This window comes from Mucilaginibacter sp. P5_A4 (genome assembly GCF_056400605.1).
The window spans coordinates 1-115,343 of sequence record NZ_JBFUKX010000008.1 but is presented as its reverse complement, the minus strand read 5'-3'; the positions used below and the strand labels follow the sequence as shown (position 1 = coordinate 115,343).

Annotated in this window: 109 protein-coding genes (1 of these 109 running past the window's edge); 87 read left to right on the top strand and 22 right to left on the bottom strand. The window is 41.4% G+C overall.

All coding sequences use genetic code 11. The annotated features are described in order from the left end of the window. The 5 genes from AC1DQW_RS07650 to metK all read right to left on the bottom strand — a co-directional run. On the bottom strand, positions 1 to 757 hold the 5' portion of the coding sequence (locus tag AC1DQW_RS07650; RefSeq protein WP_477453535.1) for a hypothetical protein. It extends 200 nt beyond the left edge of the window; 757 of the gene's 957 nt are visible here — the first part of the coding sequence; it begins with the start codon at positions 755 to 757; the stop codon falls past the left edge of the window. 8 nt (positions 758 to 765) lie between these two features. After that, entirely contained in the window at positions 766 to 1,650 is an 885-nt protein-coding gene (locus AC1DQW_RS07645; RefSeq protein WP_477453534.1) for a hypothetical protein, read from the bottom strand. Continuing rightward, entirely contained in the window at positions 1,643 to 2,578 is a 936-nt protein-coding gene (locus AC1DQW_RS07640; RefSeq protein WP_477453533.1) for a hypothetical protein, read from the bottom strand. Before AC1DQW_RS07640 ends, AC1DQW_RS07645 begins: the two co-directional genes overlap by 8 nt. Then, positions 2,579 to 3,388 carry a hypothetical protein gene (locus AC1DQW_RS07635; RefSeq protein WP_477453532.1) on the bottom strand — a complete coding sequence of 270 codons (810 nt, stop codon included), beginning with the start codon at positions 3,386 to 3,388 and terminating at the stop codon, positions 2,579 to 2,581. 721 nt (positions 3,389 to 4,109) lie between these two features. Then, positions 4,110 to 5,360 carry a methionine adenosyltransferase gene (metK, locus tag AC1DQW_RS07630; protein WP_477407467.1) on the bottom strand — a complete coding sequence of 417 codons (1,251 nt, stop codon included), beginning with the start codon at positions 5,358 to 5,360 and terminating at the stop codon, positions 4,110 to 4,112. 224 nt (positions 5,361 to 5,584) lie between these two features. Between metK and AC1DQW_RS07625 the strand changes: the two genes are divergently transcribed. From AC1DQW_RS07625 to AC1DQW_RS07480, 30 genes are all read left to right on the top strand, one after another. Then, on the top strand, positions 5,585 to 6,466 hold the full coding sequence (locus AC1DQW_RS07625) for a diacylglycerol/lipid kinase family protein (RefSeq protein WP_477453531.1): 882 nt from the start codon (positions 5,585 to 5,587) through the stop codon (positions 6,464 to 6,466). A gap of 11 nt (positions 6,467 to 6,477) precedes the next feature. Then, positions 6,478 to 6,813 (top strand): translation initiation factor, encoded by a 336-nt coding sequence (locus AC1DQW_RS07620; RefSeq protein ID WP_477407471.1) that lies wholly within the window; start codon positions 6,478 to 6,480, stop codon positions 6,811 to 6,813. Between the two features lie 411 nt (positions 6,814 to 7,224). Next, complete coding sequence (locus AC1DQW_RS07615) at positions 7,225 to 8,064, top strand: MotA/TolQ/ExbB proton channel family protein (protein ID WP_477408274.1); 840 nt, start codon at positions 7,225 to 7,227, stop codon at positions 8,062 to 8,064. A 96-nt stretch (positions 8,065 to 8,160) separates the two neighbouring features. Further along, complete coding sequence (locus tag AC1DQW_RS07610) at positions 8,161 to 8,790, top strand: ExbD/TolR family protein (protein WP_477453530.1); 630 nt, start codon at positions 8,161 to 8,163, stop codon at positions 8,788 to 8,790. Positions 8,791 to 8,796: 6 nt separating this feature from the next. Then, on the top strand, positions 8,797 to 9,342 hold the full coding sequence (locus AC1DQW_RS07605) for an ExbD/TolR family protein (protein WP_477408270.1): 546 nt from the start codon (positions 8,797 to 8,799) through the stop codon (positions 9,340 to 9,342). A 40-nt stretch (positions 9,343 to 9,382) separates the two neighbouring features. After that, positions 9,383 to 10,213 carry an energy transducer TonB gene (locus AC1DQW_RS07600; RefSeq protein WP_477408268.1) on the top strand — a complete coding sequence of 277 codons (831 nt, stop codon included), beginning with the start codon at positions 9,383 to 9,385 and terminating at the stop codon, positions 10,211 to 10,213. Between the two features lie 224 nt (positions 10,214 to 10,437). Further along, a complete protein-coding gene (locus AC1DQW_RS07595) occupies positions 10,438 to 11,364 on the top strand; it encodes a PstS family phosphate ABC transporter substrate-binding protein (RefSeq protein WP_477453529.1) in 927 nt (308 codons plus the stop codon). A gap of 9 nt (positions 11,365 to 11,373) precedes the next feature. Further along, the gene (locus tag AC1DQW_RS07590) at positions 11,374 to 13,071 is read left to right on the top strand and encodes a tetratricopeptide repeat protein (RefSeq protein ID WP_477453528.1); all 1,698 of its coding nucleotides are present in this window, start codon (positions 11,374 to 11,376) and stop codon (positions 13,069 to 13,071) included. 145 nt (positions 13,072 to 13,216) lie between these two features. After that, complete coding sequence (locus AC1DQW_RS07585) at positions 13,217 to 13,588, top strand: NADH-quinone oxidoreductase subunit A (RefSeq protein WP_477409264.1); 372 nt, start codon at positions 13,217 to 13,219, stop codon at positions 13,586 to 13,588. Between the two features lie 122 nt (positions 13,589 to 13,710). Next, entirely contained in the window at positions 13,711 to 14,253 is a 543-nt protein-coding gene (locus AC1DQW_RS07580; RefSeq protein WP_295712790.1) for an NADH-quinone oxidoreductase subunit B, read from the top strand. Beyond that, positions 14,253 to 14,756 (top strand): NADH-quinone oxidoreductase subunit C, encoded by a 504-nt coding sequence (locus AC1DQW_RS07575; protein WP_477406443.1) that lies wholly within the window; start codon positions 14,253 to 14,255, stop codon positions 14,754 to 14,756. Before AC1DQW_RS07580 ends, AC1DQW_RS07575 begins: the two co-directional genes overlap by 1 nt. A gap of 61 nt (positions 14,757 to 14,817) precedes the next feature. Beyond that, positions 14,818 to 16,029, top strand: coding sequence for an NADH-quinone oxidoreductase subunit D (locus tag AC1DQW_RS07570; RefSeq protein WP_477453527.1), 1,212 nt, complete (start codon positions 14,818 to 14,820; stop codon positions 16,027 to 16,029). After that, a complete protein-coding gene (locus AC1DQW_RS07565; RefSeq protein WP_477406447.1) occupies positions 16,022 to 16,546 on the top strand; it encodes an NADH-quinone oxidoreductase subunit NuoE family protein in 525 nt (174 codons plus the stop codon). Before AC1DQW_RS07570 ends, AC1DQW_RS07565 begins: the two co-directional genes overlap by 8 nt. A gap of 4 nt (positions 16,547 to 16,550) precedes the next feature. Continuing rightward, a complete protein-coding gene (gene nuoF, locus AC1DQW_RS07560) occupies positions 16,551 to 17,909 on the top strand; it encodes an NADH-quinone oxidoreductase subunit NuoF (RefSeq protein ID WP_477406449.1) in 1,359 nt (452 codons plus the stop codon). 135 nt (positions 17,910 to 18,044) lie between these two features. Beyond that, positions 18,045 to 19,034, top strand: coding sequence for an NADH-quinone oxidoreductase subunit G (locus tag AC1DQW_RS07555; protein WP_477414867.1), 990 nt, complete (start codon positions 18,045 to 18,047; stop codon positions 19,032 to 19,034). Beyond that, positions 19,034 to 20,077, top strand: coding sequence for an NADH-quinone oxidoreductase subunit NuoH (nuoH, locus tag AC1DQW_RS07550; RefSeq protein WP_477406453.1), 1,044 nt, complete (start codon positions 19,034 to 19,036; stop codon positions 20,075 to 20,077). The genes AC1DQW_RS07555 and nuoH overlap by 1 nt, the downstream gene beginning before the upstream one ends. Positions 20,078 to 20,081: 4 nt before the next feature. Further along, the gene (locus AC1DQW_RS07545) at positions 20,082 to 20,579 is read left to right on the top strand and encodes a NuoI/complex I 23 kDa subunit family protein (RefSeq protein WP_477414865.1); all 498 of its coding nucleotides are present in this window, start codon (positions 20,082 to 20,084) and stop codon (positions 20,577 to 20,579) included. Between the two features lie 60 nt (positions 20,580 to 20,639). Further along, entirely contained in the window at positions 20,640 to 21,137 is a 498-nt protein-coding gene (locus AC1DQW_RS07540; protein WP_477406161.1) for an NADH-quinone oxidoreductase subunit J family protein, read from the top strand. Continuing rightward, the gene (gene nuoK / locus AC1DQW_RS07535) at positions 21,137 to 21,466 is read left to right on the top strand and encodes an NADH-quinone oxidoreductase subunit NuoK (RefSeq protein ID WP_477406163.1); all 330 of its coding nucleotides are present in this window, start codon (positions 21,137 to 21,139) and stop codon (positions 21,464 to 21,466) included. Before AC1DQW_RS07540 ends, nuoK begins: the two co-directional genes overlap by 1 nt. A gap of 155 nt (positions 21,467 to 21,621) precedes the next feature. After that, entirely contained in the window at positions 21,622 to 23,535 is a 1,914-nt protein-coding gene (gene nuoL, locus AC1DQW_RS07530) for an NADH-quinone oxidoreductase subunit L (RefSeq protein WP_477453526.1), read from the top strand. A 22-nt stretch (positions 23,536 to 23,557) separates the two neighbouring features. Beyond that, positions 23,558 to 25,033, top strand: coding sequence for a complex I subunit 4 family protein (locus AC1DQW_RS07525; RefSeq protein WP_477453525.1), 1,476 nt, complete (start codon positions 23,558 to 23,560; stop codon positions 25,031 to 25,033). A 56-nt stretch (positions 25,034 to 25,089) separates the two neighbouring features. Next, complete coding sequence (locus AC1DQW_RS07520) at positions 25,090 to 26,472, top strand: NADH-quinone oxidoreductase subunit N (RefSeq protein WP_477453524.1); 1,383 nt, start codon at positions 25,090 to 25,092, stop codon at positions 26,470 to 26,472. Between the two features lie 55 nt (positions 26,473 to 26,527). After that, a complete protein-coding gene (locus AC1DQW_RS07515) occupies positions 26,528 to 27,175 on the top strand; it encodes a DedA family protein (RefSeq protein ID WP_477453523.1) in 648 nt (215 codons plus the stop codon). A gap of 19 nt (positions 27,176 to 27,194) precedes the next feature. Further along, the gene (locus AC1DQW_RS07510) at positions 27,195 to 27,740 is read left to right on the top strand and encodes an inorganic diphosphatase (protein ID WP_477414855.1); all 546 of its coding nucleotides are present in this window, start codon (positions 27,195 to 27,197) and stop codon (positions 27,738 to 27,740) included. Between the two features lie 7 nt (positions 27,741 to 27,747). After that, the gene (locus AC1DQW_RS07505; RefSeq protein WP_477453522.1) at positions 27,748 to 29,088 is read left to right on the top strand and encodes a hemolysin family protein; all 1,341 of its coding nucleotides are present in this window, start codon (positions 27,748 to 27,750) and stop codon (positions 29,086 to 29,088) included. 13 nt (positions 29,089 to 29,101) lie between these two features. Then, positions 29,102 to 29,812: a 16S rRNA (uracil(1498)-N(3))-methyltransferase gene (locus AC1DQW_RS07500; RefSeq protein WP_477453521.1), complete on the top strand. Its 711-nt coding sequence runs from the start codon at positions 29,102 to 29,104 to the stop codon at positions 29,810 to 29,812. After that, positions 29,809 to 30,471, top strand: coding sequence for a DUF4159 domain-containing protein (locus AC1DQW_RS07495; protein WP_477453520.1), 663 nt, complete (start codon positions 29,809 to 29,811; stop codon positions 30,469 to 30,471). The genes AC1DQW_RS07500 and AC1DQW_RS07495 overlap by 4 nt, the downstream gene beginning before the upstream one ends. Positions 30,472 to 30,609: 138 nt before the next feature. Beyond that, a complete protein-coding gene (locus AC1DQW_RS07490) occupies positions 30,610 to 31,107 on the top strand; it encodes an acyl-CoA carboxylase biotin carboxyl carrier protein subunit (RefSeq protein WP_477453519.1) in 498 nt (165 codons plus the stop codon). 127 nt (positions 31,108 to 31,234) lie between these two features. Beyond that, positions 31,235 to 34,294 carry a SusC/RagA family TonB-linked outer membrane protein gene (locus tag AC1DQW_RS07485; RefSeq protein WP_477453518.1) on the top strand — a complete coding sequence of 1,020 codons (3,060 nt, stop codon included), beginning with the start codon at positions 31,235 to 31,237 and terminating at the stop codon, positions 34,292 to 34,294. 15 nt (positions 34,295 to 34,309) lie between these two features. Continuing rightward, a complete protein-coding gene (locus AC1DQW_RS07480) occupies positions 34,310 to 35,704 on the top strand; it encodes a RagB/SusD family nutrient uptake outer membrane protein (RefSeq protein WP_477453517.1) in 1,395 nt (464 codons plus the stop codon). Positions 35,705 to 36,152: 448 nt separating this feature from the next. On the opposite strand, the gene AC1DQW_RS07475 is transcribed toward AC1DQW_RS07480, so the two are convergent. Further along, entirely contained in the window at positions 36,153 to 37,838 is a 1,686-nt protein-coding gene (locus AC1DQW_RS07475; RefSeq protein ID WP_477453516.1) for an SUMF1/EgtB/PvdO family nonheme iron enzyme, read from the bottom strand. Between the two features lie 239 nt (positions 37,839 to 38,077). On the opposite strand from AC1DQW_RS07475, the gene porV reads away from it, so the two are divergent. Continuing rightward, positions 38,078 to 39,250, top strand: a complete 1,173-nt coding sequence (gene porV, locus AC1DQW_RS07470; protein WP_477453515.1) for a type IX secretion system outer membrane channel protein PorV — start codon at positions 38,078 to 38,080, stop codon at positions 39,248 to 39,250. Beyond that, complete coding sequence (gene ispF, locus AC1DQW_RS07465; RefSeq protein WP_477404884.1) at positions 39,250 to 39,732, top strand: 2-C-methyl-D-erythritol 2,4-cyclodiphosphate synthase; 483 nt, start codon at positions 39,250 to 39,252, stop codon at positions 39,730 to 39,732. Before porV ends, ispF begins: the two co-directional genes overlap by 1 nt. Positions 39,733 to 39,865: 133 nt before the next feature. Here the strand turns inward: ispF and AC1DQW_RS07460 are convergent, their stop codons facing one another. The 3 genes from AC1DQW_RS07460 to AC1DQW_RS07450 all read right to left on the bottom strand — a co-directional run bounded on the left by AC1DQW_RS07460 (position 39,866) and on the right by AC1DQW_RS07450 (position 44,725). Beyond that, positions 39,866 to 43,243 (bottom strand): trifunctional glycoside hydrolase family 18/polysaccharide deacetylase/glycosyltransferase family 2 protein, encoded by a 3,378-nt coding sequence (locus AC1DQW_RS07460; protein WP_477453514.1) that lies wholly within the window; start codon positions 43,241 to 43,243, stop codon positions 39,866 to 39,868. A gap of 68 nt (positions 43,244 to 43,311) precedes the next feature. After that, positions 43,312 to 43,473 (bottom strand): FeoB-associated Cys-rich membrane protein, encoded by a 162-nt coding sequence (locus AC1DQW_RS07455; RefSeq protein ID WP_477404880.1) that lies wholly within the window; start codon positions 43,471 to 43,473, stop codon positions 43,312 to 43,314. A 58-nt stretch (positions 43,474 to 43,531) separates the two neighbouring features. Then, positions 43,532 to 44,725, bottom strand: a complete 1,194-nt coding sequence (locus tag AC1DQW_RS07450) for a hypothetical protein (protein ID WP_477453513.1) — start codon at positions 44,723 to 44,725, stop codon at positions 43,532 to 43,534. 299 nt (positions 44,726 to 45,024) lie between these two features. Here AC1DQW_RS07450 and AC1DQW_RS07445 point away from each other — a divergent pair, with 299 nt between their 5' ends. Genes AC1DQW_RS07445 through AC1DQW_RS07435 form a run of 3 tightly spaced genes read left to right on the top strand, consistent with a single transcriptional unit; the run spans position 45,025 to position 46,786 of the window. Continuing rightward, entirely contained in the window at positions 45,025 to 46,032 is a 1,008-nt protein-coding gene (locus AC1DQW_RS07445; protein WP_477453512.1) for an NAD(P)H-dependent glycerol-3-phosphate dehydrogenase, read from the top strand. A gap of 30 nt (positions 46,033 to 46,062) precedes the next feature. Beyond that, positions 46,063 to 46,407, top strand: a complete 345-nt coding sequence (locus tag AC1DQW_RS07440; RefSeq protein WP_477453511.1) for a hypothetical protein — start codon at positions 46,063 to 46,065, stop codon at positions 46,405 to 46,407. Between the two features lie 55 nt (positions 46,408 to 46,462). Then, on the top strand, positions 46,463 to 46,786 hold the full coding sequence (locus AC1DQW_RS07435) for a hypothetical protein (RefSeq protein ID WP_477407264.1): 324 nt from the start codon (positions 46,463 to 46,465) through the stop codon (positions 46,784 to 46,786). Between the two features lie 758 nt (positions 46,787 to 47,544). Here the strand turns inward: AC1DQW_RS07435 and AC1DQW_RS07430 are convergent. Further along, the gene (locus tag AC1DQW_RS07430; RefSeq protein ID WP_477453510.1) at positions 47,545 to 49,398 is read right to left on the bottom strand and encodes a DEAD/DEAH box helicase; all 1,854 of its coding nucleotides are present in this window, start codon (positions 49,396 to 49,398) and stop codon (positions 47,545 to 47,547) included. Positions 49,399 to 49,494: 96 nt separating this feature from the next. On the opposite strand from AC1DQW_RS07430, the gene AC1DQW_RS07425 reads away from it, so the two are divergent. Beyond that, positions 49,495 to 50,406 carry a class I SAM-dependent methyltransferase gene (locus AC1DQW_RS07425; RefSeq protein WP_477453509.1) on the top strand — a complete coding sequence of 304 codons (912 nt, stop codon included), beginning with the start codon at positions 49,495 to 49,497 and terminating at the stop codon, positions 50,404 to 50,406. 234 nt (positions 50,407 to 50,640) lie between these two features. Here the strand turns inward: AC1DQW_RS07425 and AC1DQW_RS07420 are convergent, their stop codons facing one another. Next, a complete protein-coding gene (locus tag AC1DQW_RS07420; protein WP_477453508.1) occupies positions 50,641 to 51,111 on the bottom strand; it encodes a DUF4293 domain-containing protein in 471 nt (156 codons plus the stop codon). A 251-nt stretch (positions 51,112 to 51,362) separates the two neighbouring features. Between AC1DQW_RS07420 and AC1DQW_RS07415 the strand changes: the two genes are divergently transcribed. From AC1DQW_RS07415 to AC1DQW_RS07405, 3 genes are all read left to right on the top strand, one after another. Next, positions 51,363 to 51,896 (top strand): DUF892 family protein, encoded by a 534-nt coding sequence (locus AC1DQW_RS07415; RefSeq protein ID WP_477453507.1) that lies wholly within the window; start codon positions 51,363 to 51,365, stop codon positions 51,894 to 51,896. A 247-nt stretch (positions 51,897 to 52,143) separates the two neighbouring features. Next, the gene (gene truA / locus AC1DQW_RS07410) at positions 52,144 to 52,914 is read left to right on the top strand and encodes a tRNA pseudouridine(38-40) synthase TruA (RefSeq protein ID WP_477453506.1); all 771 of its coding nucleotides are present in this window, start codon (positions 52,144 to 52,146) and stop codon (positions 52,912 to 52,914) included. Positions 52,915 to 53,026: 112 nt separating this feature from the next. After that, positions 53,027 to 54,826 (top strand): ABC transporter ATP-binding protein, encoded by a 1,800-nt coding sequence (locus AC1DQW_RS07405; RefSeq protein WP_477453505.1) that lies wholly within the window; start codon positions 53,027 to 53,029, stop codon positions 54,824 to 54,826. A gap of 93 nt (positions 54,827 to 54,919) precedes the next feature. Here AC1DQW_RS07405 and AC1DQW_RS07400 read toward each other — a convergent pair whose 3' ends face one another. After that, the gene (locus AC1DQW_RS07400) at positions 54,920 to 55,123 is read right to left on the bottom strand and encodes a hypothetical protein (protein WP_477453504.1); all 204 of its coding nucleotides are present in this window, start codon (positions 55,121 to 55,123) and stop codon (positions 54,920 to 54,922) included. A gap of 331 nt (positions 55,124 to 55,454) precedes the next feature. Between AC1DQW_RS07400 and AC1DQW_RS07395 the strand changes: the two genes are divergently transcribed. The 10 genes from AC1DQW_RS07395 (at position 55,455) to AC1DQW_RS07350 (ending at position 66,467) form a co-directional block, all read left to right on the top strand. Then, positions 55,455 to 56,333: a cell division protein FtsX gene (locus AC1DQW_RS07395; protein ID WP_477453503.1), complete on the top strand. Its 879-nt coding sequence runs from the start codon at positions 55,455 to 55,457 to the stop codon at positions 56,331 to 56,333. 83 nt (positions 56,334 to 56,416) lie between these two features. Further along, positions 56,417 to 56,698: a DUF3098 domain-containing protein gene (locus AC1DQW_RS07390; protein ID WP_477414811.1), complete on the top strand. Its 282-nt coding sequence runs from the start codon at positions 56,417 to 56,419 to the stop codon at positions 56,696 to 56,698. Between the two features lie 156 nt (positions 56,699 to 56,854). Next, positions 56,855 to 57,649 (top strand): undecaprenyl-diphosphate phosphatase, encoded by a 795-nt coding sequence (locus AC1DQW_RS07385; RefSeq protein WP_477453571.1) that lies wholly within the window; start codon positions 56,855 to 56,857, stop codon positions 57,647 to 57,649. Between the two features lie 179 nt (positions 57,650 to 57,828). Then, positions 57,829 to 58,557 (top strand): tRNA pseudouridine(55) synthase TruB, encoded by a 729-nt coding sequence (gene truB, locus AC1DQW_RS07380; RefSeq protein WP_477453502.1) that lies wholly within the window; start codon positions 57,829 to 57,831, stop codon positions 58,555 to 58,557. An 83-nt stretch (positions 58,558 to 58,640) separates the two neighbouring features. After that, a complete protein-coding gene (locus AC1DQW_RS07375; RefSeq protein WP_477453501.1) occupies positions 58,641 to 59,564 on the top strand; it encodes a bifunctional riboflavin kinase/FAD synthetase in 924 nt (307 codons plus the stop codon). A 235-nt stretch (positions 59,565 to 59,799) separates the two neighbouring features. Further along, positions 59,800 to 63,108, top strand: coding sequence for a preprotein translocase subunit SecA (gene secA / locus AC1DQW_RS07370; RefSeq protein ID WP_477453500.1), 3,309 nt, complete (start codon positions 59,800 to 59,802; stop codon positions 63,106 to 63,108). A gap of 153 nt (positions 63,109 to 63,261) precedes the next feature. Next, on the top strand, positions 63,262 to 63,726 hold the full coding sequence (locus AC1DQW_RS07365) for an SPOR domain-containing protein (RefSeq protein ID WP_477453499.1): 465 nt from the start codon (positions 63,262 to 63,264) through the stop codon (positions 63,724 to 63,726). After that, positions 63,719 to 64,903 carry a M20 metallopeptidase family protein gene (locus AC1DQW_RS07360; protein ID WP_477407513.1) on the top strand — a complete coding sequence of 395 codons (1,185 nt, stop codon included), beginning with the start codon at positions 63,719 to 63,721 and terminating at the stop codon, positions 64,901 to 64,903. The genes AC1DQW_RS07365 and AC1DQW_RS07360 overlap by 8 nt, the downstream gene beginning before the upstream one ends. A 178-nt stretch (positions 64,904 to 65,081) precedes the next feature. Beyond that, positions 65,082 to 66,008 (top strand): hypothetical protein, encoded by a 927-nt coding sequence (locus AC1DQW_RS07355; protein ID WP_477453498.1) that lies wholly within the window; start codon positions 65,082 to 65,084, stop codon positions 66,006 to 66,008. Positions 66,009 to 66,044: 36 nt separating this feature from the next. Beyond that, entirely contained in the window at positions 66,045 to 66,467 is a 423-nt protein-coding gene (locus AC1DQW_RS07350; RefSeq protein ID WP_477453497.1) for an EbsA family protein, read from the top strand. Positions 66,468 to 66,653: 186 nt separating this feature from the next. Here AC1DQW_RS07350 and AC1DQW_RS07345 read toward each other — a convergent pair whose 3' ends face one another. Continuing rightward, positions 66,654 to 67,175 (bottom strand): NADPH-dependent FMN reductase, encoded by a 522-nt coding sequence (locus AC1DQW_RS07345; RefSeq protein ID WP_477453496.1) that lies wholly within the window; start codon positions 67,173 to 67,175, stop codon positions 66,654 to 66,656. Between the two features lie 311 nt (positions 67,176 to 67,486). Between AC1DQW_RS07345 and AC1DQW_RS07340 the strand changes: the two genes are divergently transcribed. The 7 genes from AC1DQW_RS07340 to lepB (AC1DQW_RS07310) all read left to right on the top strand — a co-directional run bounded on the left by AC1DQW_RS07340 (position 67,487) and on the right by lepB (AC1DQW_RS07310) (position 75,339). Further along, positions 67,487 to 68,290 (top strand): ParA family protein, encoded by an 804-nt coding sequence (locus tag AC1DQW_RS07340; protein ID WP_477414793.1) that lies wholly within the window; start codon positions 67,487 to 67,489, stop codon positions 68,288 to 68,290. Between the two features lie 4 nt (positions 68,291 to 68,294). After that, entirely contained in the window at positions 68,295 to 69,215 is a 921-nt protein-coding gene (locus tag AC1DQW_RS07335; RefSeq protein ID WP_477406579.1) for a ParB/RepB/Spo0J family partition protein, read from the top strand. Positions 69,216 to 69,478: 263 nt separating this feature from the next. Then, a complete protein-coding gene (locus tag AC1DQW_RS07330) occupies positions 69,479 to 70,156 on the top strand; it encodes a DUF5683 domain-containing protein (protein ID WP_477453495.1) in 678 nt (225 codons plus the stop codon). 43 nt (positions 70,157 to 70,199) lie between these two features. After that, positions 70,200 to 70,949, top strand: coding sequence for a 4-hydroxy-tetrahydrodipicolinate reductase (dapB, locus tag AC1DQW_RS07325; RefSeq protein ID WP_477453494.1), 750 nt, complete (start codon positions 70,200 to 70,202; stop codon positions 70,947 to 70,949). A gap of 17 nt (positions 70,950 to 70,966) precedes the next feature. After that, positions 70,967 to 72,418, top strand: a complete 1,452-nt coding sequence (gene lepB / locus AC1DQW_RS07320) for a signal peptidase I (protein WP_477453493.1) — start codon at positions 70,967 to 70,969, stop codon at positions 72,416 to 72,418. 290 nt (positions 72,419 to 72,708) lie between these two features. Further along, positions 72,709 to 73,848, top strand: a complete 1,140-nt coding sequence (gene lepB / locus AC1DQW_RS07315) for a signal peptidase I (RefSeq protein WP_477453492.1) — start codon at positions 72,709 to 72,711, stop codon at positions 73,846 to 73,848. Positions 73,849 to 73,866: 18 nt separating this feature from the next. Continuing rightward, the gene (lepB, locus tag AC1DQW_RS07310; protein ID WP_477453570.1) at positions 73,867 to 75,339 is read left to right on the top strand and encodes a signal peptidase I; all 1,473 of its coding nucleotides are present in this window, start codon (positions 73,867 to 73,869) and stop codon (positions 75,337 to 75,339) included. Positions 75,340 to 75,399: 60 nt separating this feature from the next. Here the strand turns inward: lepB (AC1DQW_RS07310) and AC1DQW_RS07305 are convergent, their stop codons facing one another. The 5 genes from AC1DQW_RS07305 to AC1DQW_RS07285 all read right to left on the bottom strand — a co-directional run bounded on the left by AC1DQW_RS07305 (position 75,400) and on the right by AC1DQW_RS07285 (position 79,354). After that, entirely contained in the window at positions 75,400 to 75,939 is a 540-nt protein-coding gene (locus AC1DQW_RS07305) for an RBBP9/YdeN family alpha/beta hydrolase (protein ID WP_477453491.1), read from the bottom strand. 103 nt (positions 75,940 to 76,042) lie between these two features. Continuing rightward, positions 76,043 to 76,501 carry an SRPBCC family protein gene (locus tag AC1DQW_RS07300; protein WP_477453490.1) on the bottom strand — a complete coding sequence of 153 codons (459 nt, stop codon included), beginning with the start codon at positions 76,499 to 76,501 and terminating at the stop codon, positions 76,043 to 76,045. Positions 76,502 to 76,778: 277 nt separating this feature from the next. Beyond that, complete coding sequence (gene asnS / locus AC1DQW_RS07295; RefSeq protein WP_477453489.1) at positions 76,779 to 78,227, bottom strand: asparagine--tRNA ligase; 1,449 nt, start codon at positions 78,225 to 78,227, stop codon at positions 76,779 to 76,781. A gap of 33 nt (positions 78,228 to 78,260) precedes the next feature. Beyond that, on the bottom strand, positions 78,261 to 78,752 hold the full coding sequence (locus AC1DQW_RS07290) for a hypothetical protein (RefSeq protein WP_477453488.1): 492 nt from the start codon (positions 78,750 to 78,752) through the stop codon (positions 78,261 to 78,263). Between the two features lie 122 nt (positions 78,753 to 78,874). Continuing rightward, positions 78,875 to 79,354: a DUF6252 domain-containing protein gene (locus AC1DQW_RS07285; RefSeq protein ID WP_477453487.1), complete on the bottom strand. Its 480-nt coding sequence runs from the start codon at positions 79,352 to 79,354 to the stop codon at positions 78,875 to 78,877. A gap of 137 nt (positions 79,355 to 79,491) precedes the next feature. Here AC1DQW_RS07285 and AC1DQW_RS07280 point away from each other — a divergent pair, with 137 nt between their 5' ends. The 4 genes from AC1DQW_RS07280 to AC1DQW_RS07265 are packed head-to-tail and all read left to right on the top strand — an operon-like array spanning position 79,492 to position 83,805. Then, on the top strand, positions 79,492 to 80,361 hold the full coding sequence (locus AC1DQW_RS07280; RefSeq protein ID WP_477453486.1) for a DMT family transporter: 870 nt from the start codon (positions 79,492 to 79,494) through the stop codon (positions 80,359 to 80,361). Between the two features lie 50 nt (positions 80,362 to 80,411). Continuing rightward, entirely contained in the window at positions 80,412 to 82,346 is a 1,935-nt protein-coding gene (dnaG, locus tag AC1DQW_RS07275) for a DNA primase (protein WP_477453485.1), read from the top strand. Further along, complete coding sequence (locus AC1DQW_RS07270; protein ID WP_477453484.1) at positions 82,347 to 82,715, top strand: YraN family protein; 369 nt, start codon at positions 82,347 to 82,349, stop codon at positions 82,713 to 82,715. It abuts the gene before it with no gap. 4 nt (positions 82,716 to 82,719) lie between these two features. Continuing rightward, on the top strand, positions 82,720 to 83,805 hold the full coding sequence (locus tag AC1DQW_RS07265) for a glutaminyl-peptide cyclotransferase (protein WP_477453483.1): 1,086 nt from the start codon (positions 82,720 to 82,722) through the stop codon (positions 83,803 to 83,805). Positions 83,806 to 84,079: 274 nt separating this feature from the next. On the opposite strand, the gene tnpA is transcribed toward AC1DQW_RS07265, so the two are convergent. Then, the gene (tnpA, locus tag AC1DQW_RS07260) at positions 84,080 to 84,652 is read right to left on the bottom strand and encodes an IS200/IS605 family transposase (RefSeq protein ID WP_477453482.1); all 573 of its coding nucleotides are present in this window, start codon (positions 84,650 to 84,652) and stop codon (positions 84,080 to 84,082) included. A gap of 367 nt (positions 84,653 to 85,019) precedes the next feature. Here tnpA and AC1DQW_RS07255 point away from each other — a divergent pair, with 367 nt between their 5' ends. Continuing rightward, positions 85,020 to 85,415, top strand: a complete 396-nt coding sequence (locus AC1DQW_RS07255) for a DUF805 domain-containing protein (RefSeq protein WP_477453481.1) — start codon at positions 85,020 to 85,022, stop codon at positions 85,413 to 85,415. A 124-nt stretch (positions 85,416 to 85,539) separates the two neighbouring features. Here AC1DQW_RS07255 and pgi read toward each other — a convergent pair whose 3' ends face one another. Next, on the bottom strand, positions 85,540 to 87,186 hold the full coding sequence (pgi, locus tag AC1DQW_RS07250) for a glucose-6-phosphate isomerase (RefSeq protein WP_477453480.1): 1,647 nt from the start codon (positions 87,184 to 87,186) through the stop codon (positions 85,540 to 85,542). Positions 87,187 to 87,439: 253 nt separating this feature from the next. Between pgi and AC1DQW_RS07245 the strand changes: the two genes are divergently transcribed. From AC1DQW_RS07245 to AC1DQW_RS07220, 6 genes are all read left to right on the top strand, one after another. Next, positions 87,440 to 87,877 carry a hypothetical protein gene (locus AC1DQW_RS07245; RefSeq protein ID WP_477453479.1) on the top strand — a complete coding sequence of 146 codons (438 nt, stop codon included), beginning with the start codon at positions 87,440 to 87,442 and terminating at the stop codon, positions 87,875 to 87,877. Between the two features lie 99 nt (positions 87,878 to 87,976). Next, a protein-coding gene (prfB, locus tag AC1DQW_RS07240; RefSeq protein WP_477453478.1) for a peptide chain release factor 2 occupies positions 87,977 to 89,069 on the top strand; the annotation gives its coding sequence in 2 pieces (ribosomal slippage) (positions 87,977 to 88,036 and positions 88,038 to 89,069; 1,092 coding nt in all). 184 nt (positions 89,070 to 89,253) lie between these two features. After that, on the top strand, positions 89,254 to 90,942 hold the full coding sequence (locus tag AC1DQW_RS07235) for a sensor histidine kinase (RefSeq protein WP_477453477.1): 1,689 nt from the start codon (positions 89,254 to 89,256) through the stop codon (positions 90,940 to 90,942). A gap of 10 nt (positions 90,943 to 90,952) precedes the next feature. Beyond that, positions 90,953 to 91,711, top strand: a complete 759-nt coding sequence (locus AC1DQW_RS07230) for a LytR/AlgR family response regulator transcription factor (protein WP_477453476.1) — start codon at positions 90,953 to 90,955, stop codon at positions 91,709 to 91,711. Positions 91,712 to 91,742: 31 nt separating this feature from the next. Then, the gene (locus tag AC1DQW_RS07225) at positions 91,743 to 92,654 is read left to right on the top strand and encodes an alpha/beta hydrolase (RefSeq protein WP_477453475.1); all 912 of its coding nucleotides are present in this window, start codon (positions 91,743 to 91,745) and stop codon (positions 92,652 to 92,654) included. Between the two features lie 101 nt (positions 92,655 to 92,755). Then, positions 92,756 to 93,076, top strand: a complete 321-nt coding sequence (locus tag AC1DQW_RS07220; RefSeq protein WP_477453474.1) for a hypothetical protein — start codon at positions 92,756 to 92,758, stop codon at positions 93,074 to 93,076. Positions 93,077 to 93,090: 14 nt separating this feature from the next. Here the strand turns inward: AC1DQW_RS07220 and AC1DQW_RS07215 are convergent, their stop codons facing one another. Continuing rightward, entirely contained in the window at positions 93,091 to 93,948 is an 858-nt protein-coding gene (locus tag AC1DQW_RS07215) for a transglutaminase family protein (protein ID WP_477453473.1), read from the bottom strand. Positions 93,949 to 93,991: 43 nt separating this feature from the next. Here AC1DQW_RS07215 and AC1DQW_RS07210 point away from each other — a divergent pair, with 43 nt between their 5' ends. Beyond that, positions 93,992 to 94,606, top strand: coding sequence for an O-methyltransferase (locus AC1DQW_RS07210; protein ID WP_477453472.1), 615 nt, complete (start codon positions 93,992 to 93,994; stop codon positions 94,604 to 94,606). 77 nt (positions 94,607 to 94,683) lie between these two features. On the opposite strand, the gene AC1DQW_RS07205 is transcribed toward AC1DQW_RS07210, so the two are convergent. Beyond that, entirely contained in the window at positions 94,684 to 95,820 is a 1,137-nt protein-coding gene (locus AC1DQW_RS07205) for a BamA/TamA family outer membrane protein (RefSeq protein ID WP_477453471.1), read from the bottom strand. Between the two features lie 123 nt (positions 95,821 to 95,943). On the opposite strand from AC1DQW_RS07205, the gene AC1DQW_RS07200 reads away from it, so the two are divergent. From AC1DQW_RS07200 to AC1DQW_RS07110, 19 genes are all read left to right on the top strand, one after another. Further along, positions 95,944 to 96,924, top strand: a complete 981-nt coding sequence (locus tag AC1DQW_RS07200) for a deoxyhypusine synthase family protein (RefSeq protein ID WP_477453470.1) — start codon at positions 95,944 to 95,946, stop codon at positions 96,922 to 96,924. A 252-nt stretch (positions 96,925 to 97,176) separates the two neighbouring features. Then, positions 97,177 to 98,439, top strand: a complete 1,263-nt coding sequence (locus AC1DQW_RS07195) for a c-type cytochrome (RefSeq protein ID WP_477453469.1) — start codon at positions 97,177 to 97,179, stop codon at positions 98,437 to 98,439. Between the two features lie 37 nt (positions 98,440 to 98,476). Further along, entirely contained in the window at positions 98,477 to 101,533 is a 3,057-nt protein-coding gene (locus tag AC1DQW_RS07190) for a TAT-variant-translocated molybdopterin oxidoreductase (protein ID WP_477453468.1), read from the top strand. A gap of 27 nt (positions 101,534 to 101,560) precedes the next feature. After that, a complete protein-coding gene (nrfD, locus tag AC1DQW_RS07185) occupies positions 101,561 to 103,033 on the top strand; it encodes an NrfD/PsrC family molybdoenzyme membrane anchor subunit (RefSeq protein WP_477414743.1) in 1,473 nt (490 codons plus the stop codon). A 2-nt stretch (positions 103,034 to 103,035) separates the two neighbouring features. Beyond that, entirely contained in the window at positions 103,036 to 103,572 is a 537-nt protein-coding gene (locus AC1DQW_RS07180; protein WP_477402666.1) for a DUF3341 domain-containing protein, read from the top strand. Next, entirely contained in the window at positions 103,556 to 104,140 is a 585-nt protein-coding gene (locus AC1DQW_RS07175) for a c-type cytochrome (RefSeq protein WP_477402667.1), read from the top strand. The genes AC1DQW_RS07180 and AC1DQW_RS07175 overlap by 17 nt, the downstream gene beginning before the upstream one ends. 12 nt (positions 104,141 to 104,152) lie before the next feature. Next, a complete protein-coding gene (locus AC1DQW_RS07170) occupies positions 104,153 to 105,418 on the top strand; it encodes a quinol:cytochrome C oxidoreductase (protein ID WP_477453467.1) in 1,266 nt (421 codons plus the stop codon). 47 nt (positions 105,419 to 105,465) lie between these two features. Further along, a complete protein-coding gene (locus tag AC1DQW_RS07165) occupies positions 105,466 to 106,659 on the top strand; it encodes a cytochrome c oxidase subunit II (protein ID WP_477453466.1) in 1,194 nt (397 codons plus the stop codon). A 19-nt stretch (positions 106,660 to 106,678) separates the two neighbouring features. Continuing rightward, positions 106,679 to 108,568 (top strand): cytochrome c oxidase subunit I, encoded by a 1,890-nt coding sequence (locus AC1DQW_RS07160; protein ID WP_477453465.1) that lies wholly within the window; start codon positions 106,679 to 106,681, stop codon positions 108,566 to 108,568. A gap of 138 nt (positions 108,569 to 108,706) precedes the next feature. Continuing rightward, positions 108,707 to 109,768 (top strand): COX15/CtaA family protein, encoded by a 1,062-nt coding sequence (locus AC1DQW_RS07155; protein ID WP_477453464.1) that lies wholly within the window; start codon positions 108,707 to 108,709, stop codon positions 109,766 to 109,768. Further along, positions 109,765 to 110,628 (top strand): heme o synthase, encoded by an 864-nt coding sequence (gene cyoE / locus AC1DQW_RS07150; RefSeq protein ID WP_477453463.1) that lies wholly within the window; start codon positions 109,765 to 109,767, stop codon positions 110,626 to 110,628. Before AC1DQW_RS07155 ends, cyoE begins: the two co-directional genes overlap by 4 nt. A gap of 5 nt (positions 110,629 to 110,633) precedes the next feature. Continuing rightward, positions 110,634 to 111,218: a cytochrome c oxidase subunit 3 gene (locus AC1DQW_RS07145; RefSeq protein ID WP_477414731.1), complete on the top strand. Its 585-nt coding sequence runs from the start codon at positions 110,634 to 110,636 to the stop codon at positions 111,216 to 111,218. Positions 111,219 to 111,239: 21 nt separating this feature from the next. Beyond that, complete coding sequence (locus tag AC1DQW_RS07140; RefSeq protein WP_477453462.1) at positions 111,240 to 111,962, top strand: cytochrome c oxidase subunit 3; 723 nt, start codon at positions 111,240 to 111,242, stop codon at positions 111,960 to 111,962. 11 nt (positions 111,963 to 111,973) lie between these two features. Then, positions 111,974 to 112,318, top strand: coding sequence for a cytochrome C oxidase subunit IV family protein (locus AC1DQW_RS07135; protein ID WP_477405463.1), 345 nt, complete (start codon positions 111,974 to 111,976; stop codon positions 112,316 to 112,318). After that, on the top strand, positions 112,318 to 113,016 hold the full coding sequence (locus AC1DQW_RS07130; protein ID WP_477453461.1) for an SCO family protein: 699 nt from the start codon (positions 112,318 to 112,320) through the stop codon (positions 113,014 to 113,016). The genes AC1DQW_RS07135 and AC1DQW_RS07130 overlap by 1 nt, the downstream gene beginning before the upstream one ends. A gap of 5 nt (positions 113,017 to 113,021) precedes the next feature. Further along, positions 113,022 to 113,597 carry a DUF420 domain-containing protein gene (locus tag AC1DQW_RS07125; RefSeq protein ID WP_477453460.1) on the top strand — a complete coding sequence of 192 codons (576 nt, stop codon included), beginning with the start codon at positions 113,022 to 113,024 and terminating at the stop codon, positions 113,595 to 113,597. Between the two features lie 279 nt (positions 113,598 to 113,876). Continuing rightward, positions 113,877 to 114,155 (top strand): hypothetical protein, encoded by a 279-nt coding sequence (locus AC1DQW_RS07120; RefSeq protein WP_477405469.1) that lies wholly within the window; start codon positions 113,877 to 113,879, stop codon positions 114,153 to 114,155. Between the two features lie 159 nt (positions 114,156 to 114,314). Beyond that, a complete protein-coding gene (locus AC1DQW_RS07115; RefSeq protein ID WP_477405471.1) occupies positions 114,315 to 114,590 on the top strand; it encodes a hypothetical protein in 276 nt (91 codons plus the stop codon). Then, entirely contained in the window at positions 114,568 to 115,230 is a 663-nt protein-coding gene (locus tag AC1DQW_RS07110) for a DUF2461 domain-containing protein (protein ID WP_477453459.1), read from the top strand. Before AC1DQW_RS07115 ends, AC1DQW_RS07110 begins: the two co-directional genes overlap by 23 nt. Positions 115,231 to 115,343 lie beyond the last annotated feature (113 nt).

Below are 115,343 nucleotides of genomic sequence, written 5' to 3'. Positions count from 1 at the left end.
GTTGGTTTTGATCGATGTAGGTTTTTACATCGGTGAGGGATGGGAGTTGGTAATCTTTTTTGAAAACGTAATCGGGCCAGGTGGCCTGTAGCTTAACAGTTACTGATTCTGCAATCACACCGCCGCCCACAGCTAATTTATTGTTGCCTGTATTGCCGGTGGTTAGGCCAATCATCAGTCGTCCATCTCCGGTTAGCCACATCAATTGTTTCTCGTTGTTGCTATTATCATGATTATAGAATGCAAATCCTCCCACAGATCCTAAGCCCTGATTAGCAATAAGATCGGTTTCTCCTGCTCCTGCTGTTCTGTTCCATCCAATTAAAACTTTAGATGAGTTTGCTAAAAAATTTGTGTTGAAGCCGTCCAGGTTAGTATTTCCTCCGCACAGCGATCCATTAATATCCAGGGCTACATTTGGAGATGAGGTTCCTACACCTACTCTTCCGGCAAAATAACCCTGTCCATCGGCCCTCACACTAAAGTTAAGAGTCCCATTTGTTATACCATCATAGTAATAGTTTGCCGATCCAATGGGTTGATCTGTCCAGGCTCTGAAAATTCCAGCTGCCGGATATGAGTAGGTGGATCCTAATTGATGTCCTGTAAAAAATATTTGCCCAAGTGATGTTTGAGCAACTATTTTGGTATTATTATTTAATGCATCGTTAGCATCAACCGTAACGTTTTTGGTTTGCGCATCAGCAAAATGTATACTGGCTAAACCAGCCAGCATCAACAGTAAAACTTTTTTCATCTATCTTTTTAATTTGTTTCTTTAAATTTTTTACCTGGTTTTTTTAATTCGTTAATCTGCTTTTGCAAAGAGATCAAAAGCTCATCTTTTTCCTTGTCTTTCTGATCCTTCTCAATCAAATACAAAGTCAGTTCCTCCACCTTTTTAACCAGCAGTTTATTCATTTCGCCCAGGTTTAGCCCATCTTTGGCAACCTCAGCTTCAGATGGCATATCCGGTAAATGCTGGTTTTGATCGATGTAGGTTTTTACATCGGTGAGGGATGGGAGTTGGTAATCTTTTTTGAAAACGTAATCGGGCCAGGTGGCCTGTAGCTTAACGGTCATGGAAGTAGCTATGGCGTTGCCGTTTACCGCAAATTTGTAGCCTTTGGAATCATAAGTATTAAGAGCGATGTTTCCATTGGCATCGGTAATCAATACTGGCAATATAGCGGGAGTTATATCTGTCCCAACCGGGGTTTGTACTACAATAGTCTGTAATTGTGATTGCCCCCCGTTACCTAATTTGCAGGATTTAACAGAGAAAGCTTGCCAATCCTGCGTAATAACTATGTATATATCGGTATTACCATTTGGGTTGGCGTAAGCTTTTATTGTAAAACAACTTGTAGCATTGCCATTAGTTACCTGGTGAATAATCAGGCCGCCCCGGTTACCTACATAATAAGTGGCTACACCTGTATTATTTGAACCCCATCCACCACCAAGAACATCAATCTGGAGTTTGGCGCAGTTACCATCATTATCTGGTGGTAAACTACCTGCTAACAATGAAACACGCGCTGCCCCTCCAACATATTCATAAGAATATTGCGCGTGCGCTAACCCGGACAATGTTGTTAATATGATCAGCAGTAAAGCTGATTTAAATAAATTTGACTTACTATTCATGACTTTTATTTATTTGTGATTCAAGCTTTTCAATTCGTTTATTTTGTTCAATCAGATACAAAGTCAGCTCCTCCACCTTTTTAACCAGCAGCTTGTTCATCTCGCCCAAATTCAATCCATCTTTGGCAACCTCCGCTTCAGATGGCATATCCGGTAAATGCTGGTTTTGGTCGATGTAGGTTTTTACATCGGTTAAGGAGGGGAGTTGGTAATCTTTTTTGAAAACGTAATCGGGCCAGTTGACGATTTCTACTTTTATTTGTTTGGAACGGATATTGCCGTTTACAGATAGCGCCTCACGAGGAGTGGCAGTACCTATGCCAACAAAACCGGATGAAAGGATGGTCATTTTAACATCACTTAAAGTAACCGTTGAATTATCTACCGAATTATTAACTAAAAATTTTAAGCTCCCTGTTCCATAGGCGCCTGTGCGTTCGTGAACGATAGCCGCTTTCCACCAGCTCCCCTGGGCTTCGTTAAGAAAGCCTATGCCCACAGCATTACCGCCGGTTTGGGTTCCGTCCAGATTTTGAAAGCCGCCGATGATGTTCAAGCCATTATTGGATACCTGTGTATGTAATTTAGAAACAGGGCTTGCTGTACCAATACCTACGTTGCCAGATCCATTAATCAAAAATTTGGTTCCACCGGCGTTTTGAAGTTTTAGAAAATTATATTGTCCACCATCCCCGGCCGCAGTTTTTATTCCTGCTATTGTTGCAAAACCGCCAAAACCAGTATTATTGCCATTTACTAAAAACAGAGCGCCATCAGTAACATTTGATCCTTCGGTTTGTACAGTTAAGCCACTTGTTGGGGTACTTGTTCCAATACCTGCATTTCCACTGGGTGGAAATATATTTTGCGCATAGGAAGAAAAGGCTGAAAATAGTAGCGCTGATATTAAAAGAGAAAATGATTTCATTTATTTAAGATTTGAGGTTGAGCTTTTGATTAAGAGCTTTGTTATTGATTCGAGCTGATTTTTAAGCTCATCTATTTGTTGGGTGTTTTTTTGATTGATAGCTTCCTGTTCTTTTTTTTCTTTGTCCTTTTCAATCAAATACAAAGTCAGCTCTTCCACCTTTTTAACCAGCAGCTTATTCATTTCGCCCAGGTTCAGCCCATTTTTGGCAACCTCCGCCTCGGATGGCATATCCGGTAAATGCTGGTTTTGGTCGATGTAGGTTTTTACATCGGTTAAGGAGGGGAGTTGGTAATCTTTTTTGAAAACGTAATCGGGCCAGGTGGCCTGTAGCTTAACAGTTACCGATTCTGCAATCACGCCGCCGCCCACGGCTAATTTGTTGTTGCCGGTATTGCCCGTGGTTAGGCCAATCATCAGTCTTCCATCTCCGGTCAGCCACATCAATTGTTTCTCGTTGTTGCTATTATCATGATTATAGAAAGCAAACCCTCCGGGAGATCCTCCCCCCTGATTAGCAATAAAATCAATTTCTCCGGCACCCTGAGTTCTGTTCCAGCCAACAAGCATCTTCCCTGAATTTTGAAGAAAGCTTAAACTGCGGTTTGGAATATTAATGTCGAGATTGGAATTATTTCCAGCCATTATAGTTATACCGTTAACTTCAAGCAGTGCATTAGGCGGCGCTGTGGTGCCAATACCAACGTTACCTGTATTGGTGTTATTAATATTTGTGCCATTGGTCCATTGCGCATGTAAGAATTGCGAAACTGATAAAAGAATAATAAGTGTTAAGGATAATTTTTTCATGGTGGGTAATAGTTTGTTTGGGGATATAAAAAATGTTAGTGGCCTTTGTTCCGCTCAAAAAAATTAACATAACAGGCATAACAGCCGCTTTACGGCTATGCTGAATAAGTTAAAATCGGGAATTGAGTGGGTTTTATATTAAGAGTACTGATGAGATGGTTTCATGTTATTGTGATAGGGTTAAGGTGGTAAAATAGGTTTTAGGTAAAAAGGTATTTCTAATTATACTATTGTTTTATTTGATGATAAAAATAATATATTTTATTTAATATAAAATGTGCCTTTAACATTTTTTTCTTTAAAAATTTAGGTGATATGTTTAATTCAAAACTTCGTGATAGGCTTCCCCGTAACCGGGATACATACAAAGTTACGCAGCCCCTGTCAAACATATGGTGACACTGTTTTGTCAGTACGCCGCCGGGGTACCAGGTAAGGTATAAAGCAGGATGGCAGGGGTAAGGAAGGGGAGGTGTGAGGTGGTCCGCAGGGTAACTTTAGGGTAGGGTTGAGTGAATGATATGCCGGTTCAATATTTATCGTTAATTGTTAACTTTTCTCGTTATTTATTGTACAAATGTTATCTGTAACTAAATATTTCTCGCCTAAAATGAAGTCCGGGCTTTTGTCCATTTATTCTTCATCCCAATCCTCCCCCCAAAACAAAAATAGCGACTGATTTTTACCAGTCGCTATTGTGCAATAAATATATTAGTACAGCCTACAACCCGAAGGCTGCTTTTACCTTATCTACATAGTCCAGTTTCTCCCAGGTAAACAGTTCTACTTCGCGTTTAAGCTCGCTGCCGTCATGGGCTATAAAGGTTTTGGTTACAATTTCGCTTGGTTTACCAAAGTGACCGTATGCCGCAGTTTCGCTGTAAATGGGGTTGCGTAGTTTAAAGCGGGTTTCAATGGCATACGGCGTCATGTTAAAAACGGCCTCTACTTTTTGGGCAATCTCGCCATCATGTAATTCAACTTTGGCTGTGCCATAGGTGTTTACGTAAATACCCATTGGCTGGGCTACGCCGATAGCGTATGATACCTGTACCAAAACTTCGTCGCAAACGCCGGCGGCCACCAGGTTTTTGGCAATATGTCGGGTTGCATAAGCAGCAGAACGATCAACCTTTGAAGGGTCTTTACCAGAAAATGCGCCACCGCCATGCGCACCTTTTCCACCATAGGTATCTACAATAATTTTACGTCCGGTTAAGCCCGTATCGCCATGTGGCCCGCCGATAACAAATTTGCCGGTTGGGTTAATGTGGTATTTTATCTGGTCGTTAAAAAAGTGGGCGTACGTTGGGTATTTGGCTTTTACCCGTGGAATAAGGATGCTGATAATATCAGCGCTGATTTTGGTCAGCATGGCCTTCTCTTCATCGAAATCGTCATGCTGGGTAGAGATAACGATAGCGTCTATACGTTGTGGCTTATTATCATCGCTATACTCTAATGTAACCTGCGATTTTGCATCGGGGCGAAGATATTTGATCTCGCTATTTTCGCGGCGGATAGCAGCCAGCTCAATTAATAAGGCATGGGCGATATCTAATGCCAGCGGCATATAGTTTTCAGTTTCGGCAGTAGCATAGCCAAACATCATACCCTGATCGCCGGCGCCCTGCTCTTCAGGAGCTTTGCGCTCAACGCCCTGGTTAATATCCGGCGATTGCTCATGAATGGCCGATAGCACACCGCATGAGCTGCCATCAAACATGTATTCGCCTTTGGTGTAACCAATTTTGTTGATCACCTCGCGGGCTATTTTTTGTACATCTAAATAAGCTTTTGATTTCACTTCACCGGCTAAAAATACCTGCCCGGTGGTTACCAACGTTTCGCAGGCAACTTTTGAATTGGGGTCGAATGCTAAAAAATGATCTATCAGCGCGTCTGAGATCTGATCGGCAACTTTATCCGGGTGTCCTTCTGATACGGATTCGGAAGTAAATAAATATGACATATAAATTTTTTATACAATTACTAAAGTAAAACAGTAGGGAGGAGATTTAAGGGCATCGTAGTAAAAAGAAGCATTGGTTTTAGCACTTTTTTACGTGGTTGCAATCCGGTGCCTTTTAAATAAAGGCAATTAAATCAGTCCACTTTCGGGTGGCAAAAATAAAACAAATTTTACAAAGCCGAAAATACATTTACTTTTGATACTTTATTATTTAATACAGATAGTTGAAACGTAAAGCGTTATTTATAATAAACCCTATATCGGGGGGGAAGAAGAAGGATGGTGTGCCAGAGCTGATAGACCAGAACCTTGATAAGAATATGTTTGATGCCAGCATTGTTTATAGTGATGGCGTATCGCATGCCCGTATAATAGCAGGCGAGGCCGCAAATAAGTTTGATGTGGTAGTAGCCGTTGGCGGCGATGGTACGGTGAACGAAATCTCATCGGCTATAGTAGGCAGTAGCACAGCCCTGGGGGTAGTTCCTTTTGGCTCTGGCAACGGATTGGCGCGTTTTTTAGGAATTCCGATGAATACTGCCGAATCTATAAAAACATTAAGCGCTTATAAGGTTGAAACTATTGATTCGGGGCAAATGAATGGGCTGCCTTTTTTTAATATGGCAGGTATGGGTTTTGACGCCCATATCGCAGAAGTATTTTCACATGGTAAAAAGCGGGGTTTTTTAACTTACATCAAATCAAGTATGCAGGAGATTGTAGCTTACAAGTCTCAGCAGTACCAGATTGAAATTGACGGAAATGTGTACGAGCGCGAAGCATTCATAATAAGTATTGCTAATTCATCGCAATGGGGCAATGATGTGCATATTTCGCCAAAGGCATCGGTGAAGGATGGTTTGCTGGATGTATGTATTATTCGTAAATTTCCGATATGGCGCCTGCCCGAGATTGGCGTACGCCTCATGCTTAAAACAATTGAATCCTCTGGGTACATTGAAATTATAAGGGGAAAGGACATTAAAATTACCAGGCAAAGTGCAGGTCCTATTCACCTCGATGGCGAGCCGCAGGTAATGGATACCCATATACATATTAATATAATACCGGGTTCATTAAAAGTAATTGTTGGTCCGGGGTTTTAAATTTGATAACTATGGCTAAGAAGAATATTACCGGTGTAGTTTATTCAACCGATCCGGATTTTGAATACCAGGAAAACGGCCGGGATGATGCCCGAACTTTGCCGCCTCAACAACAAAACTTTAAAATATACCTTGATCGTAAGGGAGGTAGTAAACTTGTTACCCGTATAACAGGTTTTGTAGGCGCCAACACCGACCTGGAGGCTATTGGCAAAAAGCTAAAAACAAAATGCGGAGTAGGCGGTTCGGTAAAGGAGGGCGAAATATTGATCCAGGGCGACTTCAGGGATAAAATATTAACCCTGCTGCAAACGGATGGCTACAAAGCAAAAAAAGCCGGAGGATAACCTTGATTTTAAGGTACTCATAAACAGAATATTAAGTTAAGTAATAGCGTATTTTGTACACTAAAACATTTCAGACATGCTGCGGATGTTTTGCATTACAGAGATAATAAATGCCGGCCTAAATAGAAGTGTAACGAAATAGTAGCATAAATTTTATCACTATTGCTTGATAATATTAAAAAAAATGGTTTTCATTGCAAATAATTGTAGTGGCAACACACAATAACAGGACATTATTACGTTATTTATATCCAATTGCACACAAAATGTAATTTGGTATTAAAAAATTGTAAAGAATAATATAAATGATTTTTTTATTTCAATAAAATTCTATTTTTGTTATTCCCATTTTAGAGCACATTTAACTAACTTATAATATAAACAAAAACTAAAAACTAAAAATTAAAAGTAATGGCAAACGCACCAACAAAACCAACTACTCCTGTTAAGAAAGAAAGCTCAAGTGCATCGGGCATGTTTGCTTCTTTAACCATTCCAATCTGTTTGATTGTTTCAACTTCTATTTTTGTATTTATTCTTGGCGACCCAAGTCACTTTAAAGGCGGTGATGTACATGGTTACCCATCAGATATCTTTGGAACTGTTCATAGCGGCGGGGTAATTGTACCAGTGATCATGTCGTTTTTATTAATGGTGATCGTTTTCTCTATTGAGCGTTTTGTAGTTATCGGAAAAGCTTCTGGTACAGGAAGTGTAGATACTTTTGTTAGAAAAGTACAAGCGTTATTGAATGCAGGTAATATCGCCGGAGCATCATCTGAATGCGATAAACAAAAAGGTTCAGTAGCAAATGTTATTAAATCGGCATTGAAAAAATATGGCGAAATGGAAGCAGAGCCAAATCTTGATGTTGATCAAAAAACTTTGGCTATCCAAAAAGATATTGAAGAAGCAACTGCTTTAGAAATGCCTATGTTGGAGCAAAACTTAACTATCATCGCTACATTGGTATCTATCGGTACATTAACCGGTCTGTTAGGTACTGTTGTGGGTATGATCAAAGCGTTCTCTTCATTAGCGGTATCAGGTGTGCCAAACCAGGTTGAGTTGTCTTCACACATTTCTGAAGCTTTGATCAACACTGCATTTGGTATCTTAACTTCAGCTATTTCAATTGTAATGTACAACGTATTTACATCAAAAATTGATAAACTGACCTACGCTATTGACGAAACAGGATTTAGCATTGTTCAAACATTTGCTTCATCCCACAAGAACGCCAACAGATAAGAATATATTAGTGCTTAGGTTTTCCGGCTTTTCAATATTTAATACTTGGCCGGAATAATTAATACATTATAACACTATATATTTAAAAATTTTAATATGGCAAGGATAAAAGTTCCAAGAAAGAGTACAGCAATTGACATGACCGCAATGTGCGATGTGGCGTTCCTGTTGCTTACTTTCTTTATAATGACCGCGAAGGTAAGGACAGAAGATCCCGTTCCGATCGATATGCCGAAGTCTTCAATTCAACAGCCTATACCTGAATCTGATTTTGGTACTATAACTGTAGGGGAGCAAAAGGCATTTTTCGGAGTTGAGGGGATTGACATCCGCAAACAAACCTTAACCCAGATGGGCGAAATTTATAAAACCACGTTTACTCCTGAAGAACTGACACGGTTTTCAACTATCACTGCGTTTGGCGTTCCTATGAACCAGCTGCACCAGTTTATAGCTATGTCGGCGGATGAGCAAAAGAAACTTAAACAACCGGGTATCCCAAGGGATTCTGTAAGTAATGAGCTGTTCAACTGGATTCGCGAGGCCCGAAAAGCTACTGTGGCGCTTCACAATACGCAGTTACGTGTAGCTATTAAAGGTGATAGTAAGGAAGAGTACCCGGTGATTAAGGATGTTATAACTATTTTGCAAAAGCAAAAAGTCAACAAATTTAGTTTAATAACAAATATTAGTGGCGATGGCACAGGCGGCGCTCCTAAAAAATAAAAGATCATGGCAGAATTAGATACCTCCGGGGGAGGGAAACATAAAGGCGGGAAGGTTAGAAGTAAAAAGCAATCTACCCGTATTGACTTAACCGCGATGGTTGACCTTGCTTTCTTATTGATCACCTTCTTTATCATGACAACAACATTGGCCAAGCCTAAAGCGATGGACCTTGCAATGCCTGATAAGGATGAAAAAACTAAAGATCAGTTACCTATTGCTGCTTCCCGTTCATTAACCCTTTTATTAGGTAGTGACGATAAGCTGGAGTGGTACCTGGGCGAACCGGGTAAATCGGCACCAACAGTTGATAACTATGGTAAAGATGGTTTGCGTAAAACTTTAATTGAAAAAAGTAAAGAAGTACAGGAAAAAACCGGAAAGTTTATGTTTGTTGTGATTAAACCAAGCGATAAATCAAAGTACAAGAACATGGTAAGTGTGCTTGATGAGATCAACATAGCCAATATACAAAGCTATGGTATAGTTGACATCTCTCCTATAGAAATTGAGTTGTTGAAGAAAGACGGTTTATACAACGACAATAAATAAGAATATTAAAACGTTATTAATTTCCATTAAAGCCTAACAAATGTTTGGATCAAAATTAGACATATTGGATCAGAAATGGATCGACGTTGTTTTTAGTAACAGGAATAAGGCTTACGGGGCTTATGAACTAAGAAGAGATAACGCAAAAAATACATCAAGAGCTCTTATAATAGCTATTGTGGTGTTTGTGTTTATTATTTCTTTGCCTACTATTATCAATAAGATCAAGGGACTTATCCCCAAAGCTGATGAAAAAGTAAAGATAACAGACGTAGTGCTGTTACCACCACCACCGGTGGATCAAACTAAAAAACCACCTCCACCGCCACCAGAACCACCAAAGCCAAAGGTTGACCAGGTTCGTTTTCCTCCTCCGGTTGTGAAACCAGATAATGAGGTTAAGGAAAAAGATCCGCCAACGGTTAAGGAACTTGCAGTAGCCGATCCAGGTCAGAAAGATCAAAAAGGTGATCCTAATGCTGATATCAGAATTGATGAGCCGGTAGGTAACTCAGATATTAAACAGGTTGTTGAAGAAGATCCTAATAAGATCTTTGCATCAGTTGAAAATTTACCGGAGTTTCCGGGTGGCGTTGAAAAATTTGGTGCTTATTTGAGCAAAACCATCAGGTACCCTGCAGTTGACCGTGAGAATGGAACACAAGGACGGGTAATCCTTACTTTCGTAGTGGAACGTGACGGATCATTAACTGATATTAAGGTATCAAGAAGCCTTAGTCCGGGTACCGATGCCGAAGCAGTTAGGGCATTGAAAGGTTCACCAAAATGGAAACCAGGTATTCAAAACGGCCGACCGGTTCGTGTACAATATAGTGTACCGGTAAGCTTTACTTTAGCTGGTGATAACTAAGATAATGTCATTTAATTTCAATAAAGGTCAAAAATCGCCCAAAAGGCGGTTTTTGCTTATTTTAGGAACTGCTGCATTTATCTGTTTTATAATTTTAGGCTTAATGATCATGTTTTGGGACCGACTCCCGCTACAGTTACAGTCTTATCAGCGGATACTTTTTGGGGCTTTTATTATCGGATACGCGATGCTGCGTTTCTCCAGATTGTTCAAAAAAGATCAGTATGAAGATTAGTTTTGATGTTAGATGTGTTTTTTTAGTATTAATTGTAGCGATAAGCTTACAGGCCTGTAAACAAAAAGCTTCAAAACCCTTTTCCGATGATACGTTCAACTCGGGTAAAGGAACATTTGTTGCCGATGAATCTTTTGCACCAATAGTAAGTCAGGAGGAGTATATTTATAAAAGCAGGTACCCGGCTGCACAGCCTACTTTTTTATACAAAACAGAAAATCAGGCTGTAAATATGCTGTTAAATGATAGTGTGAGAATGGCAGTACTATCACGTGATTTGGATACCACAGAACGTAATATAATAATAAAACGTTCGTTAAGTGTTGACGTACTGCGTTTTGCTACTGATGCAGTTACATTGATCGTAAATCAGGCTTCTGTTGATACTACTATCACTGTTGCTGTATTAAAAAAGATGCTTAACGGGGAAGGGGACCCAAACAAAACAATTGTTTTTGATAACCCTAACTCGAGTTTGGTAAGGTATTTGAAGTACTTTTCTGGTAATAAGGAATTTAATCAGAAAAATATTTACGCACTAAAATCAAATAAGGAAGTTATTAAATACGTTAGCGAGCACCCCGATGCTTTCGGTATCACAGGTTTTAGCTGGCTTAATGATCCCGATAAGGATATGGTGTCTTACGTGGCTAAGGTTAAGATTGTAGGAGTTAAGGATGAGGCCAATAAGAAGTATGCTAATTACTACTTTAAACCTTCGCAGGAATCACTCGTCTTAAAACAGTACCCTTTAAGTAGGGGATTATACCTGGTTAATACATCGAGCAAGGCTGGTTTAGCTACCGGGTTTGCGACATTTTTAGCCAGCGATGTGGGGCAGCGGATAATATTAAAATCAGGTTTATTGCCAGATTCGATACCGCCAAGAGAGATAAATTTAAAAAGTAAATTATAACTAAATAAGATGAAAATGATCAGTAAAATAGCTAAGGCAACATTAGGACTGGTATTTATAGGTTCATCATCAGTTTTTGCGCAAAGTCTAGCCGACGCCAAAAAAGCTATTGACGCCGAACAATATCAAAAAGCCAAATCGATGCTAAAAAACCTTACGGTTACACAGGCCGATAAGGACGAAAATTTCTTTTACCTGGGTTGGGTATATCTTAAACAGGATTATACCGATTCGGCCAAAACAGCTTTTAATAAAGGTATTGCTGTAAATCCAAAATCGGGTTTAAACTATGCCGGTTTAGGTGCCGTTGCCCGCTTGGATAAAGATAAAGCAGGTGCAACCACCAGCTTTAACCAGGCTGTGTCGCTTGCAGGTAAAAATAGCAAGCCTTATGTATATGTAGGGAAGGCATATTTGTTACCTACCACATCAGATGGTAAAATATCAGTTGACGATGCCAGCGCAGCAATTGCCGTTTTATCAAAAGGTAAAGCAATTAACCCCAAAGATGTTGAGTTGTTGATCACCTTAGGAGATGCTTATGCTTCACAAATAAAAAGTAACGAAGCTTACCAGGCTTATTCTGATGCAAATACAGCTGATCCCAAAAATCCGGGTGCTAAAGTTGCAACCGGCGTTTTGTGGAGATATGCAAACAACTTTGAGGATTCAGAAAAACAATTCCAGGAAGCTTTAGCCATCGACCCTAACTACGGTCCCGCTTACCGTGAATGGGCCGAAACAGATAACCGTTGGGCAAACGCCGATCCTAAAATGGCATCTGCTAAAATTAAACAAGCCGTTGAGGAATACAAAAAATACCTGAGCTTAACAGATCTTTCGGTTGAATCACAAATGCGTTATGCCGACTTTTTAATCAGTGCGGGCCAATTCCAGGAGCTGCAAGCTGTTGCTGCCGATCTGTCAAAGTCTTCGAAATCAAATTTAAGGGCATACCGTTATTTAGCCTACGCAGCTTTAGAAAATAAGGATTACCCTGCCGGATTAACCGCTATGAATACCTGGTTGAGCAAAGCTGATCCAAAAAGAATAGTACCACGTGATTACTTATACCTTGGCCGTTTGCAAATGGCATCTGGTCAGGATTCTGTTGGTATCAATACTTTAAGGAAAACGCTTGCTTTGGATTCTACGCAGACCGATGTGTATGGCGAAATTGCCAAATCATTGTTTCGCGGTAAAAAATATCTTCAGGCTGGTGATGCATACAAATTGGTTACGCAAAAAGGTGGCCGCAGTGTAAAACTTACCGACTATTTTTACGAAGGTATCAGCTACTACTACGGATATGACGAAAAGAAACCTGGTGCCGATTCTGTAATTGCTAAAGCCGATTCTGCATTTAGTTATGTTACTCAAAAAGCTCCGACTACTTCAGATGCTTATGTTTATCGTGCACGTGTTAACGAGTTAAAAGATAAAGACCGTAATAATATTGTAGGTTACGCTAAGCCGTTTTATGAAAAATATATCGAGTTGGTAAACGCTAAAGGTTCACCCGATGATAAAACTAAGAAGAACCTTGCAGAAGCCTATGTTTATTTAGGTACTTATGCCGAATTTAAAGAAAAGGATTTAGCCAAGGCTACTGACAATTATACAAAGGCAAGGGATAATGACCCTACTAATAAACAAGTAGTGGCATTCTTTGCGCGTAAAGCCGGCGGACCCGGTAAAAGCAAATAATTTGTAGAATAGAATCAGGAGTTGCGAAAAAGCAGCTTAGCGTTTTTGTCTAACTCTTGATTTTTAAACTTTGCCTCTTAAAATAAAAGAAAGCCTCTTCTAAAAAGAGGCTTTTTTATTATTGTTCCATTAGTATATTTGCAGCATGGAAGTACAAAGTTTACCGGTTAATTATTTGCCCATCATATTTCAAATGCTGGTGGCTTTAGGGTTTGTGGTAACTACTATGTTTGTAACACATAAAATAGGCCCCAAACGCGCTACCAAAGATAAACTTACCCCCTTTGAATCAGGAATAGAGGTTGTTGGGAATGCCCGTTCACCTATATCCATCAAATATTTCCTGGTAGCAATACTATTTGTATTGTTTGATGTAGAGGTAATATTTATGTATCCCTGGGCAGTAAATTTCAAAGCAATGGGCGAAAAGGGCATGATAGAAATGTTTATATTCATGGCTACGCTTTTATTAGGTTTTATCTACGTTATTAAAAAAGGTGCTTTAGATTGGGACTAAATTAGACTGATTCTAAATATGGTCTTCGCAAACGCATAGTGTACCTTTTACATCTTATTATTGTAAATTTGCATTTCATTACCTGTATTGATCAGGCAGTGATTTTCTATTAAAATTGTTCAATGAGTGATATTCAAATAGTTGATGCCCCTGCAGGTGTAGAAGGCGCCGGTTTTTTTGCTACCTCGCTTGATAAAGTAATAGGTATAGCCCGCTCAAATTCATTATGGCCCCTGCCATTTGCTACTTCATGTTGTGGTATTGAATTTATGGCCACTATGGCTTCTCATTATGATCTTTCGCGTTTTGGCGCCGAGCGTTTAAGCTTTTCCCCTCGTCAGGCCGATCTTTTGATGGTTATGGGTACTATTGCCAAAAAGATGGCCCCGGTATTGCGCCAGGTTTATCTGCAAATGGCCGAGCCTCGCTGGGTTATGGCTGTGGGCGCCTGTGCATCAAGCGGTGGTATATTTGATACTTACTCTGTATTGCAGGGTATAGATGAAGTAATACCGGTGGATGTTTACGTACCCGGTTGCCCGCCCCGCCCCGAAGCTATTATCGATGGCTTTATCAACATTCAAAAGCTGGTACAAACAGAATCGCTTCGCAGAAGAAATGAGCCCAAGTACCAGGAGTTATTAGCAAAATACGGAATCCAATAATGGCTACGATACCCAACGAAGAGCTTTTAAAAAGAATCGGTGAAAAATTCGGCGAGCAAGTAACATTGGTAGGCGAACCCTACGGTTTACTTACCGTAGAAACCGGCCGAGGGCAGATCATTGATCTGTTGACCTTTTTAAAGACCGATGCCGCACTTCGCTTTATATTTTTAACAGATATTACCGCTATACATTATCCTGAACAGGAAAAGCAAATAGGAGTTATTTACCATTTGCATAGCCTTACTACCAATACCCGTATCAGGATAAAGGTGTTTTTGGTTGATGGCGATGTACATATCCCTACTGCAACTGTGCTATGGGAAGGCGCCAACTGGATGGAACGTGAAACATATGATTTCTTCGGAGTTATATTTGACGGTCACCCCGATCTCCGCCGCATTTTAAATGTTGACGATATGACGGCTTTCCCGATGCGCAAGGAATTTCCGCTGGAAGACCCGAACCGTGTTGATAAAAAGGATTACTTTTTCGGAAGATAATATTATGCCGTATTGGGGAAACCTTTACGGCATCACCATTAAAAGAAAATAATTTATACTGATGCAAAACCATCCTGTATATACAGATAACGATCCGCAAAACGAGCTTTCAACCTTAAACCTCGGCCCAACTCACCCTGCAACCCATGGTGTGTTCCAAAATGTGCTGCAGTTAGATGGCGAAAGAATTGTGAGCGGCGTATCAACCATAGGCTATATTCACCGCGCGTTTGAAAAAATTGCCGAACACCGTCCGTTTTACCAGATCACTCCACTTACCGATCGTTTAAACTACTGCTCATCGCCTATTAATAACATGGGCTGGCACATGACAGTTGAAAAGCTATTAGGCATAACTACACCAAAACGTGTTGATTACCTGCGTGTGATAGTGATGGAACTGGCCCGTATATCCGACCATATTGTATGTAATGGGGTATTGGGTGTTGATACAGGTGCTTTTACCGGTTTCCTTTATATGATGGAATTCCGTGAAGCTATTTATGAAATTTATGAGGAGGTTTGCGGAAGCCGCCTTACTACAAATATTGGCCGTATAGGTGGCTTTGAACGTAATTTCAACACTATAGCCTTTGCCAAGCTGCGTAAGTTTTTAATTGATTTCCCTAAAACGCTTAAAGAATTTGAATCGCTGTTTAACCGTAACCGTATTTTTGTTGACAGGACAAAAGATGTGGCCGCTGTTACCGCCGAGGATGCTTTAAACTATAGCTGGACAGGCCCGATATTGCGTGCAGCCGGTGTTGATTATGACGTAAGGGCCATGAACCCTTATTCATCATACGAAGATTTTGAATTTGAGGTACCAGTTGGCACCAATGGCGATGTTTACAGTCGTTTTTTGGTGCGTAATGAAGAGATGTGGCAGAGTTTGCGCATTATTGAGCAGGCGCTTGTAAAACTGGAAAAAGAACCATCAGATATTTTTCATGCTGATGTACCTGAGTTTTACCTGCCGCCGAAAGAAGAAGTTTATAATAACATGGAAGCCCTCATTTATCACTTTAAAATTGTGATGGGCGAGATCCCGACTCCTAATACCGAGGTTTATCATTCGGTTGAAGGCGCCAATGGCGAATTGGGGTTTTATTTGGTGAATGATGGCGGGCGTAGCCCATATCGTTTGCATTTCCGCAGGCCCAGCTTTATCAATTACCAGATGTATGCACCAATGAGCCGCGGTATGTTATTATCAGATGCGATTATTAATATGAGTAGTTTAAACGTTATAGCCGGAGAGTTAGATGCTTAGAGTTGAAGATGCTCAGGTTTCGGTTGAGTTTTCGCCGGAGCTGATCAGTAAATTTGATGACGTGGTTAGCCGCTATCCGCAAGGAAAACAAAAATCGGGTTTACTGCCAATACTGCACTATGTACAGGCCGAGTTTGGATGGGTTAGTCCGCAGGCAATGGATAAAGTGGCCGAGTATTTAGATATTTTGCCAATTGAGGTGTATGAGGTAGCTACATTTTATACCATGTACCTGCTGCGTCCATCCGGCAAATATGTTTTAGAGGTTTGCCGTACCAGCGGTTGCTGCCTGGTAGGTGCCGAAAAAATAATGGATCATATTGAAAACACTTTAGGTGTAAAAGAAGGCGAAGTTACCCCCGACGGTTTATTTAGCTGGCGTGGTGTAGAATGCCTTGCTGCCTGCGGCTATGGCCCGGTTTTACAAATTGGCCCCGAATATACTTTTTACGAGAACTTAACTAACGATTCGGTTGATAAACTGGTTAGCGATTTAAGGGCGAAAGCAAAAAATTAAAGCAATGGGACGCAAACTTTTACTTGAACATATAAACGTACCAGGCATCAATACATTTGATGTTTACCGCTCAAAGGGTGGGTACGCTTCTGTTGAAAAGGCTATAAAAACCATGTCGCCCGAGGCGATTGTGGAAGAGGTTAAAAAATCGGGCTTGCGCGGTCGTGGCGGTGCGGGTTTCCCTACCGGTATGAAGTGGAGCTTTTTGGCAAAACCAGAAGGGGTAGAACGCTACCTGGTTTGCAACGCCGACGAATCTGAGCCCGGCACTTTTAAAGACAGGTATTTGATGACCTACATCCCTCACTTATTAATTGAGGGGATGATTGTAGCCAGCTTTGCGCTGGGGGCCAAAACATCGTACATCTACGTTCGCGGCGAAATGATGCCGCAGATCCGGATCCTGGAAAGAGCCATCGCGGAGGCCAAAGCAAAAGGATTTTTAGGTAAAAACATATTAGGATCGGGTTACGATCTTGAATTATATGTACAACCAGGTGGTGGTGCTTACATCTGCGGAGAAGAAACCGCATTGTTGGAATCATTGGAAGGCAAACGGGGTAATCCACGTATAAAGCCACCTTTCCCGGCTATTGCTGGTTTGTATGGTTGCCCAACGGTGGTAAACAATGTAGAATCGATAGCTGCAGTTGTGCCAATCATCAACGAAGGGGGCGACGAATATGCAAAATTAGGCGTAGGCCGTAGCACTGGTACCAAGCTGATCTCGGCTGGGGGAAACCTTAAAAAGCCTGGTGTTTATGAAATTGACCTTGGTTTACCGGTTGAAGAATTTATTTACTCCGATGAGTATTGCGGTGGTATTGCTAACGGTAAACGCTTAAAAGCAGTTGTTGCAGGAGGTTCATCAGTGCCAATTTTACCTGCAAACCTGATATTAAAAACCATTAACAACGAGCCGCGCCTGATGAGCTATGAATCATTAAGTGATGGTGGCTTTGTAAGCGGTACCATGTTAGGCTCGGGTGGATTTATCGCTTATGATGAGGATGCTTGTATAGTGCGTAACACCTGGAACTTTGCCCGTTTTTATCACCATGAAAGCTGCGGACAATGTTCGCCCTGCCGTGAAGGTACCGGCTGGATGGAAAGGGTATTGCACCGTTTAGAATATGGCCATGGCAAAATGAGCGACATGGACCTGCTGGTTGATGTATCTAAAAAAATTGAAGGAAATACTATCTGTCCGTTGGGAGATGCAGCAGCCTGGCCTGTAGCCAGTGCTATCCGTCACTTCAGGGATGAATTTGAATGGCATGTAACTAATGGAGCGGAAGCGGTTTCAAGAAATTTTGGCCTTGCTCACTACGCGGATCCGTTAACGGTTGCAGCGACAGCATAATACCCACGCGTCATTGCGAGGAACGAAGCAATCCCTAACTATACAGGGCGAACCTGCTACTTGGGGATTGCTTCGTTCCTAGCAATGACGGAATAAGATAATTAGGAATCAAAATTCTAAATTTTGACTTAAAAGATGAAAGTAACAATAGACGGAATACCCGTTGAAGTAGAACCAGGAACAAGCATACTTAATGCCGCGAGGCAGATAGGTGGCGATATTGTTCCGCCTGCTATGTGCTATTACTCCAAGCTGGAAGGCAGTGGCGGTAAATGCCGTACCTGTTTGGTTAAGGTGACCAAAGGATCTGAAAAGGATCCACGCCCTATGCCTAAACTGGTTGCATCCTGCCGTACCGGTGTTATGGATGGTATGGAAGTGCAAAACATCACCTCGCCCGAAGTGGTAGAAGCCCGTAAAGGTGTAGTGGAAATGTTATTGATTAACCACCCGCTTGATTGCCCTGTATGTGACCAGGCAGGCGAGTGCCACCTGCAAGACTTAGGTTTTGAGCATGGTGCCGCTAAAACCCGTTATGAGTTTGACCGCCGTACATTCGAAAAGATTGATATTGGCGACAAAATACAGCTACACATGACGCGTTGCATCCTTTGCTACCGTTGCGTATTCACTGCCGATCAAATTACCAACACCCGTTTACACGGCATCCTGAACAGGGGCGATCATTCCGAGATCTCGACTTACATCAGCAAAGCCGTTGATAATGATTTTTCTGGAAACATGATTGATGTATGCCCGGTAGGCGCATTAACCGATAAAACCTTCCGCTTTAAAAATCGTGTGTGGTTCACCAAGCCGGTTGAAGCGCACCGCGATTGCGATAAATGCTGCGGTAAAGTGACTTTATGGTACAAAGGCGAGGATGTGATAAGGGTAACAGGCCGCAAGGATGTTTATGGCGAGGTTGAAGAATTTATTTGCAATACCTGTCGCTTTGATAAAAAGAAAACTGCCGACTGGGTGATTGAAGGACCCCGCAAGGTATCGCATAAATCGGTTATCAGCTCAAACCACTATGAGTTTACGCCGTTGCCGGTTGTTAAAACCAACCCGGTATTGATGGAAGCGAATAAAGAACAATTTGAAAGAGACACACGCTTATAATGGGATTAGTAGATATAGCATTTAAATTTGGCCTGATATTGATCATTTTTGTGATCAGTTTGGTTGTAGCCATGTACTCGACTTATGCCGAGCGCAAGATTGCCGCGTTTTTCCAGGATAGGATAGGCCCTAACCGTGCCGGTCCGTTTGGTCTGTTACAGCCATTGGCAGATGGTGCCAAAATGTTTTTAAAAGAAGAGATCATCCCCACCAATGCAACGCCATTCCTGTTCATAGTTGGCCCTTCACTGGCAATCCTTACAGCCTGTATTGGCTCTGCTGTTATTCCATGGGGGCAAACTATAACTATTGGCGGCCACGTAGTTGATCTGCAGGTTACCGATATCAATGTAGGAGTTTTATACATCTTTGGTGTGGTGTCATTAGGCGTTTATGGGGTAATGATAGGCGGATGGGCATCAAATAATAAATACTCATTATTAGGCGCAATTCGTGCAGCATCACAAAATATCAGCTACGAAATTTCGATGGGTTTATCCATTATCGCTTTGCTGATGCTAACCGGTACTTTAAGCCTGCGTGAGATTGCTGAACAACAGCATGGAGCTAACTGGAATATAATACGCCAGCCACTTGGGTTTTTAATATTTATAGTATGCGCATTTGCAGAAACTAACCGAACACCTTTTGACTTGCCCGAGTGCGAAACCGAACTGGTAGGTGGTTATCATACCGAGTATTCGTCAATGAAATTAGGTTTCTACCTGTTTGCGGAGTATATTAACATGTTTATCTCTTCGGCTGTAATGGCTACTTTATATTGGGGTGGTTATAACTATCCGGGTATGGATTGGATGCTTGCACATACTGGCCCAACTATTGCACCAATTATTGGTGTAGTGGTATTATTCACCAAGGTATTCTTATTCATCTTCTTTTTTATGTGGGTACGCTGGACAATCCCTCGTTTTCGCTACGACCAATTGATGGACCTGGGCTGGAAGATATTGATACCTTTGGCCATTGCTAATATTGTGCTTACCGGCGTAGTTAGTGCAGCACTTACACACTTTGGATTTTAATTAAATGGAATCATTAAGCAATAAACGAAAAGTACTGGAAGTAAAGCCGCTTAATTTATTGGAGCGTGCTTACCTGCCCGCCATTATTGGCGGTCTGGCCACTACAATGAAGCATTTTTTCAGGAAACCGGTAACAATCAGTTATCCTGAAGAGAAACGTGAGTTTTCTGAAAACTTTAGAGGCATGCACTCGCTTAAACGCGATGAGGATGGCAAAGAACGCTGTACTGCCTGCGGATTATGTGCATTATCATGCCCTGCAGAAGCTATAACCATGGTTGCTGCCGAACGACAGAAAGGCGAAGAGCATTTATACCGGGAAGAAAAATACGCGGCAGTTTACGAAATAAACATGCTGCGCTGCATTTTTTGCGGCCTTTGTGAAGAAGCCTGCCCCAAGGAGGCCATATACCTTGACGGAGATATTGTACCTGCCGACTATTTGAGGAAGGATTTTATTTACGGCAAAGACAAATTAGTAGAACCACCCTTAAATCAATAAAGAAGTTTTATACCTTTGCGCAACTCTTAAAAAGGGCAAGGGTATTTTGTAAATATAAATATGAGTACATTTTACTTCATCGCATTTTTGTCCATATTCTTTTCGATATTGGTGATCACGGCCAAAAATCCGGTACATAGTATCCTTTATCTTATACTTACCTTTTTTACGTTCACCATTCATTATATATTAATGAACGCCCAGTTTTTGGCGATAGTTAATTTTATAGTGTACATGGGCGCTATCCTGGTATTGTTCCTGTACACACTGATGCTTATCAACCTTAATAAGGATAGTGAACCTGTTAAGCCATTTATGGTGAAGTTTGCAGGGGTATTTGGTGGTGGTATTCTGATGGTGGCCTTAGCAGCCTCCTTAAAATCAATCGGAATATCTAACCCGGTTGTATTGCAGAACCCGGAGCTGGGCCTGGTGAAAAACCTGGGGAAAGTATTGTTTAACGAATTTTTACTGCCATTTGAAATATCGTCAGTATTGCTGTTATCGGCAATGGTGGGTGCTGTTTTACTGGCTACAAAAGACACTAAAACTGCATAATGGAAAGCTTAACAAATACAATACAAGCGGTACCGCTTAATCATTACATTCTATTAAGCAGCATTATTTTTTCGATAGGTGTAATGGGCGTATTGATCCGCCGCAATGCCATCGTAATATTTATGTCGGTTGAACTGATGCTGAACGCGGTGAACCTTTTGCTAACAGCATTCTCTGTTTACAGGGGCGATGCTACCGGGCAGGTTTTTGTATTCTTTATTATGGCACTTGCGGCCGCCGAAGTAGCTGTCGGGCTGGCCATCATTGTGATGATTTACCGTAATACCAATTCGATAGATATTAACGTGCTGAACAGGCTGAAGTGGTAAGATGATTTCGGAATTCGGAACTATGATTTCGGATTTAAGGAAAATAAATACATAACACACCGTCATTGCAAGTGAAGAGATTGCTTAGTTCGACGCAATGACGATTAAATAAATTAAAGCGTATAACGTAGTACGTAAAACGTATAACTGAAAACATGAATCAATACATCTGGCTTATTCCCATATTACCGTTAGCTGGTTTTATTATTAACGGATTTGGCCGTAATTCATTATCAAAAGGAATAATAGGCTTTATTGGCAGCTTACTCGTACTGGTATCTTTTGGGTTAAGCCTGGCAGCATTCTTCCATATCAAATCAACCGGCAACCCTATCAATGTTACTTATTTTGATTGGATCAACGCAGGTCCGGTTCATATACCTTTCGCATTTTTGGTTGATCAGTTGAGCTCTATTATGCTGCTCATTATTACGGGTGTTGGTTTCCTTATACACCTGTATTCTATTGGTTATATGCATAATGATAAAGGTTTCGGTAAGTTTTTCGCTTACTTAAACCTGTTTGTATTTTTCATGCTGCTATTGGTGATGGGTTCAAACTATATCATCATGTTTATAGGATGGGAGGGCGTAGGTTTATGCTCATACCTGCTTATTGGTTTCTGGTATACCAACCCAAGCTACGCCGACGCTGCAAAAAAGGCCTTCATCATGAACCGTATCGGCGATTTGGGCTTTTTATTGGGAGTGTTCCTAATGATCTACGCGTTTGGGAGTGTTGAATTTGCTACTCTATTTCCTAAGGCGGCAGCAATGAAAATAGGTGCCGCGCCATTTACAGTTATTGCCCTATTGTTGTTTGTTGGCGCTATAGGCAAATCGGCCCAGTTACCATTGTTTACCTGGTTACCAGATGCAATGGCCGGCCCAACTCCCGTATCGGCATTGATCCACGCTGCAACCATGGTTACAGCAGGTATTTATATGATTGCCCGCTCAAACATATTTTACAGCATGTCGCCATTTGCAATGGAGGTTGTGGCTATAGTAGGTTTGGCTACCGCGTTATTTGCCGCGTTAATTGCCCTTACGCAAACTGATATTAAAAAGGTACTGGCTTATTCAACTGTGTCGCAACTGGGTTATATGTTTTTAGGTTTAGGTGTGGGCGCCTATACCGGCGCTTTCTTCCACGTATTAACACATGCTTTCTTTAAAGCCCTGTTATTCCTTGGTGCAGGCTCTGTTATCCATGCGGTAAGCGGCGAGCAGGATATGCGCAAAATGGGAGGCTTAAAAGGCAAGCTGCCTGTTACATTTGCTACCATGCTTATTGGCACTATCGCCATTTCGGGGATCCCTCCGTTCTCTGGTTTCTTTTCAAAAGATGAGATTCTGGCTCATGCCTTTGAGCACAGTACTACCTTTTATGTAGTGGGTGTTTTTACAGCTATGCTAACCTCGTTCTATATGTTCAGGATGATGTACCTTACTTTTTGGGGTAAATTCCGTGGCACGCATGAGCAGGAACATCATTTGCATGAGTCGCCGGCAACCATGACCATCCCATTGATCATATTGGCAATACTTTCTATTATCGGCGGTTTAATTGGCGTGCCCGAGGTTTTAGGTGGTCACCATGAACTTGGCCATTACCTGGCCCCTGTATTTAAAGCATCAACCACCATCCTACCTTCAAATGAATTGTCATCAGGTACCGAGTGGATTCTGATGGGTGTTTCGGTAGGTGTTGCATTTATAGCATTAATTTATGCTTATATAAAATATGTTCAAAACGACAGCCTTCCGGTAGCAGATACCGAAGAACGCCCGGCATTGACCAGCTTATCCTATCAGAAATTTTATGTAGATGAGCTTTATGATTTCCTGATCCGCAAACCATTGGATTTCTTGTCAACCTTTTTCTACAACGTAGTGGATAAGATGGGTATTGATGGTTTAGTGAACGGCCTGGGTAAAGGAACTATTGAAACCAGTAAGGGCCTGCGTTTATTGCAAACGGGCAATGTAGGTTTCTACATATTTGTAATGGTGCTGGGTATTATAGCCATATTGGTTTACAGTGTATTTGGATTAACTAAAGTATAAACGATAGCGTTTAAAATATAAAATGACCGTTAGTATATTAATTTTTTTACCGGTAGTTGCCGCAGTTATAGTAGCCTTATTAAAAAACGGGGTTGCCAAACACGCCGCATTATTTTTCTCTGTTGCCGAACTGGTAATAGCCGGTCTGTTTTTAAGCCGTTTTGTACCCGATGCAACAACACAATTTGGTATTGATGTTCCGTGGATAGCAAAATTAGGTATTTATTTTAGCGCCGGTATTGATGGTATCAGCATGATCATGGTACTGCTTACCACGTTGCTTGTGCCGCTTATTATATTAACCACCTATAAGCATGAATATAAAAATGCCGGTGCTTTTTATGTTTTAATATTATTTATGCAGGCCGGTTTGCTGGTAGTGTTTACCGCGTTAGACGGGTTTTTATTTTACGTTGGATGGGAAGCCGCGCTAATCCCTATTTACTTTATATGTGCCCTTTGGGGTGGCGAAAACCGCATCCGTATTACCCTTAAATTTTTCATCTATACATTTGCCGGTTCGTTATTTATGCTGGTAGCTATCATCTACCTTTATTTACAATCACCGGATAGAACTTTCGATATTCACAGCTTTTATGCTTTAAAGCTTACTGCCCCGCAACAATCCTGGGTGTTTTTGGCATTTTTCCTGGCCTTTGCTATAAAAATGCCTTTATTCCCTTTCCATACCTGGCAGCCCGATACTTATACCGAGGCACCTACGGGCGGTACCATGATGTTATCAGGAATCATGCTCAAAATGGGAATTTATGGCGTTATCAGGTGGTTAATACCATGTGCACCTCTTGGTTTGGCTCATTGGCAAAGCCTGGCAATTATACTTGCTGTTATAGGTATTGTGTATGCTTCCATCATAGCGTTTAAACAAACAGACGGTAAACGTTTGGTAGCTTATTCATCTATAGCGCACGTTGGCCTTATTGCTGCGGCAATTTTTACCTGGAACGCCCAAGGTTTACAAGGCGCGATGATACAAATGCTTAATCACGGTATAAATGTGGTTGGCATGTTTTTTATATGGGATATCATCAGCAGACGTTTAAATACGCGCAACATTGGTCAGCTTGGCGGCATTGCGCTGGTAGCTCCTAAATTTTCAATAGCGTTTTTAATTATAGTATTGGGTACGGTAGGTTTACCACTTACCAATGGTTTTGTAGGCGAGTTTTTATTACTTGATGGTGTTTTTCAATACAGCGCTTATCACTACATGAATTTAGCACTGGTAATAGCGGCGGGTTTAACTATCATTTTTGGCGCTGTATACATGTTACGGATGTACAAAAATGTTATGCAGGGCGAGCTTAATGAACTGACAACAACTTTTAAGGATATAAGTGGATCTGAGCAATTGGTACTGACTATTATCTGTATACTAATAATAGCTATAGGCGTTTATCCGCAGCCAATAATGCACATATCTGAGGCGGCAGTTAATAATTTGTTAGGCACTTTGAATGGAAAGTTGACGTATTAGGAATTAAAACCTAAACTCTAAACCCAAAATTCTAAAAAAGAAAATAAAATATTTAAATGAGTACTTTAATCATCATATCTGTTTTACCAATAGTGTTGCTGTATCTTGGTTTATACAAGGCTGCAAAGGCATTGTTACCTGTTACTGTGATTGGCTTAATTGCCGCGCTGGTTTGTGCCGTTGCCGAATATAAAACCCCGGATACAACTGTGCCAATTTATCATGGTATGATGATGTTCAACAACTTCTCTGTTGTATTTTCGTCGGTTGCTATTATTACCACAATCCTTATCCTGCTGTTATCAGGTGGATATTTTGAGAGGATCAGTAAGCATGTGGCCGAGTATTACGCTATTATATTGTTCTCGCTAACGGGTATCATTGTTATGGTATCTTACTATAACCTTACCATGATGTTCATTGGTATCGAGATCATGTCGGTAAGTTTATATATCCTGGCGGGTATCAGGAAAAGCGATTTCGCATCAAACGAAGCCGCTTTAAAGTATTTCCTGATGGGAGCATTCTCAACCGGCTTCTTATTGTTTGGCATCACGTTAATATACGGTTCAACAGGCTCATTTAGTTTAGAGGTTATCCGCGATTGGGTTTTGGCACATCCGCACATCGATCCAATGTTTTACACAGGCATTGCGTTGATCATTGTCGGGCTTTGCTTTAAGGTTGGCGCCGCGCCATTCCATTTCTGGACCCCTGATGTATACGAGGGCTCACCTACCCTTATAACCGCCTTCATGTCTACAGTGGTAAAAACTGCCGGTTTTGCAGCATTTCTGCGTTTATTTTCGGTCTGCTTTGCTCCACTGTCTGATTTTTGGATGCCGGTTTTACTTGTTATTACTGTAGCAACTTTATTTATAGGTAACATCACCGCGCTGTATCAGCAAAGCTTTAAACGAATGCTGGCGTTTTCAAGCATATCACACGCAGGTTACTTGCTTTTTGCTATTGTGGCTTTAGGTTCGGCATCGGCTAATTCGGTATTTATATACGCTACTGCTTATTCAATTGCTTCAATTATTGCTTTTGGCAGTTTAATATTGGTGCATCAGCAAAGCGGCAGCGATAGCTTTGAAAGCTTTAACGGCCTTGCAAAAAACAATCCTTTCCTGGCTTTTGTATTAACAATATCTATGCTGTCATTGGCTGGTATCCCGCTTACTGCAGGGTTTATTGGAAAGTTTTTCATGTTTTCGGGCGCGCTGTCAAAGTACCAGTTTTGGCTGGTTATTATAGCCGTTGTAAATGCCATTATCAGTATCTTTTATTATTTCAGGGTTATAGTTGCTATGTATTTCCGCCCGGCAGATAGAGCCGAAGTTACCATACCGGCATATTATAAGCTTGTTTTTGCTGTATCGGCATTAGCAACTGTTATTATCGGTGTTTACCCCGATTTTATCTCCCGTTTCATTTAATAATAACTGGGTACTGCAAATTGATATAATATTTGTAGTTTTACAGATATAGTGAATGGAAAGTTTTTGGGATTACCTTCAAAATTTAACGGACGCTCAATCCATCATAAGCAGGGGAGGCTTTTATTTCCTGCTTGTTGTTGTTTTTGCTGAAACCGGCCTGTTTTTTGGTTTTTTTTTACCAGGAGATTATCTGCTATTCATGGCAGGTTTGCTGTGTTCGGCAGGAAAGTTGGATGTAGGCATATCTACGTTGGTGCTATCGCTCATTGCAGCTGGCATATTAGGAAATTTTACGGGTTATTGGTTTGGTTACCGAACAGGGCCTGTGCTATTTAATAAGAACGACTCGCTGTTTTTTAAAAAGCGCTATGTGGTACTTGCAAGCGATTTTTATAATAAGTACGGCGGAATGGCCTTGATTTTAGGGAGATTTTTCCCGATAGTTAGAACATTTGCCCCTATATTTGCAGGTGTTGTAAAGGTTGACATAAAAAAATTCGGTTTATATAACCTGATAGGGAGTGTAACCTGGGTATGTACATTTACTTTAGGCGGATTTTTCTTAGGTAAAAGGTTTCCGCAAATAAAGGATTATATGCAGTATATAGTTTTAGGGCTGATAGTTATTACTACCATCCCGCTTGTTACAGCTTACATCCGAAAAAAAATAGCAGTGAATAAAGAAAAGAGTAACACATAAAAATACATAACAAATACCAATGAGTACACAACACCCATGGCACCAGGTTTCTCCCGGTGAAAACATCCCCGAGATTGTTAACGCTATAATTGAAATCCCTAAAGGCTCTAAAGCCAAATACGAAATTGATAAGGATTCTGGTTTACTAAAATTAGATCGGGTTTTATTTTCGTCGGTAATGTACCCGGCCAACTACGGCTTTATTCCACAAACTTACTGCGATGATAAAGATCCATTAGATATATTGGTACTTTGCTCAATTGATGTTTTCCCGATGTCGATCATCGAGGCAAAGGTAGTAGGTGTGATGCACATGGTTGATAATGGCGAACAGGACGATAAGATTATTGCTGTTGCCAAAAACGATATGTCGGTAAATTACATAAATGATTTGAATGAGCTTCCTCCGCACGCCATGACCGAAATTGTTCGTTTTTTCAAGGATTACAAAAAGCTGGAAGGCAAAAATGTAACTATCGAACATTTATTAGGTGTGCGTTACGCGCATAAGGTAATAAATGAAAGTTTGGAATTGTATAAATCTACATTTCCTGTTTACCAATAATTAATAGATGGACCCTGCGCATTACGAAATAAGTGCTTTTTATTTAATTGCAACCGCGTTTTTGGTTTTGCTCAATGGTTTTTTTGTAGCCGCTGAGTTTGCCATGGTAAGGGTACGGGGTTCACAAATTGAAATCAAAGCCAAAGCCGGAAGCGGGGTTGCAAAAGTAGCGCGCGGCATATTGCATAACCTTGATGGTTACCTGGCCGCAACACAGTTAGGTATTACCATAGCGTCACTTGCGCTGGGTGTTGTGGGCGAAGAAGTGGCCACCAACGTTGTAGTAAGGGCTTTTATGGCTGTTGGCATTACGCTTTCCAGCGGTTTTATAACTGCCAGTCATATTTTAGCGTTTACTTTTATTACGGTATTGCATATTGTTTTTGGCGAGCTTGCTCCCAAATCAATAGCCATTCAAAAGTCCATACGTACGGTGTTGGCGGTTTCTTTGCCACTTAGGTTTTTCTTTGTGTTTTTTAAGCCGTTAATATGGCTTTTAAACGGCTTTGCTAATTTTATTTTAAGGCTTTTGGGCATCAATACTTTGGAAGGTGGCGAAGCGCATCACAGCTCTGAAGAATTGCAATACCTGCTTGAGCAGGGTAAAGAGACCGGTGCGCTTGACTCAAATGAGCATGAACTGATCCAGAATGTGTTTGATTTTAATGAGCGGGTGGTTAAAAACATCATGGTTCCGCGTACCAAAATATCAGGTATTGATATCAATTCAACCACGGGCGAGCTACTGGATATGATCATAGATGAGGGGTATTCGCGGATGCCTGTTTTTGATGATGTGATAGATAAGATCATCGGTATAGTACATGCCAAAGATATATTACCGCTACTGGCCCGAAACCAGGAGATTGTACTTAAGGATATCATTCGCAAACCTTATTTTATCCCCGAAACCAAAAAGATCAACGATTTGATGGCCGAGTTACAGCAAAAACGAATCCAGATAGCTATTGTGCTTGATGAATTTGGCGGCACAGCGGGTATGGTTACCCTGGAGGATATTGTGGAGGAGCTTGTAGGCGAGATACAGGATGAATACGATGAAGAAAAGCCGATAGTTGAAAAAGTGAACGAACGGGAATTTATCGTAAACGCCCTTGCGCCTATATACGATGTAAATGAGCATTTGCCTCATGACCTGCCCGAAGATGGCGACTTTGATACGGTATCAGGCTGGCTTGGCCATATATTTGGTAAGATCCCCGACGTTGGGGAGCAAAAGGAATCTAACGGCTATAATATTACCGTATTAAGAAAATCAGACCAGAATATCGAATCTGTTAAGCTTGAATTACTGATAAATGAAGAAGATGCAGTAGATTTACATTAATCTGCTTAGCAAAATGCAACTTTTTTATACACCCGATATTGAACCCTCGCACCCGCAGTATTTTCTTAGCGAAGATGAAAGCAAGCATGCCATACGGGTATTGAGGTTGGAGACCGGCGACGAAGTTCAGCTGATTGACGGTCGCGGTGGTTTTTATAATGCTAAAATCCAGGATGCGCATCCTAAGCGTACTATCCTTAATATTACTTCGGTTACCCCAAACTTTAATAAACGGAATCATTACCTGCAGATAGCGGTAGCCCCTACAAAAAATATTGAACGGCTGGAATGGTTTTTAGAAAAAGCCACCGAGATTGGTATTGATGAGGTTACACTCATTGTTACACAACGATCTGAACGGAAAGAAGTAAAGGTTGACAGGCTCAATAAAATCATTACTGCAGCAATTAAACAATCTCTTAAAGCTTACCATCCCGTTTTAAATGATGCTGTTAAACTGAATCACCTGTTAGTTGAGCCATTTGATGGACAAAAATTCATTGCCCACTGTGAGCCGGGCGAAAAGCTTGATTTGCGCAAAGAGATAAATCTCAAAGGACGGTATTTGATATTGATAGGCCCCGAAGGAGATTTTTCACCGGCCGAAATAGCACTTGCTTTGGAAAACGGTTTTAAACCCATAACTTTAGGAGAAGCCAGGCTGCGTACCGAAACCGCTGCATTAGAAGCCTGTTTCGAGGTTAACTTTATAAACCGGGTATGAAAAGGGTAAGATACATAGTAACAGCTTTTGCCGCATTTATAGTAATGAGCAGTTTTAATGCGCCATCATATAAAATAGCCCGGCTTAAATACGCGGGTGGCGGCGACTGGTATGGCGACCGTACGGCTTTAACCAACCTTATAAAGTTTTGTAACGAAAACCTTAAAACTAACTTTGACGCGGATGACGAGGTGGTAGAAGTTGGCAGTGCATCTATATTTAATTACCCGTTTGTTTTTATGACTGGACACGGTAATGTGATTTTTAGCGAACAGGAAGCACGTAACCTGCGTAAGTATCTTACCGGTGGTGGCTTTCTGCATATCGACGATAATTACGGGCTGGATAAATTTATTCGCCCCCAGATGAAAAAGGTTTTCCCCGAGCTTGAGTTTGTAGAGCTTCCGCTTGATCATCCCATTTATCACCAGAAATATAGCTTTCCTAATGGTTTGCCTAAAATACACGAGCATGATGGCACGCGCGCGCAAGGTTTCGGCCTGATATACAAAGGCAGATTAGTATGTTTTTATGACTACGAATGCGACCTTGGCAACGGGTGGGAAGATTATGGCACTTATGCCGGTGATAGCCAGGATAGTCGGTTAAAAGCGCTTAAAATGGGCGCCAATATGATACAGTACGTATTTACGCAGTAGTTTTAAGTTGGCAAGTTTTAAGTTAAACGGTTCTCAATTTCCAGAAATATTTGCTAACTTTAGTATACACAAAGCCTTATAACAAAAAAGAAGCGCTGACCTCGCAACATAAACCTATCCGCAGAAAAAACACCACAGATGTATCAGCTAAAAGTAAACGACCAGTATATTTTTGAAACCGAAAGAAATAGTGACGAGCTGCTTTTAAATAAAACCAAAACCCAGGCTGATATAAAACATATTGGCGGGAATATTTATCACATTATAGAAGGCAACCAATCCTATAATATAGATGTGGTATATTTTAACAGCGCCGAAAAAACTGCCGAAATTAAGGTCAACAATAACTGCTATATCATTAGCGCTAAAGATCAGTTTGATATTTTGCTCGATAAATTAGGCCTCAGTAGTTTAAACAGTGCAAGGTTGAGCGAAATAAAAGCGCCGATGCCGGGGATGGTACTTAAGGTTTATGTAACCGATGGCGAAGAAATAAAAAAAGGGGATAACCTTTTTGTACTTGAAGCGATGAAAATGGAAAATATCATCAAATCTCCGGCTGATGCGATCATCAAAAAAATAAAAATAAAAGCGGGGGATAAAGTTGAAAAAGGTCAGATTCTGATTGAGTTTTAAAAAAGCTGTTTTTTTGAGGCTTGTTTTTTATAGTAACTATTTAATAAATAAAAACATATATTACTTTCCCTATTGTTTTAGTGCCTTTTTGTTAATAACTTACTTTTTTAATTAATATTTTAACTTTATGAAGAAAAATCTACTAACAATTTTGTTGTTATTTTCCTGCATGTCATTCGTTTTCGGGCAAAACCGTTTGATAACAGGTAAGGTAACAGATCAAAAAGATGGGTCACCCTTACCTGGGGTAAGTGTAACCGTGAAAGAAGTTGCCGGTATAGGTACTCAAACTGATATCAACGGATCATACAGCCTGTCTGTTCCGGCGGCTGCAAAAATTTTGGTTTTTAAATTTATAGGGTACACACCAGCCGAAGTTGCTATTACTAAATTGGTTGTTAATGCAGGTTTGGCAGTTGATGCCAGGCAGCTTACAGAAGTTGTGGTAGTTGGTTATGGTACCCAAAGCAGGCGTTCATTAACCGGTTCGATATCAAAAATTAAAGGTGCGGATATTGAAAATATCCCGGTACCAAGTTTAGAATCTGCCATACAGGGCCGTACTCCCGGTGTTTACATACAAGCGCAAAATGGAAAGTTAGGCCAGGGTATCCAGGTACGTATCCGTGGTGCATCATCAGTATCGGCAGGTAATCAGCCATTATATGTTGTTGATGGCTTGCCTATTACCGTTGATAACTTTTCGAGTAATGGCGCATCAACCAACCCATTGGTGGACCTGAATCAAAACGATATCGAATCTATCGATATATTGAAGGATGCTTCTGCGGCTGCAATTTATGGTTCAAGAGCCTCAAATGGCGTGGTTTTGGTAACCACCAAAAAAGGTAAAGCTGGCGACACCAAGGTAACTTACAATCAATACTATGGTTTTAGTAAACCAACAAATGATCGTGAATTTTTAAATTCACAACAATACGTTACCCTACTAAGAGCCGCAGGAGCTGCGGGTGGATATTCAACTACCTCGGTTGAAGCAAGGTTAAAAAGATATGCTGCTGGTAGCGATGATTATAAAACCTATAAAGTAAATACTGATTGGCAAAAACAAGTTACACAGCATGCGCCGGTACAAAATTATAATCTTGTACTATCCGGAGGTACCGAGAAAACTAAATTCTATATATCGGGCACTTATAATAATCAAAAGGGCTTCCTGATAGGTAATGCAATTAATCAATACAGTTTGCGTACAAACATTAGCAACCAGGCCACAAAATGGTTGGAAGTTGGGGCTAATTTAAGTGTATCACGGACAAAAAATTATCGCCTGGATAACGACAATGCTTTTTCAACGCCCGAGCAAGTTGTAGCCTTATCGCCAATTACCCCAATCATCGACCCTCGTACAGGATTAACCAGTGGTGCACTTGACCCCGCTACCGGGCTTCCAAATGCCAGTTTCCCTATCTACTATAACCCTTTGTTAAATGCACAAAACAGCTATTTTAACACAGTAGATTACCGGAACTTAGGTAATGTGTACGCCCAGATAAAACTGCTCCCGTCGTTGAGCTTTAGGTCGGAAGTTGGCGTGGATATATTAAATTCAAATGAGGATAGTTATTCGGGGAGCTTAACAGCCCGTAACTCCGGCACACCAAACGGAACTGGCCTTAGCTCATATGTTACAGCCACAAACTTTAACACAAATAATTTTTTACAATTTATAAAAGACATAGGTAAGAGTAATATTAATGCTGTGGGCGGTATGACTTTTCAGCGTCAGCAAAATGATCTTAACTCCCTTAGCGGTAATCAGTTTCCCAGTGATGCATATAAAAAGCTTACCAGTTCGGCAGATATTACAAACGGTATATCCACATTATCAGCCTATTCATTGCTGTCTTATTTTGCAAGGGCAAATTATAAATATGATGATAAATACCTTTTATCATTGAGCGGCCGTGTTGATGGTTCTTCAAGGTTTGGCGCCAATCATCGCTACGGATTCTTCCCTGCAGGTTCGGTAGGCTGGATTGTATCAGAAGAAGGTTTCATGAAAAAACAACAGCTGGTTTCTGAATTAAAATTAAGGGCCAGCTATGGTATAACCGGTAACTCCGAGATCGGCAACTTTCCGTCTCGCGGGCTATTTACAGAGTTTGGTTATGCCGGTGTTGCCGGTGCAAGGCCAACCCAGTTACCTAATCCTGATTTGAAGTGGGAAACAACTGCGCAATCAGATATTGGATTGGATATTGGGTTTTTCAATGGACGCCTGAGTGGTCAGTTTGATGTTTACTTAAAGAAAACAAAAGACCTGTTATTAAACGTACAGGTTCCGGCTACATCCGGTTTTACAACTATTACCCAAAACCTTGGTAAACTGCAAAACAAAGGTTTTGAAATGCAGATTGATTCAAAGAATATTGTTGGTAAGGAACTTACCTGGTCAACAAGTTTTAACTTCTCTGTTAACCGCAATAAAATTACCGACCTGAAAGGCCAGGTTATTACCGGTAGCGGCGACGCAGTGAACCGTGCTGTAGAGGGCCAGCCATTAGGCATATTTTACACGGTAGAATTTGCCGGTGCCGATCCGGCTAACGGCGATGCGCTTTACTACAAAAACACCGACCTTGGTGGTGGCAAACGTGACAGAGCAACTACCAGTGATTATAATGAAGCAACACCTGTAGTTGTTGGTGACCCTAACCCTAAATTTATTGCCGGTTTAAATAATACGGTAGGCTATAAGGGGTTTGATTTTAGCTTTTTATTACAGGAAGTAAACGGCGATAAGATCTATAACGGTGGCGGCCAGTACATGTCTGTAGGTTTTAATAATGGAGCAGACAACCAAACGCTCGACCAGCTTCAGTCATGGAAAAAACCGGGTGATATAACCATGGTGCCAGAGGCCCGTTTGTTTGGTGGCAATGGTGTATCGCCAAGTTCAAGGTATTTGAGTGATGGATCTTACCTGCGTTTAAAGAATATAGTTTTAGGTTATAATTTCCCAAAAGGCGTGTTGGAGAAAATAAAGCTGCGTAGCTTAAGGATTTATGCCCAGGCTACAAACTTAGCCACCTGGACCAAATATAAAGGCTGGGACCCTGAGCTAAATTCGGATGCATTCTCTGGTAATATTACCCAGAACTATGATTTTTATGCAGCTCCGCAAGCTAAAACAATAACTTTTGGTATTAACGTGGGATTTTAATTTAAGCTGAAGAAGATGAAAAAAATAAAATATTCAATTATAGCATTAAGTACATTAGCAATGCTATATAACTCCGGCTGTCAAAAACAGTTAGATATTAAGCCTCACGATTCCGTAGAGTCAAGCCAGGCTTTAAAGACGTCAAAAGATGTAGAAGGCGTGCTTATTGGCGCGTATACAGCAGCGGGCTTAAGTGGCCTTTATGGTGGCAGATTACAGTCAAGTACAGATTTTTTAGCCGATGATGGAGATTTTCAATACCAGGGTACTTTCTCTGATTATACTGAACTTGATAATAAAAAAATAACCATTAATAATTTTTTTGTTGAAGGAGTATGGGATGCCGGCTATAATACCATTGGTGTTTGTAATACGGTTTTGGCTAATTTGAACCTGGTTGTTGCAGCCAAAAAGGCAACAGTTGAGGGCGAGGCCAAGTTTTTACGTGGAATGACTTATTTTGATCTTGCCAGGGCTTTTGGCAAGGCCTGGAATGATGGTTCGCCAACAACAAACTTAGCTGTCCCGTTGATTTTAGCGCCAACCACAACAATATCGGGAATACAAAATGTTAAACGGAATACCGTTGCCGAAATTTATGCACAGGCGATAGCTGATTTAACCACGGCCGAAGCTAATCTTGAAGAGAGTAATCCTCCGTATGCCAGCTCTTCATCTGCAGCGGCTGTATTGGCGAGAATTTACTTAACCCAGGGAAAATATGACCTGGCCGAAACCGAAGCTACAAAAATAATTAACAGCGGACTATTTGAGTTGGTTAAGAATTTTGCCGACGAATTTCAACATCCGCCTCAAGCTACACGCGTATTTAACTCTTCCGAGGATGTATTCGCAATCCAAATTTCAAGTCAATCGGGCTTTAATGCATTAAATGAGGCTTATGCAAGTTCTGATTTTGCGGGTCGTGGGGAGACAATTATTTTTGATCAGCATTATGCCCGTTACGAAGCCGGAGATGACCGTGCTAATGAATTCTATGATGTTTATACATCTAAGTTTAACAATGCATTTGGTAACGTAATTACTATTCGCTTAGCAGAGATTTATCTGATCAGGGCCGAAGCAAGAATATTAAAAGCTACTCCAGACCTGGCTGGAGCAGCGGCAGATATTAATGTTATACGAAACAGAGCTAAATTGGCTAATACGACAGCCGCAACAGCTACAGCCCTGCTTGCAGCAGTTAAGCAGGAGCGCAGGGTTGAACTACCTTTTGAAGGCCAGCGTTTGGGCGATTTAAAACGTTATAAGGAAACCACTCATTCAATTGATGGGGACGGTAATGCCGTTGATTCCTTTGATTGGAACTCCCCAAAACTTATATTTCCGATACCAAAACGTGAACGTGATGCAAATCCTAATTTGACACAAAACGAAGGTTATCAATAATATAATCATTATTCTATGGACCCCGGTTGCTTAATGCTCCCGGGGTTTTTTGTTGCTTTTGAGTATAATGGGATGTAAGAGAATTGCCGAAGATCTTAGCCATTATCCATGTATACGCGATTTCATGAGTATAAAATCAACCTTATGCAAGGAGTAGTTTTTAATAAAACTCGTGCCTTTATACAACAAATAATATACCATTTACTATTAGAGGAGGGGAGTTTAAGGTTGAACATGCCGGAGGTACCAGTACCCATAACAGTTAAATAATCAATATGAATCCGGCATTCCTAAATGCAGATTATTATAGCAATTTAATTGCACCACAAAATGCTTGCAAATAAAGGTTATTTGAACCAGGTCAGTTGTATTCAACTCCGACTCTTCCCTAAACAAACAAAGCCATTCATCACTGAACGGCCTTGTATTTTAAGTTTAAAATTGGATATTATTTAGCTTTAAAAGGCTTTGCTTTTTTAACACCATAATGTGGTTTACCATTTGGATAAATTTCTGGTGCGCCTACCAATGTCATTGCACAACGGAAACCAATTTCGGCAGTTGCTTCATCCTCGTCTAAAAAGCGGCGGGTGGATGGGTTTAGCCAGAATGCCATGTCATTCCATGAACCACCTTTGTACACTTTTGAATGGTTGTTAACCAATGTTGTAGTACCATAAAGCGCGGTATTCACCGTATCTTTTTCGCCCCTGAAATCAGGATCGTATTTCTTGCCAGAATTTTTTGGTGATAAAGGATCTAATGAATTTGGTATTGCCGGTACAGCGTTAACAGGTGCAGTTGGCACTGCATTTGGGTTAGCAGCATTATTAACCGTATTAGGGTTTTGTTGTGCCTGCTGCAATGCTATAAGATCGGCATATTTTAGCTTTTTGTTTGATACAGCTGGGTCTTTAATGGGTTTGCCATATTTATCCTTTGCATATAATCCTTTTGTTGGATCGGCCAAACGTTTATTAGCATATTGGTTACCACGGAAAGGGTTAAAATCCTCAAATTCTTCAAATGAAGTTTGGCGGTAGGTATCCTGTACCCACTCATTAACATTACCGGCCATATTATACAAACCAAAATCATTTGGAGCGTATGAGCGTACCGGTGCAGTAATGTCGGCCTTGTCATTCAGGTAACCGCCAACACCCGCGTTATCGCCATTGCCACGTTTAAAGTTGGCTAAAATTAAACCTCGTGTTTTGCTTTTAGCAGAACGTACACCCATTCCGTTCCACGGGTACATTTTGCCATCGTCGATGTTTTCAAATTGGGTATTACCGGCCAGGGCCAATGCAGCATATTCCCACTCGGCCTCTGATGGCAGGCGGTATCCCTGTTTCAAAATACCATCCTCCATACGCACAGGTCGTACTGGTTTGTTATTTTTGCCGGTACCTGCGGCCGCATTAGGGCTTAGGTTGGGCAACATTTTTTTACCATTAATACCCGGTCCCTGTATTTGTCCGTTCAAATAAATATCAGTATTAAAGGGTTGCGCAGATGCGGTTGTAGCAGCAGGCGCAGCATTTTTACCTTTGCCGTTCTGATCTTTCCAGGCAACTAATCTTCCTGATTCGCGTAAAATATTTTCGTTGGTACGATCGGTACGCCAGGAGCAATATTCCTGTGCCTGATCCCACGTAACACCTACAACCGGATAATCCTGGAAGGCAGGGTGGCGCAGGTAGTTATCTACATATGGGTCGTTATATGATAGTGGTTTACGCCAAACCAAAGTATCAGGTACGGCATTGTAGTACAATTCATGATCCTGGGGGAAGGTTATGTTGATCCAGTGCAGGTAATCCAGCCAATCCTGGTTAGATACTTCAGTCTCGTCCATATAAAACGATGGAACTGTTACCCGGCGCCGAACGTTGTTGTAATCATAAGTAACATCCTGGTCTGCACTGCCGCCCATTACAAAAGTACCGCCCTCAATAGGCACCAGACCGGGGCCCGGTGATGGGTGAACTTTCCTGTAACGCTCATAACCGCCATTGTTTTTGTCATTATAAGTTAAACCCGTTTTTGACGATTGCGGGCGTTTACTGCAGCTGCTCACCAATGCACCTGCAGCCACCAGCACTAAAGCAGTTTTAGTAAAAAGTATTTTCATAATTTTACAAATATATTAATGACGTAAATTTAGAAAAAAATGGGTACAAAGCTAATGCAGACAGCCCATTATTCTAAATAAATCAAACAATTATCGGTTGTTTTAACGGAATATTGGTAATATTAGTTACAGTATTCTGTTTTTTTTGCCAATTGTAATTTAAAACATCCCTTTAAAAATCCAAAGTAAATTAAGAACGTATATTTATCAATTAAAATATTAAAGCTAAATTGCACCCAATGAAGTTTTTTACCTTTCACAATATTCTGTTCGTAATTGTTTATTTATTGCCTGTTGCAGTTATTGGGCAAACAAGCACCGATGGAAGTACATTTAGGGGGTCACGGGTGGAGGTGCCTTTCTTAAACATCACGCCCGATTCACGTTCGGGTGCTATGGGGGAGGCGGGTGTAGCTTTGTCGCCAGATGTTAATGCCAGTTTCTGGAACCCCTCAAAACTTGCGTTTATAGAAAGTAATGATGCGTTATCGCTTTCGTATAGCCCATGGTTAAGGCGTTTGGTTCCGGATATAAGCCTATCGTACCTTAGTTATGCGCACAAAATAGATGATCGTAATACACTTGGGGCATCGCTGCGGTATTTTAATTATGGATCGTTACAACTAACAGATGATAATACTAACGATCAGGGCACTTATACCCCGAACGAATTTTCGCTGGATGTTTCCTATGCCCGTAAGTTTGGCGAGAATTTTTCATTGGGTTTAACCGCCCGTTATATTCATTCCAGTATATCCAGCGTGTCATTTGCTACTTCCGGGTCAAATCAAACCGGGAGGGCAGGGAATGCTTTTGCTGCCGATGTATCTATGTTTTATAAAGCTCCATACGGCGATAACAACCTGTTTGCCTTTGGCGCCAATATATCAAACATTGGGTCAAAAATAAGTTACAGCGATAACGGCCCTAAATATTTTTTACCGGCTAACTTAAAATTCGGCGTTGCCAATACCTGGAACCTTGATGAAAGTAACCAGATAACCCTTGCCTTTGATATAAACAAGCAGCTAACCCCTTCCCCGCCTATAAGGGATGCAGATGGTGTTATAATAAGTGGTAAAAATGATGATGTATCGGTGCCTTCGGGTATTTTCCAGTCGTTTGGTGATGCGCCGGGAGGTTTTAAAGAGGAATTGAAAGAATACAGCCTTTCTCCGGGTGCCGAATATTGGTATAATAATCAATTTGCTATAAGGGCCGGTTATTTGTATGAAAACCCAAATAAAAGCGACAGGCGTTATGTAACCCTTGGCTTTGGTGTTAAATACGATGTTTTTCAGTTCGATTTTTCGTACCTGGCAGCCAGCCAGCAAAACAGCCCCCTGGCTAATACGCTGCGTTTTTCATTATCGGCAAATTTTGGCGGTACCTCAAATGTATCTAAACGGTAATGGGTAAAATAAAAGTAGGTTTTGGTTTTGATGTTCACCAGTTAAAAGAGCAGCATCCATTTGTTTTGGGAGGAGTTAACCTGGAGCATCATGCAGGGGCCTATGGTCACTCGGATGCTGATGTATTGCTGCATGCTATTTGCGATGCACTGCTTGGCGCCGCCAACCTGCGCGATATAGGTTTTCATTTTTCTAATACAGATAACCGGTGGAAAGGCATCAGCAGCCTTATCCTGCTGCAGCAGGTTGTTGTGTTAATAAAAGAAAAAGGGTTCAGCATTGGCAACATAGATGCTATGGTATGCCTGGAGGCCCCCAAGATAAATCCGCACATCCCGGCTATGAAAACGCATATTGCCAAAGCCGCCTCTATCAGTGAGGATGATATATCCATTAAGGCTACCACCAACGAGCAATTAGGCTTTATAGGCCGCGAGGAAGGCGTTGTAGCTTACGCGGTTTGTTTAATTGAGCGGGATTAGTAAGATTACCCCATTTTATGCTTCGTCATGAATCTTCAGGGAGATTGCCTTGTCAAAGTAAAAATGGTGCTGTCGAACATCGCCAACAACACCATTTTTTAGAGTTTTAAAATCGGGTTTGGAGTTTCCCTTTTTACTTTTGAATTTTTTCTGCTTCCACCTTCACGTTACCTGTGCGCTTCAATACTCCCCATCCGCTCAGCTCGCCTTTTAATGCCCGCCTGATAGATTTGAACAGTACGTAATACATGAGTTGCCTCCACAGGAATCGCTGCGGTATAATGTAGATGAGTTTCCTGTAATCCTCTTTTTCCATGCGGAAGGCGATGATGCCCACAATAAAATCGATAACCACAAAGGCTACATAATAAATAAGCATCTTCTCTGGCTTTTCGCCAAACAGCGCAAAAATCATCATCAAATCGGCTAATGGGGAGAATAGCGGCAATATGATCTGGAAAATGAGGATGTTGGGCATACCCACCATCCCAAAAAATTTATATTTTTTATTGAACAGCGCGTCCCGGTTTTTCCAGAAGCTTTGGATTACCCCAAAGCTCCAGCGGAAACGTTGTTTCAACAGCATGCTGATAGTTTCGGGCGCTTCGGTATAAGCAATAGCTTCGGCACAATTTTTTATGATATAGCCCTGTTTCAGGATACGCATAGTGAGGTCGCAATCTTCGGCAAGGGTATCATAAGTAAAGCCCCCGGCACGGAAAATGGCCGATTTACGGAACGCGCCAATAGCCCCCGGTACCACGGTTATGCTGTTGATGAGATCAAAAGCGCGGCGGTCCATGTTTTGGGCGGTAATGTATTCTATAGATTGCCAGCGGGTAATGATATTGGTTTCGTTACCAACTTTTACCGTGCCTGCAACCGCGCCGATTTCCTCATCCGTAAAGTAGCTCATGAGGTGATAAACAGCATCGGTTTTAAGCTGGGTATCGGCATCAATACAAACCACGAAATCGCTATTGGCATGGGTAATACCAAAATTTAAGGCCGATGCTTTACCGCCGTTTGGTTTGGTTAATATTTTAACCAGCGGATTGTTTTCATAAGCCGCAGTTACTACCGCATATGTTTTATCCTGCGATCCGTCATCTACAAAAATAATCTCGAACGCCGGATACTCGGTTTTTAACAGGCTTTGTATGGTAGCAACGGCATTAACCTCTTCATTATAGGCCGGTACAATGATACTTACCGAAGGCAGAGGAATATTGTCGCCCCGTAACTTTGTTGTTTTTTTATTTTCGATATTTTGTCTTACCGCCAGTATGCCAATTAATACAATACGCCCGATTGCCAGGAATATGGCCGATAGAAACACATAGATCAATACCCAGTTGATATAGTAATAGCTATGTATAGTAAAATCATACATCGGGCCAAAAATTCCTGTGTGGTCATCCTTTATGGGTGGCATCAGGTCATCTTTGGTTTTATCAAGCACATCGGCAATGGTAGTAAACTGGTAGCCGTGCGTTTTAAAGTAATGAATTATAGCAGGCAATGCCTTTACGGTTTCTTCACGGGTATCGCCACCGGCATCATGCAGCAATATCATTGAGCCATTATTGGCCTGTCTTATGGTGCGTGCAACAATACTATCGGCTGTTACACCGGGCTGCCAATCCCAGGGGTCGATAGATTCGCCTATGGTGATATAACTTTGCCTGCGGCTTTCGGCAACCGGTATAACCTCGGCAAGCGTTTCCGGCTCGGCATCAGCATTAAACGGCGGACGGAAAAGTATGGTGCTGCGGCCCGTAACCGATTCGATGATTTTACGGGTAGCATTAAGTTCCAATACAACACGATCAAGGCTGACAGTTGAAATATCGGGGTGGAAAAAGGTGTGGTTACCAATTTCATAACCCTCTTCATAAATGCGCCGAAGGATGGCTATGTTTTTTTCGGCCATGGAGCCTACCACGAAGAAGGAGGCCGGAACTTTTTCTTCCTTAAGGATATCTAAAATACGTGGAGTATAGTCGGGATCAGGCCCGTCGTCAAAGGTTAAAACCACCTTTTTGGGCTTATAACCATACTTACGGATCATGTATTTGGTAGGCAGCTTTTTATATTGCTGATAGGTTATATTAAAATTGGTGGTATCCAGCTTTACGGCAATTTCTCCAGTTTGGGGTGTTGTAATCAGGTCGAGCACCTCTCCGTCGCCATCATACTCTACGTTTTTACGGTTATTTAAACCTACAGAGGTTAACTTTTTTAAGTCGACGCCGGTTTTACGCAGCGAATCAATAGACAGGTTTTTCTGGAAGAACGACCATAGCCTCGGGTCCTCGGTGCCCATCCGCCATAATGCCACACCACCGGTTGCCCAGTCATCGGCCATGCGGATAACGTTAAAGTTGGTAGCGGCGTCAGCAAAGTAAATGGTATGGTCAAGGCTGTCCTTATCCATATAGGTAAAATGCGAGTTGGCCGAAGTTGAATCAAAGGTGATCTTGCTTTGGTTCTCTTCGGCCGTACTGATAGCCTGTTGATAGCCTATGGATTTACCTACGCTGCTTTCCCGCCAGTCATACGCGCCGGCGGCAAAAGTTAAAATAATTTTTTCGCTTGGCACTTTGCTACACACGTCATCCAGGATCTGTTCAACCCAGTGCTGGTTTGATAAGTCGCCGGCATTGCTTACTTCATTATGCTCATCAATCGCCATAATGAAAAGGAAATCGTTAACATGCTGCAGCCTTGAAATATCATAAGATTCATCTTCGGGCACCACATTTTGTGTAACCAGGAAGTTTTTTGCCTTTAATGTTTTATAAAGCTGGTTTTGAAAGGCAATATAATTTTTGCTGTTGCGATCCTTAATTTCATCAAGATCAACATTTATACCCTTGAATTTATATTTCGTAAGGGCATTTGTTATACTGTTGATAAAGCCCGTACGCAAAACGGGGCTTTTAAAAATGCGCTCAACATCCTTACTGTCATATCCGCCTGTTTGGTTATTTACGTTAACGTAATTTGATAAGGTGAGTATAATTGGCCTGTTGTACTTTTTATTTACGTTTATAAGGCCGGTATCAACTTTGGTTACAACGGTATCTACGCCGGGCAATATAGAAAAACCCTCACTTACCACCATATCCAGCCGGGCCATATTGTCCAAAAGCGAATAATACGCCTGTGGCTCCCATGGGCGGTAAAAGGCAACATTTAACCTGTCTTTATTGTTGGGGTGCTTGTGCTGGTGTATCCGTTTTGCACGTTCAAGGGCTTCAATTTCGCCTTTTTGTATTTTGAACGACCTGTATTTGGTTGATTTTTTTATCTGTTCAAGCTCCTCCTTCGACATTTTTTTAGGTGCCGGGTCGAGGTTTGGCAGATTGGGGTAATACGTTGATTTAATAGTGACTATTACGGCTATTATCCCAACTATAAGTACGGCAAGCAGCACACGGCTGAGCCACTTAAAGCGGTTCCATCTGCCGGGTGATTCTGCCTGAAAAACTTGCTTATTTGAAGACATTAAGTGAAATTACTTTTTGGTTAAAAGTATGGGTAACAAATGAAGATATCATGAATGGCTATTGCCGGTTATTTATTTGATTTACCGGCATCTATATCCGAAAAATCAACACCGCACTTGCAATTACCACCACAGCTTTTTTTTGCTGTAATGCTTTTATACATCATTTTACCGATGTAAAACACTGCGGCGGTAAAAAGAATTATAACTAAAATCACCTGGACATTCATGATGCAAAAATACTTAATTTTTAATATATATGCTTAGACGCAATTAATAGTATATAGTTTAACGCGGCATAAAGGCAATTGTTCCGCCTACCCAATCAAAATCTTTATTATAACGTACGCCAATCATTTTTCCGCGGCTTAAACGGGCCAGGTTTATGGCTAATGTGGGCCTTGCATCGCCGTTGGGCCATAGGTATAACAGCCTTATCTCGGCCTTTACACCGCCGTCTGGAGCCTGCACTACGGGTTCGTAATTTACTTTTTGCTGCAAAATCCAGTTCTCAGGGTCGGTAATTTTGCTGATGTCGGTAGCGGTAACATCAATAATAACACCCTGCCCGGCAAATGAGAATAAAGGCTTCAGGACATAGTTTTCCAGGTCGGCAGGTATTTGATCTACCTTGTGCAAAAACCGTGTTTCGGGAATATAATTGCCGCTTAAAAAGGGCATAGTGAATTTACTGATGCGGTAAAACCAGTTAGGATGGGTTATCCATTCCACATCAAGCGGCTGCCTTATATCAGCTACTTTGTCAAATAAAATGTCGTCGCCATCTATCTCATCAAATATCAGGCGATTGTATATGCGCTTAACCTGTTTCTTTTGGCCATTAAGGTTGTAAAAAAGCTGCTTACCCTCCTGTACCAGGTCGCTTAATGATATTACGGCTATGCCCAGGTATTTTTGGGTAAGATAAAAATCCACAGCCGTTTTTTGTTCGGGCGCGTTCACATCCATTAGTACCACTTCTTCGGGCAGATGGGGGCCTACAATGGTTTTTCTTAACAGATCAAGGTAACTAACTTTATCAAGTCCGTTAAAATAGGTGGTTTGGTCATAGGCTATATCAAAAACTTCTTTATAAGTATCGCCCAGCAAAACCTGGAAGCCATACAGCGAGGGAAAGCCCTGCATCTCTATCAGTTTGGGTACGATGTTGCCTGCCTCGTCTTTACAGATCCCAAAATCAAGGGCAATAAAATGCGGATGATCATTCTCATTGGCTACCTGCCATTTATCGGGAATGGCACGCTGGGTAAGCTGTTTAAAACCGGGCTGTAAAATTGTGGCGATAATATCATCGCCCGCAGTCATGAGCTTATCCCTGAAACCGGCAGTAAGTAAAACGGGTGTTTCGGCCACGCGGAAAGCAACCGGCGAGTGCAGGCCGCTGTTAAGTTTATCTAAAAACTGCTGATATTTTTCGTTGGTAAAACCTGCGTTAAATGTTTTCCTGGCTGATGGGTTCATAGGTTCCGTTTTTCTGAACCCGTTATTGCGGGGCACGAAGCAATCCCCGACCTACAGAGCCGCTCTGTAAAGTTAGGGATTGCTTCGTGCCTCGAAATGACGGTATTAAATGTAATACGTGTATAAACAAACTTAACTAATTTAATTTAACCTTCGTCCCCTGATCTTTTGTCCTTCGTCCCAAAGTCCTTCGTCCAAAAATCCTTTGTCTAAAAATCGTTCGTCTAAAAGTCCTTCGTCCAAAACAAATAATATTTCATTAATTTGCCGTGTCAATTAAAACCTGGCAATTCTACTTAATGTTAAATCAAAAGAAAAAGATAGCCGTTATTGGCGGAGGCAGCTGGGCCACGGCTAATGTTAAAATGCTGGCTGATAATACTACCGAAAAGGAAATTTTTTGGTGGATGCGTAACACGCAGGCCGTTGAGCACCTGCATAAATTTGGGCACAATCCCAATTATTTAAGCTCGGTTGAAATTAAACTGCCTAAAGAAAACATATCCGGCAATCTGAAATCGCTTATACGCGTTGCTGATTTCATTTTACTAAACGTACCGGCCGCCTTTTTAAAAGAAGCGCTTACGGGCATTACCGCCGAAGATTTAGCCGGGAAGAAAATGGTGTCGGCAATAAAGGGTATTGTACCCGATGAAAATTTAATTATCGGGGAGTTTTTGAACCAGAAAATGGGTGTTTCTTTTGATGACTTTGTGGTAATTAGCGGGCCTTGCCATGCCGAAGAGGTGGCGCTTGAAAAACTATCATACCTCACCATTGCATCGCGCGACGCTGCCCTGGCTGCCGAATTTGCCGGCATGATTAATACCCGTTACATCAAAACCATTGTATCTGACGATATTTATGGCACCGAGTGGGGCGCTGTTTTAAAAAATGTATATGCTATAGCAGGCGGTATTTGCCATGGCGTAGGCTATGGCGATAATTTTCAGGCGGTGCTGATCTCAAACGCCATACGCGAGCTGGAAAGGTTTGTTGCCGAGGTACACCCCATTAACCGCGATATTAAGGAATCGGCCTACCTGGGCGATCTGTTGGTTACTGCCTACTCGCAGTTTAGCCGTAACCGTACTTTTGGCAATATGATAGGCAAAGGTTATACGGTAACATCGGCCCAGCTGGAAATGAATATGATAGCCGAAGGATATTATGCAGTAAATTGCCTACAGCAGGTTAACAAACAGTACAAGGTAAATATGCCCATTTGCGATGCCGTTTATGCTATTTTGTACCAGAAACGTTCCCCGGTAATTGAAATGAAGATTTTGGCAGAAAAATTGAGTTAGTTATTTTATTAATAACTCAATTTACTTACCATGAAAAATCTATTCAGGATTGCAATATTCGCTGCCGGATCATTTATGATGTCGCCGGTTATTGCACAAACTCATAAGGACAGTACCCTTGGTCATAAAATAAATAAAACCGCTAAGGATGTTGGCCATAAAACAAGTGTAACGGCCAAAAAAGTCGGCCATAAAACCTCGGAGATAGCGGCCAAAGGTGCATCGGCAGTAGTTGATAAAAAGTTTGAAGGAAAGGTAGCGCCCGGTGGGCAAACTATTTATATCGACAAAAACTCGTATTACTATTACATCAACAAAAAAGGGCACAGAGTTTATGTTAAAAAATCGGCCCTTATTGATAAACCTGCTCAATAAAAAATTAGTAACTTACATTGCCCTGTAAAAGCAATGTAAGTTTAAAAACCCTGTCATGAAAAAATACCCTTTAATTTTTGCGTACGCATTTTGCGCATTAATATTGTTTTCCTTTGCGTGCACTACCAACCAGGTTAATAAAAAGTTGCTGGGCAAGTGGCAATCAAAGGATGGTGAAACAAAACTGGAAATAACCGAAAAAGGTTTTACCACCGATGACGGGAAGCCGGTTACCGAGGATTATTTTGTGACGAACGATACAATTTTTACATCGTATGAGGGGAGCCGGCCATATACTAAATTCCTGATAAAAAACCTGGACGATCATAAACTTACACTCCTTTACCCCGACTCTGATATTGTTGAGTTTACCCGTTAAAAACTAAGTTTAAAGTTGCGAGCATTAGGTTCTGATAATCATAGACTTGAAAACTCGTCGAATACCGAGCAGCCCAGCTGGAAAAAACAGTAATGGCATCATCGGAGCTCTTGTAGAGGCGCATCACATGCGCCTTCCGCCAGACAGGTTCGATTTACATGTGGGAGACGCATGTGATGCGTCTCTACAAAAAAAACAGCATTAATAATCAATACGTTAGAATCATGTCATACGAGTAACCACCAGGATAAGCCTGGAAAAAACGAGGATGACGTGCTGGCTTTAGGGGCTCACAACAACCATGTCATTGCGAGCGTGGCGCGGCAATCGCGAACTGTGCAGGTCCGCTCTGTATAGCATGCGATTGCTTCGTGCCTCGCAATGACATAGATTATATTAAAAAACAGTACTGATAATCAGCAGTTTGCAAACACGTCATTATAAGGAGGTACGACGAAGTAATCCCCAAAATACAGAGCGGATTTGCACAGCTACTCTGTAAATCGAGGATTGCTTCGTACCTCGCAATGACGGGGAAGAGGTACTTAACTAATACCGTTAAAAAACAAAAGCCTTCATAACTGCTGGCGGCAGTTGAAGGCTTCGTTAACAAAACTAAACTAAAACTAATGCTTCCCTACCAGGGGAAGCTCACGAAAACTATCTTTATTAGTATCAAGTAGTTAGTATCAAGTATCAAGATAGCTCCAGGTTGGCCGCTGATGTCTTGCTACTTGATACTTATTACTTGATACTTTTTAGAATCTTCTTTTACGTTCCGGGCGATCTTCGCGGGGTTTGCCCGAGAAGTCACGGAAGCCACCACTACGACGATCGCCGCCGCCTGAGTTGCTTCTTTCGCCACCACGGTAACCGCCACCGCCTTCTCTGCGTTCGCCACCACGGTAACCGCCGCCGCCTTCGCGACGCTCGCCACCTCGGTGACCACCACCACCGCTTTCACGACGGTCGCTTGTGCCTTCGCCAGATACTTCTATCCGTACAGGGCGGCCTTTGTATTCGGCATCCTTAAAGCCGGCGCTCACTTTTTCAACATCCTCGTTTGGAACCTCGAAGAAAGAATAAACACCCTTAACATCTATTTTACCAACACTACGGCCGCTAATTTTTGATGTGTTGCAAATGTAACCCAGCAAGTCGCCGCGGTTAAACTCGTCTACAGAACCTAAGTTTATAAATAAACGGGTGTAAGCAGATGGTCCGCTTGATGCACCACGCTCGCCACGGTCACCGCGATCGTCCCTGTCTCTGCGGCCTTCTTCAACGTTTGCGTTAAGGTCTGGCGCGTTTTTGTAATAATCAAGGAAACGGTTAAATTCAATTGATGCAAAGCGTTTTATAAACTCTTCTTTGCTCATATCCTTAAACTCATCCATAATACGCGGGATGTATTGCTCAATCTGCTGCTCATTAACCTGTACGTTATGTACTTTATGAACAATTGAGAATAATTGTTTTTCGCAAACATCAAACCCGGTTGGTATTTCGGCTTTAACAAAGCGTTTACCCAGGGTGCGCTCAATCTGGCGTATTTTACCTAATTCTTTGGCGTTGATAATGCTGATAGATACACCTGTTTTACCTGCACGGGCTGTACGGCCGCTACGGTGGGTGTAGTTTTCAACCTCATCTGGTAACGAGTAGTTAATAACGTGTGTTACATCATTAACATCAATACCACGTGCGGCAACATCGGTAGCAATTAACAATTGCAGGCTGCGCTCGCGGTAACGTTTCATCACCTTATCGCGTTGCTGTTGTGACAGGTCGCCATGTAACGAATCGGCATTGTAACCGTCTTTTATCAGGGCTTCTGCAATATCCTGTGTTTCAATTTTGGTACGGCAAAATACGATACCAAAAATATCAGGATTAAAATCAACAATACGTTTAAAAGCGGCATACTTATCACGGGCACGTACAATATAGTACTCGTGCTCAATGTTGGCATTGCCGGTGTTTTTTGTGCCCATGGTAAGCTCAAATGGCTCATTCATGTACTTTTTCGCTATACGGCGAACTTCAGTTGGCATGGTGGCCGAAAACAGCCAGGTTTTTTTCTCGTCCGGAGTGGTAGATAAGATATTATCAATGTCTTCCTGAAAGCCCATATTGAGCATTTCATCAGCTTCATCCAATACTACAAATTTTACCTTCGAAAAATCTATCGCCTTACGGTTAATGATATCAAGCATACGGCCCGGAGTGGCCACAACGATCTGTACGCCGCGTTTAATCTGGCGTAACTGATCCATGATGCTTGCTCCGCCATAAACGGCTACAACGTGAACGTTGTCCATTTTTTTGGAGTAATTTTTAATGTCGTTCGTGATCTGTAAACAAAGTTCACGTGTTGGGCATAAAACAAGTGCCTGTGGATGATTTTCTTCAAAATCCAACAGCTCTAATAATGGTAGGCCAAAGGCAGCAGTCTTACCGGTCCCGGTTTGGGCTAATCCGACAAAATCGTTGCTGCCTGTTAACAATACCGGAATTGACTGTTCCTGGATTGGCGTTGGGTTTTCAAACCCTAACTCAGAGATGGCATTAACAATATCATGACGGATTCCCAGTTGAATAAATGGGTTCATGAATTAAAATAACGAATTTGGCAACATCGCCAAATCGGGCGCAAAGATAGCGTTAATATTTTGCAAAAGCAATACTTGGCTGGTATTAAATAAAATATGCAATTGTATGAAAATTTGATAGTTACAGCTTTTGATGCGGTAAACAGGTGCGCTGTTTTGAAATTCCTTTTGGTGAACAGGTTTTTTTATGTAGGTTTAAAGCCGTTAATTGACACAGGAATGAACGATCTGGAAATATATTTTAAAAATAATACCGAACGCGTTATATACAAATGGGCCCATTACTTTGATGTTTATGAACGTCATTTTAGTAAATACAGGGGTAAGGATATTGTGATTTTGGAGATAGGCACACTACATGGCGGCAGTTTGCAAATGTGGAAAAGCTATTTTGGCGATAAAGCAAAAATTTACGGTATTGATATAAACCCAAATTGCAAAGCCGTAGAGGAGGAGAATATTAAAATACTGATAGGCTCGCAAACCGACCGTAATTTCCTGAAACGGGTTAAGGAAGAAATACCCCCGATTGATATTTTAATTGACGATGGCGGCCACACCATGCTGCAGCAGATTATATCATACGAGGAACTGTTTAATCATGTAAAACCCGATGGTGTTTACCTTTGCGAAGACATTCATACCTCATACTGGTTAAAATACGGCGGCGGCCATAAAAGACGCGGCACCTTTATTGAATACTCTAAAAACTTTATTGATAAACTTAACGCTTACCACTCGGTAGAGAAATCATTAAAGGTTGATGATTTTACCCGCTCGGTAAATTCTATTCATTATTATGATTCGATAGTTGTTATAGAGAAAAAACCAACACCACAGCCCACCTCTTCAAAAACAGGCACCATAACTACTCCTTTCATGAACATGGAAAAGCATGGGTTAGCTAAGGTGAAGAAAAATGCCGGCTATCGCCTAAAACATATCTGGAATATAGTAACCGCTTTTTTTAAGCTGCCATTTAAGAAGGGGAGCTTTGATTACTCGTAGAAGCTGTTTAAAATTAATAAACAGACCGTCGTTTCGAGTACCCACCAGCCGAGCTGGAAAAAACAGTAATGACATGTATGGATACCACAACCGCCTCGTGACCGTCATTGCGAGGAGGTACGACGAAGCAATCCCCAAAGTACAGAGCGGATTTGCAAAGCTACTCTGTAAATCGGGGATTGCTTCGTTCCTCGCAATGACGGACAAGAGGTTTATTTGTAAAAAAAATACATATTACCTTAACCTGTCTGCCGATTTAATCAGCTTTTCATCATTTTTGATGCTTTTAATAGCCAACAGCAACATAACAATGCTTATTGAAGTAAGAAAAAGCCCAACCCCCATTGTTTTGGTACCCAGTTGCACGCCTTCGCCAACAGCTTTTTTAACGGTTTGAGCCATCCAGAAACTATAGCCAAACAATACCAGTATGGCGCTGTAGCAAAGTGCTATTTGCTGTTTGCGGTTTTTAAATAAGAAAATTATAACCAATGGAATAAGTGCCACTATAGCAGTAACGGCGGTAAGCGCCGTGAAAGATTCTATATTTTTATGCGTACCGTTTAAGTCCTGGAAAATGCCGGTAACCATAATGGTTACGGGTACATCATTAACGTACACGTTGTGAGCCAGCGGAAAAAAGTAAAGGGCAAACAACACCAGGCCGGCAAACAACAGGTAAATACTTTGTATTCGTTGTAACATGATATTAAAATTATAAGCGCAAATATAGTGTTGTTAAGTTAAAAAGTATGTAGCAGCAAATTATAAGTTAGTCCTGTTTTTTCCTGATTTTTGTTGATATTTCTTATTTTTTCTCAATTAATACTTGAGATTTTTAACTCAGTACTATCCATTATTACATCCCTTAGGTTATTTTTAATGGCAGTTAAATTTGCTTTTTATGATAATTAATATACTATATTTAAACAAATTTTCCAATTAGCCATTTAGCGATGATCCCGATCCAGAATAATAATTTATCCCCTCAAGAGGTGAAGTTTGAAGATGCACACCTCAAAAAAATATTTCTGGAGCATTTAAACAGTATTTACTGTGGTAAACAGCACCTGGTGGTTTTTTTTGAGGAGATAAAAGCGCTTGCATCTTTACAGTATTTAAAAAATGCCATACAGGATTGTTGCGATGATGCCCAAAATCAATTAGCGCATATAGAAGGTATATTTAACAGCATTAACGAAGACCGGGCAAAGATAAGTGTACTGGGTATGAAAGCCATGACGCTGGAAGCATACCTATCGGCTATTAAAGCCGGTAAAACTCCTATGGAACGCGATGTTTTTATTGTTTTTTATCTGCAGTTGGTTGAAGGTATTGAGGTTACTTATTTTAAGGTTTTAAAAAACCTGGCCAGGGCCATAGGGTACAGCAATACTTTTTTAGATAAGCCATTTAACCAGGCTGTGGAGGATAAAATTATGTTTGAATCTATTTATAAAGAGTATATCAGCGAACCTTCAGGCGGATAGATTTAGTATTTTGGCATAAAATTACGATACGCTAACTTGTTTATTATCAAGTACAAAGGTGTTCCATGCTGTGTTTTTGAAAATAGCTAAAGTGTTGATTGTCAGCAGAAATTGCGTTCCACACCGTTCGGGGCGTACCAGTGTTCCAGCGGAACGCTTTTGTAAACCAATATCAGTGACAAAACAGCATGGATACTTTGACCAAATTATGAATTCCCAAGCCCGGCATAATAATTAACTTTGCCGCGTGACGGGTAAACAACGCTATTTTATTGAACTGGCTTATGATGGTACGGCCTACCATGGCTGGCAGGTGCAGCAAAATGCCCACAGCGTTCAGGCAGCGCTTAACAAAGCGCTGGCAACAATTTTACGCCAGCCAATTGAAACAACAGGATGCGGCCGCACCGATACCGGCGTACATGCGCGTGAGTTTTTTGCACATTTTGATGCCCCCCAACCCCCTGAAGGGGGAGTAAGTGCATTAGAAAGCACCCCTTTCATAGGGCGGGGGCTCAATGCCATATTGCCACCCGATATCGCTATAAAAAACATTCTCCCTGTTCATGAGGATGCGCACGCCAGGTTTGATGCCACGCTGCGATCATACCAATACCATATTCATTTTAATAAAGATCCTTTTTTGAGGGGATACTCCTGGCAGGTGCGCGATGTGCCCGATTTAGAGCTGATGAACCAGGCAGCAGCCATGATCATGGATTATATTGATTTTAGCTGCTTTAGTAAGTCAAATACACAGGTAAAAACCAATAACTGTAAAATTAGCCGGGCCGAATGGGTGCAAACGGAGCAGGGTATGGTGTTCCATATCTCGGCAGATAGGTTTTTGCGCAACATGGTAAGGGCAATAGTTGGTACCCTGATGATGGTTGGCAAAGGCGAAATACCTCCCGAAGCTGTCAGGGAGATCATTGAAAGTAAGAACCGGTCAAACGCCGGTATGAGTGTACCTGCCTGCGGATTGTATTTAACGGAGGTAAAGTACGACTATCTATAGGGGATTATTTCGGATTTCGGAATTTCGATTTCGGAATTGTGGAATAAAGATATTTAAGAATTGTATAATTGTATAAATCCGAAATCGAACATTCGAAATCCGAAATAAAAAAATGTCTGAAGTTACCGGGAAAGCACTTGATTGGAAACTGTTAAAGCGGGTGATGCGTTATGTAAAACCGTACAACACCACGTTTGTTGTGGCGGGACTTTTAACTGTTTTTTTAGCAGTTAGCGCATTGCTGCAGCCTATCCTGATCCAGCGCACGTTGGATGTTAATATCCTGAATGATGATTACGACGGACTGGTTTTTATGGTGGCACTGATGATAGCCCAATTGCTTATTCAAACTGTGGCACAGTATTACCAAACCTACTTAACCAACTCGCTTGGCCAATCCGTGATCCGCGATCTGCGGATAGATATTTTTAACCATATCACCAGTCTTAGGTTAAAGTATTTTGACCGTACACCTATTGGCATGCTGATAACGCGTACCGTATCCGACCTGGAAACCATCGCAGATATATTTTCTGAAGGGCTAATCTCCATCATGGGCGATATGCTGCTGGTATTTGCCGTTATTGGTTTTATGCTTTACCAGGACTGGAAACTGGCCCTGATCACCCTGATCCCAATGCCTTTCCTGTTTGCATCAACCTATGTATTTAAGGAGGCCATTAAATCCTCCTTCCAGGAAGTGCGCACGCAGGTGGCCCAGCTAAATACTTTCCTGGCCGAGCATATTTCAGGAATCAGCATCATTCAGCTATTTGCGCGCGAAGACCAGGAGATGCGCAAGTTTAAAGCCGTAAACCTTAAATACCGGGATGCCAATATTCGTTCAAACTGGTATTACTCTATATTTTTTCCTGTGGTCGAGATCCTGTTTGCCATTTGTATTGGTTTGCTGGTATGGTACGGCTGTAAACGGATGCTGTCTGATAATCAGCTGGCAGCTTTGTCGGCATCAAAAAAAGGTATTACTCCCGGGGTAATTACCGGCTTTATTGTGTTGTTGAACATGCTTTTTCGCCCTATTCGTCAGCTGGCCGATAAATTCAATACCCTACAAATGGGTATGGTTGGGGCCGACAGGATTTTTAAAGTGCTGGATACGGATGAAGTGGCCATTGATAACGGAACACTGAAAACAGGCAGGTTAAAAGGGGATATAGCGTTTGATAAAGTTTGGTTTGCCTACAACGATGAAAACTGGGTGCTTAAAAATATCAGCTTCCACGTAAAGCCCGGCGAAACCCTTGCCCTTGTTGGTGCTACCGGTGCCGGTAAATCATCAACCATCAATATCCTGAACCGTTTTTATGAGATAGGGCAGGGAAGTGTAAAGGTTGACGGACACGATATCCGCGAATACGAGGTGCAGTTCCTTCGATCACAAATTGCTACCGTTATACAGGACGTATTTTTGTTTACCGATACCATTGCCAACAACATCAGCCTCAATAACCAATCTATAACACGTGAGCAGATCATTGCCGCGGCTAAGGACGTAGGCGCACATGAATTTATTGAACGCCTGCCCGGCGGATACGATTATAATGTAATGGAACGCGGAGCAACCCTTTCGGCAGGGCAATCGCAGCTGATCTCCTTCATCAGGGCCCTGGTATATAACCCGGCAATTTTGGTTTTAGACGAAGCAACCTCATCGGTGGATACAGAAACCGAGATCCTGATCCAAAACGCTATCAATAAACTAATGCAGGGCCGCACAGCCATCGTAATAGCCCATCGCCTGTCAACCATTCAAAATGCCGATAGGATCATTGTGCTCGATCATGGCGAGATCATGGAAACCGGTACCCACCAGGAATTGCTAAAAATAGAGAACGGCCATTACAGAAAGCTGTATGATCTGCAGTTTAATTCGGCGGGGATAGCAAGGTAGTCAAGTTGCGTGTTGCGTGTTGCCTGTGGCGGGATGTTTGTTCGGAGAGCTAAACCATCGTCCACCCGCAACCCGAACCTCGCTCCACGCGACTCAATTTTTAGGAACTTCCTTAACCGAATGTACCGGCTGTTCTTCCTTTTCGTGTTTTTTGGCAATATCGCCACCATGGGGTTCATCGGCGTGGTATTGCTTGTCTTCTGTTTTTACCTTGCTTTTACCACCGTTGTCATTTGGCCGGCGGGTTGGCGTATCTGAAGGTGATGGTTTGCCTTTATCGTTTGCTGGCTTTGTCATAGTGGTATAACAGGTAGTGGCTGGCTTTTGTTTATTTCGCCTGAATGTGAATTTGCCGGATTTTATAATTTGCAGAAATGATCAAGGAGTCCGATCAGCATTCTTTACTTCTGTAAATTCTGATCCAATGGTTAATAAATGTTAAAACCACCACACTATTACACCATTAAACAATATTTATAACTAATAAACTTTTACCTTTAAGGCGTGTTTCTTAATTTCGCACGAATATAGATGTGAGGTATTAAGATATGAGACGTAAGACAAGCTCCAAAATGTGGCTGTTTTTTTAATCTCAAATCTCAAATCTCATGTTTCATATCTAAACAACATGGAAGAATTTGAAGCAAGTGCATCGGCAAAAAAAACCAAAACCATATACGTTTCTACCGTATTTGGTATTGCCATGGTATTATTAATGATAGGGCTGCTGGGACTGCTTTTGGTACATGCCAAAAATCTTTCGCGCTATGTTAAAGAAAATATTGTGCTGAATATTTTTGTTGATGATGCCGCGCATGAAACCGATGTATTGCAGCTACAAAAACAATTGGATGGTAACCCTATAGTTAAGCAAACCCAATACGTAAGTAAAGAACTTGCCGCCCGTAACCTTCAAAAGGACCTGGGTGAGGATTTTGTGAAGTTCCTGGGGTATAACCCACTTTCACAATCGCTTGATGTTTACCTTAAGGCCGATTTTGCAAATAATAAGGATATTGAGAAATTTAAAGCCGATCTACTAAAGAATCCCCTGGTTAAAGAAGTAAAATACCAGCAATCGTTGGTTGATCAGATGAATCAGAACCTAACGTCAATCAGTTTGATCATCCTGGTATTTGCGGGCATATTTGTTGTGCTTTCGGTAGCGCTTATAAACAATACCATCAGGCTTGCTATCTACTCGCAAAGGTTTCTTATAAAATCGATGCAACTGGTAGGTGCCACAAAAGGATTTATCCGAAAACCGTTTTTATTTTATGGAATCTGGCATGGCTTGTTAGGCGGTTTAATAGCCATTATTATACTAATAGCTTCACTTTACTTCGCCTACAAGGAAGTGCCCGATTTGGTGATCCTACAGGATTATACAGAATTTGGCGTCGTATTTTTAGGCGTTATCGGAGCAGGGATATTCATATCCGCATTCAGTACATTCCTGGCAGTTAATAAGTTTTTACGTTTAAAAATATACGATCTATATAGATAGGTTAAAGGCGAAAGGTTAAAACTGAAAGGTTTTATACTTCGGGGCTAAATCAACAATTCAATAATTCAATCATTAAAATATACATGGCACAGCAATTTAAACCAACTACGCCTTTAAAAACATCGGCACAGGCAGCTAAACCAACACTTAAAACTACCAGCAACGCGCCGGTTGAATTTATATTTGATAAAGGGAATTACAAGTTTTTAATCATCAGTGTACTGGTGGTTGCTTTTGGCTTTGTGCTGATGTCTGGTACTACAGATATTTATAGCAACACCAAAATAGTTATTGCCCCAGTAGTAGTATTGGCTGGCTTTGGGTTGGGCTTTTACGCGATATTAAAGAAACCAGAAGTAAAGTAAGGTTTTTAGTTAATGAGGTTGATTAAGTGAGTAGTTGATTGGGTTGTCCGTCAACTCCCGGCTTAATTAACCCAATTAACATGATTGCTTTACAGCCATTCCAACTTAATCTACCAATCCTCTAATCCCACCGCCCCCCTAAAAACAATGGATACCATAAAACTTATACACATAATAGTACTTGCTATAATTGAAGGAATAACCGAATTTATACCGGTGTCATCAACCGGGCACATGATAATAGCTTCATCCATAATGGGTATAGCTGCTGACCCTTTTATAAAATTGTTTACCATAGCTGTACAGTTAGGCGCTATTTTATCGGTTGTGGTATTGTACTGGAAAAGGTTTTTTCAAACCGTCAATTTCTATATTAAACTATTGGTGGCATTTATACCGGCAGCAGTGTTTGGCGTGCTGTTTAGCAAAAAAATTGATGCTTTGCTGGAGAGTGCGCTTACCGTAGGTATTACCTTATTAATAGGTGGTGTTATTTTGCTGTTTGTTGATAAATGGTTTAACAAACCCACAGTAAAAGAAGAAAAAGATATCGGCTATTTAACAGCATTGAAGATCGGTTTTTTTCAATGCCTGGCCATGATCCCCGGTACTTCACGCTCGGCTGCATCTATAGTGGGAGGTATGTCGCAGAAGCTTACCCGTACTGCCGCTGCCGAATTCTCTTTCTTTTTAGCTGTACCAACTATGTTTGCTGCCACAGCAAAAAAACTATATGATTTTTATAAGGAAGGTCACACTTTCACCGGCGAAGAAATTAAGTTAATGGCTATAGGTAACGTTATAGCTTTCGTGGTAGCTATGCTGGCTATCAAAACATTCATTACGTTCCTGGAGCGTAAAGGTTTCGTGATCTTTGGTTGGTATCGTATCGTTATAGGTATTGTGATTATCGGTTTGATAGTGAGCGGACATCAGTTGGAAACGATATAGGATCAGTCGCCCAAACCTTCTCCTGAAGGGAGGGCTTTAAAGATTTTCTTAAGTCTCCTCAACCGGAAGAAATTATTCGCAACAGTTAATCATATAATAATGGCGTTTATAAACGCTTCGCCATTAAGAAGGGGCTTGTTGCTGTTATTTCCCTACCTTTGCGGCTTTAATAGCAATAATTGAAGACTACTTATACTAAATTAGAAGAATTTGCCGAAGGTCAGCTTTTGCTGGTTAATAAGCCTTATAACTGGACGAGCTTTGATGTGGTGGGTAAAATTCGCAATTCGTTTAAGCCGCTTAAGTTAAAGGTTGGTCATGCCGGCACGCTTGATCCGCTTGCTACAGGCTTGCTCATCATCTGTACCGGTAAAATGACCAAGCAGATTGATACTTTCCAGGCCGAAGAAAAGGAATATACCGGCACTATGGTGCTTGGTGCAACCACGCCATCATACGATTTGGAAACGGACGTCGATAATAAATTCGACATCAGCCAACTTACCCAGGAACAGCTGCGTAATAACTGCGAACGGTTTATCGGGGATATTCAGCAATATCCACCCGCGCATTCGGCTATAAAAATTGATGGCGAACGTTTATACGAAAAGGCCCGCCGGGGTGAGGAAGTTGAATTGCGCCTGCGTAACGTAACCATCAGCGAGTTTGAGCTAACCCGCATTGAATTGCCCGAAGTTGATTTCAGGGTGGTGTGCAGTAAAGGGACCTACATCCGTTCGCTGGTGAACGATTTTGGAGCAGCTTTAAATAATGGGGCTTATTTATCCAAATTAAGGCGTACACGGAGCGGAAATTACCGGATAGATGATGCGTGGGAAGTGATGGAACTGGTAAATATGATCAGAACTTTAAAAGCGCCTGTTGAGCCGGTGGATGATAATGGGTAATGATTAACCATTTCCCGGTCAAAATATAATGCCCGGTATAGCCAGGTGAACTAAAAAACTAAATTTGCGTTTTTACTCATAAAATGAGGATATATCACAATATTGATGAATTTACAGCGATAAAAAACGCGGTTGTCACCATCGGTACATTTGATGGGGTACATATCGGCCATCGCAAAATTATTGCAGGTATAAAAGAACTTGCCGGCGAGATCAATGGCGAAACTGTTATTCTTACCTTCTTTCCGCATCCACGGATGATATTACATCCCGAGGACGAAAGTTTGAAGCTGATAACCACCATTACCGAAAAAGCCCAGCTGATGGAACAATTGGGCGTAGATCATTTGATCATCACCCCCTTTTCAAGAGATTTTAGTAACCAAACTGCCGAAGGCTACATTCGTGATGTGCTGGTAAACAAGATCGGTACAAAAAAAATAGTGATAGGGTACGATCATCGCTTTGGTAAAGACCGGCTGGGTGGCCTGGATGATCTGCTAAAACTTGGTCCGGTTTATGGTTTTAATGTAGTAGAGATCCCCGAGCAGGATATCGACGAGGTAGCCATTAGCTCAACCCGCATCAGAACGGCGCTGTTAAACGGGCAGATCGACCTGGCAAATACCTTTTTAGGTTACCCTTTCTTTATTACCGGTAAAGTAATCCGCGGCGACCAGATAGGCAGACAATTAGGTTATCCAACAGCTAATATCGTAGTAGAAGAAAAATATAAACTCATCCCATCCGATGGGATCTTTGCCGTAACTGTAAATATTGCCGGCGAAACCTACAAAGGCATGGCCTATATTGGCAGCCGCCCAACGGTAAATGGCCTTACCCGTAATATTGAGGTAAACATATTTGATTTTGATCGGGAGATCTACAATCAGCCCATCAAAATGGAATTTCATCACTATGTTCGCGGGGATGTGAAGTTTGCATCGCTGGATGAACTTAAGGTGCAGTTAGGGCAGGATAAAGTGGATGTGCTGGCACTGCTTTAGCCTCATCCCACTCCTCTCTAAAAGCGAAGGCTTAATAAAACCAGGTGCAATAAGCTTCTGAAAAATTAAAGTCTCGCCAACCCGGGGGAGATTATTCGCTATGTAATTAATTAATTGATATAGATGCTCATGAAGCTTCGCCGTTTAGAGGGGGTTTCGTACCTTTGCCTGTCAATATGGCTCTAATTGTCGCTGTGGCGTAATTATTGAGTTTGTAGGATCATATCAAAATAATATGTTAGATTTTATCAGTAAGCTTTTTGGAAGCAAATCAGAACGGGATGTAAAAAGTATTAAGCCGATAGTTGAAAAAGTAAAGGCTGAATTTACAAAACTCGATAACATCAGTAATGATGAGCTTAGAGCTAAAACAATAGGTTTTAAACAAACCATCGCCGAAGGCCTTTCAGGCATCGACAGCGAGATCCAGGCTATAAAAGATCGTACCGAAAACGAACTTGATATGGATGTAGCCGAAAAGGTTGATCTATATACTCAACTTGATAAGCTGGAAAAAGACCGTAACAAAGAACTGGAAGACATATTGATCAATATATTGCCAGAAGCTTTCGCGGTTGTAAAAGAAACTGCTAAGCGCTTTTCTGAAAATAAAACCATTGAAGTTACTGCAACCGAGTTTGATCGTAATCTTGCCGCGCATAAAAGCAATGTTACTATAAAAGGCGAAAAAGCATTTCACGCAAGTACCTGGCTTGCTGCTGGTAATGAGGTTACCTGGAACATGGTTCATTACGATGTACAGCTTATAGGTGGTATAGTTTTGCACCAGGGTAAAATATCTGAAATGGCAACAGGTGAAGGTAAAACGCTGGTAGCTACACTGCCTGCCTACCTGAACGCATTGGCTGGCCAGGGAGTACACATCGTAACAGTGAATGACTATCTGGCACGCAGGGATAGTGAGTGGATGGGCCCTTTATATGAGTTCCACGGTTTATCAGTTGATTGTATTGATAAACATGAGCCAAATTCTGAAGAACGCCGTGCTGCTTATCTTGCAGATATTACTTTTGGTACTAACAATGAGTTTGGTTTTGATTACCTGCGTGACAACATGACACGTAGTCCCGAAGAGTTGGTACAACGCAAACTGCATTATGCAATGGTGGATGAGGTCGATTCAGTTTTAATTGATGATGCCCGTACACCTTTAATTATATCTGGCCCTATCCCACGTGGTGATGAGCATGAGTTTTATGAGCTGAAACCACGTATTGAACGTTTGGTTAACGCGCAAAAAGCTTATGTAAACAGCGTATTGAACGAAGCCAAAAAAGCAATTAATGATGGTAATACCGATGCAGAGGGTGGTGGTTTGGCTTTATTGCGGGCCTACAGGGGCTTACCAAAAAGTAAGGCGCTTATAAAATTTTTAAGTGAAGGCGGAAACAGGAGCACCCTGCAAAAGGTAGAAAACCACTATATGCAGGATCAGGGTAAGGATATGCCCAAGGTAGATGCCGAACTTTTCTTTGTTATCGACGAAAAAAACAACCAGGTTGAGCTGGCCGAAAAAGGTATCGAACTGATCACCTCATCCGGCGAGGACCCACATTTCTTTGTGATGCCTGATGTAGGCACCGAAATTGCTGAGATTGAAAAATCAACCTTGAGCACCGAAGAAAAAATTGCCCGTAAGGATGAGCTGATGCGTGATTTCTCTATCAAATCTGAACGGATCCACTCGGTTAACCAGTTATTAAAGGCTTATACCTTGTTTGAAAAGGATACCGAATACATTTTGGACGAAGGCAAGGTGAAAATTGTTGATGAGCAAACAGGCCGTGTATTGGATGGCCGCCGCTACTCCGATGGTTTACACCAGGCTATTGAAGCTAAAGAAAATGTGAAGGTAGAGGATGCCACGCAAACATTTGCAACGGTTACCCTGCAAAACTACTTTAGGATGTATCATAAGCTTTGCGGTATGACGGGTACTGCCGTTACCGAAGCCGGCGAATTCTGGGAAATATACAAACTGGATGTGGTAGAGATACCAACAAATACTCCTGCAAGTCGCGAGGACAGGCAGGATTTGGTATACCGTACCATCCGGGAAAAATATAATGCCGTTGCCGATGAGATTGTGAAACTAACACAAGCCGGCCGCCCGGTACTGGTGGGTACCACATCGGTAGAAATTTCTGAACTATTAAGCCGTATGCTTAAGCTGCGCGGTATTAAACATAACGTACTGAATGCCAAAATGCACCAGAAAGAGGCCGATATTGTGGCCGAAGCCGGTCAGGCTGGTACAGTAACCATTGCTACCAACATGGCTGGTCGTGGTACTGATATTAAGCTGGGTGCAGGTGTACAGGCAGCAGGCGGTTTGGCCATTGTGGGTACCGAACGCCATGAATCACGCCGTGTTGACAGGCAGTTACGTGGTCGTGCCGGTAGGCAGGGTGATCCGGGTTCTTCTCAGTTCTTTGTATCGTTGGAAGATAACCTGATGCGTTTATTCGGATCTGAAAGGATCTCAAATCTGATGGTACGTATGGGTATCGAAGAGGGCGAAGTAATTCAGCACTCCATGATCTCTAAATCTATTGAACGTGCGCAAAAAAAGGTAGAAGAAAATAACTTTGGTATTCGTAAACGTTTGCTGGAATACGATGATGTGATGAACTCACAGCGTACTGTTGTCTATACCAAACGTAAAAACGCTTTGTTTGGCGAACGTTTGGATGTTGATTTGAGCAATACCATTTTTGATGTGGTTGAGGATATCACTACCGAATATAAGGAGGCTAACAATTACGAAGGTTTCACTTTAGAAATGATTCGCCTGTTCTCTGTTGATGTGGAGATTGATGCTGATAAATTTGGCGCCAACTCTATCAACGCCCTGGTTGATCATAGCTTCCAAACGGTGATGGATTTTTACAAACGTAAGGGCGATGCAGTTTCTGCACAGGCTTATCCTGTATTAAAAGACGTTTATGATACCCGTGGCCAGTATGTAGAAAACATTGTGGTTCCGTTTAGCGATGGTATTCATGGTATACAGGTTTCTGTTCCGCTTAAAAAAGCAGTTGATAATAAAGGACATGAAGTGTTTAAGTCGTTCGAGAAGAACGTTACCCTTTACCTGATTGATGACGCCTGGAAAGAGCATTTGCGTGAAATGGATGAGTTAAAACAATCTGTACAAAACGCGGTTTATGAGCAGAAGGATCCGTTATTGGTTTATAAGTTTGAAGCTTTTGAACTGTTCCGTGGCATGTTGGCCAATGTGAATAAGGAGATTGTAAGCTTCCTGTTCAGGGGAGGAATCCCGGTTCAGCAGCAGGCAGAAGAGGTGAAGGAGGCAAAACCGCAGCCAAAGCTTGATCTGCGTAAAATGAAAACCACCAAAGCCGAGCTGGTAAACGAAGTTAACGGCATCCCGATGGATGATTTTCGTGAGCAGCAGAAAGCTACACCTGTAAGGGTTGAGCAAAAAATTGGTCGTAATGACCCTTGCCCTTGCGGTAGTGGTAAAAAATATAAAAACTGCCACGGCGTAGGGCAGAATTAGCCCCACCCGGCCTCCCCTGAAGGGGAGGAGGAAAAAAAGAATAACAACACCACGTCATTGCGAGGTACGAAGCAATCCCTAACTATGCAGATCCGCTCTGTAAATCGGGGATTGCTTCGTTCCTCGCAATGACGGTTTCTAATTATAGTAACCATGAAAAAAGCAGTATTTGATCAAAAAGCTAAACCAGCCTTCATCAAATTCTGCTTTTTTTTTATACTGATAATTGCCTCCGGCCAAACTTTTGCGCAAACCCGTGGTAAGGTTGAAGTGGTAAAAGATCCTTTGGTTGACACGTTGATTGCCAGGCGCTTTGCTTTAAGTAAAGAAACCGGTGTGCCGCCCGGTGTATCATCATCCTATGGTTACCGCGTGCAGTTCTTCAGCGGATCGAGCCGGCAGGAAGCTTACAGCGCCCAGGCCAGACTGCAACGGGAATACCCCGAACTGCGTACCTATATCCTTTACAGCGAACCTAATTTTAAAGTTCGCGCTGGTGATTTCAGAACACGCCTGGAAGCTCAAAAACTGATGCAGGAACTCCGGGCCTTGTTTCCGAGCCTGTTTATCATATCCGAAAAAATAAATCTACCTAAAGCTGATGCCAACGATGATTAAAGAAAAAATACAGGACCTGTCCCAAAAAATATTTGATGATGTGGTAGCCAACCGCCGCCACCTGCATGCCAACCCCGAACTATCTTTCCATGAGTTGCAAACCTCTGTTTTTGTAGCCAACAAGTTGGAAGAGCTGGGCTTGGAGTACCACAAGATGGCTGATACCGGGTTGGTAGCCCTGATAAAAGGCGATCTGCCGTCTGATAAAGTAGTAGCGTTGCGTGCCGATATGGATGCTTTACCTATTACCGAAGCTAATGATGTGCCTTACAAATCAAAAAACGTTGGGGTAATGCATGCTTGCGGTCATGATGCGCATACCTCATCATTGTTAGGTACTGCCCGTATTTTAACCGAGCTAAAAAGCCAGTTCGGCGGAACAATTAAACTGATATTTCAACCGGCCGAAGAGAAACTTCCCGGCGGCGCCAGTTTGATGATAAAAGAAGGCGTACTGGAAAATCCAAAACCACAGGCCGTATTAGGCCAGCATGTAATGCCTTTGATAGAGGCGGGTAAGGTGGGGTTCCGTGCCGGTAAATACATGGCCTCAACTGATGAGTTGTATGTTACTGTTAAAGGTAAAGGCGGTCACGGTGCCCAGCCACAACAAAATATCGACCCGGTAATTATTACAGCCCATATACTAACCGCCCTGCAACAGGTGGTAAGCCGCTTTGCCGATCCTAAGAGCCCTTCGGTATTGTCATTTGGTAAAGTAATTGCCAACGGTGCTACCAACGTGATCCCTAATGAGGTTTACCTGGAAGGAACTTTCCGCACCATGGACGAAAAATGGCGGGAAGAAGCCCACAAGCGTATGAAAAAAATGGCCGAAGGCATTGCCGAAAGCATGGGCGGCAGCTGCGATTTTAATATTATGCGCGGTTATCCGTTCCTGATCAACGAAGAAGTACTAACCCATGCCACCCGCGGCCACGCCGAGGATTACTTAGGTAAAGAGAATGTACTCGATTTGGATATCTGGATGGCTGCCGAAGATTTTGCTTACTACTCGCAGGCGGCAGACAGCTGCTTTTACCGCTTAGGTACCCGTAACGAGGCACGCGGTATCACCTCATCGGTACACACACCTACCTTTGATGTAGAGGAAGACGCTTTTAAAATAAGTACAGGCTTAATGGCCTACCTGGCTATTAAGCAGCTGGGGAATTAACATCGGATTGCAAAATAACAGGCGTCATGCCATTTGCCAACCGGTCGGATCAGCATCCCACGAGCAATATGTGTGGCATTAAGTCGACCGGGGGCCTGTGGGATCTTGAAACAGGTTCAGGATGACTTTGCGTTTTTAATATTATAACGGGTTCTACAGGTAGAATTTCAATAGCTTGATGAAGAAAATATTATTAGTGTGCGCTTTTGCAATTGTCAGCAGCGTTACCTTTGCCCAGCAAATTAACCGTTTTAACCCCGATACTATCCGCACCATTGTTATTGATTCGCTGGTTGATATTCGCTCACATAAATTAAATGCGCAGGATTTTATAGATGCCGTAATGGCCGATACCAGTTTTTATAAGGCTTTTCAGAACATGAAAACCTATGCCTTTACTGCCGAGAACCGCATTTACACTTACGATAAAAAAAACAAAGTTGATGGGAAAGTTTACCGCAAGTTACGCCATAGTAACGTTGTCGGTCAGCATAAATTAGAGTATTTTGCCAAACAGGACAGTGGTGCTGTTTATAAAAAGAATGGCAAGTACCAGCTGTACACGGTAGAAATGTTCGACTTTATTTTCCAGAATGCTTACAACTCTGATTTTGTTAAGGGGGATGCGCTGCCGGGCTCTGGCGGTAAGAACGAGAGCTATAAGGATAAATTGAAAACACTTATATTCACGCCGGGGCGCAAGGTAAAAGGGATCCCGTTTATTGGTAGCAAGACAGAGATATTTTCCAAAGATATGCGCGAGTTTTACTACTATGAATTTGCCCGCGGCAAGTACCTGGATACTATACCTGTTTATCGTTTTAAGGTAAGATGTAAACCAAGTACATCGGATGGCGATACCATGATAAAGGAAATGACCACCATTTTTGATGAACGCTCATTTGAAATCCTTGGCCGCTACATCGATATGAAATTCAGCAATATGTTTTTCGATTTTAATGTGCAGATGAACATCGAGCTTAATAACTTTAACAGCCAGCTGCTGCCCACTAAAATCACTTACCAGGGCAACTGGAACATTCCTTTCCACAAAGAAGAGCGTGCGAGCTTTTTGATAGTGCATAAGGATTATAAGAGGGAGTGAGAACGGGTAACTACTATAATTGATCTCAAAATAAATATGTCTTTTATCGACGATAGCAATAAAGAGACTTTTATGTATTACAAGGGCAGCCAGCTTCTATGTGCAGAAGGTATAATTCAATGGAGCTTTGCCTCTTTTTTTTGGTATTGTGCTATTGCCACAGTTTTTCAACTAAAAATTCAATTTGCCATATTCAGCATACTCCTGGTGTTGTTCTTGTTTTTATACCTAAGTAAAAGAATGCATTATTTTGGATTATCGGCCAATTATCTGATCGTTAAAAATCAGACTAAGTTTTGGAGACTGAATGCATACTCACTCAGCGATATTAAAGAAGTTGTATTTGAACAACAATTTAAAATGCCGGTTGCCGTAAGGATAATCAACAAGGATTTCGAAAGTAAACTATATCCGGCAGCTTCATTGTGGGATGAAACGCTGGCGCGAGTTAAGAGATGATCTTAAGAATAAAAATATCGAAGTGCGGATCGAGTGTTCTATCGGGTAGATGATTTTGCACGTTTTTTTCTTAAAAACGATGCGCTCGTTCGCAAACTATACCGATGTGCATGGTGGAACAAGGACTTTTGGAGCAAGGATAAAGGAAACTCTAATTGGTCGAATCGCCTTCAATCGTTAAAATCATTAAAACAATATAAATTTATCTATCTGCTCGTTGGTGAACTTTAATGTATCGGCAGTTAACAGCTTGCTATTCCCGTCAAATTCTTTATGGATGGCAGCTATATGCAGCTTTAGCGACATTACGTTAAGATGTACGTAATGACAAACACCGGTAAAATGATCTATCCCCCGTATGTTGCCATATTTACCCGATGATATGCCTACCAGCGCGACCTTTTTATCATAAAAGCTTTCGGGGAAATCGCAGGCATCAATAAATACCTTCAGCACACCCGGATAGCTGCCGTTATATTCTGGTATCACAAAAATAAATTTATCGGTATCAGTTACAATCTTTTGAATGGTGGCAAACTCCGGGCTTCTTTTACCATAAAGGTCTGTTTGCAACAGGTTTGGCGGTAATTCTTCTAACGATAGCAAATTTGCTTCAACACCTTTTTCACGCAATTGCTCCTGGTAATATTTAGCCATCTTTAATGTTGAACTGCCTGGTCGGTTGGTTGATGCTATTATAGTTATCATGTATAATTATTGGATTATAGATTTATTGAGTTATTGAATGACAGATTGTTTAATGCTTAAACTATTGAATATGAGAGTTATTTAAATATGATAAGACTTTTAGCATTGCATCGCTAATTCATCAATCAATAATTCAATAAATTCAGTAAATCAATAACTAATTATGTTTGTAAATTGACTAAACCTGTGGATTTCCTAATTGTTTAATTTCGTATCTTTATCACCAGATTAAAACTTTACGAAAGTAGAAATTTCTGAACCTACTTTGCGTTATTGTAAATCATTATAATATCAAATTTTGAACGTATAGAATGAGTAAAATTATTGCTTTAGCCAACCAGAAAGGTGGCGTAGGAAAAACTACATCATCTATAAATCTGGCTGCAAGTTTGGCCGTATTAGATTTTAAAACATTATTGGTTGATGCTGATCCCCAGGCTAACTCAACATCTGGAATAGGTTTCGACCCCCGTAATATAAAGAACAGTATATACGAGTGTATCATTAACCAGGTAGATCCTCATGAGGCGATCCAAAAAACGGAAACCCCGAATCTTGATCTGCTGCCAGCTCATATTGACCTGGTAGGTGCCGAAATTGAGATGATTAACCTGAGCGGCCGCGAGTATAAAATGAAACAGGTTTTTGAAGCCGTGCGCAATGAATATGATTTTATTATAATTGATTGCTCGCCTTCATTGGGTTTAATAACTATTAATGCCTTAACCGCCGCTGATTCGGTCATTATACCTGTACAGTGCGAGTATTTTGCACTGGAAGGTTTGGGTAAACTGTTAAATACTATTAAAATAGTACAATCGCGCCTTAACCCGCAATTAGAGATTGAAGGTATATTATTAACCATGTATGATGTGCGCCTGCGCCTGAGCAACCAGGTAGTTGATGAGGTGAAAACGCATTTTGAAGATATGGTTTTTGATACCATTATACAGCGTAATACCCGTTTAAGCGAGGCGCCAAGCTTTGGCGTATCGGTTATTATGCACGATGCCACCTGTAAAGGGGCAATTAATTATTTAAACCTGGCCCGCGAAATTATTCAAAAGAATGGTCTTGTAAAAAGCGAAGCAGCAACGGCAACAGCAACAGTATAAGTAAATGAGTAGTGAAAGAAGAAATGCCCTGGGCAAAGGATTAAGTGCGCTGTTGAATGATTCTGTAAACGTACAACCATATCAAAATAAGAGTAAACAACAGGAAGCATCAACATCTGCAGCCGAGGTTAACAGCCTGGGTTCGGTTAATGAGATCCGCCTGAGCGAAATTGAAGTTAATCCTTTTCAGCCCCGTACCGACTTTGATGAGCAGGCCCTTAATGAACTGGCCGATTCAATTAAATTGCAGGGGCTTATACAGCCAATAACTGTAAGGCGTATCAACGCGCATAAATACCAGCTGATATCCGGCGAACGCCGGTTTCGTGCATCAAAACTGGCTGGGTTAACCCAGATACCGGCTTATGTACGTACAGCTAACGATCAGCAGATGCTGGAAATGGCCTTGATAGAGAACATTCAGCGCGAAAACCTGAATGCCATTGAGGTAGCCCTCAGCTTTCAGCGGATGATTGAAGAATGTAACCTGAAACAGGAAGAACTGGGCGATAGGGTGAGTAAAAACCGCTCGACAGTTACCAACTACCTGCGTTTATTAAAATTACCGCCAAGTATCCAGGCATCCATCCGCGATGGTGCGCTCAGCATGGGCCACGCCAAGGCGCTTATTACTATTGATGACCCTGCCAAACAATTATATTTACATCAGCATATTATCCAGCAAGGTTTATCCGTTCGTAAGGTTGAGGAATTAGTTCGGGATATGCAAAAGGCGCCGGTAAAAAAAGAGGGCAAACAACCCGAGCCGGTATCATACCAACTGCAAAAAATTCAGGACGACCTGGCTTCAAAGTTTAGTACAAGGGTAACGCTTAAGGTAGGTAACAAAGGTAATGGGGTTATTGAAATTCCTTTCCTGTCAGAAGATGACCTGGGTCGTATTCTTGAGATGCTGGATTGGTAAAATGTCAATGCCATATTTATTAACTAAAAACCGCGAATAGTAAGTTATGCGCGGTTTTTGTATTTATTAGCTGCGCACAAGCCATAATAATTTTGTTGTAAACAAGTTAAGATGTACCAGGTTAGACGGGTAATTCTTTAGCTGACAGACAAGCTGATAGGTGGTGCGTAATCCGGGGATAAAAATTACCTTTGTAATAAGGTAAAAGCTGGGCGGTTGTTGTAATATCAGCCGTTTGCTGTTTACTTAATACTTGATAATAAATGTATAAATATTTGTTAATTATTGGGATGTTAGCGGCTTTAACCTTTACTGCCAAAGCGCAGCAAAAGGCAGATACGGCATCGGTAGCTAAAAAGGATACTTTTAAAAAAGCTTCGGGCACCGCCCCGGGTTCATTTGCGCCGCCTATAAAGAAGGAGAAAGAATACCATCCTGATAGTACCCACAGCCCGCATAAAGCCGTAATGCATTCACTGATGGTGCCAGGGTGGGGGCAGCTTTACAATCACCGCTGGTGGAAAGTTCCTATCGTTTATGGAGGAATTGGCTTATTGGCATCAGCAGTGATCTTTAACCAGCGGTATTATAATCAATTTAACGTACTGGCACATTATTATAAAAACGGTGTAACACCCAAAACAACCGATAAGTATTATGCAGAGTATATAGTATATACAAACGCCCGTGTGCCCCAACAAAATATATTTGATGCGCTTGATAGCTATCGCCGCAACCGCGATTTAAGCATATTGGGAATGTTGGGGGCCTGGGGAATACAAACTATTGATGCTTATATTGACGCAAAATTTATAAATGCTTATTCGGTTGATAATAATTTTTCTATGCGGATTACGCCAAGTGTTATTAATCAGCCTGTTTATGCTCAAAGTGCGTTTGGTTCCTATATTCCGGGTATAAAAGTTACCTTTACGTTTTAACGGCACATTTATATCTTAGCTGTTAATTCAATAAATATTAAAAATGAAGATAGCGTTACTGGGCTATGGAAAAATGGGCAAGATCATCGAAAAGATAGCCCTAAGCCGCAAACATGAAATTGTTTTAACTATTGATCATGAAAACCAGCATGAGCTTACTGCCGAAAATCTGCAAAAGGCCGATGCTGTAATTGAGTTTACCATGCCGGCATCGGTGCTGGGCAATATTGAGCACTGCTTTAATGCGGGTGTGCCGGTTGTGGTGGGTACCACAGGCTGGTACGATAAATTGGACGAGATAAAGCGACTATGCGAAGACAGTAACAACGCATTGATGTATGCTACCAACTTTAGCGTTGGGGTTAATATATTTTTCCATATCAACAGGATGCTGGCCCGGGTGATGAACAATTACCCTTATTACGATGTGCAGGTTGAGGAGATTCATCACACTCAAAAGCTGGATGCCCCAAGCGGAACAGCCATAACCATTGCCGAGGGTATTATTGATAACCTGGAATCAAAAACAGACTGGGTGAATGTTTTAACTACCGATGATAATAAGGACGATGAAAGTGTTCTGCCCGACCAATTGCTGATAGAATCTATGCGGATAGACAGTGTGCCGGGTACGCATACCGTAATTTACGATTCGGAAGTTGATACCATTGAATTTAAGCATACTGCCCATAATCGTAATGGTTTTGCCCTTGGTGCCGTATTGGCCGCCGAATGGATCCATGATAAAAAAGGATTTTATTCGGTTGAGGCCATGTTTGATTTTAAATGCTAATTTCCGGTTTATAGCAGATGGAGATAGCTGATTATATTGGGGTTTATATAATATTGGCCCCTTTATTAATATTAGTACATGCCGGCCTTTGGAAACTATTTCAAAAAGCAGGGCGGCCCGGCTGGGAAGCGCTCATACCTATTTACAGCACATATGTTATGCTGAAACTAAGTGGCAGGCCACTATGGTGGCTTTTGCTATGTTTTATTCCGGGTATATATATCATAATTGGGGTTGGTATAGCTATCGATTTCATTAAATCATTCGGTAAAACAAGAATGATCCATATAGCCGGGGCTATCATTTTGCCATTTGTTTTTTTGCCTATGTGGGGATTTGATAAAAATACCCATTACCTGGGCCAGTCTGCAAGTAATGATTTTCATGAAAAATATCAATCCATCCTGCATAGATCATCTGTACGGGAATGGACGGAGGCTATTTTTTTTGCAGTATTAGCGGCAACCATCATTCGTATATTTTTTATTGAGGCCTATACTATTCCGTCGGCATCAATGGAAAGTTCGCTTATGATTGGCGATTACCTGTTTGTAAGTAAATTTAGTTACGGCCCCCGCCTGCCCATTACGCCGGTATCATTTCCTTTTGCACATAATAAACTGCCATACTTAGGTACAAAATCCTACTGGAATGGTTTAAAACTACCCTACTTTAGGCTGCCGGGTTTAAGTGATATTAAAAAGGGTGATGTTGTGGTTTTTAATTATCCAATGGAAGTCGATTCGCCGTATTACAGGCCGGTTGATAAACAGGAAAACTATATCAAACGCTGCCAGGCAACTCCCGGCGATACATTAAGCCTGGTTAGTGCACAGGTTTATGTAAATGGTAAACCTGCCATTACGCCGCCGCATGGCGAAATGCAATATATGGTTAATGCTGATAGAAACTCCATAAGTCCTAAATTGCAACATGATCTTCATTTGTCGGATATCCAGGCGTTTACCGATGTTGATTACATGGTAAATATGACAAATAAGTCGGCACTTGCTTTAAAGAAAGCGCAGCATATCAGGTATGTAAGGCCAGATATACAATTTAGGGGTGTTTATGATCCTGAGGTATTTCCGCATGATCCCAATCGCCGGTGGAATGTAGACAATCTTGGCCCCATCATTATACCCAAAAAGGGCTGGACAATGAAACTGGATACCCTTACATTGCCCATTTATCGCCGGGCCATCGAGGTATATGAAAACAACAAACTGCAGGTTAATGGGAACACTATCAGCATTAACGGCAAAAAAACAAATACTTATACGTTTAAAATGGATTACTATTGGATGATGGGCGATAACCGTCATAATTCATTAGATTCACGTTTTTGGGGTTTTGTGCCCGAAGATCATATTGTAGGCAAGGCCTTGTTTGTGTGGATGAGCTGGGATGAAACATCGCCTTTTGCTGATAAAATTAGATGGAACCGGGTGATGAGCTGGATTAATTAGTAGATTTTAGATGTGCAGAAGATAGATGTGCAAATTTCAAATGTGCAAATATGCAGATGATGGAAGCCCCATGTCATTGCGAGGAACGAAGCAATCGCGAACTATACAGAGCATCTGAAATCTGCACATTTGCACATCTAACCGGGTAACATATTGTTTACATGATAGTCTTAGGGTTAATTAATAAATATATTCACTTAAAAAATAAACAAATTTGTAATCTGCATATCTGCACATCTGAAATCTGCACATTTGCATATCCGCACATTTGAAGTTTGTACATCAAAGAAATGGCCTTGAAAATTTTCAAAAAAGATACAAGTAAGGTAAAAAAGAAAAAGGGCCCTGTTCGCGAATGGGCTGATGCTATTATTTTTGCCGTTATAGCCGCAACACTTATCCGTACACTTTTTATTGAGGCCTACGTGATCCCCAGCGGATCGATGGAAAGCTCGCTGCTTATTGGCGATTATTTGTTTGTGAGCAAGGTTAATTACGGCGCACGTATGCCTATAACACCCATTGGCATACCGTTTACAGCCCATAATATCCCATATACAGATATAAAATCATATTGGGGCGGTTTACAATTGCCATACTACCGTCTGCCTGGGTTTAGTGATATTAAAAAAGGAGATGTTGTTGTATTTAATCTGCCAATGGAGGCCGATTCGCCATATTACCGCCCGGTGGATAGGCGCGAAAATATTATTAAACGCTGCCAGGGTACTCCAGGCGATACATTAAGTTTGGGCAATGCCCAGGTGTATATCAATGGTAAGCCCGAACTAACTTCTCCAACCGGCGAAATGACCTACGTGGTTCGGTCCGATGGTAATCCTATTAATCCCGAGTTGATCAATGAACTTCATTTAACAGATATCGCGCTTATCAATAATACCGATTTTAAAACCAATACTACTGTGGCATCGGCCAATAAGTTAAAAGCGTTTTCGAACATTAAATCGGTTACCCCGGATATTGCTATAAAAGGTGTAGTTGATGATCTGAATCCTGTATACCCGCTATCGCACCCGGATTATAAAATAGGTGCCATGCCCCGTTATGGCTGGAATGTAGATAATTTTGGTCCGGTTATTATTCCTAAAAAAGGATGGACGGTTAAACTCGATAGCCTTACATTCCCCATTTACGGCAGAGCTATTGCCATTTATGAGCATAATACTGTAAAAGTAGTAGGTAACGATGTTTTTATAAATGGAAAAAAAGCCGATACTTACACCTTTAAAATGAATTACTACTGGATGATGGGTGATAACCGCCATAATTCAACCGATTCGAGATACTGGGGCTTTTTACCTGAAGATCATGTGGTAGGCAAAGCTTTATTTACCTGGATGAGTATTGATAGTACTGCGTCATTTGTAAATAAAATACGCTGGAACAGGTTATTTAGAGGGATACATTAATTAAATAAAAAATAGCATATAGTGAATATTATAATCGGAGTTTTATTATTGATAGTACTGCCTTATATAGGCCTATACAAATTATTTGAAAAAGCCGGCCGGCCAGGCTGGGAAGGCATAGTGCCCATCTACAATATTTATGTAATGTTAAAACTAAGCGGCAGGCCATTGTGGTGGCTGGCGTTGATGTTGCTGCCGGGTATCAATATCCTGGTACTTATAGGGATTATTGTTGATTTTGTAAAATCGTACGGCAAGTTTGCGTTACTTGATCATATAGGCGCTGTGGCATTGTCATTTATATTTTTACCAAAGTGGGGGTTTGATAAGGATACAAAATACCTGGGCAAGTCGGCAAGCCCGGAATTCAGGGAGAAATATAAAACAGCCCTGAAAAAAACACCTGTACGCGAATGGGCTGATGCTATTATTTTCGCGGTGATAGCCGCCACCTTGATCCGTACGCTTTTTATTGAGGCTTACGTTATTCCAAGCGCATCCATGGAAAGCTCATTGCTAATTGGCGATTACCTGTTTGTGAGCAAGGTAAACTATGGCGCCCGACTGCCCATGACACCGCTTGCATTTCCTTTTGCACACCATACTATGCCGCTCATTAATACCAAAGCCTATTGGGATGGGATTGAGCTGCCATATTACCGTTTACCGGGCTTAAGCGACATTAAAAAGGGCGATGTTGTGGTTTTTAATTACCCTATGGATGCCGATTCACCTTTGTACAGACCGGTTGATAAACGCGAAAATTTTATTAAACGCTGCCAGGGAATACCCGGCGATACATTAAGTATTGTTAACGCAGCGGTTTTTATAAACAATAAGCCCGCCACTACGCCTGTAAACGGCGAAATGACTTATAGGGTTAAATATGATGGAACACCAATTAACCCCCAGCTTATTGCCGATTTGCACCTACAGGATATAGGTAGCGATAAGATTAATGAGTTTACAACCAATACAACAGCAACTTCTGCAAATGCTTTAAAAGGATATTCAAATATTAAATCGATTATCCCCGAAATTGCACCAGCCGGGGCGCCTGATCCTAATTATGCTGTTTATCCGGCAAAATACCAGACTTATAAAATTACGCCAAACTTCCCCAATTTTGTTTGGAACCCGGATAACTTTGGTCCAATCATAGTGCCTAAAAAAGGCTGGACGGTTAAGTTGGATAGTTTAACATTCCCGGTTTATGGCCGCGCTATAGAAATTTATGAGGGCAATAAGGTGCAGGTAGTTGGTAAAGATATCCTGATCAACGGCAAAAAAGCCGATAGTTATACCTTTAAGCTCAACTATTATTTTATGATGGGTGATAACCGCCACAACTCCGAAGATTCACGCTTCTGGGGCTTTGTGCCCGAAGATCACATTGTGGGTAAGGCGCTCTTCATCTGGATGAGTATCGATGACCAGGCATCATTCCTGGGCAAGATCAGGTGGAGCAGGTTGTTTAATATAATCAGATAAAAAAACACCTGGATACCAAAAAAGCCCTGCCGTCATATATAAACAGCAGGGCTTTTTTTATTATTGCTGATCCAACTCCTTTAAGAACTCCAGCCCCTTTTCCCAATTCGCTAAACCCGATGCCGCGTTGATATGCGCTGCATCACCAATGTTGATGAGCTTGCTGCCCCAGCTATCGGCAAATAATTGTGCGCGTTCTGCGCGTACATAGTAATCATTAGTACTCATCACTGTAATACTTTTAAACGGCAGCTTTATTAATGGCACAGGTGAAAATCCGGTAGTGCCTTCGGGATAGGTATCTGCCTCCGTATCGCTGGGAGCAACCAGGAGAGCGCCTTTTATGGCAACGTTAAATTCCTTGGCCCAATAAGCAATAGTGGCACAGGCCAGGCTATGGCCAACCAGGATAATATCTGCAGGGTTGTATTGGTTTACATAATCGTTAAGGGTATTAATCCAATCGGCACAAACGGGTGTTTCCCAGTCCTGCTGTTCTACACGGATAAAGCCAAATTGCTGTTCCCAGATTGATTGCCAATGTTCGGGGCCCGAATTGCCGAGGCCAGGGATGATAAGAATGGTTGATTTAAATGTCATTTTATGATTACACCGATTATTTTTATGATTACACCGATTGGAAAATGATATTACGGTTGGGAGTTATGAACAATAATAAAATCAAAGCATTCCAACTCCGCTTTCAGGGAGCGGAAGTCTCTGCAGCTTGTTTTATAACCTCGTTTCGTTGCTCCAGTAGCCTACGCATATATCTTTCCAAAAACAGGAAGTTAGCTATAATTCCTAAAAATCCGAAAGGCGCGTCGAACATAAAGATGTCTTTCATCATTGTTTGGTTATTAACAGGATAAAAGTAATGTTCATGCCGGAAGGCTTTAAAAGCGCCCGCAACCATTTCATCGGTAAAGTAGTTGGGGTATTCCATTTCGGTAACTTTGGAGGTTAGGGTTTGCCATACACCAAAATGCTTTGCCCGCCAGGTAACGGTTTCGCCCAGCTCAATAAGGCCGCTGCTGCGCCCTGCCACGGCGGTTTCTCCGCTTTGCTGCATCGAATCCACATGCATATCAATGCTCCGCGCAAGGTCGAAACACTTTGCAATAGGGGCATTGATATGGGTGTCGATTTCAATAATGGGCATGGCTTTAAGCGATTGTACATTAATATGTCCTAACGAACAAGGCAATCACATGATCTGCAAGTCCGCCCTGTTAAGTTCGCGATTGCCACGTCGTTCCTCCTACCCATGACAAGTTGTAGAATCCCAGACTTACGAAGTTTTTAAAACTTCGTAAGTCTTTCGCCGGTTTGTCATTCCCCCTTCAGCGTTTCGCGAAATTTTACCACTCGCAATGACATGGTTTTTATGGTGTTTCGCAGGGAAAATCGTATTTGTCCTGCAAAATCCAAAAAATCAATTAAAATTCCGCGTTCTTCGGGAATCTTGGGAAAGGGATCACATCACGGATGTTGCCCATGCCGGTAACAAACAGCACCAAACGCTCAAAGCCCAAACCAAAGCCGGCATGTTCGCAGGCACCAAAGCGGCGGGTATCCAGGTACCACCAAAGTTCATCTTTAGGGATGTCCATTTCGTCCATGCGTTGCTCCAGTTTACCAAGGCGCTCTTCACGTTGTGAACCACCTACAATTTCACCAATGCCCGGGAAAAGAATATCCATGGCGCGAACGGTTTCGCGGCCCTGGGCATCAGGCTCGTTCTGGCGCATGTAAAACGCTTTGATAGCCTTGGGATAATCGGTAAGGATCACCGGTTTTTTAAAGTGTTTTTCTACCAGGTAACGCTCATGCTCCGATTGCAGATCGGTACCCCAGCCTTCAATAGGGTACTGGAATTTTTTCTTTTTATTAGGGGTCGATTCTTTTAAAATCTCAATAGCCTCGGTATAAGTAAGGCGCTCAAAATCGTTATCTAAACAAAACTGAAGTTTCTCTAACAAAGTCATTTCCGACCGTTCATTCTGCGGTTTTTGCTTTTCTTCTTCCTGCAGGCGCTGGGTTAAAAATTCCAGGTCATCGGCATTTTTATCCAACGCGTATTTAATCACGTATTTCAGCAGGGCCTCGGCAAGGTCCATGTTATCATTCAAATTATAAAAAGCCATTTCGGGCTCTATCATCCAAAATTCGGCAAGGTGACGGGTAGTGTTTGAGTTTTCGGCACGGAAGGTTGGTCCGAAGGTGTAAATATCGCTCAAAGCCATAGCACCCAGCTCGCCTTCCAGCTGACCGGATACGGTAAGGTTAGTAGGACGGCCAAAAAAGTCTTGTTTAAAATCAACCTCGCCGGTATCCGTTTTTGGGGGATTGGCCAGGTCGAAGTTGGTAACATGGAAAGTTTCGCCCGCGCCCTCCGCATCAGATGCGGTGATGATTGGCGTATGCAGGTAAACAAAGCCACGATCCTGGAAAAACTGGTGCACCGCAAATGCCAGGCTGTTACGCAGGCGGAAGATCGACCCAAAAGTACTTGTGCGGAAACGCAGGTGGGCGTTTTCCCTTAAAAATTCCAGGCTGTGTTTTTTTGGCTGGATAGGATATTTTTCAGGATCGCTATCACCCAGGATCTCAATATCAGCAGCAATAACTTCTACCGTTTGGCCTTTACCTAATGACGCGATAAGCTTTCCTGATACGCTGATAGCGGCGCCAACAGTAATCCGTTTTAACAGGGCGGGATCGGTGTTTTCAAAATCAACCACGATCTGGATGTTGTTATTGGTTGAGCCATCATTCAAAGCAATAAAACGATTTGACCGGAAGGCACGTACCCATCCCTTAACTGTTACATCAATATCGGTTTGCTGGCTCTGCAGCAATGCTTTGATCTTTATGCGCTGACTCATATAAGTATATTTTTTAGAGCCGCAAAAATACAATTAATTATGTAATGATACTTTGAATTTTCCGTCTAAAAAGCTGATGCTATCCGGCTGGCTGCCTGCCGGGTTGTCATAAATTTTAACATATTTAAAATCGAAAAGCCCCTGTAGAATTTTGTCTTTGCCGTTATACGAAACAATAGTTACCGTATTGCTATGTGTGGAGCTAAGTTTATAAGTGCCCACCTTTTCATTGTCTTTGGTTACATGATAATAACCCTCATTGCTTTTCAGTGTATAATAACCAAGCCCGTCTAACCTTATCCTAAAGCCAAATGTTTCTTCCTGCCCTGCTACATTGTTCCTGCCAGATACGATGAAGGTGTCCTGCACTATGGTAAGACTTAAAGGATTAAACAGGGCTTGCGTACCTGCTTTTTGCACAACAATAAAATCTTTAGTTACCGGAAAATCGCAGCATTTCTTTTTAGCACATGATGCAAAAAGTAATGGGGTTGCTAAAAGTAAAAAAAGCAGGTTTTTTTTCATGTTAGCTAAACGGCAGCAGGTTATTAATAAGCGGCTTTATAAATGTATAATAAATGTATATAAAAGTAGGTGTTACATCTTTATTTATAAGTCATTTCCTTATTTACACCACTTATAGCTCCCTATTTATGCAAGGCTACATTGAATTTGCCATTTAAAAATTGAAGGTTGGCTGGTTTATCTGCGGGGTAGGTGTGCTTAAACTTTAAGTTAAATGTGCCGGCAATAATACCTTTGTCTTTGTCAAAACTTTTAACCTCAACGGTATTTGCAAAGGTATCATCAAGTTCATATTCGCTGGTAATTACATCCCGGCCTATTGTATTATAATACAGAGCCTGCTTGCCTTTTAAAGCATATTTTCCCGGTGCCGAAACCTTAAACTGCAAGGTCAGGGTTTCTTCGATGGTAGTATTAAAATTGGTGCCAAATATGGCAACTGTGTCGTGAACCATATTACTGCTTGCTGGGTCAGCGCTCCATTGGCTGCTGTTCTTTGTAGCTGTAATAAACTGTTGACCTGGTATAACACAGCAGTCTTTTTTGCCGCAGGTGGTAAAAAACAGGGTAATAATGGCAGTGATAAGTATATGTTTTTTCATGTCAGAAGGTTTTATCATCCTTACGAAGCATCAATGGCCTTTGATACAGTTTATCAAAATAAAAGCAGGTAACAGGTATAACAAGCTAAATATTAAAAACCTATTTGCTTAAGTTTGCCCCTCATTTAAATGCTTTCATGAATCCCAAATTGAGCCTTGTTATTGGTATTTTGTGCATTTCGTTTTCGCCGATATTTGTAAAGCTCGCCGGGGTATCGCCTATTGGGGCGGCATTTTACAGGGTATTTGTAGCCTGGCTTTGCCTGCTGCCTTTTTGTATTATTAAAAAGAAACTACAGATTGAAAAACGGCAGTTGCTAATTGCAGTTGCAGCCGGTATAGTATTCGCGGCAGATGTGGCGGTTTGGAATTTCTCTTTATTAAAGATCAGTGCAACGGTTTCAACCCTTATAGCCAACCTTGCCCCGGTTTGGGTGGGGCTGTTTACTTTCCTGCTTTTAAAAAAAAGTTCGGGAAAATTATTCTGGATAGGTACGGTGATTGCTATCGCCGGGATGGTGGTACTGGTTGGCTATGAGCATATTTTGCACCTGGAACTTAACGCCGGTATTTTGCTGGCCATATTGGCCAGTTTGTTTTATGCAGCGTATATTATGATCTCTAAAAATATCATGGCGGGTATAGATGTGTTTACTTTTATGTTTTATAGTATGCTGAGCGCCAGTGTTTTTTTATGGCTCATCAATAGCTTTATGGGCAATAGCATTGTTGATTTTTCAATTAAAGTTTGGCTGTGCTTTGTAGGCATGGGGGTGATATGCCAGCTTGTGGGGTGGCTCACCATCAATTATTCGTTAAGATACCTGGAATCTACCAAAGTTTCCATTGCATTACTCAGCCAAACCGTTTTCGCCGCGATACTCGCCTCGTTTTTGTTGAACGAAAAACTGGAGCTTAACGAGATCATTGGCAGTGCAATTGTGCTTGCCGGGATTGCCGTAACATTTTTAAAGCCACGTAATCAACTAAATAAAATTGTATCTTAACGTTTGTTAAATATCAATTGATGATTTGCCCTACATTTGCATTTTAGCATATGATCATAAAATCCACCATCGACCGTATTATGGAAGCCACCGACATTGTGGAGGTGATAGGGGAGTTTGTGCAGTTAAAAAAGCGCGGAGCCAATTATGTGGGGTTATCACCTTTTGTAAACGAGCGTACACCATCATTCACTGTTTCGCCGGCTAAAGGGATCTTTAAAGATTTCTCGTCTGGCAAAGGCGGCTCTGCGGTTACATTTTTGATGGAACTTGAAAAGTTCAGTTATCCTGAAGCCCTTAAGTGGCTGGCAAAAAAATATAGCATCGAGGTTGAAGAAACTGTTGAAGCGCCAGAGAACCGCGAGGAAGAGCAACGCCGCGAAAGCCTGATGATAGTAACGGCTTATGCAGCTAAATTCTTCCATGAAAGCCTGCTGGATACAGACGAAGGCAAAAGCATTGGCCTGAGTTATTTTAAAGAGCGCGGTTTTAGCAACGATATCATAAAAAAATTTGAACTTGGTTACTCTCCCGATCAATGGGAAGCTTTTACCGGTACTGCCATAAAAGAAGGTTACCAGGCACAGTTTTTAGAAGAAAGCGGCCTTTCGGTAAAGCGTGATAATGGTACGCTATATGACCGTTACCGTGGCCGGGTAATGTTTCCTATCCATAGCTTTACCGGCCGGGTGATTGCCTTTGGCGGCCGTACGCTTAAAAAGGATAAGAACGTACCCAAGTATGTGAACTCGCCCGAGTCGGAGATCTACCATAAATCAAATGTGCTTTATGGGCTGTACTTTGCCAAGAAAGCCATTCGCGAGGAGGATAACTGTTATTTGGTAGAGGGTTATGCCGATGTGCTTTCGGTAGTGCAGGCCGGTATTGAAAACGTGGTGGCCTCGTCTGGTACTTCGTTAACCGTAGAACAGATCAAGCTGATCAGCAGGTTTACCAAAAATATCACCATTTTGTATGATGGCGATGCGGCGGGGATCAAAGCCTCTTTACGCGGGCTGGATATGATCCTGGAAGAAGGCCTTAACGTAAAGGTGGTTTCTTTTCCCGAAGGACATGACCCAGACTCCTACGTGCGTAGTGTGGGTACAAATGCTTTCAAAAAGCACATTGAAGAGAATAAAAAGGATTTTATTCTTTACAAAGCTAATATCCTTTTAAAAGAAGCGGGTAACGACCCAATAAAGAAAGCCGAGATCATCCGCGAAATAGTGGAGAGCATTGCTAAGATCCCGGATTCTATCAAAGCATCAGTTTTTATTAAAGAATGCAGTTATATATTGCAGATAGATGAGCGGGCACTGCTATCCGAACTAAATAAAATGCGCCAGGTCAAGGCGAAAAAGGATGGGCAGCAACAGCAAAACAACACTAGGTATTCATCGCCGCCACCCGATGAGCCCAACTTTTTTGATGAACCCGAGATAAAGGAAACTAAACAGGAGTATTTTCAGGAAAAGGAGATTATTCGGTTATTGCTGTTGTATGGTAGTAAAATGATAGATTGGGATGGCATTGCTAATACTTATATCGGTCCGTTTATGATTGCCGAACTTGGGGATGTTACTTTTGAGCACACAGCCTGTAAACTGTTTGTGGAGCTATACCGCCAGGAAGTAGAAAATGGCGTACTGCCCGAGGATAATTATTTTATCCATCACCATGATAAAGGAATTGTAGATCTTACTATAGATCTGCTTACTACTAAATACACCCTGAGCGAGAACTGGTACGAAATGCACAGGATAATGATTAACGATGAGCAGGCCAATATGAAGGCTACCATTTTGGGCGCTATTTTTCATCTTAAAAAACATAAGGTAGAGAAAATACTTGACGGCCTGCGTGCCGAACTTAAAACCGCCGAAACTGAGGCAGACCAGGAAATTTTGCTCAACCAATATATCCGGATGAAAAAAGTTGAAAAAAGTATCTCCGACTTTTTAGGTTCAGTAATCATCAAATAAATGGCTCAACACCTTGAATTAGGTCGCGAGGGCGAAACTTTAGCCAAAACACACCTGGAAAATTCCGGCTACGAAATATTGGACGAGAACTGGACCTATGGTAAAGCCGAGATAGACCTGATTGCATATAAAGACAAGGTTATTATATTTGCCGAGGTTAAAACCCGTACAGGAATAGGTTTTGGCCTGCCCGAAGATTTTGTAGATGCCCGTAAACAAAAGCTACTGGCCGATGCTGCAGATGAATATATTTACCTGATGAACCACCAGGGCGATGTGCGGTTTGATATTATCGCCATTTTGTTCGACAAGGATAAGAATTATATACTAAATCATATCGAAGACGCGTTTTGGCCGACAGGAACTTAAACTTATGAAGATTAATAAATTAAAGGTAATTTTTGCTACAGGCTTTTTGCTGGCATTTGGCTGTAACAGCTGTCGCGAAAAATCGGCAGATAATGGTGCTGATTATACCATAAGCCCCGAAGCAGGTACCACCTACAAAGCAGGCGACGAAGTGCAGGTAAAAGTTGGTTTACCTGCAGGTACCAAACCCGATTCGGTAGTGTATATGATGGAAGCTACCCGTTTAGGGGCAGCTAAAGATTCATCTGGTATCAACCTAAAAACGGATACCATTCCTTTAGGTATTAAGATAATTACTGCCAGGGTTTACAATGGTGGCAAAAGCCAGGATGTAAGCACCAATATACTGTTATTAGCCTCCAAAGCGCCCGAAAGCTATACTTATAAAGTGGAAAAAACTTTTCCGCATGATACCAGCTTATACACCGAAGGATTACAATATATTGATGGCGTGATGTACGAAAGCACAGGTGATTACCAACGATCTGCCTTGCTTAAAGTCGATTTACAAACCGGAAAAACTTTGAAAAAGGTAAAGTTGAAGGACACTACTTATTTTGGAGAGGGCCTGTCTGTTGTTGGCGATAAAATTATCCAGCTTACCTGGAAAAACAAGGTTGGTTTGGTTTACGATAAAAATACTCTTAAACTGCTTAATACCTTTACCAATAACGTTGGTGCCGAAGGTTGGGGTATGTGCTTTGATGGTAAAAAACTTTACATGGATGATAGCACCAACCGTATTTGGTTTTTAAATAAGGATACGTATCAGCAAATTGGATTTATTGATGTATGTGATGACAAGGGTCAGATTGATTCTGTTAACGAATTGGAATACATAGATGGTAAGCTATATGCCAATGTTTACCAAACGGATGATATCCTGGTTATTAACCCCAAAACAGGCGCTGTAGAGCAAAAAATAGATATGACAAACCTGTACCCTGAATCGGAGCGCCCGGCCGGCCGCGATTGGAGCAATAACGTACTTAACGGTATTGCCTACGATGCCGCTACCAAACGCATTTTTGTAACCGGTAAAAGGTGGCCTAAAATATACCAGGTAAAGTTTAGCCCCCTAACCCCCTGAAGGGGGAACTGATAGTCCTGATGGAATGTACAATACAAAAAAGGCCGGTTTCGCAGAAAAACTGGCCTTTTTATTATAAATATGCTAATCAAAAACTCCCCCTTCAGGGGGCCGGGGGGCTTACCGCCATGCCTTATACAAATTGATCAACCCATTAGTTGATGAATCATGTTTAATACTCGGTCTCATAAATTGGGGCGACAATGAATTTTGATCTGATATAAAAGAGCTATGCAAATCAACATTCATTGCCGTTGGCTTTAGCCAACAATAGTTATCCTTTTATAACCTGCCATCCATATTTAGTCATAAACTCATTTATCTCATCTTCAAATGATTTTTTTGAATGATGGGTCTCTTGATTTTTTATATACTTAATAACGGTATCTACCTGAGATTCACTTACCGAAACGGCGAAGTAGTCATCTTGCCAGCTAAATTGTTCATCAACCAAATTATTCTTATTAATCCAGAATGATGATTCTCCTTTTACAAGCTGAGTTATTTTGGCGATATTTTGATCTTTTCCCAAAGAGATAAGGCAATGGCCATGATCGGTATATCCATTAATCGCTTGTAGAAATATTTCTTTCTCTTTGCAATTTTCGGCAATGTGTTTGTATACATCGTATCTGAACTCTTTTTTGAGCCAGGGATTGCGGTTCTTAGTGGAGAATACCAAATGGATCCAGATTTTTACAAAAGACATATTTGTGATGGTTTGGGTAAATTTATCTAAAATAAGGCTATTTCTAAAGCATAGTTTAATTTGGCTAAAGCCAACATTACGCCATTTTATAATCCATCCCATAAATGGGACGGCAATGAAATTGAATTGCCAGTTCATTGCCGTAGTTCCAGGCAATGGATGTCAAGTATTAAGGTTGACTTAAACCTTTTCCGATTAATAGGACAAGCAAACAACTTGCAAATCAAAATTCATTGCCGTTGGCTTTAGCCAACGGATAGTCGGCAAGCAACTCCGGCTTTAGCCAAAATCAAAGCCATGCCTTATACAAATTGATCAACCCATTAGTTGATGAATCATGGCTGCTGATCGGCCTCATAAATGGAGGCGACAATGAATTTTGACCTGATATAAAAGAGCTATGCAAATCAAGATTCATTACGATAGTTCGGCTAAAGTTTGTGAAGAAATAAATTCCAATATATCAATCGTTTACATACATTAGGGAAACCTTATCAATTAATGTATGTTTAAAAATCTTTTTTCATTTAACGGCCGTATCAGAAGAACTGAGTATGGCATCAGTTTTATTATCTATGTTATATCTTATTTAACTATCAGGATATCAGCTGAAGCGGGCGATGGGCCTAAAGCAATTTTATTAGTGTTTATTCCTCTCCTATGGTTTTCCTGGTTGCAGGGAGCGAAAAGATGCCATGATCTTGGAAAAAGCGGATGGTGGCAGATAATCCCTTTTTATTTTTTCTGGCTGCTGTTTGAGGATGGCAATTCCGGCGAGAATGAATATGGTTACAGCCCCAAGGAACGGGAATCTTTTGGCCCGGAGCAATATGAAAGCCCTTTTCCGGATAAACCATCGATAAATGGTAATTATTCAAATAGTGACGAGCGTAAGGATTAGCCCCTGGTTTTAAAGCGGGGAGAGCACTTGCTCAAAAATTATAAGCAGAAAAGCCGCAAATTTGCGGCTTTTCTGCTTATAATAATGTGGCTATCAAAAGCTCCCCTTTGGGGGGGCGGGGGGCTTACCGCCATGCCTTATACAAATTGATTAACCCATTAGTTGATGAATCATGGCTGCTAATCTCCGCATCGTCTTTTAATTCAGGAAGGATTTTACCGGCCAGTTGTTTGCCCAGTTCAACACCCCATTGGTCAAAGCTGTAAATGTTCCAGATAATGCCCTGTACAAAAATCTTGTGCTCATACATAGCTATCAACGAACCCAGGCTGCGTGGGGTAATCTTTTTAAGCAGGAAGGAGTTTGTAGGGCGGTTACCTTCAAATACTTTGAATGGCGCTATAGCTGCAATTTCTTCATCAGATTTTCCAGCGGCTTTTAATTCCTCAATAACCACTTCTTCGGTTTTACCATTCATCAAGGCTTCCGTTTGGGCGAAAAAGTTCGACAGCAGCATATTGTGATGCTCGCCAAGTGGATTGTGTGATTGGGCGGGAGCTATAAAATCGCAGGGGATCAATTTTGTACCCTGGTGAATCAACTGGTAAAATGCATGCTGACCGTTGGTGCCAGGTTCTCCCCAAATGATCGGGCCGGTTGAATATTCCACATGTTTACCGTTACGGTCCACATGTTTGCCATTGCTTTCCATGTCGCCTTGTTGAAAATAGGCGGCAAAGCGGTGCATATATTGGTCATAAGGCAAAATAGCGTTTGTTTCGGCTTCAAAGAAGTTATTGTACCATATACCTAAAAGGGCAAGGGTAACCGGGATGTTTTGCTCAAACTCTGCAGTGCGGAAATGTTCATCGGCAGCATGGGCGCCTTCCAGTAGTTCGGCAAAATTATCAAAGCCGATGCTGAGGGCGATTGATAAGCCGATAGCGCTCCATAAAGAGTACCTGCCGCCAACCCAATCCCAAAACTCGAACATGTTTTTAGTATCGATGCCAAATTTTTCAACCGCGGCTGTATTGGTTGATAAGGCCGCGAAGTGTTTGGCCACATCGGCTTCGGTAGCACCGGCAGCTAAAAACCAGTCGCGGGCGCTGTGGGCATTACCCATGGTTTCCTGGGTGGTAAATGTTTTTGAAGCAATAAGGAACAATGTTGTTTCCGGATCAACCGCTTTCAGTGTTTCGGCTATATGTGTACCATCCACGTTGGATACAAAGTGAAGGTTAAGGTGGTTTTTATAAGCCTTCAATGCTTCGGTTACCATAACGGGGCCCAAATCAGACCCGCCGATGCCGATATTAACCACATCAGTGATAGGTTTGCCGGTATAGCCTTTCCAGGAGCCTGATATGATGGCATTGCTGAAATCCTTCATATGATCAAGTACATTGTTTACATCGGGCATCACATCTTTGCCATCAACGTAAATAGGTTTGTTGCTGCGGTTACGTAAGGCAATGTGCAGCACCTCGCGTCCTTCGGTAACGTTTATTTTTTCGCCTGCAAACATGGCTTCAATTGCCTTATTTACTGAACATTCTTTAGCTAATTGGATCAATAAAGCTATAGTTTCATCGTCAATACGGTTTTTAGAATAGTCGAGCAGGATATCCTCAAACTGGATTGAGAATTTGTTAAATCGCTGATCATCAGTATCGAATAGTTCTTTCAGGCCTTTTGATACAATATCAATGTAATGGTCAGCTAAATATTTGTAGCTCTGTGTGGTTGTAAAATTGGTATTTGGCAACATAGTTGATGTGTTTTTTAACAAAAGTAATAAGTTAATTGTTAGGTGGATAACAAATGTTAAACTAAGCTGTCTTTGTGTTATTTGAACACCATTTAGATAGTGTTTACTTGACACTTAAAAATTACGATAATTTAAAAAATATTTACAAAATGCTTTGAAGTTTCAAATAATAATTTGATATATTTGTATTGTTGGTAATCAAACGGCTGATTTATCATCATTTTGTAAATTTCGATATAAAATATTTACGACCATGTTTGAAAAACTTTTTTTGCTTGTAAAAAATAACGCCGGGACGGCAGTTATTAACAATCCCGTAATCCCTGTAAAGCTTCACGAGAGTGTAATGATCGAGGCTTCGAGTTCAATCATTGAGGTATTAAAAGGGCAGATGGAAAACGGTAAGTTGAAAGACGTAGTTAAGTATTTCCAGTCTTCAGGCATTTACAATCATTCATTAGTATCAAGCATGGTAAGCAGGTTTGCCAACAGGCTTAACACATTTTACCATATCGATCCCGCACAGGCCATGATCATCGCCAAGTCACTTATCCCGCATGTGATGAGTGATCTTATAAAAGCGTCAAAAAGCGAGCAGATTAAGGAGTTTGGTTTAACCAATATGCTCACCAAGCTAAATGGTAACCGTGCCAACTTAAGTTTGCTGGTTAATGATTTGATGGTGGCTTAAGATAATATCATTTACCTATGAAACGGGCCTGCAGATTGATAAAACAATTTGCAGGTCTTTTTTATTTATGCCAAATATCAAATTGTATATATTTGCCACATGACTAAAGAACAGATTCTGGATTTAAGGGATAGAGCAGCTTCCCTGAGGAGGCATCTTTGACATCGACAAGAAACTTGAGCTACTGCATCAGGAACAGGAAATAACCGTTGGCCCGCATTTTTGGGATCATCCAAAAGAGGCCGAAAAAGTGCTGGCCTCCATCAAAGTTAAAAAGGTATGGACAGATGAATTTCAAAAAGTATTGGCGGTAATTGAAGATACCGGCGTACTATTTGAATTTTACCAGGCCGGCGATGCTACAGAAGCCGAGATGCTGGAGCAATATAACATGGCCATAAAAGCGGTTGAGGAGCTTGAATTTAAAAACATGCTCTCGGCCGAAGAAGATCAATTTCACGCGGTACTACAAATTACAGCTGGCGCCGGTGGTACCGAAAGTTGCGACTGGGCAGGTATGCTTATGCGTATGTACATTATGTGGGGCGAAAAGAATGGCTATAAAGTTACCGAGCAGGATTATCAGCCTGGTGATGTGGCTGGTGTAAAAACTGTAACGCTGCAGCTGGAAGGCGATTTTGCCTATGGCTATTTAAAAGGTGAAAATGGAGTGCACCGTTTGGTGCGTGTTTCGCCATTTGATGCAAATGCCAAGCGCCATACCTCGTTTGCATCGGTATACGTTTACCCGCTGGTTGATGATACCATCGAGATAGATATTAACCCGGCAGATATCGAGTTTGAAACATTCCGTTCGGGAGGTGCAGGCGGGCAAAATGTGAACAAGGTGGAAACCGCAGTGCGTTTATACCACAAACCCTCGGGTATCATTATCAAAAACCAGGAGTCGCGCTCACAATTACAGAATAAGGATAATGCTATCCGTTTACTGAAATCGCAATTGTACGAAGCAGAAATGCGCAAGCGCATGGAGATAACCAATACCATTGAAGGCAACAAAAAGAAAATAGAGTGGGGATCGCAGATCCGGAACTATGTGTTGCATCCTTATAAGTTGGTGAAAGACCTGCGTACCGATTACGAAACATCAAACGCGGCAGCCGTATTAGATGGTGAGCTTAACGAGTTTTTAAAAGCCTACCTGATGGAATTTGGCGGACCGAAGAGTTAGGGATAACTCTTATTCATATTTTAACACAATAGCGATGGCTCAGTAATCCATCGCTATTGTTGTTTAACGGAATAGCTAACCAAATTCTAACCCGCAAATACCACATACTCATTGTGCGTTGATAAGCCCGGGCGATAAATACATTTTTGTGATGTAAATAATAATTGTAAACTTAAACACAATCATGAAAAACAGTATTTTGGTATTGTTAACCGGGCTAATCCTTAGTTTCATCTCCCCGTTACGTTCATCTGCACAAGCAAAGCAGGACCTATCCTTTGGTAATCATTTTACCTTCGAGTACAGAGGGGCGTATTATGGCGTTAAAGATACCGATTTGGCCACGGTAAAGTCCTTTAGAATGATAAACGACAAACACCCCATTTGGCTGGGCGTAAAGCTTAACCCCAATCTTGTCGATTTTTTTTCATCAAATATAAAATCGGTCTCTAAAGAGTATGCAAGTTATATCATTTCAGATACTTCAACGGCAATTTTAATAGCGTACGGCATTACAAAAGCTAATGTTGATGATTATCGCTATCATGTAGTTGAAAATGATAGTGTTGAATTAGTTCCATGGTCAAAAATTCCAATGCTCCAACAAAAATATGGGGCAATTGAACCTTATGGTTTTTTGGGTAAGTTTAAAGCTCCGGGTAAGCAACTATTGATAGAAGTGGTTAACACCAAAAATTACGATATACGGCAAGGGGTGGTGTGTGACTGGAAACCTAACTTTAAACCCTTTGTAACACGTATAGAAATTAACCGGTTAAAAGACTATTTTGATCTGGATAATTTAAAGCTTAATCATGGGTATGCTAAAAAGTTTAATGAGCACACTGGAATGCCGGTAGATTTTAGCTTTCCTGCTGACAGTGTGGTCAGTATGCGCTTATACTATAAACATCATGAAACTATACCCTATGTGGTGTACCTGGTTAAAAATGAGCGTGGCAAAAAAGACACTACCGAAATGGGGTATTATAACCGGGAAAACTATTATGATATAGATAGTAAGTTTTACAACAGGCCCGGCAAATATGAAATAATTATCCAGCGTGCAAATGACCTTGGCAAGTGGCCCGAAGAGCAAATGTTGCGGATCCCATTTAACGTTGAGCCGCCCCCGGTATCAGATAAAAAGGTCTCTATAAAACAAACCTTACCTTACATCATAGCAACACTCACGGGTGTTGTTTTGCTGTTTGGGGGGTATTATAGGCGCAACCAGGTAAAGCTGTTACGGGCAGCACAGGAAAAGCAAACAGCAGGGTTAAAATTGCAATCCATCCGTGCGCAGCTTAACCCACATTTTATGTTTAATGCTTTAACATCCATTCAAAACCTGGTGAATAAAAATGATATAGCAGGCGCAAATCATTACCTCTCCAAATTTGCAGGCTTAACCCGGCAGGTGTTGGATACCGGTAACGATGAACTATTAAGCCTGGAGCAGGAAATAACTATTTTAGATGATTACCTGCAAATGGAACAACTACGTTTCGGTTTTAAATATGAGATAAAGGTTGATGAAGCATTGAACAAGGCAAACACTGATATTCCTGCTATGTTGTTGCAACCATTTGTTGAAAACGCGGTTAAGCATGGTGTTGCCGTGTTAAAAGAAGCAGGCATAATTAAGATCTCAATTATCCGCGAAGCGAAAGATATCATCTTCGCTATAGAAGATAATGGCAAATGGATTAACCAGGATAGCCCCGGCGAAATAAACGGTTATGGCGTAAAATTAAGCGAAGAACGCGTAGCTTTATTAAATCAGTTATATAAAGATCAGCCTGTGAGTTTAAATATAGATACACAAGGGCCGGGTACTGTAGTTAGTATCCGTTTATCAAACTGGATATAATTTTACGCCCATGAGTATCCGAAGTATTATAGTTGATGATGAGCCTAACAATATCGAAAATTTGCAGCAGATCATCCAAACCTATTGCCTCCAAATTGATGTAGTGGCAACAGCATCAAATGCCATTGATGCTATAACAGCTATAAAAGCCAATCAACCCGACTTGCTGTTTCTGGATATTCAGATGCCTGGGCAATCGGGTTTTGATGTATTGCGGGCTTTTGATAAAATTAATTTCGAAGTTATTTTTATCACTGCTTATGATAAATACGGTATCCAGGCCATAAAGTTTTCGGCATTGGATTACCTGCTGAAACCGATAGATATAACCGAATTTAAACTGGCTGTTGAAAAGGCTGAGCAAAAGATAAGCGGCCGGCAACAAAATCAAAGTATAGAACACCTGCTGGAGTACATCAAGGCCGGCCAAAAGGAAACGCCCAAGATCACGCTGCCCACACTTACCGAGATCATGTATGTAAAAATTACCGACATCATCAGGTGCGAGGCATCAAACAATTATACCACATTTTACCTGCAAAGCCGCGAACAGGTGTTGGTATGCAAAACCCTTAAGGAGTTTGCCGATATATTAAAACCACACCATTTTGTGCGTACCCATCAATCGCACCTGGTGAACACACAATTTGTAAAAAGTTATTTGAAAGAGGATGGCGGTATTTTATTGTTAAGCGATAAAACCAAAGTTCCCATCTCGCGCCAAAACCGCGAAATGGTAAAAGATGCTTTAGGCAAAAGTTTAGCATAAAAAACCTATAATTGCATATACCTAACAAATTATGAAAATTATTTTATCAGCCCTTGTTTTGACCATTGCAGCAACTATAGCCTACGGCCAGGAAAAGCCGATGCCTTTGTATCCAAAAGGTGTGCCCAATTCAAAACCTACGCCTGCCACTTATGTAGAGAAAATAAATGGTGCATGGATAACAGGGGTAAGTGAACCAACCCTCACACCTTATTTGCCGGCAAAAGGTAAGGCCAACGGAGCCGCTATTGTAGTTTGCCCGGGCGGCGGTTATGGCGGTTTAGCCAATGCACATGAGGGGATAGCCATTTGCCAGGAATTTAATAAAATAGGTGTAACAGCGTTTTTACTGAAGTATCGCTTGCCAAGTGATGATATAATGGTAGATAGGTCAATCGGTCCGCTACAGGATGCGCAAATGGCCATATTAACTGTTCGTAAAAATGCTAAGGAGTGGGGGATAAACCCTGCAAAAATAGGAATTATTGGCTTTTCGGCCGGCGGGCACCTGGCATCTACCGAAGGAACACACTTTGATAAACCGGTGATTGAAAATAAAGACAACATTAGCCTGCGCCCCGATTTTATGATGCTGATATACCCTGTAATTAGTTTTGGCGAACAGGCTCATGTTGGTTCGCGCGAAAACCTGATAGGCAAAACACCATCGGCAGCGCAACTTGAATTATACTCAAACGAAAAACAAATTACGGCTAACACGCCGCCTACATTTTTGGTACATGCCCAGGATGATAATGTGGTGCCTGTGCAAAACAGCCTGATGTTTTATGATGCCTTGCTAAAAAATAAAGTAAAGGCCGAGATGCACCTGTTCCAGGAAGGCGGCCACGGTTTTGGCATGAATAACTCCAAAAACAAAGGCAAATGGTTTGAATGGGCCACCAATTGGCTGGAGGAGAATGGTTTTTTGAGCGGGAAGTAAGATCTGCCTGTTCGATATTTTTTTATGAGCTTAATAACAAGGTTGTTTAGTATAAAGCATACGTTGAAAGAGGAAATACTTAATGAAGGCCTTAGTATGGCATGGAGTTTGGTAAGAATTGGTTACAGCCAATAAATCTAAGATTAAAGAGTAAATTTAATCACTTATCGGATTTGGACATAATTACATATGACGAATTATGTCGGACTGCTATGAGTCAGGGGCGTAGTTTCATTATGGATACTCTTATCGCTTTAGTTGATGAGCATAAAACTATAACGGCTCATGACCTCAAATTACGGTTTAACGATTATATTAAAAAACATTATGATTGGATAAATGGAGTTAACATTTCTAAATTACATAGTCAAGGATTATACTATGCGTGGAAAGAAGGATTAGATAAAGTAGTAGTTGACTAAATCTTAAACGAGGTTTACCCCAATATTCCCAACAGCTCATTTAATTCCACTACCTTTTCCGTCGAACCAAGATTTTCGTAGGCGCTTATGAGGTTACGGATCACCCGTTTAATGATATCGGTATTTGAGCAGGGTTCATAAAACTGTTTATCAAACTTAAGGTTAAGCTGTTTCAAAAACATATCTACATCCCTGCGGCCAAAAATGAATCCCTTGTTAAAGGCATTGATGTAAAACAGGATGTTGCCTTCAAATTCACTTTCCATACTTTCATCCAGGTAGGCTAAAATGAAATGCTGTGGCAGGTTTACACCATAAACCGGGATATCCAGTTTTTGGGCGATAATGGAATAGATGATGGCCAGCGAGATCTGGTTGCCTTTCTTGGTTTCCAGCACCTGGCTCAGGAAGCTGTTTTGCGGGTCGAGGTGGTTGGAGGTGTTGCCGCTGAAACCATAAATATTGTAGAATACATGATTAATAAGCTTGATCTGTTCTTTAGGGCTGGCCTCATTCATCATCTGGATCCAGATGTCGCGCTTAATGGATTCTATCTGGTTTATAACTTTCTGTTCGTCCAGATCGGGATATTGGTAGCGGTTAATGATAAGGATGCCCTGTAAAAGATCGAAAGCGCCACCCTGGTGCCAAAGCTTAAGGTCGTTTTTTAATGTGCCGAATTGGATCTCGTGTACCAGGTTAGCAATACGTTCCTGCTGCACCGCATCAAAGGCTTGCTCAAAGGCCGTTTCCAGGTATGCTATCACTTCAATACCATAGCCGAGCAGTTTTTCGTGAACATGCTCATAGATCTCGTTATCTGGGTCGTCCAGTAACCGGATCAAAGAGTTTACTTCCGTCGGATTTATCATACGCTATACTGCTAAAATACTAAACTTTTTTACTTTTGCAGTGATGTTAAGTTTCAGATTAGTGCAAGATTATGTGCAGCATCGCCTCAGGGCAAACAACAGGCATGGCGTACATTCTCCGTTTGTATATAAGCTGATTGATACAGTAATATACGATTATAAAGACCAAAAAGTGTACCATGAGGCTGAAGCTCTGCATATATCCGGTCGGAAAACAGGGGTATTAAAGCCTAAAGTAAACCAGCTGCTTTACAGGTTAACCGCTTATTTTAATCCGGCCACCATTATTGAAATTGGCACGGGAGATAGCATAACAACCTTTTACCTGCAAAAGGCCGTACCTGATGCCAGGGTTTATATTATCGAAAATGATGGTACAATTGCCGGCATAGGCGAAGCAACAGTTGATATGATTCTTTTTAACAGCAATCAGTGTAAGAATGAAATGCTGAACTATTTTGAACTATGCCTCCCCAAAACGCATAATGATACCGTACTTGTTTTTACCGGTATTTATCAAAGCAGGGAAATGAAACAAGCCTGGACTCAAATCAAAGCACATCCAAAGGTTACGCTAACTATTGATCTGTTCTGGATAGGTCTCGTGTTCTTCAAATCCGGCAGGGCTGAGAAGGAACATTTTAAGGTGAAGTATTGATCAGAATTAGCAGAATTTTGAAATTAGCAGAATTCGCGCTTAAATTCTGAATCTTCAAAAATTCTGTAAATTCTGATTTAAAACGATTGCCCCAGCGCTGCATAAAATCCGCTCTGCCGCGCTTCTCCCGTAACCTTTTGACCTATACCGTAATCAGCCCTGATGCTTAGGCCCTTCTCAATATCAAAAAAGTAACGGACACCGGCGCCGTAGTTGGGTTTCAATTGTCCCCAGCTAAAGCTTTTGTTAAAAACCTCTCCGGTACCTATAAAACCTGCAAGGCCAATGCGCGGACTTAAGCGGTAACGCAGCTCGGTTTGGCCGGCAAGCATATTACGGTCGCGGTAACGTCCGTTGTAATACCCCCGCATCAACTCGTCGTTGCCCAAAGCGGGCATTAAATAAAATGGTGACTGTTTGCCCGTAAGGTTTTGCTCCTGTATGTCGACCCCAAGAACCAGTTTTTTACTAAGCGAAAAAAACTGGGAATATTCTATATTAAATAAGCCGCCTTTATAATCATTATTGCCAAATAAGCCATGCGTAATTTCAAATGATGTGTTTATAATGGCACCTTTAGTAGTGTAGGTATTATTGTTACGGCTATCAAAAATAAGGCTTGGGCCAATGTAGGCGCTGGTGCCGTCTTCACGGTTTTCAACTCTTGGATCGGTATAAAAAATACTGTTGGCTTGTCCATCGCCAAAGCTGTACCTGTAAGCACCTGCCACAAAACCGGCATATAAGTTATCGGTAAGTTTTTTTTCGGCTCCTATATATAATTTAATCCTTTTTTGCCCAACACGATCGGTGTTGGCTTTCAGCGTATTATTACCAATACCATAAAAATCAAAAGGGAAGTTTATATAGCTGATGCCTGCTGTAAAGTGATATTTGTTATGCGGTGTCCAGTAGCTGGTACTTAAACTAAGGCGGTTTTGACCTTTGGTTGTAATGGTAGCGTAAGTAAAAATGTTTGATACACGCGTGTCGCTTTTAAGGCTATCGGTATAAAATGAATACAAACCAGCCCCGCCCACTTCAAGCCCTGTTTCGGGTGCCGAACTGAGAACCGGTAAAATAACAAAGCTGCTTTTTTTACTGCTATCCTTATCAAAATACATTTTACGGATAAATTTAGGGAGAAGGTTTGTTTGCGAAAACGCAGGTTGCAGGCAAAAAATAAACAGCAGAGTTGTTACAAATGTCTTCATAGGCAATTTTTGCTAATATAGCCTCATTTGCCTTTATGATAGTTGAATTTTAGAGTATTTTGAATTTAAAAATCATAATTAACTAAAATGCCTACTTTTGCACCTGAATTTTATTGATACACCATGAGCATCACAAGAGGACCTATTTCGCAGTTTATTGAAAAAAACTACCTGCATTTTAACTCAGCAGCATTAATGGATGCCGCCAAAGGATATGAGACCCACCTTGATGAAGGAGGTAAAATGATGGTTACCCTGGCCGGTGCCATGAGCACTGCGGAGCTGGGCATTTCGCTGGCCGAGATGATCCGCCAGGATAAAATTGACATAATCTCCTGTACCGGGGCCAATCTTGAAGAAGACATCATGAACCTGGTAGCGCACTCGCACTACAAAAGGGTGCCCAACTACCGCGATCTTAGTCCGCAGGAAGAGTGGGATTTGTTGGAGAATCACTATAACCGTGTTACCGATACCTGTATTCCCGAAGAGGAAGCTTTCCGCAGGCTGCAAAAACATATTCACAAAATATGGAAAGATGCTGATGACAGCGGCGAGCGCTATTTCCCGCACGAATACATGTACAAAATATTACTAAGCGGTGAGCTGGAGCAGTATTATGAAATTGATCCTAAAAACTCATGGATGCTTGCTGCGGCCGAAAAAAACCTGCCTATAGTTGTGCCCGGATGGGAAGATAGCACCATGGGTAACATATTTGCATCCTACCTTATTAAAGGTGAGCTGAAGGCATCAACCATGAAAAGTGGTATCGAATATATGGCCTGGCTTGCAGATTGGTATACCAAAAATTCATCGGGCAAGGGTATAGGCTTTTTCCAGATAGGTGGCGGTATTGCGGGCGATTTCCCGATATGTGTTGTACCTATGCTTTACCAGGATATGGAGATGCATGATGTACCTTTCTGGAGTTACTTTTGTCAGATCTCGGATTCAACCACATCGTATGGTTCATACTCGGGTGCTGTGCCAAATGAGAAGATAACCTGGGGTAAGCTGGATATACACACCCCTAAGTTTATAGTGGAGAGCGATGCCACTATTGTAGCGCCCCTAATATTTGCCTGGATACTAAAACAGTAACAAAATTTAAAATCGATATTGGTGATAAAACCATTAAAAGATTTTCAAAATGATATAAATACATGCTAAAGGGTATTTAAATGGCATTTTTTACATTTATTTAGAACGATTATAAATTATAGGTTACTGTCATTTATGTGTCAGCGATACTGTAATAAATTTTACTTTTGTGCCTGTAATATTCAGATGGTGCATACATCAATACAGCGGAATAAACATTAATATAAAAATTATTTAGCATAAATACACTCTATGAGAAGTTTCTCATTCATTTTTAAACAATTCTCAAGATCGGTTTTACTGATTGTTGGGTTTGCTTTTTTAAGTCTTTCTGCTGCTTACGCACAAACGGACGCTGCTAAAGGCGAAACCATTTTTAAATCCAAATGTACTGCGTGTCACAAGATCGACCAGATAATGACCGGTCCGGCGCTTGGCCCGCAGATTACCGAAGAAACAGATGATAAATACCTTATCAAATGGATTCAGAACAACCAGGCTTTAATCGCTGCAAAAAATCCTAAGGCTCTTGCTATTTATAACAAGTTTGAGCAGAAGGCGATGACCACCTTTACAGACCTGTCTGATGCAGATGTAGGTAATGTTATTACCTATGTACGTGCTGAGTGGAAAACCATGCAGGACGCAAAAGCCAACCCGGCTAATAATGCTGGTGCAGCTAAAGTTGACGAAGGTCCAAGCGGTCTTGTTATCTGGGGATTAGTTGGCGTTGTCGTAATCGCTTTCATTGTAATATTAGTACTTAACAAAGTTGTTGGAACATTAGAGCGCCTGCTGTTAAAAAACAAAGATCTTGTAATTGAAGAAGAGCCGGTTGCGGTTGATAAGAACGCTTTACTTAAAAAGGTCCTTAAAAACAAAAAGCTGGTATTCTTTATCCTTGTATGCGGTACTATAGCAATGGGCAGCTGGGGATGGGTTTCCCTTTGGAACACTAATGTACACACAGGTTACCAACCGGTGCAGCCAATCAAATACTCTCATGAGTTACATGCCGGTACTATGAAAATAGATTGCCAGTACTGTCACTCAGGTGCATATAAATCAAAAAATGCTTCTATCCCATCATTAAACGTATGTATGAACTGCCACAAGGTTGTTAAAACCGAGTCGCCGGAGATACACAAGATATATGATGCTTTGGGTTATGATCCAAAAACTCAGAAGTATGACAGTACAGCAGCCAAGCCTATTCAATGGGTAAGGATCCACAACCTGCCGGATCTGGCTTACTTTAACCACTCGCAACACGTAAAAGTTGGCGGTATCAAATGCCAAACCTGTCATGGTCCTGTTCAAACCATGAAAGAGGTTTACCAATACTCGCCGCTTACCATGAAATGGTGTATACAGTGCCACAAACGTACCGAGGTTAACGGTAAAGGAAACGCTTATTACGACAGCATACTTGCAGCTCACGACAAGATTAAAAAAGGCGAGAAAGTTACTGCCGCAGTTTTAGGTGGTATCGAGTGCGGTAAATGTCACTATTAATAAATAAGAATTTAGCATTACAGTTTATATAGCTTAAATGGACAGCAATAAAAAATACTGGAAAGGTTTAGAAGAACTAAACAAAACACCAGAATTTGTTGAGAAAAATAAAAACGAGTTTGCAGAGCCTATTCCTATTGAGGAAGTGCTGAGCGGATCTGGTTTATCGGCTAAAACTCCCCGCCGCGACTTTTTAAAGGCGCTTGGCTTTGGTGTTGGTGCTGTTACACTGGCCGCTTGTCAAAAAGTACCTGTGCATAAATCAATTCCTTACCTTATAAAACCTGAGGAAGTTACACCTGGTGTAGCTAACTACTATTCTTCAACTTATGAAGGACAGGCTATTTTGGTAAAAACACGTGAAGGCCGCCCTATTAAAGTTGAGGGTAACCCACATGACGTGTTTGCAAAGGGTGGATTAAGCGCACAGGGACAGGCCTCGGTATTGGATCTGTATGATGTAAACCGTACACAGGATCCTAAAATTGATGGCAACGATGCGGCATGGCCCGAAGTTGATGCTTTTGTTTTACGTGAACTTGCTGCTATTGCGGCTGCAGGTAAAGGCATCCGTATAGTTACTTCAACTATCCACAGCCCATCTACTTTAGCAGTTATTGCTGATTTTGTTGCAAAATATCCAACCGCTAAGCATATCAATTATGATGCGGTATCCTATACAGGTATTATCCAGGCTAATCAAAATAGCTTTGGCAAAGCCGTATTACCACATTACAATTTTGATAAAGCAGAAGTGATTGTAAGCTTTGGCGCTGATTTCCTTGGTACCTGGATCTCGCCGGAAGAGTTTACCCGCCAATACGTATCAAATCGTAACAGCAAGTCACTGGAAAGCAAAAAAATGTCGCGCCACATTCAGTTTGAGGCAGGAATGAGCTTAACCGGTACCAATGCCGATAACCGCTATCCTATCAAACCATCTGAAGAAGGTGTTGCCTTATTAAGCTTATACAATGCTGTTGCAGGCACAAGCTTAGCCGGGTCAAAAAAATTAAGCAATAAAGCTATTGATAATGCCATAACCCTTGCCGCTAAAGAATTGGTTGCTGCAAAAGGTAAAGCATTAGTTGTTGCAGGTTCAAATGATGTAGCTACGCAAACTTTAGTAAATGCCATTAACTCAATATTGGGTAGCTATGGTAGTACTATCGACCTTGATAATGCATCAAAACAATATGCCGGTAACGATCAGGATTTTGTAGCGTTTGTAAAAGAATTAACCGCCGGCCAGGTTGGCGCGGTATTATTCCTTAACGCTAATCCTGCTTACGATTACTTTAAAGCAAAAGAGTTTACTGACGCACTTAAAAAAGTACGTTTAAAAATATCATTCTCAGATCATAATGATGAAACTGCTTTACTATCAAACGTAGTAGCGCCAAATCATCATTATTTAGAATCATGGGGTGATGCCAACGCTGTAGAAGGTTATTATACCGTAATACAGCCAACCATTAACCCGGTGTATAACACCCGCCAGGCCGAGCATAGCTTACTGGTATGGAGTGAGAGCCCTGTGAAGGATTACTATACTTATGTACGTAACACCTGGGATAACGGATTATTGGCAAAAGGCGGCTTATCCGGTCAAAAAGGATGGGAAGAGTTGTTGCAAAAAGGCATGATCAAAACTGCTCCTTTAGCAGCTGGTGTCTATACTTTTAGCCATGATCTTAATGCTGTGGCACAAACTATATTAGATCATAGCAACAGCCTGGTATCTGGTGATAAATTTGAATTACAGGTTTATCAATCAGTAGCAATGGGCGATGGTAAACGTGCCAATAACCCATGGTTGCAGGAGCTGCCAGATCCGGTATCTAAAGTTACATGGGATAACTTTGCTGCCATGTCAATGGCAGATATTAAGAAGCTTGGTTACGAAGAAGGTGATGTGATCAAAATTGAAGCTAATGGTTATACTGTTGAAGTACCTGTATTGGCTCAGCCAGGTCAGGCGCAAGGCACTATATCGGTTGCTGTTGGTTATGGTAGGGTAAGTGCTGGTACGGTAGGTAATAATGTAGGTAAAAACGCATTCCCTTTCTATAGCTTCCGTAACGGAACATTGCAAACTACTGCTGTTATTACATCATTTGGTAAAACAGGTATCATATCGCCGCTTGCGCAAACACAAACTCACCACTCATACGAGGGCAGGAGTGTTATCCGCGAAGCTTCATTTACAGCATACAAAAAGAACCCTGCTGCCGGTAGCGGTAACGAGGGCGAACATAAGGACTATAATAAAACCAGCCTTTGGGATGATCACGACCGCCCTGTTTACGACTGGGTTATGGCCATCGACCTTAATGCATGTACTGGCTGCGGTGCCTGCGTGGTAGCTTGTAGCGCCGAAAACAATATTCCTGTTGTAGGTAAAGATGAGGTTAAGCGTCGTCGCGAAATGCACTGGATCCGTATTGACCGTTACTACAGCTTTAACGACCATGGCGACAGTGAAGAGGCTGTAACCGAAGAGAAGGAAATTGCTAAGCTTACCAATTTTGATAATGTATCGGTAGTTCACCAGCCGATGCTTTGCCAGCACTGTGATCACGCGCCATGCGAAACAGTATGCCCGGTATTAGCAACTGTTCACTCATCAGAAGGATTGAACCAAATGGCTTACAACCGTTGTATCGGTACACGTTATTGCGCAAATAACTGCCCTTATAAAGTACGCCGTTTTAACTGGTTTAATTATTGGAACGACTCTCGTTTTGATAACTACCTGAACAATGAACATACACAATTGGTATTGAACCCTGATGTTACCACACGTTTCCGTGGGGTAATGGAAAAATGCTCGATGTGTGTTCAGCGGATCCAGGCAGGTAAGTTAAAAGCCAAAATGGAAAAACGTCCGCTTAAGGATGGTGAGATCAAGGTTGCCTGCCAGCAAACATGTTCGGCTAATGCTATCGTATTTGGTAACAGGAATGATAAAAACTCAGAAGTTTATAAAGCATTACAGAGCGAAAGAACTTACTACGTGCTTGAAGAGTTAAACGTTCAGCCAGGTATTGGTTACCAGGTTAAGGTGAGAAATTTATCAGAATTAGAGGCTTAAAATTTTTATATACAGAGATTAAAATATATGGCATCTCATAGTGAATCAATAATAAGGGAACCGTTAATCACGGGTAAAAACATCACCTACGGTCAGATTACTGACGATGTATTACGCCCCGTAGAGAATATGCCGGGTAAAGCCTGGTGGATCGGTTTTAGTGTAGCGTCATTGGGCTCCCTGCTTTGGGTTTTTGCCATCAGCTATACATTTTGGTTTGGAATAGGCTCGTGGGGACTAAATAAAACAGTTGGATGGGCCTGGGATATTACCGGTTTCGTGTGGTGGGTAGGTATCGGTCACGCTGGTACGCTTATCTCGGCGGTATTGTTGTTGTTCCGTCAAAACTGGCGTAACTCTATCAACCGCTCGGCCGAGGCCATGACAATTTTTGCGGTAATTTGTGCCGCTACCTATATCGGTGCTCACATGGGCCGCCCGTGGATGGCAGTTTACTCATTACCTTTACCAAATCAGTACGGCTCATTATGGGTTAACTGGAACTCGCCGCTTATCTGGGACGTATTCGCGATATCAACTTACTTCTCGGTTTCTTTGGTATTCTGGTATACAGGTTTATTGCCTGATATAGCTACCATCCGCGACCGTGCAACAGGCTTACGCCGCCGTATTTACTCCGTGTTGTCATTTGGATGGACAGGTTCGGTTAAAACCTGGCAACGTTTCGAGACCGTGTCATTAATCCTGGCAGGTATCTCAACACCACTGGTACTATCTGTACACACCATTGTATCAATGGACTTTGCAACATCACTGGAACCAGGATGGCACACAACCATCTTCCCTCCATACTTCGTTGCGGGCGCTATCTTCTCTGGCTTTGCCATGGTGCAAACACTATTGTTAGTAGCACGTAAAGTATTAGGCTTAGAAAACTACATCACCATGTTCCACATTGAATCGATGAATAAGATCATCCTTTTAACAGGTTCTATCGTAGGTGTGGCTTATTTAACAGAGCTTTTCATCGCATTTTACTCACAGGCCGAGTATGAGCAATACGCTTTCATGAACCGTATCTCGGGACCGTACTGGTGGGCATACTGGAGCATGATGACCTGTAACGTAATTACACCACAGTTATTTTGGTTCAAGAAAATCCGTACCAATATCCCATTGGCCTGGACACTTTCAATCGTTGTAAACATCGGTATGTGGTTTGAGCGTTTCGTAATTATCGTAACATCACTACACCGCGATTATATCCCATCAAGCTGGGCCATGTTTTATCCAACCTGGGTTGATGTAAGTGTCTTTATCGGTTCAATAGGTTTATTCTTTACCATGTTCCTTTTATTTATAAGGGTGCTGCCTTCAGTGGCTATGGCCGAGGTGAAACTGATACTTAAAAGCTCAAGTGAGCAAGCAAAAAGAAAAATACTTGCAAATGGCCATGTTGAACCAGCCGAGGCTGAGTTTTATGTTAGCTCATTAGGTAAGTTTGATAGTGTTGAACAATCTTCATACGAAAAAGTATAAAAATGAGTAGCACCAAATATATATTAGGCATTTTCGATGATCCGGATGATCTGATGCACGGGATCGATAAATTACAAAAGAGTAGCGTACCTATTTATGACGTTTATTCACCTTGTCCAATTCATGGTATTGATGCTAAATTAGGTATCAAGGACTCGCGTTTGGGTTATGCAGCGTTCATGTTCGGCTGTTTAGGTGGCACCATTATGTTTAGCATGGTTTACTACATGCTGGTACATGACTGGCCTACCAACATAGGAGGAAAGAATGCTTTTGCCATACCAGATTTTGTACCGGTAACCTTTGAGTGGACTGTGTTATGGACTGCTTTTGGTATGACGTTTACTTTCTTTTTTGCAACGCACCTTTTCCCGGGCCGTGCGCCAAGGGTAATGGACCTGCGTGCTACTAACGACAAATTTGTTATCGCCATTGATGCAAAAGGTAATACACCGCATGCAGATATCACCAATTTATTAAAAGAAGCAGGAGCTGTAGAAGTTAAGCATAACGACAGAAAATATGTTAGCTATGAATAAATTTAGAATATTAGGAACAATAGTTATCATTATCGCTGCTTCGATAGTTGTAACATCGTGCAAGGATAAAAGAAGTACTGGCTGGGAGTATGCCCCTAACATGTATGAGCACACCGCTTACGATCCCGATCAAAAGAACCCTAACTTTAAAGATGGTAAAACTGCCCAGGTACCACCGGCCGGAACTATTCCGGTAGGCTTTACCAAGTTTGATTATCCCAACACAAAGGATGGTTATGAACTGGCAAGTGTTGAGGTTAAAACTGTTTTAGCACAAACTCAGGCTAATTATAAAGATGGCAAGATTTTGTTTGAGCATTTTTGCTCGCCATGTCATGGCGAAAAGGGGCTTGGTGATGGAGAAGTGGTAAAACACGGTTATCCACCTCCGCCATCGTATTCAAGCGGACAGTCATCACGTGGCGGCGCAATGAAAGATTTAACAGACGGTAAAATTTATCATACCATTACATACGGTGTAAACGCCATGGGTTCATATGCCTCGCAGCTTAACCCTGAAGAGCGCTGGAAAGTGATCATGTATGTTCACCATTTACAAACATTATAAGAATAAAATTGAATGAGCACTCATAATAGTTTTGACGAGCAATTTGAATTTACCGGCAAGGTAAAAACATATAGCCTGGCTGCCATAGCAGTAGGGGTTATAACCATACTTGCCGGGTTTTTGACCGGATTTGGCGAACGCACATTTGCAAATTTATTGCTGATGAGCTATTACTTTGCCTGTGTTTGCATGGCAGGTGTATTTTTCTGCGCATTACAATATGTTGCGCAGGCAGGTTGGTCGGCTTCATTGATCCGTATTCCACAGGCATTTGCTAAAACACTGCCAATAGCCGCTATTATATTATTGGTAGTAGTAATAGCCGGCTTAAATATTACACACAATACCGAAATTGAAGGCAAGCAGGTTGTTGCACCTTATTTATATAAATTGTGGAACATAGCTGGTGTTGCCGTTAAGGGTAATGCTAATTATGATCCCATTATAGCAGGTAAATCGGTATTTTTAAATCAACCTTTCTTTTTGGTACGCATGGTTGTATTTTTGGGTAGTTACGCTATTTTTGGTTCGCTACTGGTTAAATATTCAGAAGGTGAAGATGAGTTGGGGGGGATGTTTTACTATCGTAAAAGCTTTACCATATCATGTTTATTTTTGGTAATATTTGGGTTTACCTCACCAATATTCGCTTTTGATACCATCATGTCATTAGAAGCTCACTGGTTTTCAACAATGTTTGGCTGGTATAACTTTGCCGCTATGTGGGTTAGCTGTTTAGCTATTATTACGCTAACTATTATTAAATTAAGAGAAAATGGTTACATGCAATGGATCTCACAGGATCACCTGCATAATCTTGGCCAGCTAATGTTTGGTTTTTCTATCTTTTGGACATATGTTTGGTTTGCCCAGTTCCTGTTGATCTACTACGCCAACATTCCAGAAGAAACAGTTTATTTTTTACGCAGATGGGAACCCGAATTTAAACCATGGTTCTGGTTAAATATTGTTATCAACTTTTTAGCGCCGTTATTGATAATCATGTCTCGTGATTCAAAACGTACTACAAAAGTATTAAAGGTTACCTGTTATGTTTTAATTATAGGTCACTGGCTTGATTATTTTCAAATGGTAATGCCGGGCACGGTAGGTCCAACATCGCAATGGTATACCGAAATACTTTGGATTGAAGCAGGTGTGGCAATAGGGTTTGTAGGGTTGTTTGTATTTTTGACGATGAATGCACTAAGCAAGTTCAAATCAATAATTCCTAAAAAACACCCTTTCCTACAGGAGAGCCTTCATCATCACATATAATAATTGTTATTTTTGCAACAAGTACAGAATACCAAACAAACATTAAAATGGCATTCAAAAAATTAATAAATTCTAAATTCTTACTATCGTTTTTCGCTGCGTTTATGCTTATGGGCACTAACCTGGTGATTGCGCAAACACAAGCTGCAGCAGCCGGTACTACCGAAGATGCCCCACAAGTTGATTGGACCGGTGTTGCCTATTATTCGCTTTTGTTTTTGCTGATATGTGTTGGTGTGGCTGTGGTAGGTAAAATTTTAAAAATCTACGATCTTACCCTTAAAATTCAGGGTAAAAAAGGCCTTAAATGGAACAATGTAATGGGTTTTACTTGCCTTGCGTTCTTGCTTGCAGGTTTGTATGGTTCCTATTGGTCATTTACAGTTCAGGGAAGCATGAGCTTACCGGAAGCAGCCTCTATTCACGGTATTAAAATTGATGAGATGTTCACCGTTACAACGGTGTTGACGATGATCGTGTTTTTTATTACACAAATATTATTGTTTGGGTTTTTATTTCAATACCGTCACTCTGATAAACGCAGGGCACACTTTTTACCGCATAATAATACCATCGAAAAGGTATGGACCATAGTACCTGCTATAGTTTTAACTATATTGGTTGTCTTCGGATTTTTTACCTGGCAAACAATTATGGATAACACTGATGCTAAGGGCGAAGTTGCAGCCATCGATGTTGATATAACCGGTCACCAGTTTGCCTGGGAACTACGTTATCCTGGTAAGGATGGCAAATTAGGCCCTAAGGACTTTAAACTAACTACTGCATCAAACAAACTGGGTGTTAATTTCAAAAGGAAAAGCAGCTTTGATGATTTGTCTGCCGATACCATGTACCTGCCGGTAAACAGATCTGTAAGGTTAAATATACAAGCCCAGGATGTTATCCATAGTGTTTACATGCCACACTTCAGGGTTCAGCTTAACGCCGTACCGGGATTACCAACCTATTTTAAATTTACCCCAACTATTACTACTGCGCAAATGCGCACCCGATTGGACGACCCTAAATTTGAGTACTTAGTGTACTGTAACAAAATATGCGGTGGCGGTCACTATAACATGCAAAAAATTGTGCGTGTAGTTTCTGAAGCCGAATACCAGACATGGTTATCACACCAAAAACCGTACTTAACCGATGGGTTAAGGAAGGAATTGCATTTCGCAGCCGCGGAACCGCAACAAACAGTGTCTCAAAATAGGTTAGCGTTAAATAATTAATATAAGATAAAAGAGCGATATGTCAACATTAGCAGTTCACGATCACGGAGTAGCACATCACGACGAACACGGTCACGAACATCACCATAACGAAACTTTCGTGTCTAAATACATATTTAGCATGGATCATAAAATGATTGCCAAGCAATTCCTTATTACAGGTATTACTATGGCGGTTATTGCAATGATATTATCAATACTTTTCAGGATTCAGCTGGCTTATCCAGATAAAACATTCCCGTTGTTGACTACATTACTGGGTCATTTTGCGCCAAACGGACGTATCAGTACCGAGTTTTATCTGTCATTGGTTACTATTCACGGTACCATCATGGTATTCTTTGTATTAACGGCCGGTTTAAGCGGTACTTTTGCCAACTTATTGATTCCCTTGCAGATAGGCGCCCGTGACATGGCTTCGCCATTCATGAATATGTTATCATACTGGTTCTTCTTTTTGGCGAGTGTGATAATGTTATCATCATTCCTGGTTCAAAAAGGCCCTGCCAGTGGTGGTTGGACAATCTATCCTCCGTTATCGGCACTGCCAAAAGCTATGCCCGGGTCCGGTGAGGGTATGACCTTGTGGCTTATCAGTATGGTATTGTTTGTTGCTTCATCGTTAATGGGCGGTATCAACTATGTAAGTACCGTGTTAAACATGCGTACAAAAGGTATGGACCTTTGGAAAATGCCTTTAACTATCTGGGCTTTATTCCTTACCGCTATATTGGGTATCCTTGCATTCCCGGTATTGGTTGCCGGTGTTGTATTGTTGATATTTGACCGCAGCTTTGGTACAAGCTTCTATCTTTCTGATATCGTATTAAATGGTGTTCAGCAACCTTATGAAGGTGGTAGCCCAATCCTGTTCCAGCATTTATTCTGGTTCCTGGGTCACCCGGAGGTATATATCGTAATTATGCCGGCGATGGGTATTTCGTCCGAGGTAATGTCGGTAAACTCACGTAAACCAATTTTTGGTTACCACGCGATGGTTTATTCACTGATAGGTATTACCGTATTATCGTTCATCGTATGGGGGCACCATATGTTTGTAACCGGTATGAATCCGTTCCTTGGTGGGGTGTTTATGATCACTACGCTGATCATTGCGGTTCCATCGGCAGTAAAAACATTTAACTGGTTGGCAACTTTATGGCGCGGTAACATCAGGTTTACACCTGCAATGTTGTTTGCTATTGGTATGGTGTCATTCTTTATATCAGGTGGTTTAACCGGGATCTTCCTGGGTAATGCTGCATTGGATATCAACTTACATGATACTTATTTTGTTGTAGCTCACTTTCACCTGGTAATGGGTTCGGCAGCGATATTTGGTATGCTTGCCGGTGTTTATCACTGGTTCCCTAAAATGTTTGGTAAACTGATGGACGAGAAGTTAGGGTACCTGCACTTCTGGTTAACTTTCATCGGTGCTTACCTGGTATTCTTCCCGATGCACTTTATGGGATTGGATGGTGTACCACGTCGTTACTATGCATTTACTGAATTTGCTTCAATGCAAAAATGGTTAACTATCAATACATTTATTACCTGGGCGGCTATCATGGCAGCTTTAGCACAGGTAGCTTTCTTATATAACTTTATCGTATCGATATTTGCCGGTAAAAAAACAACGCAGAATCCATGGGAATCAAATACCCTGGAGTGGACGGCCCCAGTGGAGCATATTCATGGTAACTGGCCGGGTGAGATACCAACTGTTTATCGTTGGCCTTATGATTACAGCAAGCCAGGTGCCGAAGAGGATTTTATCCCGCAAACTGTTCCTTTTTCACAAACCATGAGCTCAAATCTTCCTCATGATTTTGAAGATAACCCGGCGGGTTTAGCGGAGCTAAACAAGTTTAACAGTACGCTGAAAGCTGAAGAAAAAGTAAAATAATCTTAATACTGATCTGATCTTTTAGGGTACCGTGTTAAGTCTTAAGTCGGAAGTCTTAAGTTCTCAGTTATAACTCAGAACTTAAGACTTAAGAACTTCCGACTTAATAAGGTACCCTAAATTTTTAGAAATATTTAAATGAGCATAGCCGCACGTAATAAACGATTTCAAAAAATCAACCTCATAACAATCGTTCTTCTTTTTGTTTTGATACTTGCCGGTGGTGTTGTGCGTAGTACAGGGTCAGGAATGGGATGCCCGGACTGGCCAAAATGTTTTGGCAGGTATATACCGCCAACAAGCAGTACCGATTTGCCTAAAGATTATAAGCAAAAATATGCTGATCGGCGTTTAGCTAAAAATCAGCGGTTCGCCAAAACGCTGGATATATTTGGTTATAGTGATTTGGCGAAACGCATTCGCGAAGACAGATCCATTTTGATCCCGGAAGAATTCAACGTGGGCAAAACCTGGACAGAATATATTAATCGTTTAATAGGAGCTATATCTGGTATTTTCCTGCTTCTTTCGGCTATATATTCACTTAGCTATTGGAGTAAGGATAAAAAGATAACAGTATTAAGTATACTAAACGTTATTCTGGTGGGTTTCCAGGGATGGTTAGGATCTATAGTAGTATCAACAAACTTAGTGGCGTGGATAGTTACTGTACACATGCTGCTGGCGTTGGCCATATTGGGATTGTGCATCTATACCTATCATTTGGCAAAGGTTTACGGCATTGGTAAGTTGAATACCAACCCGCTTATTTATATTATCACATTGGTCGCTTTATTATTAAGTATCCTGCAGATCACTTTTGGCACCGAGGTAAGGGAGAAGATTGATGCCGTTGCATCCCACTTTCAGGGTGGTTACCGCAATAGCTGGGTTGTTAACGCAGGCGAAATCTTTGCGCATCACAGGGACATGGCCATTTTGATATTTATTATAAACGTGGTATTATATGCATTGGTACGTAAGCGTTTTAACAGGCATTCTATTCATCAGCAGTTAATGAGCTTTAACTTTTTGATGATTATGCTGCAGATAGTTACAGGGATATTGTTATCATATTGGGCGCTGCCGCCAGTTGCACAGGCAGCACATATTTTATTGGCGAGTTTGGTATTTGGAGCACAATTTTATTTGCTGTTGAATTTGCATCAGTCGGTTAATGTTAGGGGGGGAAGTAAATGAAATGGAGTGATTTTTCAAAACTGATAAAATTAAGGCTTACCTTTTTGGTAGTATTTTCGGCCTCTATTTCATTTTTGATAGGCAGCAGGGCAAACGGTCATATTGATTGGATAAACTGGGTAAAACTGATTGTTGGTGGTTTCCTGGTAACATCAGCAGCTAATGGTTTTAACGAGATCATTGAAAAAGATTTGGATAAATTGATGAAGCGTACCATGGACCGCCCAATTCCTTCGGGAAAAATGACTACCGGGCAGGCATTGGTTTTAAGTTTAGCTATGGGAATGGCCGGAACCTACCTGTTAGGCAGCCTTAACCTGCTAACCGGGTTGTTATCGGTATTTTCGATATTGTTATATGCTTTTGCTTACACGCCATTAAAGCGTAAATCGCCCATCGCAGTGTTTGTGGGTGCTATACCGGGCGCATTGCCGCCGCTTATTGGTTACGTGGCCGCTCAGCAGCATGGTCGTATTGATGAAATAGCTTTAATATTATTTGCAATTCAGTTTGTATGGCAATTTCCACATTTTTGGGCTATTGCCTGGGTTTTGGATGATGATTACAAGCTGGCCGGTTTTAGGCTATTACCAACAGGAAACCGAAATTTAGGAAGTGCGATAATTACCTTTATATTTACATTGATACTATTGCCGGTAAGTTTACTGCCATATTTTTATCACCATGGTGGTTACTGGTTGGCTGGGGTATCGTTGGTATGTAGTATAATATTTTTATACCAGGCATATGGCCTGTTGCGCACCCGGCAAATAGAGGCGGCCCGCAAACTGATGTTTGGATCGTTTATGTATTTGCCTGTAGTGCAGCTAATGTTTTTATTTGATTTTATAGGAAAGTGAAAGTAATGATGGCTTCGATTCAGAAAAATAATGACAGGCTTGATCTGGCGCCAAAAAAATTCAACATGTGGATTTTTATCTTCACATCGTTCATGTTTTTTGCGGCTTTAACCAGCGGGTTTATTGTTTATAGCGGGGGCAAGGGGCACGGCCTTAATGTAATTATGCCCAGCGCTTTTATTTATAGCACGGCTGCTATTATATTAAGCAGTGGTACATTGTTATTAGCCCAGAGGGCGGCTAAGAGATTACAGTTTGGCGAACAGAAACTGTATTTATGGTTAACATTTATGCTGGGTTTGGCGTTTTTTGCTATACAGATTTACGCATGGTACGTGTTAACTTATAAAATGGGCATCTATTTTACCGATCCCAATGCATCACGTTCGTTTATTTATGCCTTTACGGGTACGCATTTAATACACATTATTGCAGCTATCTTATTACTATTAAATACCCTTTGGGGCACATACAGGAACATTCCACAGGTACGAAACATGTTTAAAATGGAAATGACTTCTATTTTTTGGCATTTTCTCGGAATTATATGGATTTATCTGTATGTTTTTTTACTTTTGAACCAAAATTAACACACCATTATTTAAGTACAAATGAGTACAACAGTATCACAAATTGATGAAGTAAAAACAACTCCGTGGTCAGGAGGGAGATCTCCCTTCAATGTTGAGTACGGAAAAATTATGATGTGGTTTTTTCTCCTTTCGGATGCATTTACCTTTTCGTCATTACTAATTTCTTACGGCTCACTGCGTTTTAGCGCAAGTGTATGGCCCGCAGCAGATAAAGTTTTCCAATCGGTACCCGGCTTGTTAGATAGCGGAGCGCCGTTAGTTTTTGTCGGCTTGATGACCTTTATCCTGATCATGAGCTCGGTTACCATGGTATTAGCTGTTGAGGCAGGCCATCGTAATGCTAAAAAAGAAGTTTTATGGTGGATGGTAGCTACCATTATTGGCGGTTTTATGTTCCTGGGTTGCCAGGCATTAGAGTGGAGCCACCTGCATCATGAAGGTTTCTGGTGGGGAAGTACACCTGCTATTGAAGAATTAGGTAAGTTTTTTAACGCTGGTGGTACCGATGCTGCAAGGCATTTAACAGCTCAGGAGTTTGCAAACTTATTCTTTACCATCACAGGTTTCCACGGTTTTCACGTATTTACAGGGGTTATAATCAATATTATTATCACCGTTAATGTGTTAAGAGGTACCTATGAAAAACGCGGCAGCTATTTAATGGTTGAAAAAGTAGGCCTTTATTGGCACTTTGTAGATCTGGTTTGGGTATTTGTGTTTACATTCTTTTACTTAGTTTAAAAAAATTATATATGTCGTCAGAATCACACGAAGTTCATCACGAAGGCGGTGAGCACGAAACAATGACCCGGAAAAAAATCTGGAAAGTGTTTTTTATATTATTGGCCATTACCTGTGTTGAATTCATTATAGCATTGGTTGTTGTACCTGGTCACCCAGAGTATCTGAGAGTTGCAAATCCTGTGTACATAGTTTTAACACTGCTTAAAGCATTTTACATTGTAGCTTACTTTATGCACTTAAAGTTCGAGAAATTGGGTTTGGCATTAGCTATTATAGTTCCAATTATATTTATAATCGGTTTAATCCTGGTACTTACTAACGAGAGCCACCACTGGATTGACCTGAGGGGGTAATGAAAGCTGCCATCTGGAAAAAAATTATAGTCCTGGTGCTCATATTAGCAGTACCAGGATTTTTGTATTATTTACTAACCGCAAAGGGTAAAAACAGGTATAAACCACTAAGTTTTTTCGGCCCAAAGGAGGTAGCCAAAACCACGCATAGGTTTCATGGCAAGGATATCCCTGATACCAACTATTACCAGGTTCCGGCTTTTAAGCTTACCGATCAGGATGGTAAACAGTTTACAGAAGCCGACCTGAAAGGCAAAATATTTGTAGCCGGTTTTTTTTATACCCACTGCCCAACAGTATGCAATACCATCAATAAAAATTTGAGCTACCTGGTGGGTACTTACTGGAAAAACAAGATGGTGTATTTTACCTCCATTACCGTTGATCCTGAGCGCGATACCCCGGATGTTTTAAAAAAATACCTGCAAAGCTATAAGCCCGAATCAAACCGCTGGGTATTTTTAACTGGCGACACTACATCTATCTATTCCCTGGCCCGTAAAGGCTTTTTAGTTGATGCGGTACAAACAGGCAAGGACGATTTTATATACAGCGATAAGCTGATCCTTATCGACCAGGATAAACACATCAGGGGATATTATTCGGGCGCCAATACCACCGATGTTAACCGCCTTAACGACGAAATAAAAGTACTGATTGCAGAAGAGTTGCGTAAAGTTGATAAAGCCTTATACTAAGTGATATGACCGATAAATTTATTTTCCGTTTTGTGGCATCGGTCACCATATTTGTGGTACTGGTAGTTGTTGTTTTAAACCGCCACCTTATCCCCGGTCCGGCAGTAGCCCCGGCGTTTACGCCATACCTGCCTATGCTGAATGCCATATTGAATGGCACCTGTGCTGTGCTTTTACTTACATCACTTTACTTTATTAAAGAAGGCAATATAAAGGTTCATAAAAGGCTTAATATTGTTACATTTTGTTTGTCATCTACATTCCTGGTATCGTACATCCTGTTTCATTACCTGATGCGTAATGATACATTCTATGGTGATGCCAATTTTGACGGAATACTTTCAATTGACGAGCGTGAATCTATTGGCGTATTGCGTACCGTATATCTCAGCATTTTGATCCCGCACATTGTATTGGCCGCCGGTGTTTTACCGCTGATATTATTAAGCTTTTACCGCGGCCTGCAAATGCAGGTAGAAAAGCACCGTAAACTTGTACGCTGGGCATTCCCGATATGGTTATTTGTAACGGTAAGCGGTGTAGTGGTTTATTTAATGATAAGGCCGTACTATCATTTTTAACAGGCAGACAATATAGTCTGGCAGGCTTATTTTAGCGATGCCTTTGGCCCGGGCTGTGCATTCATACACCTGCAGGCATTACGCTCATTGGCCGGTATCCATTTCCATCCCTATCGCATTGTCTGAAACCGGAATTTATGGAATTAGCCGAATTACACGAATTTTTAAAATTCTGATTTTTTTAATTCGATAAATCCCGGTTCAGACGACATCTTTGCCCTCAACTATCTTCGTAAGTATGCGATTCTATTTCTAATAATAATTAGTTAAATTTGTAGTATGAAACGAGTTTCAAAAATCATTCTTTTCGTAATGGCCCTTGGGCTTATGGTATGCGCAAGGCAGCCTGTAAAAGCACAATGCGCGCAATGTGCTGCCACTGTTGAAACAAATACTAAAAGCGGCGGTAACGCAGCTAAAGGCTTAAATAAAGGCATCCTATTTCTTTTAGGTGCGCCTTACTTTGCAGTTGCTGCCGGCGGGTATATTTGGTACAAAAAATATCGCCGTAAAAATGTTAACCTTAACATGCGCGACGAAAAACTGAACCTGAATTAAGTAATTTATATAGTCCCCTAATTTATTAACATGCCGGAAACACCAAAATCATGGGCGATGCTTCATTGTAAATGCCCGCGATGCCGTCGTGGAGATATGTTTCAGGGAGGGGCGTATAGCTTTTCGAATAAAATAAACCTCAATTGCCCGCATTGCAATATGCATTTTGAGATAGAACCAGGATATTTTTACGCAGCTATGTACGTAAGCTATGCCCTAAATGTGGGTGAAGCATTAGGCCTGGCCTGGCTTACATATTTAATTACGCACAATTCCGATTCGCCCTGGTTATATCTTAGTGTAATTATTTTAGGCTGCCTTGTACTGGCACCTATAAATTTCAGATATTCGCGTGTGCTTTTGTTATATTGGCTATCGCCCAAAATACATTACCAGGCCTATTTAGATACTGATGATATACCAGGAAAGTCTTGAATTTTTAAAAGATCTGGCTCAAAACAACAATCGTGAATGGTTTTTGGCCAATAAAGAACGTTACGATGCTGCCCGTGAAAATGTAATTGACTTTACAGGCCAGTTGCTTGCCAAACTGCAAAAGATAGATCCGGCGATTGATGAAACTACGGACCCTAAAAAACGGGTAATGCGAATTTATCGCGATATCCGTTTCAGCAAAAATAAAACTCCTTATAAAGATAATTTCGGCGTAAGCATCCCTTCTGCGGGCTTAAAAGGCGGCAGTGCGGGGTTCTATTTGCAGATTTCGCCGGGAAATTCATTTATTGCCGGTGGTTACTGGATGCCCGAGGCTGCTCACTTGAAAGCCATACGCCAGGAGATAGATTATAACGCATCTGCATTAAAGCAGATTATTGATGATAAAGCCTTTATCGAATTATTTGGTGATTTCAGAAAACAAGAGCAATTAAAGTCTGTTCCCAGAGAATACAGCGCTGAAAATGAAAATATCGACCTGCTAAAGTTGAAAAGCTTTGTAGCCTGGCATAAAATATCCGACGAGGATATCACAAAAGATAGCGCAGTACAGCTGGTGGCTGATATGTGCAGTAAAATATATCCGCTGAATGTTTTCCTGAAGAATGCACTCGCATAATAACAACCTGAAAATTAACCACATGAAAACTAAATATCTATTATTAGCCGCTGCTTTTTGCATAGCCATTAGCTCATGCAAAATATTATCGCCCAAAGAGTACAGATCATTAT

Coding starts and splice junctions, on each gene's coding strand:
- AC1DQW_RS07585 (WP_477409264.1), top strand. CDS start 13,217: ATGGAAGTACAAAGTTTACCGGTTAATTATTTGCCCATCATATTTCAA.
- AC1DQW_RS07245 (WP_477453479.1), top strand. CDS start 87,440: ATGTTTGAAAAACTTTTTTTGCTTGTAAAAAATAACGCCGGGACGGCA.
- AC1DQW_RS07345 (WP_477453496.1), bottom strand. CDS start 67,175: ATGATAACTATAATAGCATCAACCAACCGACCAGGCAGTTCAACATTA.
- nrfD (WP_477414743.1), top strand. CDS start 101,561: ATGGCATCTCATAGTGAATCAATAATAAGGGAACCGTTAATCACGGGT.
- AC1DQW_RS07215 (WP_477453473.1), bottom strand. CDS start 93,948: ATGATAAATCCGACGGAAGTAAACTCTTTGATCCGGTTACTGGACGAC.
- AC1DQW_RS07135 (WP_477405463.1), top strand. CDS start 111,974: ATGTCGTCAGAATCACACGAAGTTCATCACGAAGGCGGTGAGCACGAA.
- asnS (WP_477453489.1), bottom strand. CDS start 78,227: ATGAGTCAGCGCATAAAGATCAAAGCATTGCTGCAGAGCCAGCAAACC.
- AC1DQW_RS07235 (WP_477453477.1), top strand. CDS start 89,254: ATGAAAAACAGTATTTTGGTATTGTTAACCGGGCTAATCCTTAGTTTC.
- AC1DQW_RS07415 (WP_477453507.1), top strand. CDS start 51,363: ATGATCCCGATCCAGAATAATAATTTATCCCCTCAAGAGGTGAAGTTT.
- AC1DQW_RS07620 (WP_477407471.1), top strand. CDS start 6,478: ATGGCTAAGAAGAATATTACCGGTGTAGTTTATTCAACCGATCCGGAT.
- AC1DQW_RS07140 (WP_477453462.1), top strand. CDS start 111,240: ATGAGTACAACAGTATCACAAATTGATGAAGTAAAAACAACTCCGTGG.
- AC1DQW_RS07490 (WP_477453519.1), top strand. CDS start 30,610: ATGTATCAGCTAAAAGTAAACGACCAGTATATTTTTGAAACCGAAAGA.
- AC1DQW_RS07430 (WP_477453510.1), bottom strand. CDS start 49,398: ATGAACCCATTTATTCAACTGGGAATCCGTCATGATATTGTTAATGCC.
- AC1DQW_RS07455 (WP_477404880.1), bottom strand. CDS start 43,473: ATGAATGTCCAGGTGATTTTAGTTATAATTCTTTTTACCGCCGCAGTG.
- AC1DQW_RS07555 (WP_477414867.1), top strand. CDS start 18,045: ATGAAAGTAACAATAGACGGAATACCCGTTGAAGTAGAACCAGGAACA.
- AC1DQW_RS07155 (WP_477453464.1), top strand. CDS start 108,707: ATGAGCATAGCCGCACGTAATAAACGATTTCAAAAAATCAACCTCATA.
- lepB (WP_477453493.1), top strand. CDS start 70,967: ATGGAGATAGCTGATTATATTGGGGTTTATATAATATTGGCCCCTTTA.
- AC1DQW_RS07590 (WP_477453528.1), top strand. CDS start 11,374: ATGAAAATGATCAGTAAAATAGCTAAGGCAACATTAGGACTGGTATTT.
- AC1DQW_RS07305 (WP_477453491.1), bottom strand. CDS start 75,939: ATGACATTTAAATCAACCATTCTTATCATCCCTGGCCTCGGCAATTCG.
- nuoH (WP_477406453.1), top strand. CDS start 19,034: ATGGGATTAGTAGATATAGCATTTAAATTTGGCCTGATATTGATCATT.
- AC1DQW_RS07450 (WP_477453513.1), bottom strand. CDS start 44,725: ATGAACCCATCAGCCAGGAAAACATTTAACGCAGGTTTTACCAACGAA.
- AC1DQW_RS07125 (WP_477453460.1), top strand. CDS start 113,022: ATGACCGATAAATTTATTTTCCGTTTTGTGGCATCGGTCACCATATTT.
- AC1DQW_RS07505 (WP_477453522.1), top strand. CDS start 27,748: ATGGACCCTGCGCATTACGAAATAAGTGCTTTTTATTTAATTGCAACC.
- AC1DQW_RS07365 (WP_477453499.1), top strand. CDS start 63,262: ATGAAAAAAGCAGTATTTGATCAAAAAGCTAAACCAGCCTTCATCAAA.
- AC1DQW_RS07340 (WP_477414793.1), top strand. CDS start 67,487: ATGAGTAAAATTATTGCTTTAGCCAACCAGAAAGGTGGCGTAGGAAAA.
- AC1DQW_RS07495 (WP_477453520.1), top strand. CDS start 29,809: ATGAAAAGGGTAAGATACATAGTAACAGCTTTTGCCGCATTTATAGTA.
- AC1DQW_RS07120 (WP_477405469.1), top strand. CDS start 113,877: ATGAAACGAGTTTCAAAAATCATTCTTTTCGTAATGGCCCTTGGGCTT.
- AC1DQW_RS07605 (WP_477408270.1), top strand. CDS start 8,797: ATGGCAGAATTAGATACCTCCGGGGGAGGGAAACATAAAGGCGGGAAG.
- AC1DQW_RS07525 (WP_477453525.1), top strand. CDS start 23,558: ATGACCGTTAGTATATTAATTTTTTTACCGGTAGTTGCCGCAGTTATA.
- nuoK (WP_477406163.1), top strand. CDS start 21,137: ATGGAAAGCTTAACAAATACAATACAAGCGGTACCGCTTAATCATTAC.
- AC1DQW_RS07170 (WP_477453467.1), top strand. CDS start 104,153: ATGAGCACTCATAATAGTTTTGACGAGCAATTTGAATTTACCGGCAAG.
- AC1DQW_RS07515 (WP_477453523.1), top strand. CDS start 26,528: ATGGAAAGTTTTTGGGATTACCTTCAAAATTTAACGGACGCTCAATCC.
- AC1DQW_RS07210 (WP_477453472.1), top strand. CDS start 93,992: ATGTTAAGTTTCAGATTAGTGCAAGATTATGTGCAGCATCGCCTCAGG.
- pgi (WP_477453480.1), bottom strand. CDS start 87,186: ATGTTGCCAAATACCAATTTTACAACCACACAGAGCTACAAATATTTA.
- AC1DQW_RS07360 (WP_477407513.1), top strand. CDS start 63,719: ATGATTAAAGAAAAAATACAGGACCTGTCCCAAAAAATATTTGATGAT.
- AC1DQW_RS07640 (WP_477453533.1), bottom strand. CDS start 2,578: ATGAAATCATTTTCTCTTTTAATATCAGCGCTACTATTTTCAGCCTTT.
- AC1DQW_RS07110 (WP_477453459.1), top strand. CDS start 114,568: ATGATATACCAGGAAAGTCTTGAATTTTTAAAAGATCTGGCTCAAAAC.
- AC1DQW_RS07180 (WP_477402666.1), top strand. CDS start 103,036: ATGAGTAGCACCAAATATATATTAGGCATTTTCGATGATCCGGATGAT.
- AC1DQW_RS07225 (WP_477453475.1), top strand. CDS start 91,743: ATGAAAATTATTTTATCAGCCCTTGTTTTGACCATTGCAGCAACTATA.
- AC1DQW_RS07350 (WP_477453497.1), top strand. CDS start 66,045: ATGTCTTTTATCGACGATAGCAATAAAGAGACTTTTATGTATTACAAG.
- AC1DQW_RS07615 (WP_477408274.1), top strand. CDS start 7,225: ATGGCAAACGCACCAACAAAACCAACTACTCCTGTTAAGAAAGAAAGC.
- AC1DQW_RS07610 (WP_477453530.1), top strand. CDS start 8,161: ATGGCAAGGATAAAAGTTCCAAGAAAGAGTACAGCAATTGACATGACC.
- AC1DQW_RS07160 (WP_477453465.1), top strand. CDS start 106,679: ATGTCAACATTAGCAGTTCACGATCACGGAGTAGCACATCACGACGAA.
- dnaG (WP_477453485.1), top strand. CDS start 80,412: ATGATCATAAAATCCACCATCGACCGTATTATGGAAGCCACCGACATT.
- ispF (WP_477404884.1), top strand. CDS start 39,250: ATGGGTAAAATAAAAGTAGGTTTTGGTTTTGATGTTCACCAGTTAAAA.
- AC1DQW_RS07460 (WP_477453514.1), bottom strand. CDS start 43,243: ATGTCTTCAAATAAGCAAGTTTTTCAGGCAGAATCACCCGGCAGATGG.
- AC1DQW_RS07375 (WP_477453501.1), top strand. CDS start 58,641: ATGAGGATATATCACAATATTGATGAATTTACAGCGATAAAAAACGCG.
- AC1DQW_RS07400 (WP_477453504.1), bottom strand. CDS start 55,123: ATGACAAAGCCAGCAAACGATAAAGGCAAACCATCACCTTCAGATACG.
- AC1DQW_RS07220 (WP_477453474.1), top strand. CDS start 92,756: ATGGAGTTTGGTAAGAATTGGTTACAGCCAATAAATCTAAGATTAAAG.
- metK (WP_477407467.1), bottom strand. CDS start 5,360: ATGTCATATTTATTTACTTCCGAATCCGTATCAGAAGGACACCCGGAT.
- AC1DQW_RS07545 (WP_477414865.1), top strand. CDS start 20,082: ATGGAATCATTAAGCAATAAACGAAAAGTACTGGAAGTAAAGCCGCTT.
- AC1DQW_RS07175 (WP_477402667.1), top strand. CDS start 103,556: ATGTTAGCTATGAATAAATTTAGAATATTAGGAACAATAGTTATCATT.
- AC1DQW_RS07600 (WP_477408268.1), top strand. CDS start 9,383: ATGTTTGGATCAAAATTAGACATATTGGATCAGAAATGGATCGACGTT.
- AC1DQW_RS07580 (WP_295712790.1), top strand. CDS start 13,711: ATGAGTGATATTCAAATAGTTGATGCCCCTGCAGGTGTAGAAGGCGCC.
- AC1DQW_RS07480 (WP_477453517.1), top strand. CDS start 34,310: ATGAAAAAAATAAAATATTCAATTATAGCATTAAGTACATTAGCAATG.
- AC1DQW_RS07280 (WP_477453486.1), top strand. CDS start 79,492: ATGAATCCCAAATTGAGCCTTGTTATTGGTATTTTGTGCATTTCGTTT.
- AC1DQW_RS07195 (WP_477453469.1), top strand. CDS start 97,177: ATGAGAAGTTTCTCATTCATTTTTAAACAATTCTCAAGATCGGTTTTA.
- AC1DQW_RS07205 (WP_477453471.1), bottom strand. CDS start 95,820: ATGAAGACATTTGTAACAACTCTGCTGTTTATTTTTTGCCTGCAACCT.
- AC1DQW_RS07440 (WP_477453511.1), top strand. CDS start 46,063: ATGAAAAATCTATTCAGGATTGCAATATTCGCTGCCGGATCATTTATG.
- AC1DQW_RS07145 (WP_477414731.1), top strand. CDS start 110,634: ATGATGGCTTCGATTCAGAAAAATAATGACAGGCTTGATCTGGCGCCA.
- secA (WP_477453500.1), top strand. CDS start 59,800: ATGTTAGATTTTATCAGTAAGCTTTTTGGAAGCAAATCAGAACGGGAT.
- AC1DQW_RS07420 (WP_477453508.1), bottom strand. CDS start 51,111: ATGTTACAACGAATACAAAGTATTTACCTGTTGTTTGCCGGCCTGGTG.
- AC1DQW_RS07300 (WP_477453490.1), bottom strand. CDS start 76,501: ATGCCCATTATTGAAATCGACACCCATATCAATGCCCCTATTGCAAAG.
- AC1DQW_RS07200 (WP_477453470.1), top strand. CDS start 95,944: ATGAGCATCACAAGAGGACCTATTTCGCAGTTTATTGAAAAAAACTAC.
- AC1DQW_RS07330 (WP_477453495.1), top strand. CDS start 69,479: ATGTATAAATATTTGTTAATTATTGGGATGTTAGCGGCTTTAACCTTT.
- AC1DQW_RS07445 (WP_477453512.1), top strand. CDS start 45,025: ATGTTAAATCAAAAGAAAAAGATAGCCGTTATTGGCGGAGGCAGCTGG.
- tnpA (WP_477453482.1), bottom strand. CDS start 84,652: ATGAACTGGCAATTCAATTTCATTGCCGTCCCATTTATGGGATGGATT.
- AC1DQW_RS07115 (WP_477405471.1), top strand. CDS start 114,315: ATGCATTTTGAGATAGAACCAGGATATTTTTACGCAGCTATGTACGTA.
- AC1DQW_RS07130 (WP_477453461.1), top strand. CDS start 112,318: ATGAAAGCTGCCATCTGGAAAAAAATTATAGTCCTGGTGCTCATATTA.
- AC1DQW_RS07595 (WP_477453529.1), top strand. CDS start 10,438: ATGAAGATTAGTTTTGATGTTAGATGTGTTTTTTTAGTATTAATTGTA.
- AC1DQW_RS07500 (WP_477453521.1), top strand. CDS start 29,102: ATGCAACTTTTTTATACACCCGATATTGAACCCTCGCACCCGCAGTAT.
- nuoF (WP_477406449.1), top strand. CDS start 16,551: ATGGGACGCAAACTTTTACTTGAACATATAAACGTACCAGGCATCAAT.
- AC1DQW_RS07270 (WP_477453484.1), top strand. CDS start 82,347: ATGGCTCAACACCTTGAATTAGGTCGCGAGGGCGAAACTTTAGCCAAA.
- AC1DQW_RS07390 (WP_477414811.1), top strand. CDS start 56,417: ATGGCACAGCAATTTAAACCAACTACGCCTTTAAAAACATCGGCACAG.
- AC1DQW_RS07405 (WP_477453505.1), top strand. CDS start 53,027: ATGTCTGAAGTTACCGGGAAAGCACTTGATTGGAAACTGTTAAAGCGG.
- AC1DQW_RS07425 (WP_477453509.1), top strand. CDS start 49,495: ATGCAATTGTATGAAAATTTGATAGTTACAGCTTTTGATGCGGTAAAC.
- AC1DQW_RS07475 (WP_477453516.1), bottom strand. CDS start 37,838: ATGAAAATACTTTTTACTAAAACTGCTTTAGTGCTGGTGGCTGCAGGT.
- AC1DQW_RS07435 (WP_477407264.1), top strand. CDS start 46,463: ATGAAAAAATACCCTTTAATTTTTGCGTACGCATTTTGCGCATTAATA.
- AC1DQW_RS07265 (WP_477453483.1), top strand. CDS start 82,720: ATGAAGATTAATAAATTAAAGGTAATTTTTGCTACAGGCTTTTTGCTG.
- AC1DQW_RS07190 (WP_477453468.1), top strand. CDS start 98,477: ATGGACAGCAATAAAAAATACTGGAAAGGTTTAGAAGAACTAAACAAA.
- AC1DQW_RS07395 (WP_477453503.1), top strand. CDS start 55,455: ATGGAAGAATTTGAAGCAAGTGCATCGGCAAAAAAAACCAAAACCATA.
- AC1DQW_RS07570 (WP_477453527.1), top strand. CDS start 14,818: ATGCAAAACCATCCTGTATATACAGATAACGATCCGCAAAACGAGCTT.
- AC1DQW_RS07575 (WP_477406443.1), top strand. CDS start 14,253: ATGGCTACGATACCCAACGAAGAGCTTTTAAAAAGAATCGGTGAAAAA.
- AC1DQW_RS07565 (WP_477406447.1), top strand. CDS start 16,022: ATGCTTAGAGTTGAAGATGCTCAGGTTTCGGTTGAGTTTTCGCCGGAG.
- AC1DQW_RS07230 (WP_477453476.1), top strand. CDS start 90,953: ATGAGTATCCGAAGTATTATAGTTGATGATGAGCCTAACAATATCGAA.
- AC1DQW_RS07165 (WP_477453466.1), top strand. CDS start 105,466: ATGGCATTCAAAAAATTAATAAATTCTAAATTCTTACTATCGTTTTTC.
- AC1DQW_RS07335 (WP_477406579.1), top strand. CDS start 68,295: ATGAGTAGTGAAAGAAGAAATGCCCTGGGCAAAGGATTAAGTGCGCTG.
- AC1DQW_RS07255 (WP_477453481.1), top strand. CDS start 85,020: ATGTTTAAAAATCTTTTTTCATTTAACGGCCGTATCAGAAGAACTGAG.
- AC1DQW_RS07540 (WP_477406161.1), top strand. CDS start 20,640: ATGAGTACATTTTACTTCATCGCATTTTTGTCCATATTCTTTTCGATA.
- AC1DQW_RS07635 (WP_477453532.1), bottom strand. CDS start 3,388: ATGAAAAAATTATCCTTAACACTTATTATTCTTTTATCAGTTTCGCAA.
- AC1DQW_RS07485 (WP_477453518.1), top strand. CDS start 31,235: ATGAAGAAAAATCTACTAACAATTTTGTTGTTATTTTCCTGCATGTCA.
- nuoL (WP_477453526.1), top strand. CDS start 21,622: ATGAATCAATACATCTGGCTTATTCCCATATTACCGTTAGCTGGTTTT.
- AC1DQW_RS07645 (WP_477453534.1), bottom strand. CDS start 1,650: ATGAATAGTAAGTCAAATTTATTTAAATCAGCTTTACTGCTGATCATA.
- porV (WP_477453515.1), top strand. CDS start 38,078: ATGAAGTTTTTTACCTTTCACAATATTCTGTTCGTAATTGTTTATTTA.
- AC1DQW_RS07290 (WP_477453488.1), bottom strand. CDS start 78,752: ATGAAAAAAAACCTGCTTTTTTTACTTTTAGCAACCCCATTACTTTTT.
- AC1DQW_RS07520 (WP_477453524.1), top strand. CDS start 25,090: ATGAGTACTTTAATCATCATATCTGTTTTACCAATAGTGTTGCTGTAT.
- AC1DQW_RS07355 (WP_477453498.1), top strand. CDS start 65,082: ATGAAGAAAATATTATTAGTGTGCGCTTTTGCAATTGTCAGCAGCGTT.
- lepB (WP_477453492.1), top strand. CDS start 72,709: ATGGCCTTGAAAATTTTCAAAAAAGATACAAGTAAGGTAAAAAAGAAA.
- AC1DQW_RS07285 (WP_477453487.1), bottom strand. CDS start 79,354: ATGAAAAAACATATACTTATCACTGCCATTATTACCCTGTTTTTTACC.
- AC1DQW_RS07510 (WP_477414855.1), top strand. CDS start 27,195: ATGAGTACACAACACCCATGGCACCAGGTTTCTCCCGGTGAAAACATC.
- cyoE (WP_477453463.1), top strand. CDS start 109,765: ATGAAATGGAGTGATTTTTCAAAACTGATAAAATTAAGGCTTACCTTT.
- dapB (WP_477453494.1), top strand. CDS start 70,200: ATGAAGATAGCGTTACTGGGCTATGGAAAAATGGGCAAGATCATCGAA.